Genomic DNA, 115,343 nt, shown 5'->3' with positions numbered 1-115,343 from the left:
GGCCGAGTTTCGCCATCCGGCGGCGGCGGACCTGGTCGTCGAGCAGCTCGACGATCGCGTCGCCGTACTGCGCCACGTCGTTCGGCTCGACGTACACCGCGGCGTCCGCGGCGGAGACCTTGGTCTCGACCAGGTCGAAGGCGACGACCGGGAGCTCGAACGCCATGTACTCCATGGTCTTGTTCATCGTCGACACGTCGTTGAGCGGGTTCTTCGGGTCCGGCGACAGGCCGAGGTCCGCGGTCGACATCACCGCGCGCACGGTCTCGTCCGGCACCCGCCCGGTGAACTCGACGTGCTCGGCGAGCCCGAGCTCGTCGCGCAGCGCGACCACGTCGTCGAACGAGTCGCCGCCGCCCATCAGCGTGAACGCGACGTCGGTGCGGCCGAGCGTGTTGACGATGTGGTCCGCGGCCCGGACGACGATGTCGACGCCGTCCTGCGGGCCCATCACGCCGATGTAGGTGACCAGGTGGCGGTGACCGCGGCGCAGCGACTCGTCCGCTGCGCTGCGGAGCAGTTTGTCCGGGTCCGGCCCGGTGCGGACCACGGTCACGTCGTGGTTCGCCTTGCCGCTGCGGGTGATCGCGATCCGCCGGTACGAGTCGTTCGTCGAGATCACGTGGTCGGCCCGGCGGTGCGTGGTCCGCTCGAGGAACCGCAAGCCCTTGTACGGCAGGCTCGACGTACCGCCGAACCGGGACTGGAACAGCTCCGGGCACAGGTCGTGGTGGTCGAAGACGAACTTGGTCCCGTCGAGCCGGCGCAGCAGCATCGCGATCGGCCAGAAGATGTCCGGCGGGTTGCACGCCTGCAGCACGTCGAACCGGCCGGCCTTGCGGGCCCGGAAAACCAGGCGCAGCGTCATCAGGAACGAATACGCGTACTCCCAGACGAAGCTGATCTTGCTGCCGCCCGGCGCGTACGCCTTGTACTTGTGGGTGGTCACGCCGTCGATGACGTCGTACGACGGATCGCCCGGCCCCTTCGGGCAGACCACCGTGACGTCGTACCCGGCCGCCACCAGCGCCTGGCACTCCAGCCAGACGCGGCGGTCGAACGGCACCCAGAGGTTTTGGATGATGATCAGCACGCGCGGACGGCTCACCAGCCCACTCCTTCGTATCCGTGCAGTGCCTCGACATCGGCGCCGAGCCGGCCGCTCAGGTCGATGATGCGGGGCGGTGGCGCCGCGAGCAGCGCGTTGATCGCGCCCCTGTCGGTGGCCGAGACGATCGCCAGGTCGGCGCCGCTGAGCGCGGCATTCGGATCGTCTGTCAGCACTCGCTGCAGGTGCGGCAGTTTGCTGCGGACATGCCGCAGGTTCGCGCCCACGAGTCGGCTGGGATTCACGATGGCGTCATAGATCCGCAGGTTGTAGCCCTTGCCGATCAGCCGTTCGGCGAGCTCGACGTTCGGGCTCTCGCGCAGGTCGTCGGTGGCGTGCTTGAAGCTCAGGCCGAGCAGCGCGATCTCGCGGCCGGGCCCGGCGATCACCCGGTCGACGACGTCGCGGACGCTGCGTTCGTTGGTGGCGAGCGCGCCGGCCAGCAGCGGCAGCTCGGTGTCGTGGGTGCGCGCCAGGTGCAGCACCGAGCGCAGGTCCTTCGGCAGGCACGAGCCGCCGAACGCGAAACCGGGCTTCAGGTAGTACGGCGAGATGTTCAGGCTGGTGTCCTGCACGAAGATCTTCATCACCTCGCGCGAGTCGACGCCGAAGTGCCGGAAGATCCGGCCCATCTCGTTGGCGAACGACACCTTGGTGGCGTGGAACGCGTTGCAGGCGTACTTGAGCGCCTCGGCGGTCCGCACGTCGACGACCTGGACCTCGGCGCCGAGGAACGCGAACAGGTCGGTCAGAGCGGCACCGGCCTTCGGGCTGCGGGTGCCGACCACGACGAACGGCGGCTCGTAGAAGTCCGCCAGGCCGGATCCTTCGCGCAGGAACTCCGGGCACATCGCCGTACCGAAGGTGAGCCCCTCGGGCGGCGGTACGTCGGCGAGCACCTTGGCGACCACCTCGTCGACGGTGCCCGGCGGCACCGTGCTGCGGACGACGATGGTGTGGAAGCCGGACTCCGGCCGGACCACGACCCGCGCGGCCTCGGCGATGTCGCGGACCGCGCGCTTGATGTAGGTGAGGTCGGTGCTGCCCGCCTGCGTGGACGGGGTGCCGACACAGATCAGCGAGACGTCGGCGCCGTCGAGCGCCGGCCGGGGATCGGTGGTGGCGTGCAGCCGTCCCGAGGTGGCGCCGGCCGCGACCAGCTCGTCGAGTCCCGGTTCGACGACCGGGCTGTGTCCCTGGGTGATCGGGTCGACCTTCGCCGTGTCGACGTCCACCCCCCAGACGTCGTGCCCGGCGGCGGCCAGACAAGCCGCGGTCACCGACCCCACGTACCCCAAGCCGAAAACGGCCACCTTCATAACGCCCCCCACAGGCTCACGACGCGGCTTCGCCCACGTCCCCACAGCGCCCATGAGAGCGACCGCGACGCCGTCCTGATACATACGGGCCGAAGAAAATCGCCGGAAGAAATTTGCCTGTATCAACGGGCGGTCCCGGTGATCTGTATTGGTCGACAGACCAGTGCTGGGGTGAGGGGACGACGGATGAGGGTTCTGGTCAGCGGGGACCGGGGTTACATCGGAGCGGTGATGGTGCCGTTCCTGCGGGCCGCCGGGCATCAGGTGGACGGGCTGGACACCGGCCTCTACGAGGGCTGCGACCTCTTGGGCGGGCCGGAGCCGATCGGCGGCCGCGCACCACGGGACATGCGGGACGTGACGGCGGGGGAGCTGGCGGGCTACGACGCGGTGGTGTGTCTGGCCGCGCTGTCGAACGACCCGCTCGGCCACCTGAACCGCGACGCCACGTACTCGGTCAACCTCGAAGGGACACTGAACCTCGCCCGGGCGGCGAAGGACGCCGGTGTCGGGCGGTTCCTGTTCGCGTCCTCGTGCAGCCTGTACGGCGCCGCGGGCTCGGAGGCGGTCGCCGAGGACGCCGAGATGTTCCCGGTCACCCCGTACGGCGAGACGAAGGCGCTGGCGGAGCAGGAGCTGTCGAAGCTCGCCGACGACTCGTTCAGCCCGACGTACCTGCGGAACGCGACGGCGTACGGCGCTTCGACGCGGCTGCGGCTCGACATCGTCGTCAACAACCTGACCGCGATCGCGCTGACGTCGGGTCAGGTCCGGTTGGAGAGCGACGGCACCCCGTGGCGGCCGCTCGTGCACATCGAGGACATCAGCCGGGCGTTCGCCACCGTGCTCGAGGCGCCGCGGGAGACGATCCACGACGAGGCCTTCAACGTCGGCCGGTCCGAGGACGTCGTGCAGGTCCGCGACATCGCCGAGATGGTCCGCGAGGCCGTGCCGGGGTCGACACTGTCGATCGCCGACGGCGCCGGACCGGACCTGCGCAACTACAAGGTCGACTTCAGCAAGCTCAACGAGACGTTCCCGGACCTGAAGCTCGCCTGGACGGTCCGCACGGGCGTCGACGAGCTGTACGACGCCTACCAGCGGCACGGTCTCACGCTCGACGACTTCAACTCGGCCCAGTTCGTCCGGCTGCGCCGCATCCAGCAGCTGCTCGGTGCGGGCCTGGTCGACGACCAGTTGCGCCGGCAGACCGACGCGCAGTTCCCCGGACCGAAGGAGATGGACTGATGGCAGTGGCGTGCCGCCTGTGTGGCGCCGATTTGAATCAGACTTTCGTCGACCTGGGCATGTCACCGCCGTGTGAGAGCTACCTGCGCGCCGACCAGCTGGACAGCGGTGAGACGTTCTACCCGCTGCACGTGCGGATCTGCGACAACTGCCTGCTCGTGCAGCTCCCGGCGTACGTCGCGGCCGACGACGTCTTCAGCGACTACCTCTACTTCTCGTCGTACTCGACCAGCTGGGTGGAGCACGCGCGCCGCTTCGTCGTCGACATGCAGGAGCGGCTCGGCCTGGACGGGAACAGCCTGATCGTCGAGGCCGCCAGCAACGACGGTTACCTGCTGCAGCACGCCGTCGCGCTCGGTATCCCGGTGCTCGGCATCGAACCGGCCGCGAACATCGCGAAGATCGCCAACGAGAAGGGCATCCGCACCGAGAGCTACTTCCTCGGCGAGACCACCGGTCAGGACGCCGCCGCGCGGCACGGGCGGGCGGACCTGGTCGTCGGCAACAACGTGTTCGCGCACGTCCCGGACATCGTCGACTTCGCGAAGGGCCTGCGGGCGCTGGTCAAGGACGACGGTCTGGTGTCGCTGGAGTTCCCGCACCTGCTCCGGCTGATCGAGAACCGCCAGTACGACACGATCTACCACGAGCACTACCAGTACCTGACCCTCAAGACCGCCTCCGCGGCGCTCGCCGCGGCCGGTCTGAAGGTGGTCGACGTCCAGGAACTGGCCAGCCACGGCGGCTCGCTGCGGGTGTTCAGCACCCCGGTCGAGACCGCGGGCGAACCGTCCGACCTCGTCGTCAAGGTGCTGATGGACGAGGAAGAGGCCGGCCTGCACACGGTCGAGGGGCACCTGGGCTTCGCCGCCGAGGTGTTCACGATCAAGTCCGACCTGCTCGAGTTCCTGATCCAGGCGCAGCGCGACGGCAAGTTCGTCGCCGGCTACGGCGCGCCCGGCAAGGGCAACACGCTGCTGAACCACTGCGGCATCCGCGAGGACCTGCTGCCGTACACGGTGGACCGCAGCCCGCACAAGCACGGGATGTACCTGCCCGGCACGCACATCCCGATCTTCGCCCCGGAGCGCCTGGCCGAGACGCGCCCCGACTACATCGTGATCCTGCCGTGGAACCTGCGCACGGAGATCGTCCACCAGCTCGGCTACGCACGGGAGTGGGGCGCGAAGTTCGTCGTCCCGATCCCGCGCCTCGAAGTGCTCTGAAAGCCGTTGGGGGGAGAGAAGTCTGATGAAGGTCGTGATCTTCTGCGGAGGGTTCGGGCTGCGGATGCGCAGCGGCGTCGACTCCGCACCGAAACCGATGATGACGATCGGCGACCGGCCGGTCCTGTGGCACGTGATGCGGTACTACGCGCACTTCGGCCACACCGAGTTCATCCTCTGCCTGGGCTTCGGCGGCTCGGCGGTCAAGGAGTACTTCCTGCGCTACGAGGAGACGGTCTCCAACGACTTCGTGATGACCAAGGGCGGCCAGCGCATCGAGCTGCTCGACTCCGACATCAGCGAGTGGAAGATCACCTTCGTCGACACCGGGATCGACACCAGCATCGGTGAGCGGCTGCGCCGGGTCCGGCCGTACCTCGAGGACGACGACGTGTTCCTGGCCAACTACGGCGACGTGCTGACCGACGCGCCGATGGACAAGATCATCGACCACGTCGTGACCAGCGACGTCACCGCCAGCCTGCTCGCGGTGCCGCCGCAGGCGTCCTTCCACGTGGTCGAGTTCGGCACCGACTCCCGGGTCACCGGGCTGCGATCGGCCGCCGACCTGAACGCGTGGATCAACGGCGGGTACTTCGTGCTCAAGAAGGACATCTTCGACGTCCTGCACGAGGACGAGGACCTGGTCGGCGACGCGTTCCCGCGGCTGGCCGCGATGAGCAAGCTGGAGGCGATCCCGCACCACGGGTTCTGGGCGCCGATGGACACGCTCAAGGAACGCAGCCAGCTCGAGGAGCTGTACCGGTCGGGGAAGAAGCCGTGGGCGTTGTGGAGCCACGAGAACCGGGGCCACCACGGCCGGGTGCTGGACAAGGTGTCCGACGGGCTGTCCGACGGTCCGGTAGTGGTGGCGATCTGATGCTCCCGTTCCAGCTCGGCCTGATCGACGGGCCGGTCCACCTGGTCGCCCTCGGCGCCCATCCCGACGACATCGAGATCGGCTGCGGCGGCACGCTGCTCAAGCTGGCCGAGTCGGTGCCGGAGCTGACCGCCGAGTTCGTGATCGCGACCGGTACGCCGGCGCGCCTGGAGGAGGCGCGCCGCGCGGCGGAGTTGTTCCTGCCGGAGTGCGAGGTGAGCGTGACCTCGGCCGGGCTGCCGGACGGGCGGCTGCCGGCGCACTGGAACGAGACCAAGGAGTTGCTCGAGGCAACGGCCGCGGGGGGCCGCACACCGGACCTGGTCCTGGCCCCGGGCAAGCACGACGCACACCAGGACCACCGGCTGATCGCCGAGCTGGCGCCGACGGTGTGGCGCAACCACCTGGTGCTGCACTACGAGATCCCCAAGTGGGACGGCGACTTCGGCCGGCCGTGGCTGTACGTCGAGCTCACCGAGGAACAGCTGCGGGACAAGGTGGCGCTGCTGCACAAGGCGTACCCGTCCCAGGTCCCGCACGACTGGTTCGACGAAGAGGTGTTCGCCGGACTGGCCCGGCTGCGTGGCATGGAGTGCCGCGCGCCGTACGCCGAGGCGTTCACGACGGCCAAAGCCACGCTGACATGGTGAAGGAGGGGGATGTAGTGAGCTTCAGGTGCCGTGGGTGCGGGTCGGCCGACGCCGTACCCGTCGTGGACATCGGCGAGCAGCCGTGCGCGGACTACTTCCCGGCTGCCGATGCGCCCGGACCTGATCCGCGCTGGCCGCTCGCGCTGTGGCTGTGCCGGGACTGCACGCTGGTGCAGCTCGGTCCGGTCGAGGCGCAGATCGCCGAGGAGCCGCTGGCCGTGGAGTCGGCGACCAGCCGGGCGCATGCGGAGGCCTCGGTCAAGGAGATCCTTCGTGACTACCCGGAACTGACCGGCGGGGTGGTGTTCGAGTTCGGCAGTCCTCATGGCGGGTCCTGGCTCGACCACCTGACCGCGGGCGGCTGCCGGCTTGCGGGCGGTGGCGAGAAGGCCGATCTCGTCATCGATGTGCACGGGATCGTGCACGAGCCGCAGTACGGCGCGTCGCTGAAGCTGCGGGCCGAGCGGCTGGCACCGGGTGGGCTGCTGGTGATGGAGTTCCACCACCTGCTGCCGTTGTTCGTCGGGAACCAGTTCGACACGATCCGGCACGGGCACTGGGCGTACGTGTCGCTGCGGGCGCTGCGCAACCTCGCCGCGCTGCACGGCCTGATGGTCGAGTCGGTCAAGCAGGTCGACATGTACGGCGGCAGCCTGATGGTGATGCTGCGGCACACCGCCGACGCGCGGCCGGACGCATCGATCGACGTAGTGCTCGAGGACGAGGACGCCGCCGGCCTGGCGGACGAGGTGCAGCTCGGCAGCCTGCAGGAGGCCGCCTGGCACGCGGCCGGCGCGCTGCACGACGAACTGGCCCGCCACCGGGCTGCCGGACGGACCGTGCTCGGGTACGGCGCCCCGTCGAAGGCGCCGGTGCTGCTCGGCCTCAGCAAGGTGACGACGGACCTGCTGCCGTTCACCGTCGACCTCGCGCCCGGCAAGCACGGCCGCCGGATCCCCGGCAGCTGCCTGGTCCCGATCCGCCCGATCGCCGACCTGCTGGCCGCCAAGCCCGACGTCGTCCTGGTCCTGACCTGGGACATCGCCGACGAGATCATCGCCCAGCTGGAGGCCGACGGCGGCTGGGGCACGACGTACCTCGTCCCGCTCCCGGAACCGCACGAGAGAGGTCGCTGACATGGACGTCATCGAGATCCCGGGCATCGCCGGCGTCCTGCTCTTCCGGCCGGCGCCGCACCGTGACGAACGGGGATTCTTCTCCCGCACGTTCGACCGGGACGTGGTCGCCAAGGCCGGTCTCGACCCGGACGCCTTCGTGCAGGACAGCATCTCCCGGTCCCGCAAGGGCGTGGTCCGCGGCATGCACACCCGCTCCGGCAAGGGCGAGGCCAAGCTGGTGCGCTGCTCGTACGGCGCCGTGTTCGACGTCGTCGTCGACCTGCGCCCGGACTCGCCGACGTACCGCAACCGGGAGACCTTCGACCTGACCGGCGACAACCAGGTGACGGTCTACGTGCCGGCCGGTTGCGCGCACGGGTTCCAGGCCCTCACCGACCCGGCCGACGTCTCGTACCGCATCGACCGTGCGCACGACCCGTCCGAGGACGTCGCGATCCGCTTCGACGACCCCGAGCTGGACATCCCCTGGCCGCTGCCGATCACGCTGATGTCCGAGCGCGACAAGGCCGCCGCATCACTGGCACTCGCCACTGCGAGGCTGACATGACCAGATCGTTCGAGAAGTCCAACGCCGCGAACAAGCGGCTGCACGACGTGATCCCGGGCGGCGCGCACACCTACGCCAAGGGCGACGACCAGTTCCCCGAGCAGATGGCGCCGGTGATCGAGCGCGGCGACGGCGCGCACGTCTGGGACGTCGACGGCAACGAGTACATCGAGTACGGCTCCGGCCTGCGGGCGGTCAGCCTCGGCCACCGGCACCCGAAGGTGCTCGAGGCGGTCCGCCGCGAGCTCGACCGCGGCAGCAACTTCGTCCGCCCGAGCATCGTCGAGCTGGACGCCGCCGAACGCTTCCTGGCCACGGTGCCGACCGCGGAGATGGTGAAGTTCGCCAAGAACGGTTCGGACGCGACGTCGGCCGCCGTCAAGCTGGCCCGCGCGGTCACCGGCCGCCGGCTGGTGGCGATCTGCGCCGACCACGCGTTCTTCTCGATCGACGACTGGTTCATCACCCGGACGCCGATGTCGGCCGGGATCCCCGCCGAGATCGACGCGCTGACGGTCGGTTTCCCGTACGGCGACCTGGCCGCCACCGAGGAGCTGTTCCGGCAGCACGACGGCGAGATCGCCTGCCTGATCCTGGAGGCCGCGACCCAGCACGACCCGCCGGCCGGGTACCTCGAAGCCCTGCGCGACCTGGCGCACCGCCACGGCGCGCTGCTGATCTTCGACGAGATGATCACCGGCTTCCGGTTCTCCGCGGCCGGCGCCCAGAGCCTGTACGGCGTGACGCCCGACCTGTCCACCTTCGGCAAGGCGCTCGGCAACGGCTTCGCGGTGTCCGCGCTGGCCGGCAAGCGGCAGTACATGGAGCGTGGCGGTCTGCGGGACAGCCACGAGCGCGTCTTCCTGCTGTCCACCACCCACGGCGCCGAGTCGCATGCCCTCGCGGCAGCCATCGCGGTGACCGAGGTCTATGCGGAGGAGGACATCGCCGCGCGGCTGCACGAGCGCGGTGAGCGGCTGGCCCGGGGCGTCCGCGAGGTCGCCGCGGCGGCCGGAGTCCAGGATCACGTCGTGGTCCGCGGCCGGGCCAGCAACCTGGTGTTCGCGACGCTCGACGAAGACCGGCAACCGTCACAGATCTACCGCACCCTGTTCCTCCGGGAGCTGATCACCGGCGGCGTCATCGGGCCGTCGTTCGTCGTCAGCAGCGCGCTCACCGACGCCGACATCGACCGCACCGTCGAGGTCGTCGCGAAGGCGTGCACGGTCTACCGCCAGGCACTCGACGCCCAGGACGTGAACGCCTTCCTGGGTGGCCGTCCGGTGCGGCCCGTCTTTCGTAAATACGTCTGAAGGAACCTCATGCGAGCTGCCCGGTTCACCTGGACCAACCTCCTGGCCGTAGCCAGCGTGGTGGCGTTCGTGGTGCTCGCCGCCGTGGCGTCGGCCGGGCACGTCAACGGCCTCGACCAGGACCTGCGCCAGGTCTTCCGCCCCGACAACGTCTGGGGCATCTGGCAACAGATCTTCGGCAACGTCGTCGACGGCGCGGCGCCCGAGGTCGCGCTCGTCGTCTTCGCACTGGTCGCCGCGCTGACCGCGGCCCGGCGCAGGTCCTGGCGGCCGCTGGTGTTCGCGGGGATCCTCGCGCTGGCCGCCGTCGTGATCACCCAGGTCGCGAAGGCGATCGTGGCGCGACCGGATCCGCAAGGACACGTCGGCTCGTTCAGCGGCTCGTTCCCGTCCGGTCACATGGTGATCCTGCTGACCTGCCTCGGCGGCGTGTTGCTGCTGTGGCGGGAACGCCCGCCGGCCTGGGCGTGGTGGCTGGCGGTGGTGGCCGAGCTGACGATGGGCCTGTCGCTCCTGCTGCTGTCGATGCACTGGTTCACGGACGTGATCGGTGGCCTGCTGGTCGCCGTACCGCTGCTTGTCGTTGCCGCATCGCCTCGCTTTCTCACGCCGGTCCACCGGACCGCGCCGCACTCAGTTGGGAGCCTGTCATGACCGCTGACCGTATTCGGCCGCGACTCAGCATCGGCCTGCCGGTGTACAACGGCGAGGACTACCTGCGCGCGTCGATCGACGCGGTCCTCGGCCAGACCTACACCGACTTCGAGCTGATCCTGTCCAGCAACGCGTCCACCGACGGCACCGATGACATCTGCCGCGAGTACGCCGCGCGGGACCCGCGGATCACGTTCTACCGGCAGGAGCGCAACGTCGGCGCCGCGCCGCACCACGACTTCGTGCTGCAGAAGAGCCGGGGCGAACTGTTCAAGTGGGCCTCCGGCGACGACCTGTGGGCGCGGGACCTGGTCGCGCGCTGCGTCGAGCTGCTCGACCAGCACCCGGACGCGATCCTGGCGCACAGCTACACGGCGGCGATCGACGGCGCGGACACCGTGATCCAGGCGCTCGAGTACCCGCTGCACACCGACGCGCCGCAGGCGCCCGAGCGGCTGCGCAGCATGCTGTTCGACGGCGACCTGCCCGGCGCGATCCAGGCCGACGACTTCTACGGCGTGATGCGCACCGACGTGCTGCGCAAGGTCAAGCCGCACGGGAGCTTCTACCACGCCGACCAGGTGTTCATGGCCGAGGTCGCGTTGCACGGCCGCTTCCTGCAGGTGCCGGAGTGGCTGTACTTCCGGCGCCACCACGACGGCCGCGCGCTGCAGGCGAACCCGACCATCAGCAGCTGGTCGCGCAACCTGGACCCGCGGCGCTCCAACAAGCTCGTCCACCCGCCGGCCCGGCTGGTCGCCGAGTACATCCTCGGCTACTTCGCCGCCGTCCGGCGGGCTCCGTTGACGCCCGCCGAGCGGCGCGAGTGCAACCGGCACATCCGCCGCTGGCTGACCAGCCGCGTCACCCGCCGGATGCCCGGCCGCTCGAAACCGGCGCCGATCCAGGACTTCGGTGCGATCGACACGCTGTCCGTCCACGCCGTGGTGGCCGGCTCGGAGGGGAACTGACATGCGGGTCGGTCTGTACGGGCGTCTCGGCGGCGGCAACATCGGCAACGACGCGATGCTCGACGCCGTCATGGATCATCTGCGCGCCTGGCATTCCGACGCGACGCTCGACTTCATGTGCGAGGGTCCGGACGAGATCACCGAGCGGCTCGGCGTACCGGCCGTGGAGATGCACTGGCTGCAGTCCCGCAAGCCCGCCCGGTCCAGGATCGCGCAGAAGCTGCTGACGCTGGCGCGGATCCCGGTGGCCGGTGTCATCGACACCTGGCGCACCGCCCGCTGGGTGCGCCGCCACGACGTCGTCATCGTCCCGGGCGCCGGCGTGCTCGAGGGGACGCTGCCGGAGCGGCCGTGGGAGCTGCCGTACACGATGCTGGTGATGGCGGTCTCCGGCCGGCTGTTCGGCGTCCGCACGGGACTCGTCTGCGTCGGCGGCTCGCGCGTCGAGGAGCGGGCCATCAGGCTGCTGCTGCGCGCCGCGGCCCGGCTGGTGAACTACCGCTCGTTCCGCGACGAGTACTCGCTGGAGGTCGGCCGCGAGACCGGGGTGGCGGCGCCGCAGGACAAGGCCTATGCCGACATGGCGTTCTGGCTGCCCCTCGAGGTCACCCGGGAGCCCGAACCGAAGTCGGTCGGGCTCGGCGTGATGGCCTACTACGGTTCACCCAGCGACCGGTCCCGCGCCGACGAGGTCCACGCCAAGTACGTCGACCAGATGAAGGAGCTCACGCGGCTGCTCGTCCAATCCGGCCGGAGCGTCCGCCTGCTGATCGGCGACCGGCTCGACGAGGAGGTCGCCAAGGAGGTGCTGGCCGACGCGCAAGGTGCTTGGGCGGGTCTCAGCAGGTTGCCTGTGTCGTACGAGCCGTTCTCCTCGTTCGAGGGCCTGACGGACCAGGTCGCATCGGTCCAGACGGTCGTCGCGATGCGCTACCACTGCGTCGTCGCCGGACTGAAGGTCGGTCGGCCGACATTGGCCATCGGCTACGGCCGCAAGCACGACGCGGTGATGGCGCAGATGGGTCTGTCCGGGTACGTGCAGGACGTCCGGACGCTGGACCTCGAGCGCCTGGTCGAACAGGTCGGCGAGCTGGAGGCCGACGAGGCCGTGATCGAGAAGACGCTGGCCGAGCGCAACGCCGACAACAGAGCACGGCTCGGCGAGCTCTTCCGCGACCTGTCCGACGCTCTCTTCAAGCCGGTTCGCGGGGCGGTGCGATGAGCGGACGCCACGCGACCAAGCATGCCGGCGGGCATCGCGTTGCCCTGCGCAAGCAGGTCGCGGGCCGGCTCGGCTGGGGGATCGGCGACCAGGCGGTGTCCAGCCTCGGCAACTTCCTGCTCGGGGTGTTCGTCGCCCGGCTGCTCGGTGCCACCGGTCTGGGCGCGCTGGGCCTCGCCTTCCTCGCGTACTCGGTGGCGCTGAACTGCTCGCGGGCGTTGTCGACCGACGCCCTGATGGTCCGCTACAGCGTGTCGGATCACGACGCCCGCAAGCAGGCGATGGCCGCGTCGGGCGGTGTCGCGCTGCTGGTCGGTGCAATCAGCGGAGTGATCTGCCTGCTGATCGGGTTCGGCCTGAAGCTGCACACCCCGGGCTCCGAGGTCGGCGCGGCTTTCGTTGCCCTGGGCATCGTCATGCCGGGGCTCACGTTCCAGGACAGCTGGCGGTCCGCGTTCTTCGCGGCCGGTGAGGGTGCGAAGACCTTCGTGAACGACACCGTGTGGACGGTGCTGATGCTGGCGGTGCTGTTCGGCGGCCGCTACCTGGACTTCGGGATCACGGCCGCGCTGCTCACCTTCGGCGGTACGGCGGCGCTGGCCGGGCTCTACGGGATCAGGCAATCGGGGGTGCTGCCCCGGCCCGCGCACGCCGTCGGCTGGCTGCGGCGGCACAGCGACCTCGGACCGCGGTTCCTGGTCGAGAACGTCGTCCTCGGCGCCGGCGGCCAGGTCCGGACGCTGATCGTCGCCGCGACCGGCGGACTCGCCGCGGCCGGATCCATCCGCGGCGCGGAGATGCTGATCGGCCCGGTCGCCGCGCTGCTGATGGGCGTCGGCCAGGTCGCCGTACCGGAGGCCGCCCGGGCGTTGCAGCGCGGTGACCGGTCGTTGTGGCGGCTGTGTGCGGGACTGAGCGGCGGGCTGTCCGCGATGGCACTCGGCTGGGGTGCGGTGATCCTGGTCGTCTTCCCGCTCGGCCTCGGCGAGCTGGTGCTCGGCAGCGTCTGGCCCGGCGCTCACGCGCTGGTGCTCGGCGTGATCGTGAGCGCCGCGGCCGGATGCCTGCACGTCGGACCGTCCGCCGGGCTGCGGGCCCTCGGGCGTGCCGATCGGACCATGCAGTGCCAGATCGTCGTCACGTCGCTGTTCGTCGGCCTCGCCGCGATCGGCGGTGTGCTGTGGGACGCGCAGGGCGTCGTCTGGGGCAGCGCGATCGCCTCGGTCGCCGGGGTCGGGATCTGGTGGAGCAGGCTGGCCAAGTCCCGGCACGAGTACGCCCGCACGACCGCGGACGGCGCAGCGGTATGACCGGGTCCGGGATCGTCATCGCGACTCTGATGCGCCAGCGCGGCGGATCCGGGCTGCAGAGCCACGTCCGCACGTTCGACGAGTACCTGCGGGACTCGTCGCGGCCGGTCAGCATCGTCAGCCCGTTCGAGGCCCGGTCGCCGTTCGTCCTGCCGGTGTTCGCGGGCCGGCTCGGGATCCGCCCGGTCAGCCGGCCCGCCGCCGTGTGGTGGCACCAGTACTGGCACGCGCACTACCTGAAGGCGGCGCTGCGCACCCGGCTGGCCGCGCGTCCTGACGCGGTGATCTACGCCCAGTGCCCGATCTCGGCCGGGGTGGCGCTGCAGGTCCGCCGTACCCAGCCCGTCGTGATGGTCGCGCACTTCAACATCTCGCAGGCCGACGAATGGGCCGACGAGGGCGAGATCCCGCGCGACGGGCGGCTGTTCGGCGCGATCCGGCAGTTCGAGGAGCGGGTGCTGGGCGGACTCGACGGCATCGTCTACGTCTCGGAGTTCACCAAGGCCGGCCTCGAGAACCGGATCCCGGGGCTGCGCGACCTGCCGAGCGCGGTCATCCCGAACGCGGTCTCGCGGACCGCGGGGGCCGTCGCCCGGGCGGAGCCGCTCGCGGACCTGATCACGGTCGGCCGGCTGGACTCCCGGAAGAACCACCGGTACCTGCTAGAGATCCTGGCCGCGGCCGCCGCGCGCGGCCACCGGTACACGCTCTCGGTCGTCGGCGACGGCGTCGACCGGCAGGCGCTCGAGGCGCGGGCGGCCGAGCTCGGACTCGCCGGCCAGGTGTCCTTCCTCGGGTACCAGCCGGACGCCCGCGCGCTGATGCGTCGGCACCAGGTCTACTGCCACACGTCGACGACCGAGTCGTTCGGCATCGTGCTCGCCGAGGCGATGTCGGAAGGCCTGCCGGTGCTGGCGGCCGCCGTCGGGGGAGTGCCCGAGGTGGTCCGGCCCGGTGTGGACGGCCTGTTCTGGCCACTGGACGATGCCGGCGCCGCGGCACGCGTCCTGATCGGCCTGATGGAAGACCCCGCACGACGCGCCACGCTGGCGGCCGCCGCGCGGGCCCGGAGCGCGGCGGAGTTCAGTGCCGCCGCTGCCGGGGAACGGCTGCTGGCATTTCTCGAACACACGGGGATCCGCCCCGCGCGGTCGATTGTCTGAGAGGAGACAATCATGCATTCCATCTACGTCGACGCCGACTTCACCGACGACGAGCGACGCGCCAAGCTCTACGACGGCGACCTGTTCGTCTACTCCCCGCGTCCGTCGACGCTGGCGCTGACGGAGTTCGCCGCGGCGATGGCCCGCGAGGCGTTCGCGCCGCTGGACCCGGAGACGGCCCAGTTCGAGATGGCGGTCGAGGACTACGCCGCGCTGCTGGCGAAACTGAAGCCGGAGTTCATCCACCACCCGGAGTCGAAGCGGCTGATCCAGGAGATGCTCACCGACTTCGGGTGCGACCAGGAGCAGACGTACTTCGACGTACCGCGGATGCGCAGCTCGACGTCGAACGACTACCTGACCACCGGGATCGCGTTCGCGTTCCACCCGCACCGCGACACCTGGTACTCGGCGCCGCACGTGCAGCTGAACTGGTGGCTGCCGATCTTCGCGATCACCGACGACAACGGCCTGGCCTTCCACCGCAAGTACTGGCAGACGCCGCTGAAGAACAGCTCGCGGGTCTACAACTACGCCGAGTGGAACGAGACCAGCCGGAAGATCGCCGCCACCCAGATCGGCACCGACACCCGCGTGCAGCCGGTGCCGGAGGAGGAGGTCGAGCTGATCCCGCAGATCCGGCCGATCTGCAAGCCGGGCGGCATCATCTTGTTCTCCGGCGCGCAGCTGCACTCCAGCGTGCCGAACACCTCGGGCCGGACCCGGTTCAGCATCGACCTGCGCACCGTGCACCTCGCCGACGCGCTGGAGGGCCGGTCGGCGCCGAACATCGACTCCGAGTGCACCGGTACGACGATGGGCGACTACCTGCGCGTCCGCGACCTGGAGCACATCCCGGCCGACGTCGTCGAGGTGTTCGACATCCCCAAGGTCGAGGTCGCCTGAGCCCTCGGCAACCGCCCGCTCCACAACCTTGTGAAAAGTCTTCACAAGGTTGTGGAGTCTGTGTCGCCCGCGGCCTGCCCGCGTAGTAATGTTCGGTGACTCGTCGCCGACGCGCGGGTGAACAAGGACACGCTGCACGCCATCGCGGACACTGTTAGTGACCGGATGGTTGCGGGAGGGAACGAGGGGCCGCAGTGAGCGGAGCAGAAGCGCCTGACGCTGTGGACAGCCGTCGGCCGCTCTGGGTCGTCCCGCACGAGGTCCCGGCGATCGTTCCGCTGCCGTCGCGGTCGACAGAGCCGCGCTGGGTCGGGGTGTACCGCTGGGCCGCGGTCGGCGGGGACCTGCTCGCCGCGATGCTCGGCGTCTCGATCGCGCTGCTCACCCGGTTCGGCTACCACGTCGGCTCGAGCTACCTGGTCGTGAGCAGCGTGCTGCCGCTGGCCTGGGTGGCCGCCGTCGCGTTGTCGAAGGGGTACGACCCGCGCTTCTACGGGGCCGGGCCGGACGAGTTCCGGTCGCTGATGCGCGCCGGTGTCGGGCTCACCGCGGCGGTCGCGATGACGTCGTACGTGACGAAGGCCGAGATCGCCCGCGGCTTCGTGGTGCTGGCGATCCCGGTGATGGTGGTCGCCGCGCTCCTGCTGCGGTATGCGTTGCGCAAGGACCTGCACCGGCACCGGGTCCGGGGCCGCTGCATGCACAGGGTTCTCGTGGTCGGGCGCAGTGGCCCGGCCGCGACGCTGTGCGAGCACCTGGAGAGCCGTCCGACCGACGGGTTCCGGGTGGTGGCGACCTGCCGGCCGCGGGGCGAGTCCGGTGAGGTCGAGGCGCTGGACGAGCCCGACATCCTCGCCGCCGCCGACCGGCACGCGGTCGAGGTGGTCGCGATCGCGACCGACCCGGAGCTGGCCGGCCAGTCGCTGCGCCGGCTGTCCTGGGCGCTGGAGCAGCGCGGTATCGAGCTGATCGTCTCGCCGGGCATCATCGAGGTCGCCGGTCCGCGGATCTCGGTCCGCCCGGTGGCCGGCCTGTCCCTGCTGCACCTGGAGCGGCCGTCGGTCAGCGGCGGGCCGCACCTGATGAAGGCGGTCTTCGACCGGGTCGTTGCCCTCGGCATCGTCGTCGTGCTGGCGCCGCTGCTGATCGGCCTGGCGCTCGCGGTGAAGCTGTCCAGCTCCGGCCCGGTGCTGTTCCGGCAGCAGCGCGTCGGCCGCGCGGGCGCCGAGTTCACGATGCTCAAGTTCCGCAGCATGTACGTCGACGCGGAGGCGCGCCTCAGCGACCTGTACGCGTTGAGCGACGGCAACGGCGTCATCTTCAAGATGCGCAACGACCCGCGGATGACTCCGCTCGGCCGGTGGATCCGGCGGTTCTCGCTGGACGAGCTGCCGCAGCTGTTCAACGTGCTGCGCGGCGACATGTCGCTGGTCGGGCCGCGGCCGCCGCTGGCCGAGGAGGTCGCGCTGTACGCCGCCGACGACTCGCGGCGGATGCTGGTGAAGCCCGGCATGACCGGACTCTGGCAGGTCAGCGGCCGCAGCGACCTGTCCTGGGACGAGTCGGTCCGCCTCGACCTGCGGTACGTCGACAACTGGTCGATGACCTTGGACCTGCTGATTCTCTGGAAGACCGTGCGCGCGGTGTTCTACGGCGCGGGAGCGTATTGATGGCCAATGAGTTGCCCAGGCATGCACCGGTGTACGTCGCAGGGCACCGCGGTCTCGTCGGGTCGGCGCTGTGGCGCAGGTTGGAAGCCGTTGGGTACACGCACCTGATCGGCGCCTCGTCGGCGGAACTGGACCTGCGGGACCGCACCGCGACGTTCGAGTTCCTCCGCCATCATCGCCCGGCGGTGGTGATCGACGCGGCGGCGCGGGTCGGCGGCATCCTGGCGAACCGGGATCACCCGACCGAGTTCCTCAGCGACAACCTGCGCATCCAGGTGAACCTGATGGACGCCTGCCTCGAGGTCCGCACGCCGCGGCTGCTGTTCCTCGGGTCGTCCTGCATCTACCCGAAGTACGCCGAACAGCCGATCCGCGAGTCGAGCCTGCTCACCGGCGAGCTCGAGCCGACCAACGACGCGTACGCGATCGCGAAGATCGCCGGCATCATGCAGGTCCAGGCTGTCCGCCGGCAGTACGGCCTGCGCTGGATCTCCGCGATGCCGACGAATCTGTACGGTCCGCACGACAACTTCGACCCGGCGTCCTCGCATGTGCTGCCGGCGTTGATCCGCCGCTTTCACGAGGCGAAGGCCTCGAGTGCGCCGGAGGTCGTGTTGTGGGGGAGCGGTACGCCGCGGCGTGAGTTCCTGCACGTGGACGATCTCGCGGATGCATGCTTGCACCTGCTGGAGCACTACGACGCGCCGGAGCCGATCAACGTCGGCGTCGGCGCGGACGTGACGATCCGGGAGCTGGCCGAGCTGGTCGCCCGGGTGGTCGGCTACACCGGTGCCCTCAGCAACGACCTGTCCAAGCCGGACGGCACCCCGCGCAAGCTGCTCGACGTGAGCCGGCTGCAGGCGCTGGGCTGGAAGCCGTCGATTTCCCTCGAAGACGGTGTGGCCGCCACCTACCGCTGGTACGTGGAGAACGTCACATGAAGAAAGCATTCATCACCGGTATCACCGGCCAGGACGGTTCGTACCTGGCCGAGTTGCTGCTGGCCAAGGGCTACGAGGTGCACGGCCTGATCCGCCGCGCGTCGACGTTCAACACCAAGCGGATCGACCATCTGTACGAGGATCCGCACGCGCAGGACAAGCGGCTGTTCCTGCACTACGGGGACCTGACGGACGGGTCCCGCCTGGTCACGCTGCTGGCGTCGATCCAGCCGGTCGAGGTGTACCACCTGGCCGCGCAGTCGCACGTGCGGGTGAGCTTCGACGAGCCGGAGTACACCGGTGACACCACCGGGATGGGGACGACGCGGCTGCTCGAGGCGATCCGGATGATCGGGCTGGACTGCCGGTTCTACCAGGCGTCGTCGTCGGAGATGTTCGGCGCGACCCCGCCGCCGCAGAACGAGGACACCCCGTTCTACCCGCGGTCGCCGTACGGCGCGGCGAAGCTGTACAGCTACTGGATGACCCGGAACTACCGCGAGGCGTACGACATGTTCGCGGTGAACGGGATCCTGTTCAACCACGAGTCCCCGCGGCGCGGCGAGACGTTCGTGACGCGCAAGATCACCCGGGCCGTCGCCCGCATCAAGCTCGGCCTGGAACAGCGCCTGTACCTGGGCAACCTGGAGGCCTCCAGGGATTGGGGCTACGCCCCGGAGTACGTCGAGGGCATGTGGCGGATGCTGCAGCACGACACCCCCGCGGACTACGTGATCGCGACCGGGACGTCGTACAGCGTCCGTGACTTCGTCGCGCTGGCGTTCGGCCATGTCGGGCTGGACTGGGAGAAGTACGTCGACCACGACCGGCGCTACGAGCGTCCCACCGAGGTGGACTCGCTGATCGGGGACGCGTCCAAGGCCACCACCGACCTCGGCTGGAAGGCCCAGGTGCACGTGCCGGAGCTGGTCCGGATCATGGTCGACGCCGATCTGGCGGCGCTGACGGAACGGGACGACTGATGACCGACATCCAGGCCGAACCCACGACGGCCGCCGACCGCGTCGACGTGCTGGGCATCCACGTCAGCGTGACGAACCTCGACCACACGGTCGGCACCTTCGCCGACTGGATCGAGCAAAGGGACCGGCAGTTGGTCTGCGTGACCGACATGAACGCTCTGCTGCACGCCCGCGCCGACGAGCGGCTGACCGCGGTGTACAACACGTCCGGGCTCACCGTGCCGGACGGGATGCCGCTGGTGTGGGCCGGGAAGAAGGCAGGCTTCGAGCAGATGGACCGCGTGGCCGGTCCGGACCTGCTCGAGCGGGTGCTGGCGGAGTCGGCGCAGCGCGGCTGGACGCAGTACTTCTACGGCGGGGCCGAGGGCGTGGCGGACGAGCTGCGCGAACGGTTCCAGGACCTGCACCCGGCCTTGAAGGTGGTCGGCGTCGAGTGCCCGCCGTACCGTCCGCTGACCGATGCCGAGGACGCGGCGACGGTCGCGCGGATGAACGAGGCCCGCCCGGACATCGTCTGGGTCGGGCTCGGCGCGCCGAAGCAGGAGCGCTGGATGGCCGACCACCGCGACCGGCTGAACGCGACGATCCTGATCGGGGTCGGCGCGGCCTTCGACTTCCACACCGGCCGGCTGGACCGCGCGCCGCGGTGGATGCAGCGCGCCGGGCTCGAGTGGAGCTACCGGCTGTACAAGGAGCCGCGGCGGCTCTGGAAGCGGTACGTGCTCGGCATCCCGCGTTTCCTCCTGGGTGTCCTGCGGCATCCGCCGCGTCCCCTCTAGAGTGAGGCGGTGAGAATCCGGCGGCCGAAACTCCGGCGGCTGGCCGGACCGGCCGGTCGCGCGAGCTGGGGTTTGGCCGACCAAGCCCTGTCGAGTCTCAGTAACCTCGCCGTCGGAGTCGTGGTCGCACGGTCGAGCACGGTCGCGGACTTCGGTGTCTACGCCCTCGCGTTCGGCGGTTACACGATCGCCCTCAACGTGTCCCGGGCAGTCTCCACCGAGCCGCTCGCCGTGCGGCACTCCGGCGACCGCACGCCGGACTGGCAACGAGCTGTCCGGGCCAGCACGGCGACGGCGGTGCTGTGCGGCCTCCTGGCTCTGGCCGTCGGGTTGGCGATCGCGGCATTCCCCGGTGTTCCGTCGAGAGGTGTCCTGATCGCCTTCGCCGTCACCATGCCGGGACTGCTCCTGCAAGACGCCTGGCGCTGGGCGTTCTTCGTCGTCGGCGAGGGCCAGAAGGCCTTCGTCAACGACCTCATCTGGCTCCTGGGCATGCTGGCGATCTTCGGCGGGCTGTACCTCACCGACACGGCGTCGGCGTTCTCGCTGACGTTCGCGTGGGGACTCGGCGCGGTGATCGCGGCGATCGCCGGCCGCTTCCAGGCAGGCGTCGCGCCGCGCCGGCAGCTGATCCGCGAATGGGTCCGGCGGAACTGGGACCTGACCCCGAAGTACGTCGGGGAGATGCTCGCGGTGTCCGGCACCATCCAGGTCTACATGCTCGGCATCACCGCGGCCGCGGGCCTGGTCGCGACCGCGGGCATCCGTGGCGCCCAGGTCCTGCTGGGCCCGGTGAACGTGCTGAACCAGGGCATCCGGATGATCTCGGTCCCCGAGGCGGCCCGCGCGCTGCGGCACTCGTACCGGCGGCTGTGGCTGGTCGGGCTCGCGATCTCGCTCGGCGTCGGCGCGGGCGCGCTGGCCTGGGGTGCGATCTTCCTGCTGCTGCCCCCGATCGTCGGGCGGGAGCTGCTCGGCCCCGGCGTCTGGACCCAGGCCCACAACGTCCTCGTGCCCGTCATCCTGCTGCAGGCCCTCGGCGCCTCGAACGCCGGCGCCTTCGCGATCCTCCGCGCGCTGACCGCCGCCACCCGCGGCCTCCGGGTCCGCCTGATCTCGTCCGTCGTCCTGATCACCTGCGGCATCGGCGGCGCCTACCTCTGGGGGCCCGAAGGCGCGGCCTGGGGCCTGGCCGGCGCCTCCTTCGCAACCCTCCTGCTCTGGTGGAACGAAGCCCACCGAGCGATAGCGGCCCACCGCCGCACCCCCTGACAACGCACTACCCCCAGCCAACGCACTGCCCCGCCGGCCAACGCACCGCCCCCGCCCAATGGCCATCTCAGGGGCCAACCCCGCAGGTGGTCGGTTGACCCCTTGCATGCAGGAAGGTGAACCGGCAACGTGCGGGGTTGACCCCTGAGATGGCCACCGCGGCGCGTGATGGGGCGGTCGGCGGCAAGAGTGCTGTGAGGAGGCGCCCCGGCGTGGGGCGCTGTGCGGGTGCTGGTGGTGGGCTACGCGGTACGGCGGGCGCGTGCGAAGGCGGCCCGGATACGTGCAGCCGTGTGGGCCGGACGGTCGAGGTCCGGCCAGGTCGTCCGGACGACCTCGAGCCCGATTCCGCGCAGCCGGTCCTCGCGGATCTTCTCCCGGACCAGTACCTCGGCAGAGGCGTCGGCGTACTTCAGGATGCCGTCGAACTCGACCACGGTGATGTAACCGTCGAAGTCGAAATCGACCCGGCCGATGATCCCGTCGCGGTCGCGATGGACGACCTGGAGATTGGGTGCCGGCAGTCCTTGGGTGTGCATCAGGACCCGCATGCGAGATTCGCCCACCGACTCCGATCTGCCGTCGGCGAAGGCGAGCGCCGCCCGGGCGGTGGCACTTCCCGGCCAGAACTCGGTCTGCCGCAGCAACCTGGCAAGGTCGTCCGTATCGACCGCGTGATCGCGCAGCGCCACGTCGGCGAAGACCACAATGGCTTCGAACGATCCGGTGCAGGCGGATTCGACGACAGCTCTCGGAAGCGCCGTCGCGGTCAGGCCATCGAGCTCGGTCAGGTCGTCGGAGGTCAGACTGCCTCGGTGGAATCGGACACCGGCTACTGGACCGCTGTGTCTGCGTTCGTCCAGGCGACTGAGGTGAACCTCCGACAGGTCCATGCCCCACAACGGCAGGCCGTGCAGGGCGAGCGCCGACTGGTGGCTGACGGCAACGGCGCCTGGTCGCATCGAGTTCATCGCGGCGTACACCAAGCGCCGATAGTTGAACAGCTGTCGGTCCCAGGGCGTCAATCGGCTCAGGTCGACAGCTTCGGCGTACTGCCCGTACCGCACCCGCAGCCACCGTCCGCTGCGGAGCCGGTCACGAATGCCCCGCGGTGTGTATCCGCACTCGATGGCCTGCGCTCGGCTGAACACTCCGCCTTGACCGGCGGCCAGCACCGTCAGTACAGGATTCATCCCGCAAGGATCGTCCATCCAGGACGTGCTCCGCAGCTCTCGCCGCCCGGGCTGTGGATAACGCGGACCACCCCAGCCACGAACGTCTGAGGGGTCAACCCCGCGGGTTGCCGGTTGCGCAGGCGGATTCTTCCTCCGCAACCGACCATCCGCGGGGTTGACCCCTGAGATGTCCGACAGGAGAGGGGCGGTTACGGGATCTTGATGCTCGCCGAGGCGCCCTTCCGGATGTTGCGGCCGTCGTGGACCTCCACGTGGTACGTGTACGTCGAGCCGCGCGCGAGGCCGCGGTCGACCACCTGGTAGACCTTGCGGGGCTGCCAGAAGTAGGACGTGTACTGGTTCGAGCCGACGTTCAGCGAGCCACGGAAGACGTTGTACGTCAAGGTCAGGTTGTCGAGGTCGTAGGTGTCGGTGTAGCTCACGTACACCCGGCCGGACGTCGTCGCCGTCAGCGTCGGAGCCTTCGGCAGGCCGGGAGCCGCGCCGCCGGCCACGTTGGTGAACCGGGTGATGCCGACCTGGATGGTGCCGTTCACGTGCAGGAAGTCACCGCCGACCCACAGGTCGGTGGCGGTGCCGGCCATCGCCAGCGGACCGACCTGCGTGGTGCTCTTCGGGTTCGCGTCGGTGTTCGGGAACCAGGGGCCGAGGTTGCCGTTGATCGCGCTCTCGACGAGCAGGTAGTGCGTGCCGGTGCCGTCGGGGAACCCGTTCGGCGACGAGCTGCAGTTGTGCGCGTGCGAGCCCTTGTAGACCCAGTTGCCGATCGCCTTGATCGCCTCGGTCGCACCCAGGCAGGTGTTCTTCCACAGCAACTGCCCGGTGCTCACCTGGGCGGCGAGGACACCGTCGTAACATCCGCCGCCGTCGCCGCCGTTCGACACGAAGACCTTGTCGCCCAGGGTGTCGATGTCCTTCACCCGCGTGGTGCAGGTCGCGGTCGGCTTCGGGATCGCCGCCGCGGCCGGGAACGCGAACGCCGCGCCGGTGGTGTTGTTCAGCATCGCCAGCGAGTAGTGGTCCTTGCCGTTGATCGTGCTGAACGGGCCGCCGACGAACACCCGGGTGCCGTTGTCGGCCACGTCGACCGCGTACACGTCGTTGTTCGCGTTCGGGTTCCACGGCAGCAGGTCGCCCTGGATCAGCCGGACCGCGCCCAGCCGGTTGCGGGTGGCGCCGTCGATCGCACGGAACGCCCCGCCGATGAAGACGCTGTTGCCGTAGATCGCCAGCGCCTTCACCCGGGCCGCCACGACCGGGTCCCAGGCCGCGACCAGCTTGCCGGTGGCGACCGAGAACATCGCGATCTTGCTGCGCCGGATGCCGTTCACCGTGGTGAAGTCACCGCCGATCACCACCCACTTGCCATCCGCGCTGGTGGCGATGGCGTACACCGGGCCGTTCAGGGTCGGCGCGAAGGCGGTCGGCTTCCCGGTGGTGCGGTCGAAGGCGGCGACGTACGTGCGGACCGCCTCCGGCGCCTGGCCGGAGGCCTTGCCCGGCTGCCGGAGCCTGGTGAACAGACCACCGGCGAACACGGTGTTCCCGGCGATCGCCAGCGCGTTCACGCTGTTGTTGGTCTGCCACGAGGTCTGCTTGATCGCCGAGACCGCGGAAGCGAAGCCCGGCTGCGCCGCCTCCACCGGCGGTCCGGAGGGGATCAACGCCGCGGCCACCACGGCCACGACGGTGATGGCGGCCAGCACTAACTTCTTCATTTATGTCCTTCGACTGGGCGGGGATCAGTCAGCGCGTGCCTCATCACGCACCAGCGAAGGACATTAGCGCTGCAGGAGGCCCACTGGAAACGGGCCTCCTGATCGCGTTATGAGTTTGTGCCAGAGTTAACTTTTCACTTTGCGGCGTAGTGGGACTGGACCTGGAGCGGTGACAGCGCGTACGGGTAGACCGCCGCCTCGTCGATGCCCATCCCGGTCTGCGTCGCTCCGCCGCCCGGCCACGAGTTCGTCAGGTCGTAGCCGACCCGCCACCACCCGTAGTAGATCGACGCCGGTCCGACCAGCGCGCTGCCGGACAGGACACCGTCGACATACAGCTTCATGGCGCCGTTCTCATAGCTTCCGACGACGTGGTGCCACTGGCCGTCGTTCTTACCCGACGGGCTGGTCAGCGTGCGCTGCGAGCCGTCGTTGACGCCGAAGACGATCGAGCCGTTGGTCCGCATGTACAGCATCCGGTCGCCGCCACCGCCGCTGTTCCCGGTCTTGGAGTTGCCGAAGCCGATGATCCGGCCGCCGCGGTTGAAGCCGCTCTGCTTGACCCACGCCTCGACCGTGAACTGCTGCGGCATGCTGTACGCCTTCTCGCCGACCATCCGGCCACTGCTCGTGCTGGTCGTCATCGAGGTGTTGCCGGCGATCGCCCCGGCGCCGCCCAGCGTGACGCCGGTGAACGTGCCGTTGTTGCTCTGCCCGGAGGAGTCGACGGACGTCGTCGTCCCGGCCGGCTCGCCGAGCCGCCAGTACGCCTGCGGGCCGTCCGCGTTGACGATCTGGTCGTACGCCGTCGACGCGGCCGAGGCGACCGTGATCGGGTCGGAGTAGTTGCCGCGCACCGTCGTGCTGCCGTCGGTGACCTCGACGCGGTAGTTGGTCTGCTCACCCGGCGCCGAGGAGGTGTCGGTGTAGCTCAGCCAGGGCCGGTCCCACGGCGTGGACTTGGCCGTCCAGGTCGCGATCGTGGTGTTGCTGAAGCCCTTGAGCAGCCGGTACGTCAGCGTGCTGTCGTCGTTGTCGACGACAGTCGGGAAGTGGATCTGCACAACCCCCGGCTGGACGCTGTACGGCGTCAGCTTGGCCGGCTTCGCCGGGGCTGCGCCCGGAGCGGCGTTGGTGAACCGGGTCAGGCCTTGCTGGCCGGTGCCGTTCACGTTCAGGAAGTCGCCGCCGACCCACAGGTCGTTGCCGCCGGACGCGAACGCCAGCGGGCCGACGTTCGTCACGCTGTCCGGGTCGGCGTCGGTGTTCGGGAACCACGGGCCGAGCGAGCCGTCGGTCAGTTTCTCGCTCAGCAGGAAGCGGTACCCGAAGCCCTGCGGGAAGCCGCCGGCGCCCTGGTTGGCGCAGTCGTGCGCGTGCGAGCCCTTGTACAGCCAGCCGTTGACGACCTTGACCGCCTCGGTCGCGCCCAGGCACTGGTTCTTCCACTTCAGCGTGTTGGTCGCGATGTCGGCCGCCCAGGTGCCGTCGAAGCACCCACCGCCGTCACCGCCGTTGCCGAAGTAGACGGTGTCGCCGCTGGCGTCGATCGTCTTCACCCGGGTCGTGCAGGACCCGTTCGGCGGCGGTACGGCGGAGGCGCCGGGGAACGGCAGCACCGCGCCGGTCACCGGGTCGAGGCTCGTCACGGTGTTCTGCGTGGTGCCGTTGACGGTGCTGAACTGACCGCCCGCGTACACCTTCGAGGCGTCATCGGCCGCGTCGACGGCGTACACGTCGCCGTTCACGGCCGGGGCCCACGGCAACAGCGTGCCGGTGTCGGCGGCGACCGCGGCGAGCCGCAGGCGGTCCAGGCCGTTCACCAGGCCGAACGAACCACCGAAGTACACCGTCGTGCCGGAGACCGCGATGCTCTTGACGCGATACGAGACCGAAGGCTTCCAGTTCGCCACCAGGTCGCCGGTGGCGGTGTCGAAGGCGGCGATCCGGTTGCGGGTCTGGCCGTTGACAGTGGTGAAGTCACCGCCCACGAAGATCCGGGAGCCGTCCGCGGACGCGGCGACCGCGTAGACCTGACCGTTCAGCACCGGGGTGAACGAGGTGACCAGCGCGCCGGTGCCCGCGTCGAAGGCCGCCAGATAGGCCTGCCCGACCTCGCCGGTCCCGGGCGTGGCGCCCGGCGGGCGAACGCTGGTGAAGCGTCCTCCGGCGTACGCCTTACCGGCGGCGACCGCGATGCCCTGGACGCTGGCGTTGGTCTGCCAGGTCGAGCTGCTGGTGGCCGCGAGCGATGCCTCGATGCTCTGCGCCGGCGCCGCGATCAGCACGGTCCCGACGACGGCCAATGCCGTCCCTACGACCCCCAGCCGTGTGAACAGCCGTCTTTTCGTCATGTAGCGATGTCCCCCCTTGGACATGATCGGCGCGCGTGGCGCCTGACCCCTCAGAAATCCCCCGGGAAGAGAGTAGGGCACAACCGCGAGATCGCGTGAGCGTCCCGTCCGCACCTGTGGATATCCTGGGGCGCTGGCGAACCAGGAGGTAACGGATGGAACCGGGCACCGTGGTCTGGCGGGAGACCGCTCAGTCACTGCTGCGGCAGAAGTGGCTGATCCTCGGCTGCATCCTGCTCGGGCTGCTCGGCGCCTCGGTGTTCGCGCTCTCCCAGACCGAGCGCTGGACCGCCTCGAGCCAGCTGGTGATCGGCCCGGCCGTGCCGCCGGCGCTGGTCGGCAAGCTGTCGACGTCCGCGGACAAGAGCGGCCCGCTGGGGATGGACCTGCCGGCCGAGACGCAGGCGCGGGTGATGGCGAGCCCGACACTGCTCAAGGCCGTCGTCAAGGCGCTCGGGATGCCGGACAACGACCAGACCATCCAGAACCTGGCCGCGGTCACCCGGGTGAAGGCCGTCACCGACAACGCCTACCTGGTCACCACCGACGGCCCGACCGCGCAGACGGCGGTCGACCGGGCGAACGCGATCGCGACGATCTACCTCGCGCAGCGCAACGCCGAGGCCAAGGCGCTGCTGACCAACCTGGCCGAGCAGGCGCAGGCCCGGTCGAAGACGGCGACCCAGCAGTCCCGCAGTCTGGTCAGCCAGATCGACGAGGCGGTCGGCCGCGGCGACAACCAGACCGCCGCGGCGCTGCGGGACCAGCGGGTCGGCCTGGCGACCGAGGCGCGGCAGGCCGCGGACGACGCGGCCGCGATGCTGAAGGCGCTGTCGACGGTCGGCTCGGGGAGCCAGCTGGTGACGCCCGCGACGACCGACACCGCGAGCTCGTCGCCGATGGTTGCCCGCGACATCCTCGTCGGCGGGATCCTAGGCCTGGTGCTGGGCTTCGGCCTGGCGCTGCTGCGCTCGCACCTGACGCCGTACATCCTCACCCGTGACCAGGCGGCGCGGGCGGCGACCGCGCCGGTGATCGCGGCCTCCGAAGGCAACCGGCGCCGGTTCTGGCAGCGGTCCGCCCCGGAGCTCCCGCAGTACGAGATCACCGCGCTCGGCGCGGAGGCGAGCGGCGCGCTGGCGCGGCGTGAACTGAACCCGCGGGCCTTCGCCGGCGGCGGTCCGGGCGCGCTCCTGGTCGTGTCGGCGTCCCCGACCCCGAACTCCGCCGGTATCGCGCTGGCCATGGCCGAGGCGAACGCCCGTGACGGCCGCGAGACCCTGCTGGTGCTGGCCGACATCGAAGGTACGCCGGTCCTCCCGCACCTCACCGGCCACGAGGGCCTGACGGATCTGGTGAACGAGCCGGCCGCCACCCGCGCGATCCGGGCCCGGAAGCTGTTCCGCCCGGGCACCGTCGCGGACCTGTACGTCCTGCCGCCGGGCCTGAACCACGAGGAGACCGCCGCGGCGGTCGGCCCGTCGCTGGTCCCCGGCATCGTCGCGGACCTCCCGCCGGGATATTCCGTGGTGATCCACGGTCCCGCCTCGGTCGGGCGGCACGGCATCACGCCGCTGGCCGCGGCGGTCGACGCCTCGGTGCTGGTGGTCCAGGTCGGCCTCGACAAGGAGATGGACGTCGCGCGGCTGACGGGCGCGCTGCAGTTCGCCGGGGCCCCGGTGCTCGGCGTCGTCCTGATCGGCACGTCGACCCAGGACGAGACGCTCGGCATCCCGCTGAACTACAAGCCGCTGGACGCGGGCACGCCGTCGCGCTGATGGGCAGCATGTCGGGCACACGCTTGGCTCCGGCGGTGCCGGGCACGGTCGAGGGCGAGAGCGAGCGCCCCGCCTGGTTCTGGCTGCTGCTGTGGTGCCTGTTCGTGCTCGGCGTCCAGCCGTGGTCGTCACGGGTCGCGGCGCCGCAGGGCACCACCGGTTCCACGAACAGCATCGCCAAGGGTTTGCTCCTCGGTGCGGTCTTCCTGGTCGCGCTCGCGGCGACCAAGCCCGGGTTCCGGACGCGGGTGAATCCGGCCTCCTGGCTGTACGTGATGTACGTGCTGTTCGCGTGCGCGACCGCGTTCCTGCTGGCCGAGCCGATGGGGCCGCTGACCCGCCTGGCCCGGTTCCTGATCGGCCTGGTGCTGATCTTCCTGCTCTGGCGGCCGCTGGTCCAGGTGCCGGAGCGGCTGGTCCGCGCGCACCTGTGGGCCCACCTGTTGCTGGCAGCAACTGTCGTGCTGAGCCTTGCCTACGCGCCGTCGCAGGCGTGGCGCCCGCTGCGGTCCCTCGGCGCCGGCTACCGGCTGCAGGGCGTCATCATCCCGATGCTGCCGCCGCGCGTCGGCGAGGTCGGAGCGGTGCTGCTCGGGCTGGCGGTGATCGGGCTGGTCTGCCGGAAACTGGCCACGCTGCCCGCGGTGACGCTGATCGGGCTCGGCGGTGTGCTGATCGCGGCGAGCCGGACGCGGACGTCGGCGGCGGCCGTCGCGTTCGGCCTGGTGATCGCGCTGATCATCACCCGGAAGACCTGGACCGGCCGATTCGTGAGTCTGGCCGTACCGGGGTTGCTCGGGCTGGCGTTCCTCACCATCGGCTCGCTGCACGACTGGCTGCTGCGCGGCCAGAGCACGCGGCAGATCAGCTCGCTGAGCGGCCGGACCACCAGTTGGCAAGCGGTCCTCGACGAGAAGGTGTCCACGCAGACCGCGATCATCGGCCACGGCCTCGGCAACAAACGGGTGCTGCTCACCCGCGGCGAGGGTGACGTCGACGTGATGGCGATCGACAACAGCTGGCTCGGCCTCTACTGGGAGACCGGGCTGCTCGCGGTGGCGATCGTCGGGCTCGCGCTGATCCTCGCCTGGGTGTCGGTGCTGCGCGCGCCGACGCCGTACGTCAAGGCCTGCGGCGCCCTGCTGCTCGGATACGTGACGGCTGCCTCGCTGAACGAGAGCGGTCTGTCGGACCTGTCGTCGATGACGGTGCACCTGCTGGTCGCCGCGGCGATCTGCGATGCGGACCGGCTCCGGCAGCGAAGACGTTCAGCTGCTCACTGAATCCTTGTCGAAGCCGGACTGCTGCCACTCCGGCCAGGTCATCGTCCTGCCCCGGTACGCGAACCGGTCGGCGCCCTGGTAGCTGTTGCGGCGGAAGGTGACGGATCCGGGCTGCGTCGGCGAGCGCTTGTTCTCGACGACTCCGAGCGTCGACTCCTCGCTCATCACGACCAGGTTGCCCTCGACCAGGACGTTGCGCAGGACGTACGTGCCGCGCGGGCCGTCGCCGCGGGTGCGGGACTGGATCGACAGCGCGTTGCGGTTGTCCTGGATCAGGTTGCCGCGGACCTGGACGTCGGACGACGTGTTGACGTTGATGCCGCCGCCGTCCCAGAGCGTGCCGCCGGACCCGCGGCCGGTGCCGAACCCGTTGCGCTGGACGACGTTCTGGTCGATGACGCCGGCGTAGCTGATCTCGTACCGGATGCCGTCCGCGGCGTTGTCGCGGATCCGGTTCCCGGTGATCCGGCGGTCGTACTCCGCGATGTCGCTCCACATCCCGATGCCCTTGTTGGCGACGATGTCGTTACCGCTCACCTCGCCGGACGACCGCGTCGACTTGATCCCGCCGGACTCCCAGTCCGCGATCCAGAACCCGTCGGTGTTGTTGCGGGTGACGAGGTTGGCGGTGATCTTCACCTCGGCCGACTTGTACTGGCCGATGCCGAGCTGGCCGTTGTCGGCGACCGTGTTCCGGCTGACCTCGGCGTTGTCGCCCTCGATCACCATGATGCCGACGGCGTGGTTGCGGCGGACCTCGTTGCCGGTGACCTTCCAGCCGGTGCCGACCTGGACGGCGCCGCCCTGGGGCCTCGAGGCGAAGTGCTCGATCGTGAGGCCGGTGACGGTCACGTCGTCCGCGGACTTCTCGATCGCCGTCCGCGTCCGGGACATCTCGACGACGTGACCGGCCGGGTCGTCGGCGACGTACACGACGTTCGCGGTGTAGTCGCCGTAGAACGTGCCGGGCTTCAGCTGCGCACGGTTCATGACCCGGGTCAGAGGTTTGCCGTCCACGAACAGCTGCTCGCCGAGCTGACAGGGGTTGGTCTTGTTGTCCTCACACTGGCCTTTGAGCGGGTACGCCGGGGGCAGCACGCCCTGCACCGACCAGGCAGATCCGTTGCGGGCCCACCCGGTCAGCCGGATCGCACCGCTCAGCACTGCGCCCGGGTCGCCGGCGAGCGTGTCTTTCTGGCGTGGGCGGATCGCTCGCGTGATGCGGTGCAGGCCCTTCGTGAAACAGAAGGTGGTGCCTTCGGGGGCGGCGTCGATGATCGGCTGCGGGTCCACGCCGACCGCGATGGCAGTCCCGCTGCACGGTTTCGCCGTACTCGGGCCCGTCGGTCCGAGTACGGCGGCGGCCGCGGCCGGGGGAGCGGTCGGAACCGTCACCGTGACGGTCGGCGGGGCCTTCGACGGCTCGGGCGCGGTGCCCGTGTCCGAACACCCCGACAACACCAGCACCGCGGCTCCAGCAGCCGCGACGGCCCCACGCCTCATCCCGGTCCCTTCACGCACCCCCGGCGAACAGATTGCGTGAGACTACCGGTTGGAGAGGTACGTGTCCTTCGCCAGGTCGTACGCCAGCGCCTTGGCGACCTGGAGCGCGTCGTCCTCGTCCAGCCGGTGCTGGACGACGAGGTTGGCCAGGTAGCCGGCGTCGATCCGGCGCGCGAGGTCGTGCCGCGCCGGGATGGACAGGTACGCGCGGGTGTCGTCGACGAATCCGCTGGTGTTGTAGAAACCGGCGGTCTCGGTGACGAGTTCGCGGAACCGGCGCATACCGTCGGGGCTGTCCAGGAACCACCACGGCGCACCCAGCCGCACGGCCGGGTACACGCCCGCCAGCGGTGCCAGCTCCCGGCTGTAGACCGTCTCGTCGACGGTGAACAGCACCAGCCGGAAGTTGTCGGCGTGCCCGAACCGCTCGAGCAGCGGCCGCAGCGACCGCGTGAACTCGGCCGCGACCGGGATGTCGTGCCCCTGGTCGGGCCCGTACGTCGCGAAGAGCGCCGGGTCGTGGTCCCGCAGGACACCCGGGTGCAGCTGCATGACGAGACCGTCCTCGGCCGACATCACCGCCGACTGGTACAGCATGTGGCCCGCGAACGCCTGGGCGTCCGCCGGCGTCACATCACCCTTCAGCGCGCCGGCGTAGATCCTTTGCGCTTCCGCGTCGGTCAGCGGGACGGCGGCGGCGCTGAGGTGGCCGTGGTCTGTTGCCCGGGCGCCTGCGGCGACGAACGCTTGGCGACGCTGCCGGAGGGCTTCCAGGAATCCGTCGTACGTCGAGGTGTCGACGTCGGCCAGCGCACCGAGCCGGCTGATGAGCTGCGGCCAGCCCTCGCGGTCGACGTGCGCGACGGCGTCCGGGCGGAAGGTCGGCACGACCCGGCCGGGCAGGTCGGCGGCCAGCTGCGCGTGCTGGGCGAGGTCGTCGGTGGCCGCGTCGGTGGTGGAGATCAGCTCGATGTTGAAGCGATCCAGCAGCGCTCGCGGCCGGAAGCCGGGCTCCGCGATCCGCGCCATGATCTGGTCGTACAGCTCGTCGGCGGTCTCCGCGGAGGGGTGCACGGTCAGCCCGAGCACCTCGGCGAACTCGTGCTCCAGCCAGTAGCGGCTCGGCGTGCCGAGGAAGAGGTGCCAGTTGGTGCAGAACTCGCGCCAGATCTCCCGCGGCTCGGCGGTCTGCCGGCCGTCGCGGCGGGGGAGCCCGAGCTTGTCGGGAGAGACGCCCTGGGAGATCAGCATCCGGGTCACGTAGTGGTCCGGCACGACCAGCAACTCGGCCGGGTTGCCGAACGGCGCGTCCGCGGCGAACAGCCCGATGTCGACGTGACCGTGCAGGCACAGCAGCGGCAGGTCCTTCGTCGAGGCGTGGATCCGGCGGGCGACCTCCCGCGCGGCGCCGGCCGGCAGGGCGCGGTCCGGATGGGGCTGCAGAGCCTTCGGCATTGATCCTCCGATGCTGGGCTGAAACGTGTTCTGCAAAGGATTGCAGCCGGACCTTGTCAGCACAAGCCGCCGTCCACGACCCGGTGCCTTGACACAAACTGCAACCGATTGCAGACTCAACCCCGACCTGAGGAGATAACTATGGCGGCAACGATCCGGGACGTGGCGCGGCTGGCCGGCGTATCGCCGTCCACGGTCTCGCGGGCGCTCTCGCTGCCCGGCATGGTCAACGCGGCCACCAGGGCCCGCGTCGCGGCCGCGGTCGAACAGCTCGGCTACGAGCCGAACCGGGCCGCCCGCGGCCTGATCACCGGCCGGACCGGCACCATCGGCCTCGTCGTCCCCGATCTGGCGAACCCGTTCTTCGCCAGCCTCACCAAGGGCGTGCAGGCCCGCGCCCGGCACCACGACGTCGCCGTCTTCGTCGCGGACACCGACGAGGACCCGGCCGCCGAGGCCGGCCTGGTGCGGGCGCTGTCGAAGCAGGTCGACGGCGTCGTGCTGTGCTCGCCGCGCGCGAGCGACGCGGAGCTGGAGGCGATCGCCCAGGACACGGCCGTCGTGCTGGTCAACCGCACCGCCGGAGGCCTGCCCGGCGTCACCTACGACAACGAGGACGGGATGCGGCAGGCCGTCGCCCATCTCGTTGCCCTCGGCCACCGCCGGATCGCCTGGGTCGGCGGGCCCGCCACCTCCTGGTCGACCCAGCACCGGGGCGTCGGTCTGCGCGCCGCGGCCGAGGCGCTCCAGGCCGAGCTGGCGCCGGTCGGCAACTTCGCGCCGACGTACGAGGGCGGCATGGCGGCCGCCGATCAGGTCGTCGCCACCGGCGCCACGGCGGTCGTGGCCTACAACGACCTGGTCGCGATCGGTCTGCTGGCCCGCCTGCACAGCCGCGGCATCTCGGTCCCGGGCGACCTGAGCGTGGTCGGGGTCGACGACATCGCGATGTCCAGGATGGCCCGGCCGGCGCTGACCACGGTCCGGCTGCCGAAGCAGGAGGCCGGCCGGATCGCCGTCGAGCTGCTGCTCGCACTGCTCGACGACCCGGACGCCGCCCAGGGCCAGCGCTTGAAGCACGGGGAACTGCACGGGGAACTGATCGTCCGGGACTCGACCGGACCAGCACCACAGAAGTGATCACCCCGGCGCGGCGGCGACGCCGTGCCGGGCCCGCCCTGATCCGAGGAGACACCCGATGCATCTGCAGCGGAAGATGATCGCGGTCACCGGCCAGTTGGCCGTGCTGACCGTGCTCGCCATGTTGACCGCGTGCGGCGCCCCGGCGCCGAACAAGCCCGCCACCGAGAGCGGTGGCGACGTACCCGAGAAGCCGGCCAAGGCCGTCACGCTGAACGTCCTCGACGTGGCCGGCAATCTGCAGCTGACCCAGGGGATGATCGACGACTTCGTCCAGCAGCACCACGACGTGATCTCGAAGGTCACCTACTCGAAGGGCCCCGCGCCCGAGCTGGCCGGCAAGATCAAGGCCCAGCAGAACGCGAACCGGGTCGACATCGACCTGGTGCTCACCGGCACTGACGGGCTCGCGGCCGGTCAGGAGCAGGGCCTGTGGACCGACCTGCTCTCGAAGTACTCCGACCGGCTGCCGGGTATGAAGGACTACCTCCCGCCCGCGCAGAAGATGCAGGAGCTGGGCGGCAAGGAAGGCGTGACGGTCACGTACTACCCGTCCGGTCCGCTCCTCGAGTACATGCCGTCGAAGGTGGCGTCGCCGCCGAAGACCGCCGCGGACCTGCTCGCCTACGCGAAGGCCAACAAGGGCAAGGTCATGTACGCCCGGCCCGCCAACTCCGGCCCCGGCCGCACGTTCCTGATGGGCCTGCCGTACATCCTCGGCGACAAGGACCCTAAGGACCCGGTGAACGGCTGGGACAAGACCTGGGCGTACCTGAAGGAGCTCAACCAGTACGTCGACTTCTACCCGTCCGGCACCGCCGACACGATGAAGGCGCTCGCCAACGGTTCCGCGAACATCATCGCGAGCACGACGGGATGGGACATCAACCCGCGGGTGCTCGGCACGGTCCCGAAGGAGGCCGCGATCACGCCGCTGGAGGGCTTCCACTGGGTCACCGACGCGCACTACGCCGTCGTACCGAAGGGGGTGTCGGCCGACAAGCAGGCCGCGATCCTGCAGCTGCTGCAGTTCATGCTGACGCCGGAGCAGCAGGCCAAGGCGTACGACAAGGGCTACTTCTACCCGGGCCCGGCGATCAAGGGCGTCGAGCTCGCGCAGGCGCCGCAGGAGAGCAAGGACGCGATCACCGAGTTCGGCCGGCCGGAGTACGACAAGCTGATTGCCGACAATCCGACCGAGGTGCCGCTGGACGCGAAGGCGCTGGTGGCCGCCTTCGACAAGTGGGACCGCGAGGTCGGCGGCAGCAAGGTGAAGAGCCAGTGACCTCGGCGACCTCGGGATTCACGCAGCTCCGGCTCGACGGCGTCACCCGCCGGTTCGGTACGGCGGACGCGCTGAGCGGGCTGGACCTGACGATCGAGCGGGGCGAGTTCATCGCCCTGCTCGGACCGTCCGGCTGCGGCAAGTCGACCGCGCTGAACTGCCTGGCCGGCCTGCTCCCGCTGACCGCGGGCGCGATCTGGCAGGACGACCAGCGGATCGACACGCTGCCGCCCGAGAAGCGCGGGTTCGGCATGGTGTTCCAGAACTATGCGCTGTTCCCGCACCTGACCGTCCGGGACAACATCGCCTTCGGGTTGCGGATGCGGCACCTGCCGAAGGACGACGTCCGGCGGCGGACCGCCGAGGCGATCGAGATGGTGCAGCTGACCGAACACGCGAGCAAGTTGCCGGGCCAGCTGTCCGGCGGGCAGCAGCAGCGCGTGGCGATCGCCCGCGCGACCGTCCTCGAGCCGTCGCTGGTGCTGATGGACGAACCGCTGAGCAACCTGGACGCCAAGCTCCGGCTGGAGATGCGCACCGAGATCCGCAGGCTGCACCAGTCGCTCGGGCTGACGACCGTGTACGTGACGCACGACCAGGAGGAGGCGCTCAGCATGGCCGACCGCCTGGTCGTCATGCGCCAGGGCAAGGTCCAGCAGATCGGTACTCCCGAGCAGGTCCACACGAAACCGTCGACCTGGCACGTCGCCGACTTCATGGGGTACCGCAACCTGCTGCCGCTGAAGGCCGCGCAGCCGCACGGCGACCAGGTGACGGTCGAGCTCGGCGGTACGCCGGTCCGCGGCGCCGCGCAGGGCGCCGTCGCGCACGGAGACGACGTGATCGCCGCCGTCCGCCCCGAGGACCTCAAACTCAGCGACGACGGCGTGAAGGGGCTCGTCGAGGTCGTCGAGTACCAAGGGCGCGAGCGGGCGGTCGAGGTGGTCCTGGACGGGGACCTGCGGGTGCACGTGCGCACCGAGCAGCGGGTCGAGCCGGGGGAGCGGGTGGCCTTGGCCGTCACGCCGGGGCGGCTCCTGGTGTATCCGTCATGAGCGCGACCTGGCAGCACCGGCTGGCCGAGCGCGGCGTCGACCGGCGGCTGTGGTTGTTGCTCCCGGCCACGATCTTCGTCCTGCTGCTGTTCGTCTACCCGTTCCTCTACGGGCTCAGACTGTCGTTCCAGCCGATGAACGGCGGCGGCGTGCTGGCCAACTACGACAAGTTCTTCAGCGACGCCTATCAGCGCGACACGATCGCGACGACGCTGAAGATCGCCATGCCCGCGGCGCTGCTGAACGTGCTCGCCGCGGTGCCGATCGCCTTCCGGCTGCGCGGCCGGTTCCGCGCCAAGCGGCTGCTGACCACGATCCTCGTCGTACCGATCACCTTGGGCACGGTCCTCACCGCGCAGGGGCTGCTGAACTACCTCGGCCCGACGGGCTGGTTCAACCGGACCCTGCTCAGCCTGCAGATTGTCGACAATCCGATCCGGCTGACGAACAACTACTGGGGCGTGTTCTTCTCACTCGTCATCACCGGCTTCCCGTTCGCGTTCCTGCTCGTGCTGTCGTACCTGTCCGGTATCGACCCCACGCTGGAGCGGGCCGCGGCGACCCTCGGCGCGTCGCGGGCGCAGCGCTTCCGCCGGATCACGCTCCCGCTGCTCGCGCCCGGATTGGCGACAACCTTCTTGCTGACCTTCGTCCTCGCGTTCTCGGTGTTCCCGTCCGCGGTGCTGGTCGGCAACCCGGCGGGATCGACCCGCGTCATCTCGCTGGCCGCGTACCAGGCGGCGTACGAGCAGTACGACTACGCGTACGCGTCGGCGATCGCGATGGTGATGGGCGCGGTCGAGTTGATCGTGGTGGCGGTCGTGCTGCTATGGCGGTCGCGGCTCTACACCGGATCGACGGGAGGCAAGGGATGAACGCGAAGGCGAGATCCGTCCGGGCCACGCCGCTCGGCTGGGTGATCTGGGCCGTGGTGGTGTTCTTCTTCGTGAACCTGGCCGGCGTCGTGTTCTCGGTGCTGGTCAGCTCGTTCGGCACGAAGTGGTTCGACACCTGGTTCCCGAGCGGCTTCACCACCCAGTGGTACGGCGACGCGTGGCGCGAGTTCACGCTGTTCCACGTCATCGTCGTCACGCTGCTCGTGTCGGCGCTGGTCGTCGTACTGTCGGTGCTCGTCGGCGCGCCCGCGGCGTACGTGCTGGCCAGGAAGAACTTCCCCGGCAAGCGGCTGGTGTACTTGACGTTCCTGCTGCCGATCCTGATGCCGCCGATCACCTACGGCATCCCGCTCGCGACCGTGCTCTACAAGTTCGGTTTCGCGGGACACCTGTCGGGGGTCGTGCTGGCGAACCTGGTGCCGTCGGTGCCGTTCGTGATCCTGACGATGACGCCGTTCATCGAGCAGGTCGATCCGCGGATCGAGGACGCGGCCCGGATGCTCGGCGCCGGCACCCGCGCGGTGTTCCTGAAGATCCTCGCCCCGCTGCTCGTCCCGGGCCTGCTGGCCTCGGCGATCCTGGTGCTGGTCCGCACCGTCGGTATGTTCGAACTGACGTTCCTGACCGCCGGACCGGACTCGCAGACCCTCGTGGTCGCGTTGTACTACTCGATGTCCGCCGCGGGCATCCGCGCGCAGCAGTCGGTCGACGCGATGGCCGTCATCTACACGGCGATGATGCTGGTCCTGCTGGTGGTGGCGCTGCGCTTCGTGAACCCCACGCAACTCGTGGCCCGTGTGAAGGAAGAACCCTCAGAGTGAAAGGTTCCGTCAGTTGAACAGGCTGAGTCTCACCCATCTCCCCGTCGCCCCCGCGGTCGACCCGCACGCGGTGTCGGTCGGCATCGTGCATCTCGGGATCGGCGCGTTCCACCGCGCGCACCAGGCCGTCGTCACCGAACGGGCGGCGGTGGAGACGGGCGAGACCCGGTGGGGGATTGCAGGCGTGAGCCAGCGCTCCACCACGGTCCGGGACCAGCTGGCGCCGCAGGACGGCCTCTACTCGGTCCTGGAACGCGGTCTCGGTCAGCCGTCGGTCCAGGTGATCGGCAGCATCCGCGAGGTGCTGACCGCGCCGGAAGACCCGGAAGCGGTGGTCGCGCGGATCGCGGACCCGGCGGTGTCGGTGGTGACGCTGACCGTCACGGAGAAGGGGTATCGGGCCGCCGGCGCCGGGCTGAACCTCGACGACCCGGAGATCCGGGCCGACCTGACCGGCCGCCCGCCGCGCACCGTCGTCGGCCAACTGGCCGCGGCGATCGCCCGGCGCGACGAGCCGCTGACGATCGTGTCCTGCGACAACCTGGTGGCCAACGGACCGTTCCTGCGCCGGCTGGTGACCGACTACTTCGAGGCGCTCGGCAAGATCCCGCCGGCGTTCGAGGCGACGCGGTTCCCGGCCAGCATGGTCGACCGGATCGTGCCGGCGACCACCGACGCAGATCGTGACGAGGCCGCCCGGCTGCTCGGCGTCCGGGACGAGGCCGTGGTGGTCGCGGAGCCTTTCCTGCAATGGGTGATCGAGGACGACTTCGCCGGTCCGCGGCCCGCCTGGGAGCGCGGCGGCGCCGTACTCACCGCGGACGTGGCCCCGTGGGAGCAGGCTAAGCTGCGGATGCTGAACGCCACCCACTCGATGCTCGCCTACCTCGGCGTGTTGCGCGGGTACGAGACGATCGCCGAGGCGGTCCGCGACGACGAGCTCGGCCGGCTCGCGCGGCAGTTGATGACCGACGACGTCGTACCGACGCTGACGCCGCCCGACGGGCTGGACCTGGCCGCGTACGGCGCGACCGTGCTGGAGCGGTTCGAGAACCCGGCGCTGAAGCACCGCACCCGGCAGGTCGCGATGGACGGCTCGGTCAAGCTGCCGGTCCGGATGCTCGGCACGGTCCGCGACCGGCTGGCCGCCGGCGCCGAGCCGCGGATGATCTCGCTCGCGGTCGCCGCCTGGATGGTCTACGTGCAGCGCACGCCGGACCTGGACGACCCGCAGGCGGACCGCCTGAAGGCCGCGGTCGCGGGGGTGGCCGAGCCCGGCGCGCTGGTCGATGCCCTGCTCGCCGTCGACTCGATCTTCACCCCTGACCTACGCGACTCAGCCCTGTTCCGGGATCTCCTCGTCGACCACGTCAGCTCCCTGCAGGCAGGATTCTGAGGAGTCCGGTCGCGTCCAGGACTGCCTTGCCGATGGCGAAGTCGCTCGTGGTGTCCTGGCCGGTGGCGCGCCACTGCTTCGCGGTGTACCACTGGCCGGTCTTCTGGAACCGCTCGGCGCTGAGGCTGTCGAGGATGTAGGTGTTGTCGTTCAGCGCGACCTCGCCGGCCGGGATCACCGCACCGGAGTTCTGCACCATGCCGGTCGCGGTGGTCCCGCCGCGCATCGTCACCTGGTTGCCCGCGACGACGATGTCCCGCAGCACGTTGGTGCCCCACGGGCCGGAGCCGCGGGTCCGGGACTGGATCGCGATCCCGTTCACGTTGTTCGCCACCACGTTGTCGCGGACCTGGACGTTCGACGACGTGTTCACGTTGATCCCGCCGCCGTCCCACAGCGACGTACCGGAGCCGCGGCCGGTGCCGAAGCCGTTGCCGCTGATCACGTTGTCCGCGATCACGCCGTTGCGGCCGATCTCGTAGCGGATCCCGTCCGCCGCGTTGCCGAGGATCTGGTTGTTGCTGAACGTCCGGCTGTCGTCGTACGCGTCGCTCCACAGGCCGACGCCGCGGTTGTACCGGACGAGGTTCCCGCTCACCGAGCCGCCGCTGGACCAGGTGGTCTTGATGCCGCCGGATTCCCAGTCCGCGATCCAGAAGCCGTCGGTGTTGTTGTAGCTGACCTCGTTGGCCGCGATGGTCGCCTTGAGTGTGCTGTACTGGCCGATGCCGAGCTGGCCGTTCGAGTGGATGTGGTTCTTCTCGAGCACGGCGCCGTCGGCGTTCACCAGCATCGCCCCGACCCCGTGGTTCCAGCGGATGTCGTTGGCGTACACCCGCCAGCCGAGGCCGAGGACCACCGCACCGCCTTGCGGGGGAGTGGCGAAGTGCTCGATCGTCAGGCCGCGGACGGTCACCCCGGTCGCGCCGGACTCGATCGCGGTCTGCGTCTTCGACATCTCGATCGAGTGCCCGGCCGGGTCGCTGCCCAGGTAGACGGCGTTCGCCGCGTAGTCGGCATAGAAGGTGCCGGGGGCAACCTTGTCCCGGGTGGCCACCCGGGTCAGGTGCTTGCTGTCCAGGAACAGCTGCTCGCCCAGATAACAGATGTTGGCCGTGTTGTCCTCACACTGCCCGGTCTGCGCGTACGCCGGTGGCAGGACGTCAGTGGTCACCCAGTCGCCGTTGTTCGGCGTCCAGCGAGTCAGCCTGACGGATCCGGTGAGTACGGCGCCGCTGTTGCCGGCGAGCACCTGGTCCGCCTTCGGGTGGATCGTCTCGGTGATCCGGTGCCAGCCGGCCGTGAAGCAGAACGTCGTACCGGTCGGGGCCTCGTCGACCATCTTGGCGGCGTTGTCGGTGGTGCGGATCGGGACGCCGGTGCAGGCCGGCGCGAGTGCGGGGCCGGTTCGGAACGTGCCGTCGGCCGGCGGTGTGGACACGGTCTGCTGGTCGTCGAGCGTCAGGTCGTCGCCGGTCGGCGCAGCCCTCGCAGGCAGCGGGCCGACGGCAACCAGACCGGTGCCGACTGCAACAAATGCCAGAACTGTAGTTTTCATAGCGGAGCCTCCGGTGGCACAGGTAGCCCTGAGCGCACCCCCCATGGCGCGGCTTCGCTACGCAGGTTACCCCTACGTCACGTAGTCATGGCAATACGTAGCGCACAAATATGTTGCGATGAGCAAGCGATCAGTCGGCGAGGAAGCTGCCGACCTTGTCCAGGCCCGCCTGCCGCCAGCCGGCCGCGGTGAGCTTGGCGCCGAAGCGCGCGAACCGCTGGGTGCCGAGGTCGTCGAGCAGGTACTTGTTGCCGCTGAACACCACTTCGCCGGCGGGCACCTCGGCGCCGGAGTTCTGCACCATGCCGGTGGCCTGGGTGCCGCCGGTCATCTCGATCGTGTTGCCGCTGACCTGGACGTCGCGCAGCAGATAGGTGCCCCACGGGCCGGTGCCCCGGGTCCGGGACTGGATCGTGACGCCGTTGACGTTGCCCGAGACCCGGTTCCCCTTGACGGTGACCCCGGTCGAGGTGTTCACGTTGATCCCGCCGCCGTCCCACAGCGACGTCCCGGAGCCGCGGCCGGTGCCGAACCCGTTGCCGGTCACGGTGTTGCCCTCGATCGTGCCGTTGCGGCTGATCTCGAACCGGATGCCGTCCGCCGCGTTGCCGACGATCTGGTTGCCGCTGATCACCCGGCCGTCGTCGGCGACATCGGCCCACATCCCGATGCCCTTGTTGGCCTTGATCACGTTGCCGCTGACGGTGCCGGAGGAGCGGGTCGACTTGATACCGCCGGACTCCCAGTCGGCGATCCAGAAGCCGTCGGTGTTGTTCGAGCTGATCACGTTCCGGGTGACGGCCGCGGCGGCGGAGCTGTACTGGCCGAGGCCGAGCTGGCCGTTGTGGTGGATCAGGTTCTTGTCGACCTTCGTGCTGTTGGCCTTCACCAGCATCACGCCGACCGCGTGGTTCCAGCGGACGTCGTTGGCGGTCACCTTCCACCCCGGCCCGGAGACCAGCGCCCCGGCCTGCGGTGCGCTGGCGAAGTGCTCGATGGTCAGTCCGCGGACGGCCACGCCGCTCGCGCCGGACTCGATCGCGGTCGCGGTCTTCGACATCTCGACCTCGTGCCCGGCCGGGTTGCTGCCGAGGTAGACCGCGTTCGCCGCGTAGTCGGCGTAAAACGTGCCGGCCCGCACCGCGGCCAGGCTCGCGACCCGCGTCAGGTGCGTGCCGTCGAGGAACAACTGCTCCCGCAGGTAGCAGACGTTCGCCTTGTTGTCCTCGCACTCACCACTCTTGCCGTACGCCGACGGCAGCGCGCCCCGCACGACCCAGACGGACCCGGAGCGCGCCCACCCGGCGAGCGGAACCGATCCGGTGAGTACGGCGCGCTGGGCGCTGGCCAGCACCTGGTTCGCCTTCGGGCGGATCGTGTCGCTGATCCGGTGCAGGCCCGCGGCGAAGCAGAACGTCGTACCGGCCGGCTTGGAGTTGACGATCGACTGGGCGTCCTGACCCGGCTTGATCACCACGCCGGTGCACGGCCCGGCGACGGCGGGCCCGGCCTCGTCGGAGTCGACGGCGGGCGGTGTCGGGATCTTGGGCTCGACCGGCTTCGCCGGGGTCGTGGCAGGCTTCTTGGGGTGTGTCGTGGTGCCGGGCTTCTTCGACGGCGCGGTGGTGGCCGTGGTCTTCGGCGAGGGTTTCGCGGACGGCGTGTCGGTTGGCCTGCCCGGACGATGCGAAGGGAGCGCGCGGGGCGCGGCTTGCTCGGACTCCTGCACCTGCGCCGCGGTCGTCGCCTTGTTCTCCTTGGCGATCACCGGCACCGCGACTGTAACGACCGCGACCGCCGCAGCGATGAGCGCTCCGAACCACAACTTCCTCAATGCACTCTCCTGGGAGCGGGCGAGACAGAGCGGTAGACCAGGTGTAGCCACTCAGGGGCATCACTCAGGGACATAAGGTAGTGCCATGCGGGTCGCAATGCTGCACAACCGTTACCGAACCGGTCAACCCAGCGGGGAGAACACGGTTGTCGCGCAAACGGTTGATTTGTTGCGTAACTCAGGACATGAGATCGACTTTTACGCTCGAAACAGCGACGACATCGCCGAACTGGGGCGAAAAGATCGCGCACTGTTACCGTTTCGCTCCGTTTGGTCATTTTCGGCCGAACGCGATTTAACGAAGCTATTGCAGGCGCAGCGGCCCGACGTGGTGCATGTGCACAACACTTTCCCGTTGTTCAGCGCCTCGGTCCTGCGCGCGGCGCACCGGCTGGACCTCCCGGTCGTGGCGACGCTGCACAACTTCCGCCTGCTGTGCGCGAACGCCGTCCTGCAGCGCGACGGCGGGCCGTGCGAGTCGTGTATAGGCAAGCTGCCGCTGGCCGCCGTGCGCCACGGCTGCTATCGCGAGTCGCGGGTGCAGACGCTCCCGCTGGCGGTGAGCATCGGCGTGCACAACACCATGCACACGTGGCAGCGGTACGTCGACACGTTCGTCGTACCGTCCGAGTTCGTCGGCGAGCGGTACGCCGCGGCCGGGTTCGACGCGGAGCGGTTCGTGGTGAAGCCGCACGCCGTACCGCACTCGGGCGAGGTACGCAGCGGCGCCGGGGACGCGGTCGTGTTCCTCGGGCGGCTCAGCGAGGACAAGGGCTTCGCGGATCTCCTGCAGGCGTGGGATTCCTCGCTCGGCCGGCTGGTCGTCGTGGGCGACGGTCCGCTGCGGGCGGCGGCCGAGGAACGGGCCCGCAAAGACCTGTCGGTTCAGGTTCTCGGTCAACTACCGTGGGCGGCCGGCATGGAAATCCTGCGGTCCGCGCGCGCCGCCGTGGTGCCGGCGCGTTCGTATGAGACCTTCGGACTCGTGGTGGTGGAGGCTTTCGCCCACGGCGTGCCCGTGGTGGCGTCCCGGCTCGGGGCGCTCGCGGAGCTGGTCGACGACGGAGAAACCGGTGCCCTGACCGCGCCCGGTGATCCGGAAGGACTGCGGAAGGCGATCGGGTTGGTGGCTGATCCCGAGACTTCGATAGCCTTCGGCGAACGAGCCCGTCAGGTCTACCTGGAGCGCTTCACACCGGAGCGCGACGTGGTGGCCACGGAAAGGATCTACACCGATGCGATCGCCCGGCACTCCGCCAGCGACCGGGCGCGCACGGCAGGTTCAGGACACGAGCACGGCTGACGCAGGGGGCGGCGTCGTGCCGGAGGGACATCAGGAGTTCGCGTTGGGGGATGGCAGTTCGGGTGGTGCGCCGGCCGCGCCACGGATCGGCTGTGTTGCCGGGGTCTTCGACCTGTTCCACGTCGGGCATGTCGACGTGCTCGAGCGGGCGCGGCGGCACTGCGACCGGCTGGTGGTGGCGGTGCTGTCCGACGACTGGGCGCTGGGCGCCTGGGGCGGGCGGCCGTTCGTGCCGCTGCTCGAGCGGGCGCAGATCGTCGAGCACCTGCGCTGCGTCGACGAGGTGGTTGCCGTGGACGACGTACGGCCCGAGTGGCTGACCGGCGTCCTGGGAGCGCGGACCGTGTTCGCTGCCAGTGGCACGGACGGCGTCCTGGGGGTCGAGGAGCTCGACGGGATCCCGGCCGCGCTGATCACCGTCCTGCCCGCCGGCCGCGGCTCCCGCAGCCCGATCCTGCGCGCCGCGATCGACCAGCGGCAGTCCCGCAGCTCGAACGTCGCATGAGCGAGCGGCCCCTGAGCAGCGCCGGGCTGCGGGCGACGGTCGCGCAGCTGTCCCGGGCGCAGAAGCCGTCGGCCGGGACTCCGGCGTACTCGCGGTTCGTGAACCGGCGGATCGGCCGGGTGTTCGCGGCCGCGGCGTTCCTCGGCCGGCGCACGCCCAACCAGGTCAGTCTGGCGAGCGGGTTCTGTTCGCTGATCGGGATCGTGCTGGTGGCCTGCGTGCGGCCGTCCCTGGGCCTGGCGCTGGTGGTGACGGCGCTGCTCGTGCTCGGCTACGGGCTGGACTCCGCGGACGGGCAGCTGGCCCGGCTGCGCGGCGGCGGGTCGCCGCTGGGGGAGTGGCTCGACCACATGATCGACGCGGTCAAGATCGTGCTGCTGCACAGCGCCGTACTGATCTCGTTCTACCGTTTCGATGCCTTTGGCAACGACCTGGCGCTGCTCGTGCCGCTCGCGTACGTGTGTATGTCGTCGGTGCTGTTCTTCGGGCTGATCCTGATCGACCAGCTCCGCCGGCGGCACGGCGCGGCCGGCGAGCCCAATCGGCGCGGGGATTCCGTGGTCAAGTCGTTGCTCATCGCACCGACCGACTACGGCGTCCTGTGCCTGGTCTTCCTCGCCTTCGGCACGCCGTCGCTGTTCCTCGTGCTGTACGGCGCGCTGCTGGCGCTGAACCTGCTGTTCCTGGCCGCCGCCGTCGCGAAGTGGTACCGGGAGATGGCCGCGCTGGGGGTGCGGGCCTGATGACGGTCGTCGGGTACGCGCCCGGGGTGTACGACATGTTCCACATCGGGCACCTGAACATCCTGCGCCGCGCCCGCGAGCACTGCGACCACCTGATCGCGGGCGTCGTCGAGGACGACGTGGTGGCCCGGATCAAGGGCCGGCCGCCGGTGGTGCCGCACGAGGAGCGGATGGAGGTCGTCCGGGCACTCGACCTGGTCGACGACGTGGTCAGCGACTGGTCCAGCGACAAGTTCGAGATGTGGCAGCAGTTGCGCTACGACGTGCTCTTCAAGGGTGACGACTGGAAGGGAACGGAGAAGGGGACCAGACTGGAAAGGCTGCTGGGTGAGGTCGGCGCACAGGTGCACTACTTCCCGTACACCGCCTCCACCTCGAGCACCGATCTGCGCAGGCTTCTGGAAGGGATGAACTGATGCCGGGCCGGCCGAAGGTACTGCTCAGTGCGTACGCCTGCCGGCCGGCAGGCGGATCGGAGCCGGGCGCCGGCTGGGCGTGGGCGAAGGCCGCGGCGCGGGACCACGACGTCTGGCTGCTCACCCGGGGGAAGTTCGCGCACGAGATCGCCGCGGAGCTCGCGGCGCGGCCGGTGCCGGGTCTGACCGTCGTACCGCTGGAGATGCCGGGGTGGATCCTGCGGCTGCGGCGGCGGCCGTCGGACGTGTACTGGTACTACCCGCTGTGGCAGGGGCTGGCGCGGCGTACGGCGCAGCGGCTGCACGCGGAGCATTCGTTCGACGTGATCCACCACCTGACGTTCGCGGTCGACTGGATGGGCGCCGGGGTGGTGGAGCGGTCGTCGGCGAAGGTGATCTGGGGTCCCGTCGGCGGGTCGACGACCGCGCCGCTGTCGATGGCGCACTGGCTCGGGGCGCGCGGTGTCGCGGGGGAGCTGGTCCGCCGTGCGTACACCGGGATCCGGCGCCGCGCGACCGGGCGGCGGATGGCGCAGATCGCCGACCTCATGGTTGCCCAGAACAACGATGTCGCCGAGGTGTTTCGCCCGTACGCGCGGGAGATCGTGGTCCAGCCGAACGTGGCGATCCGGCGGTTCACCGCGTCGGGTCCGTACGAGCCGTTCGGGGCGCCCGGCGTGAAGACGGCGCTGTTCGTCGGCCGGCTGATCCCGTGGAAGGGCGTGCTGCTCGCGATCAGCGCGCTGGCCCGGCCCGAGGCCGCGAACTGGGAGCTGCGGATCATCGGCGACGGCCCCGACTGGGGGCGCGCGGAGAGCCTGGCCTGGCAGCTCGGTGTCCGGGACCGCGTCGAGTTCATGGGCGCGCTGCCGCGTGAGGACGTCCTGGCGGCGATGTTCCGCGCCGACGCCCTGCTCGCCCCCGCGATCCGCGAAGCCGCCGGCTGGGCCGTCACCGAGGCCCTCGCCTCCGGCTGCCCCGTCGTCTGCGTCGACCGCGGCGGCCCCGCCGTCATCGTCGGCCCCGGCGAAGGCGTCACGGTCCCCTGGCGCGGCGACGTCGTCGGCGAACTGGCCCGCGGCCTGGCATCACTGCAGGGCCGCATCACCCCGGTGGACCGCTGGGGCCCCGACCGCCTCCCCGACCTGCTGGCCGAGTGGTACACCCCGGCCCGCGTCTCCGCCGACTAGTCGCGGGCGGTTTTGCCGGGGAGGGCGAGCATGCGGTCGAGGGCGAGCTTGGCGTACTTCTCGGTGTCGGGGTCGACCTTGATCGGGTTGACGACGTGGCCGGCGACCAGGTTCTCCAGGGCCCAGACGAAGTGCGGGAGGTCGATGCGGTTCATCGTCGCGCAGTAGCAGACCGTCTTGTCGAGGAAGACGATGTTCTTGTCGGCGTGCTGCTTGGCGAGGCGCTGGACCAGGTTGAGCTCGGTGCCGACGGCCCACGACGTGCCGGGCTCGGCGGTTTCGAGCGCCTTGATGATGTACTCCGTGGAGCCGACCTGGTCCGCCTTCGTGACCACCTCGTGGCGGCACTCGGGGTGCACGATCACGTTCACGCCGGGGACCCGGGCGCGGACGTCGTCGACCGACTCGGCGGTGAACCGGCCGTGCACCGAGCAGTGCCCGCGCCACAGGATCATCTTCGCGGCCGCGAGCTGCTCGTTCGTCAGGCCGCCGTTCGGCTTGTGCGGGTCGTACACCACGCAGTCGTCGAGCGACAGGCCGAGCTCCAGGACGGCGGTGTTGCGGCCGAGGTGCTGGTCGGGGAGGAAGAGCACCTTCTCGCCCTGCTCGAACGCCCAGTTCAGCGCGGTCTCCGCGTTGCTCGACGTACACACGACGCCGCCGTTGCGGCCGCAGAACGCCTTGATGTCGGCGCTGGAGTTCATGTACGTGACCGGCACCGTCACGTCGGCGACACCCGCGTCGGCGAGCGCGTCCCAGGCCGCCTCAACCTGCTGGATGCGGGCCATGTCGGCCATCGAGCACCCGGCTGCGAGGTCCGGCAGGATCACGGTCTGCCGGTCGTTGGTGAGGATGTCGGCCGACTCCGCCATGAAGTGCACGCCGCAGAACACGATGTACGGCGCGTCCGGCCGGGCGGCCGCGTCGCGGGCGAGCTTGAAGGAGTCACCGGTGACGTCGGCGAACTGGATCACCTCGTCGCGCTGGTAGTGGTGCCCGAGCACGAACACCTGGTCGCCGAGCGCCGCCTTCGCCTTCAGCGCCCGCTCGACCAGGTCCGGGTCGGACGCCGGCGGGAGCGCGCCCGGGCACTCGACGCCGCGCTCGGAGTGCGGGTCGGTGTTCTGCCCGAGGAACAGCAACGGAAGGGACTTCGAGCCGTCTGCGATCGTCGTCACGTCGGATATCGTCGCACGCCCACTGCCGCACTCCGCCCGGCACGTGTCATTGCTCAGAGTGTGAAATCAGTACGCTGCCGGTGTGAAGAACGCGGGTCTCGTGCTGGCCGCCGGTGCGGGCCGCCGGATGGGTACGCCGAAGGCTCTCGTCCGCGGCGCCGACGGCGTCCCGTGGGTCGTCCGGGCGTCCCGCCTACTCGCCGCCTCGGGCTGCGCACCGGTCGTGGTGGTGATCGGAGCCGCCGCCGACGAGGTCCGCGCCGAGCTGTCGGCCGAACCGGTGCACGTCGTCGAAGCAACGGACTGGGCGGAGGGGATGGGCGCCTCCCTCCGCGCCGGCCTGAAGACCTTCGCCCCCGGCGTCGATGCGGTGGTTGTCGTGCCGGTGGACATCCCGGGGCTGACCTTGGCGGCGGTGCGGCGGGTCGTGGAGAGCGCGGGGCCGGAGGCGCTGGTGCGCGCGACGTACGGCGGGGCGCCGGGGCATCCGGTGGTGATCGGGCGGGAGCACTGGGCCGGGGTGATCACGTCGGTGCGCGGGGACGAAGGGGCGCGGGGGTACTTGCGCGAGCACGCAACGGTGCTGGTGGAGTGCGGGGACGTGAGTGACGGTGCCGACGTCGACACGCCGGAGGATCTGCCGCCGGGACACGGATGAGGGTTGGCAACGGCCGGAAGTAGGTGAATGCTGAAGGAGTGAGTGCCGTCGGCTCGGCGGCGGAGCTGGCCGAGTGTCTGCGGACGACCGGGTACCTAGCCGACGAGGGCTTGGCCACGGTCGGGTATCTCGCGCTCGCGCTGCATCGCCCGCTGCTGCTGGAAGGTGAGCCCGGCACCGGCAAGACCTCGCTCGCGTCCGCGATCGCCGAAGCGCTCGATCTCGACCTGATCCGGCTGCAGTGCTACGAGGGCATCGACGCCTCGCAGGCCCTCTACGACTGGGACTTCCCGCGCCAGATCCTGCACCTGCGCACCGTCGAGGCGACCAGCACCGACGCGGCCGCCGAGGAGGTGGAGAAGAGCCTGTTCGACGAGCGGTTCCTGCTCTCCCGCCCGGTCCTGCGGGCGCTCCGCGAGAGTCCCGCCGTGCTGCTCGTGGACGAGATCGACCGCGCCGACGACGAGTTCGAGGCGTTCCTGCTCGAGGTGCTGTCGACGTACGAGGTGACGATCCCCGAGCTCGGCACGATCAAGGCCGAGGTGCCGCCGATCGTGGTGCTCACGTCGAACCGCACCCGCGAGGTGCACGACGCGCTCAAGCGCCGCTGCCTGTACCACTGGATCGACCATCCCGGCCTGGCCCGCGAGATCGAGATCGTCCGCACCCGCTTGCCCGACGTATCGGCGCGGCTCGCCGAGCAGGTCACCCGGTCGGTGCAGCGGATGCGCGACCTCGACCTGCTCAAGCCGCCCGGTGTCGCGGAGACGCTCGACTGGGCGCGTGCCCTCGATGCGCTCGGTACCGATGTCCTCGACGTCGAGACCGCGGCCGCGACGCTCGGCGCCGTGCTGAAGTACCGGGAGGACACCGACCGGGTCCGCGAATCCCTCGACCGGTTGCTGGCGAGCTGATCGCCATGTCGGGGCCCGATCTCGCGCTCGCCGGTTTCGCCACCGCCCTGCGCCACGCCGGGCTTGCGGTCACCGCCGACCGCGTGCATCTCTTCCTGCAGGCGGTCGCCGCTCTGGACGTCACCTCGACCGCGGACGTGTACTGGGCCGGCCGCGCCGCGCTCTGCAGCGGCCCCGACGACACCGCCCGGTACGACGAGGTGTTCGCGGCCTGGTTCACCGGGAGCCGGTCGCGCGGCGTCGTCCCGAGCCGCACCCCGCAGTCGTCCGTCCAGGCCAACCTCGGCGACGCCCCCGAGGAGGCCGACGGCAACCACACGCTGAACGTCTCCGCGAGTCCGACGGAAGTCCTCAGGCACCGCGACGTCGCCGAACTGTCCGCCGCCGACCGCGCCGAACTCGCCCGTCTGTTCGGCTCGCTCCGCCCGCGCGTCCCGACCCGTCGCGCCAACCGCCGCCGCCCGTCGCATCGCGGCGAGATCGACCCGCGCCGCACACTGCGCGCCCAGCTCCGCCAGGTCGGCGAACCGGCCCGCGTCCGGTACCGGCGTCGCGGGGTCCGGCCGCGGCGCGTCGTCGTACTGATCGACGTGTCCGGCTCCATGCGTCCGTACGCCGACAGCCTGTTGCGTCTCGCGCACGTGATGGTCCAGCAGGCGCCGCGGTCGGTCGAGGTCTTCACCATCGGCACGCGACTCACGCGCGTGACGCCGGCCCTGCGGCACCGCGATCCCGAGTTCGCGTTGCGGGTAGCCGGTGACGTCGTACCGGACTGGTCGGGCGGGACACGGCTGGGCGAGGTGCTGAAGGTGTTCCTGGACCGCTGGGGGCAGCGCGGTACGGCGCGGCGGGCGGTCGTCGTGGTGTGCAGCGACGGGTGGGAGCGCGGCGACGCGGCGCTGCTCGGGGCGCAACTGCAGCGACTGGCCGCCCTCGCGCACCGCGTGGTGTGGCTGAACCCGCATCGCGGCAAGCGCGGCTACGAGCCTGTGCAGTCGGGCATCGTCGCCGTCCTGCCGCACCTGGACGACCTCGTCGCCGGGCACAGCCTGGCCAGCTTCGCCGAACTTCTGGAGGTGGTCGCCGATGCGTGATGTGCTCGACCGGTTGCTGACCTGGTGGCAGGCCGGTGAATCGGTTGCCGTCGGCACCGTTGTCGCGACGTTCGACTCGGCGCCGCGGCCGCCGGGCGCGGTGATGCTGGTCGGTCCCGGGCTGGAGGCGGTCGGCAGTGTGTCGGGCGGCTGCGTCGAGGGCGCGGTGTACCAGCTGGGCGAGGAGATCCTGTCCTCGGGCGAGCCGGTGCTGCAGCGGTACGGCGTCAGCGACGAGTCGGCGTTCGCGGTCGGGCTGACCTGCGGCGGGATCATCGACGTGTTCGTCGAGAAGGTCGACCGGGAGTCGTTCCCCGAGCTCGGGGAGGTCGCCGCCGACATCGCCGCGGGGCGCCCGGTCGCGGTCGCGACCGTGGTGGCGCATCCGGATCCGGCGCGGATCGGGCGGCGCCTCGTCGTCCGCCCGGCCGCTGTCCCCGACGCCGAGCAGGCGAGTGCGGTGCTGGCCAGCGGAGGTCTGGGATCGGACCGTGCCGACGACGCGGTCGTCGACGATGCCCGCGGATTGCTGGCCAACGGACGATCGGAGACGCTGGAGTACGGCCCGGACGGGCAGCGGCGCGGGGAGGGGATGCGGGTCTTCGTGTCGTCGTTCGCGCCGGTGCCGCGGATGCTCGTGTTCGGCGCGATCGACTTCGCGGCCGCGGTCGCGCGCCTCGGCTCGTTCCTCGGGTACCGGGTGACCGTGTGCGACGCGCGGGCCGTGTTCGCGACGGCGTCGCGGTTCCCGTTCGCCGACGAGGTGATCGTCGACTGGCCGCACCGGTACCTGACGGGTGAGGCGGAGGCCGGCCGGATCGACGACCGGACGGTGGTCTGTGTGCTGACGCACGACCCGAAGTTCGACGTACCGCTGCTGGAGGTCGCGTTGCGGCTGCCGCAGGTCGCCTACATCGGGGCGATGGGATCACGGCGGACGCACGACGACCGGCTGAAGCGGCTGCGGGAGGCCGGACTGAGCGAGGCGGAACTGGCCCGGCTGGCGAGCCCGATCGGTCTCGACCTCGGTGCACGGACGCCGGAGGAGACCGCGGTGAGTATCGCAGCCGAGATCATCGCGCAGCGGTGGGGTGGCGCTGGGCAACGACTTTCGGCCGCGGCGGGTCCCATCCATCACTGAAGCTTGTGGTGCACATCACAACAGGAGCACTCTCGAAGAGACGGCGGTTGCGGACATCTGGAGGCGGGGCGATGACCCGGATCACGGTGAAGGTCGACGGAAGCAGCTTCACGGACGACGTGGAGCCGCGCACGCTGCTCGTGCTTTACCTGCGCGAGCAACTGGGAAAGACGGGCACCGTGGTCGGCTGTGACACCGGCAACTGCGGCGCCTGCACAGTGCACCTGGACGGGCGAAGCGTGAAGTCCTGCTCGCTGCTCGCGGTCCAGGCCGACGGTCACGAGATCACCACCATCGAGGGTCTCGCGACGAACGGTCAGCTGCACCCGATGCAGCAGGCCTTCCACGAGAACCACGCCTTGCAGTGCGGTTTCTGCACGCCCGGGATGATCATGCAATCCATCGATCTGATTGCCGACAATCCGGATCCCAGCGACGAGGACATCCGGCTCGGACTCGAAGGCAACCTGTGCCGGTGCACCGGCTACCAGAACATCGTGAAGGCCGTCCGCGCCGCCGCGGGAGGTGCGCAATGACCGCCACCGAGGAACGCCCGGCCGCCGAGGTAGGCACCGCGCGGCTGCGCAAGGAGGACGCCCGGCTGGTCACCGGCCGGACCCGCTGGACCGACAACATCGTGCTGCCCGGGCTGCAGCACATCGCGATGGTGCGCAGTCCGTTCGCGCACGCCCGGATCACGTCGATCGACACCGCGGCGGCGAAAGCGGCGACCGGTGTCGTCGCGGTGATCACCGGCGCCGACATCGCCGACGAACAGGGCGCGCTGCCGAACGCCTGGGCGGTCATCCCCGACCAGAAGGCGCCGGTGCACCCGTCGATGGCGGTCGACCATGTCGCGTTCGCCGGCGAGATCGTCGCGATGGTGGTCGCCCGGACCGCGGCCGAGGCGAGCGACGCGGCCGACCTCGTCGACGTCGACTACGAGGAACTGCCGCCCGCGCTCGAACTGAAGGCCGCGTCCCGCGACGAGGTGCTCGCGCACCCGGATCTCGGCACGAACGTGTCCGCGGTCTGGTCGTACGACTCGGCCGGGTCCGGCACCGGCGGCGACGTCGAGGCGGCGATCGCGGCCGCCCGCGACGGCGGCATCGTGATCGAGGAGGAGTTCCGCCAGCAACGGCTGATCCCGGCGTTCATGGAGCCGCGGTCGATCGTCGTCGATCCGACCACCGAACAGATGACCGTATGGTCCTCGACGCAGGTGCCGCACTTCGTGAAGATCTTCATCGCGCTCGTGCTCGGCATCCCGGAGAGCAAGGTCCGGGTGATCGCGCCGGACGTCGGCGGCGGCTTCGGCGGCAAGCTGCAGTTCACGCCGGAGGAGGTGCTCACGGTCATCGCGGCGCGGCGGACCGGGAAGCCCTGTAAGTACAACGAGACCAGGTCCGAGTCGTTGATGGCCGCGCACCACGGACGCGACCAGTGGCAGCAGGTCACCCTCGCCGCGAACGCCGACGGCACGGTCACCGGGCTGAAGGTCGAGCTGATCGCGGACATGGGCGCGTACCTCGGTCTGGTCACGTCGGCGATCCCGCTGCTGGGTGCGTTCATGTACAACGGGATCTACAAGTTCCCGGCGTACCACCTCGGCATCACCAACGTGTTCACGAACAAGACGTGGACCGACGCGTACCGCGGCGCCGGGCGTCCCGAGGCGACGTACGCGATCGAGCGGCTGATGGACGAGCTGGCCGCCCGGGTCGGCGCCGACCCGCTGGAGATCCGCGAGAAGAACTGGATCAAGCACGAGGAGTTCCCGTTCTCGACGGTGTCCGGGCTGCGCTACGACTCCGGCAACTACGAGGCCGCGACCGCGAAGGCCCGCGAACTGTTCAGGTACGACGACCTGCGGGCCGAGCAGCAGCAGCGCCGGGAGTCCGGCGACCCGGTGCAGCTCGGCATCGGCGTGTCGACGTTCACCGAGATGTGCGGGCTGGCGCCGTCGCGCTGGCTCGGCTCGATGGGGTACGTCGGCGGCGGCTGGGAGCACGCGTCGGTGCGGATGCTGCCGACCGGGAAGGTCGAGGTGGTGACCGGGACGAGCCCGCACGGTCAGGGGCACGAGACGGCGTGGAGCCAGATCGTCGCGGACCGGCTGGGTGTGGCGTTCGAGGACGTCGAAGTGCTGCACGGCGACACGCAGGTCGCCGTCCGCGGGCTCGACACCTACGGGTCGCGCTCGCTCGCGGTCGGTGGGATGGCGGTGCTGGCCGCCGCGGACAAGGTGATCGAGAAGGCGAAACCGATCGCGGCGCAGCTGCTGGAGGCGAACGCGGACGACCTGGAGTTCACCGCCGGGCGGTACGGCGTCCGCGGTACGGAGGCCGGGATGACGATGGCCGAGCTGGCGTTCGCGGTGTTCCAGGGACACAAGCTCGACGGGTCCGCCGAGGGGTGCCTGGACGCGGACGCGACGCTCGACCCGGACGACTTCTCGTTCCCGCACGGCACGCACCTGTGCGCGGTCGAGGTCGACACCGAGACCGGCGGGACGAAGATCCGGTCGTACGTCGCCGTCGACGACGTCGGCGTGGTGGTGAACCCGTTGATCGTCGAGGGCCAGGTGCACGGCGGGCTCGCGCAGGGCATCGCGCAGGCGCTCTACGAGGAGGCCGTGCACGACGAGTCCGGGACGCTGGTCACCGGATCGTTCGACCAGTACCTGCTGCCGGGGGCGCCTGACCTGCCAGGGTTCGACACGGCGCGGACCGAGACTCCGGCGACGACGAACCAGCTGGGCGTGAAGGGGGTCGGTGAGGCGGGGACGATCGCGTCGACGCCGGCTGTCGTCAATGCGATCGTCGACGCGCTGCGGCCGATGGGCGTCACGGACGTGCCGATGCCGTGCACGCCGTACCGCGTCTGGAAGGCGATCCAGGAAGGAAGGAACTCATGATCCCGGCGGCGTTCGAGTACTTCGCTCCCACGACGGTCGACGAGGCGCTGGGGCTCCTGCGGGAGCACGCCGACGCGAAGGTGCTCGCGGGCGGGCAGAGCCTGATGCCTGCGTTGCGGCTGCGGCTGGCGGCGCCCGAGACGATTGTCGACATTGGGAAGATCGACGATCTGCGCGGCGTGCGCGACGACGGCGACGCGCTGGTGATCGGCGCGATGACCCCGCACAGCACGGTGCAGACGGATCCGCTGGTCGCCGAACACGCCCAGCTGATCTCGTTGGCGACGGCAACGGTCGGCGATCCGCAGATCCGGCACCGCGGCACGTTCGGCGGGTCGCTGGCGCACGCGGACCCGGCGGCGGACCTGCCGGTCGTGGCGGTGGCGCTGGACGCGTCGTTCGTGATCGCGGGCGCCGGCGGACGGCGTACCGTGCCGGCCGCGGACTTCTTCGAGGGCATCTTCAGTACGGCGCTCGGTGACGACGAACTGCTCGTCGAGGTCCGGGTGCCGAAGTACACCGGATGGGGTGCGCACTACGAGAAGTTCAGCCGGGTCGCGCAGGCCTGGTCGATCGTGTCGGTCGGCGCGGCCGTGCGGGTCGACGGCGGGGCGATCGCGGAGGCAAGAGTCGGACTCGGCAACATGGGGCCGACCCCGGTCCGGGCGACCGCGGTCGAGGCGGCCCTGGTCGGGCAGCCCGCCACCGCCGACGCCGTACGGGAGGCCGCGGCGCGGGCAGCGGACGGGACGTCGCCGGTCACCGACCTCAACGGTGACGCCGACTACCGGCGGCATCTCGCCACGGTGCTCACGAGGCGCGCGGTCCTGGCAGCGGCAGGTACGGCGTGAAGCTCGAGCACAAGTTCGTCGTACCGGCGCCGGTCGAGCAGACCTGGTCGGCGTTCAACGACCTCGAACGGGTGGTGCCGTGTTTCCCCGGCGCCACCCTGGAGTCGTACGAGGGTGACGACTTCACCGGGTCGTGCAAGGTGAAGCTCGGGCCGGTGTCCCTGCAGTACACGGGCACCGGCACGTTCGTCGAGCGCGACGAGAGCGATCACCATGCCGTGATCGAGGCCAAGGGCAAGGACCGGCGCGGCAACGGCACGGCGAGCGCGCACGTCACCACGAGGCTGACCGGTACGGCGGACGGGTCCACCGAGGTGTCGGTCGACACCGAACTGACCATCACCGGCCGTCCCGCGCAGTTCGGCCGCGGCCTGATCCAGGAGGTCTCGGACAAACTCCTCGACCAGTTCACCGCCTGCCTGAAGACCAAGCTGGGCACCACCGCGGAAGCCCAGCCCGAACCCGCGACCCAGCCAGGGGCCGAGCCACAGGCCGAGCCACAGGCCGAGACACCGGTGCGGGAACCACCGACCGAACCGGAGTCCGACGCGGTCGCCCTGGACCTCGGCAGCACCCTGCTACCGATGCTCGCCCGCCGCGCGGCTCCGTACCTGATCGGTGCCGCGTTGGCGCTGTTACTCCGTCGCCTGTTCCGGCGGTGAGCTGTGCCGATCGACAGGTAGTGTCTGGCGGCTGGGTGGTGCACTTGACCGTGTTCCGCTCAGCGCGTACACCGTCTCAGCGGTGCACTACCTGCGATCGGTTCCCTCCTTCGTTGAGTCCATCAGTCGAACGTCGGTGCCCCGGAGGGCGGCCACTCGACGAGTTCGATGCGGTAGCCGTCAGGGTCGACGACCCAGGACGTCTTCGGGCCGTCCGCGCCGCCGGGGAGTTCGACGGCGCCAGGGTGCAGGCCGCCGGCGGTGAGGCGGTCGACGGTTTCGGCGAGCGACTCGACCTCGATCGCGAAGTGCTCGAACCCGCGCACCTCGACCGGCCCGTCGGCAGGCCGGTGGACGAGCTCGAGCGACACCGACGACTCACCGGGCAGCCGGAGCCAGACCAGGCTGGACCCGTCGTCGGCCGGGATCTTGCTCAGCTCGACGTACCCGACCGCGGCGTAGAACCTCAACGACCGCTCCAGGTCACTCACCCGTAACGCGAACAGGATCGTCTTCATCCACCGATCCAACTGGTGGCACCGGACGCCGTCAACCGCAGCGGGTGGGAGAGGATGTGCGCATGCGGATTCTGATTGCGCCGGACAAGTTCGCGGGGACGCTGACGGCCGTGGAGGCTGCGGCGGCCATCGAGGAAGGGTGGCGGCGGCGGGATCCGGAGGCCGAGGTGCTCGTCGCGCCGATGGCCGACGGCGGCCCGGGCTTCATCGACGTGCTGTCCGCCGTGGTCGACGGCAAGCTCCTGTCGGTCACCGTCCGCGGACCGCTCGGCGAAGAGACCCCGGCGACAGTGCTGCTGGCGGGGGAGACGGCGTACGTCGAAACCGCGCAGGCGTGCGGGCTGCACCTGGTGGAGCCGAAGCAGCGCCGCCCCGAGGACGCGACGACGTACGGCGTGGGCCAGCTCATCACCGCGGCCGTGGACGCCGGCGCGCGGCGGATCATCCTGGGCCTCGGCGGCTCCGGGACGAACGACGCCGGCGCGGGTCTGCTCGCCGCGCTCGGAGCGACGGCCGAGGGCGGTCGGCTGGACGCGGGTGCCGCGGGGCTGGCCGAGCTGGCCTCGGTCGATCTCGCCCCGGCCCGGGAGCGCGTCGCCGGGGTGGAGTTCGTCGCGGCGAGCGACGTGGAGAACCCGATGCTCGGGCTGCGCGGAGCGACCAGCGTGTTCGGCGCCCAGAAGGGCATCACCGACGAGCGCAAGCCGGTAGTCGACGGCTGGCTGACGCACTTCGCCGAGCTGGCCGGCCGGAAGACCGCAGACCACAAGGGCGCGGGCGCGGCGGGCGGCCTCGGGTACGCGCTGCTCCTGCTCGGTGCCGAGCGGGTCTCCGGCATCGACCTGGTCGCCGAGCTGACCGGGCTGAAGCAGAAGGCGTCGCAGGTCGACCTGGTGCTGAGCGGCGAGGGCGCGTTCGACTTCCAGTCCCGCGACGGCAAGGTGATCGCCGGCGTCGCGAAGGTGGCCAACGACGCGATGCGGCCGTGTGTCGTGCTGGCCGGGAAGGTCCTGATCGGGTCCCGCGAGATGCGCACGATGGGCGTCGAGTCGGCGTACGCGCTGGTCGACGTGGTCGGCGAGGAGCAGGCCTTCGCGGACCCGCAGGGGTCGCTCGCGACGGTCGCGGAGCGTGTCGCCCGGACCTGGGCCCGGTGATCGGCGCGCGATGACTGGTTGATCACCTCGTGACCGGGATCGTTGATCTGTGAAATTGGTGTGCGACCATGGGAATGAGCGCGCGCCGGCCGATGTTGGCACGTGTTGACAAGAGACTTCCGTGCCGGGGCAGCCGTAGGCCGGGCACTTGAGTAGATGACTGGAGTCAGGGATGACTGAAGCGCAGACCGAGCAGGCCGTGGCCACGGGTGTTCTCCTCACCGACGGGGCCGCCTCCAAGGTGAAGGCGCTGCTCGACCAGGAAGGCCGCGACGACCTCGCGCTGCGGGTCGCCGTGCAGCCGGGCGGGTGCTCCGGACTGCGGTACCAGCTGTTCTTCGACGAGCGTCAGCTCGACGGTGACGTGGTGGCCGACTTCGGTGGCGTGAGCGTCGTCACGGACCGGATGAGCGCGCCGTACCTGAAGGGCGCGACGATCGACTTCGTCGACACCATCGAGAAGCAGGGCTTCACGATCGACAACCCGAACGCCACCGGCTCCTGCGCCTGCGGCGATTCGTTCAACTGAGCTGAAGCACCCGAAGCCCCCGATCACCGCGGTGACCGGGGGCTTCGGCGTGCCCGGACTGCGGAAGCGTCCCGCTGGGTTCCGGCGTACCGCGAGACAACATCCGGACGCTCGACACCGGTGCGGTGCTGCAGGACGACAAGAGGTACTTCCCGGCGTACAACGTAGCTCCGGCGATCAGCCAGAAGGTGCTGGACAAGTACCCGCAGCTGCGGGACCTGCTGCAGCCGGTGTCGGACAAGCTGACCGACGAGGTGCTGATCGACCTCAACGCACAAGTCGACGTCGACGGGACGTGAGCCCGCCGACGTCGCCATGGACTGGTTGGTGAAGGAAGGTTTCGTCAGCCGTGACTGACGCTTTCCTCGCGGGCCCGCTTCGGCAGTAGGTACGACACCGCGAGGCTGACGACGAAGAGGCCGATCGCGACCAGGACCGACGTCTTGGTCGCGCCCAGGAACGCGTGACTCGGCAGCAGCTGGAAGAAGATCGTGCCGATCACCGCGACGCCGATCGCGCCGCCGTACTGCTGCATCGCGGTCAGGACGCCGGACGCCGAGCCCGCGGCCTGGTCGTCGATCGAGGCCAGGATGATGTCGAACAGCGGCGCGAACACCATGCCGGCGCCGATGCCGGTGGCCAGCGTCGCGGGGACCAGGTTCCAGATCGTGGTCGTGTCGCCCTGGGTGTGCAGCGTGAACCAGACGCCGGCCATCGCGACCGTCATCACCGCGATGCCGAGCTGGAGTGCCTTGCGCCCGAGCTTCGGGGCGAGCAGCGCGGCCGACAGCGGCGCGCCGATCGCGATGCCGAGCGAGAACGGCACCATCGCGAGGCCGGCCTTCAGCGGGCTGTAGTGCAGGCCGAGCTGGGTGAACAGGTTGAACACCAGCATGAAGCCGTTCATCGCGAGGAAGAACGTGGTGATCACGCCGAGACCGGCGACGTACCCGCGGTTGCGGAACAGCGACGGGTCGATGACCGGATTGCCCGACCGGCGCTCGCGCCAGCCGAACAGAGCGAAGACCGCGACCGAGCTGGTCAACATCAGGATTGTCCACAACGGCCACCCGAGCTCACGGCCCTGGACGAGCGGGTAGATCAGCAGGCCGGACGCGAGGCTGACCAGGGCGACACCCGCGGCGTCGAGCCGGGACGCGCCGGGCGTCTTGACCTCGGGCATGAAGCGGAGCGCGCCGACGAGTGCGGCGATGCCGACCGGGACGTTGATGAAGAAGATGGTCCGCCAGCCGGCGTCGAACCAGTTGGCGTCGATCAGGACGCCGGCCAGGATCGGGCCCGCGACCGCCGACAGTCCCATCACCGGGCCGAACATCGCGAACGCCTTGCCGAGCTCCTCGGACGGGAAGATCGACTTCAGGATCGCGAAGCCCTGCGGGATCATCACCGCGCCGAGCAGGCCCTGCGCGACCCGGCTGCCGATCAGTAGTTCCGGGCTGGTCGCGAGGCCGCAGACCGCGGACGCGACCGTGAAGCCGAGGGCCCCGATCACGAACAGCCGCCGCCGGCCGACCAGATCGCCGAGCCGGCCGAACGTGATCAGGCCGATCGCGAAGGCCAGCGTGTAGCCGGCCAGCATCCACTGCATGGCCGACTCCGACCCGCCGAGCTCGGCGCGGATCGACGGGGCCGCGATGTTGACGATCGTCGCGTCGACGAGGTCCATGATCTCGGCGACCAGGATCGTGGCGAGTACGATCCACCGCCACCGGTACGGCGTACCGCGCGGGGCCGTCGTGGAGTCGGATGTGGTGCCGGTGGTGGTGCGGGGCGTGCTGCCTGGCGTCGTGCCGGGTGTGGTGTTGGGTGAGTTGTCGAGTGTGGTGCTCATCGTTGGCCCTTCAGGATTGGCGAACAGTGTTCGTTGACGAACACTGTTCTACTCCCGAACGGTGTTCGCGTCAAGTACAGTGTTCGTATGACCCAGCACCCGTGGCAGCCGATCAGCCCCGCGAAGCCCGCCCGCGCCGCGAAGGAGCCGCTCAACCGCGAGCGGATCGTCGACGCCGCGATGCGTGTCCTGGTCAGCAACGGGTACGACGCGGTCTCGATGCGGAAGGTCGCGCAGGAGCTCGGCACCGGCCCGGCGTCGCTCTACGCCCACGTCGCGAACAAGCGGGAGCTCGACCAGTTACTGGTCGAGCGGGCCGCCTCGCAGATGGACTTCGACGAGGCGGTCGATCCGGAGCGCTGGCAGGAGCAGCTCAAGTCGATGATGCGCGAGATGCTGCGCGTACTGCGGGCCAACCCGGGAGTCGCGCGGGCCTCGATCGGTCAGGTGCCGCTGGGGGAGCGGGCATTGCGCAGCACCGAGCGGATCCTGGCGCTGCTGAAGGCCGGCAACATCCCGGACCAGGCCGCCGCGTGGGCCGTCGACCTGATCCCGCTGTACGTCACCGCGATCGCGTTCGAGGAGACGGTCCAGAGCGCCTCGAACTGGACGCCCGAGGACGTCGAGGGCTTCGTCCGCGGGTTGCGCGAGTACTTCGCGTCACTGCCGGCGGACCGATTCCCCCTGACGGTGGCGCTCGCAGTGCCGATGACGTCCGGCGCCACCGGCGACGAGCGATTCGAGTTCGGCATCGCAGTAATCACCGCCGGCCTAGCCTCCCTCGCCGAGCCGCACTGACCGAGCCGCACTGACCGAGCCGCACTGACCGAGCCGCACTGAGCCGCGCTGTCTGAGCCGCACTGACCCAGCCGCACTGACCGAGCCGCACTGAGCCGCGCTGTCCGAGCCGCACTGACCCAGCCGCGCTGGCGCGCTGGGCTGATCGACCGGGCTGACCGCGCCGTGTGGCCGACTGGGGTGATCGGCCAGGGCTGATCGAGCCGGGTCATGTGACGGGGCTGTGAACACGGAGAGCAAACCGGGTACGACTGCTTGTGGTTCACGAATGCACATGGCTAACCTTCGGATTGTCAACAAAACTACGACTTGGGCTGTTGGGCGTGTGGAGAACGCGCGGGTGGGCACACGGACCAGGCCGTATGACGACAGGAGGAAGACCGTGGACGCCGAGACCCCGCCAGTGAGCCCGCAGCCGGCCAGTGGTGGGCGAGCCCAGGACCGGCCGCCCGTGACCACCACCGAAAAGGAGCAGCCGCCCGGGGTGCTCAGGAAGGCGATCGCCGCCTCGGCGATCGGGAACGCGACCGAATGGTTCGACTACGGCATCTACGCGTACGGCGTGACGTACATCTCGGCGGCCATCTTCCCGGGAGACACCGAGAGCCAGACCCTGCTCGCGCTGATGACCTTCGCCGTCTCGTTCCTGGTCCGCCCGCTCGGCGGCCTGGTCTGGGGACCGCTCGGCGACCGGCTGGGACGCAAGCACGTGCTGGCGATCACGATCCTGATGATGTCCGGTGCCACGCTGCTCGCCGGTCTGGTCCCGTCGTACGACTCGATCGGGCTCTGGGCGCCGATCCTGCTCGTACTGCTGCGGATGATCCAAGGCTTCTCGACCGGTGGCGAGTACGGCGGTGCCGCGACCTTCATGGCCGAGTACGCGCCGAGCCGCAAGCGCGGGTTCCTCGGCAGCTTCCTGGAGTTCGGCACGCTGGCCGGCTTCTCGCTCGGCGCGCTGCTGATGCTGGGCTTCTCGCTGGTGCTCGGCGACGACGCGATGCACGCCTGGGGCTGGCGGCTGCCGTTCCTGGTCGCCGCGCCGCTCGGTCTGGTCGGCGTCTACCTCCGGTCCCGGCTGGAGGACACCCCGGTCTTCCGTGAACTCGAGGCGAAGGGCCAGAAGGAAGAGGAGACCGCGACCCAGTTCAAGGACCTGCTGGCCGGCTATTGGGGCCCGATTCTGCGGCTCGGCGGCATGGTCATCGCGCTGAACGTCGTGAACTACACGCTGCTCACCTACATGCCGACCTACCTGGAGAAGGAGATCGGCCTGAGTGCCGACCAGTCGCTGATCGTGCCGATCATCGGAATGTTGACAATGATGGTCTTCGTGCCGTTCGCCGGCCGTGCGTCTGACCGGATCGGGCGCAAGCCGCTGTGGTGGGCGTCGTTGACCGGGCTGTTCGTGTTCGGCGTGCCGATGTTCCTGCTGATGGGGACGAACCTGGCCGGCGCGATCATCGGCTTCGCGGTGCTCGGTCTGCTGTACGTGCCGCAGCTGGCGACGATTTCCGCGACGTTCCCCGCGATGTTCCCGACGCACGTGCGGTATGCCGGATTCGCGATCGCGTACAACGTGTCGACGTCGCTGTTCGGCGGGACGGCGCCCGCGGTCAACGACTGGCTGACGGCGAAGCTGGGCGACTCGCTGGTGCCGGCGTACTACATGATGGCCGCCTGCCTGGTGGGTGCGCTCGCGCTCGCCCGGGTGCCCGAGACGTCTCGGTGCCCGCTCAACGGCACCGAGATCCCGGGGACCGAGGACGCCCCGCCACCCGTGGCCCTCGACCCGGCCCACGCGAAGGCCTGACCGCAGGCCCGTCGACGCAGGAGAAGCCAGCCCGCGCTTTCCGGAACCAATCGCCACCTGCTGCGAACCGTGTTCCGGGAAGGGCGGGCCGGCCCTCGTTCGCAGGCCAGCCGAGGAAGCCGGTGATCGGGTCGGGGTCGGCCGAGGTTGGCGGTGATTGGGTCGGGGTCGGCCGAGGTCGGTGGTGGCCCGGTCGGCGGTCAACGGAGGACGGCGGTGGCCCGGTCGGCTTGACCGGACGCGGGGCGCCTGCCATGTACTGGCCGAGGGTGCCGACCTGCTGGACGTGGTGGGTCAGCGGGGGACGGCGGTGACTGTGTCGGGGGTCAGTCGAGGACGGTGGTGACTGTGTCGGGGGTCAGTCGAGGACGGTGGTGACGGCGTCGGACCAGATGCCGGCGGCTTCGTCGACCTCGTCGGGGGAGACGACCAGTGCGGGAATGAAGCGGACGACCTGACCCCAGGCGCCGCAGGTGAGTAGCAACAGACCTCGCCGCGCCGCCTCCTGCTGGACCGCGGCGGCCGTCACCGGGTCCGGCTTGCCGTCTGCGTCACGGAACTCGTTGCCGATCATCAGCCCGAGTCCGCGGACGTCGGTGATCTGCTCGTGCTTGTCCGCGACCAGCCGCAGCGCTTGCTTCAGCTGTGCGCCGCGGTCGGCGGAGTTCTGCACGAGCCCCTCGTCCTCGATCACGTCGAGCGTGGCGAGCGCCGCAGCGCAGGCGACCGCGTTCGCGCCGTACGTACCGCCCTGGGAACCGGGCCACGCCTTCTCCATCAGCTCCGACGACGCGGCGATCCCGGACAGCGGGAAGCCGGAGGCCAGGCCCTTCGCGGTGACGAGGATGTCCGGGTGCGATCCGAAGTGGTCGCCGCCCCAGAACTTGCCGGTCCGCCCGAAGCCGGTCTGTACCTCGTCCACCACCAGCAGGATCCCGTGCGCGTCGGCGCGCTCGCGCAGGCCCGCGAAGAACCGCGCGTTCGCCGGTACGTATCCGCCTTCGCCGAGCACCGGCTCGACGAAGAACGCCGCGGTGTCGGCCGGCGTGCTCAGCGTCTGCAGGGTGTAGTCGAGCTGGCTGAGCGCGAAGTCGGTGGCCTGCTCGACCGGCCAGCCGAAGTGGCCCGGGTCCGGGAACGGCGACACGTGGACTCCGGCCATCAACGGGCTGAACCCGGAGCGGAACTTCGTGCCGGACGTGGTCATCGAGGCCGCGGCCACGGTCCGGCCGTGGAAGCCGCCGTGGAACACGATCACGTTCGGCCGGCCGGTCGCCTGCCGGCTGAGTCGCAGCGCGGCCTCGATCGCCTCGCTGCCCGAGTTCGCGAAGAACATCCGGTCGAGGTGCCGGGGGAGTACCTCGCCGAGCCGGTCGACCAGGGTGAGCAGCGGCCGGTGCATGACCGTCGTGTACTGCGCGTGGATGATCCGGCCGATCTGCTCCTGCGCCGCCGCGACCACCCGCGGATGGCAGTGCCCGGTCGACGTCACGCCGATGCCGGCGGTGAAGTCCAGGTACCGCCGGTCGTCCTCGTCGAACAGCTGGACGCCCACGCCGCGGGCGGCGACCACGCCGGTCGCCTGTTTCAGGATCTGCGAGAGCTCGGCCACGACTTCCCCTCCACATGTCGACTGGTAGATTGTCGACAATCAGCGTATCTCAGCAGTCGAGGCCGGTGAAGGGGTGCGAATGAGCAACGACGAGCCGAACAACCAGCCCTACGACAAGCCGGACGACCAGCCAGGCCACGGGCCGGACGGCGGGCCGGACGACCAGCCAGGCCACAGGCTGGGGCACGGGCCGGGTAACACGCCGGGCGAAAGGTCGGGCGCAAGGTCGGCCGGTGAGGCGAGGGTGGTCGACGGGGTCGAGAAGCGGTTGTTCGTCGGCGGGAAATGGGTCGAGGCGACCCGCGGTGCGACGTTCGACGTGGTCGATCCGTCGACCGGTGAGGTGCTGTGCGCGGTCGCCGACGCGTCGCCGGCGGACGGCCGGGCCGCGCTCGAGGCAGCGGTCGCCGCCCAGCGCGACTTCGCCCGGACCGCACCGGGTGAACGCGCTGACATGCTGATGACGGCGTACGAGCTGCTGATGGAACGCGCCGACGAGTTGGCGTTGCTGATGACGCTGGAGATGGGCAAGCCGCTGCGCGAGGCCCGCGGTGAGATCGCGTACGCGGCCGAGTTCTTCCGGCACTTCGCGGGTGAAGCGGTGCGGATCGACGGCGGGTACCAGACCGCGCCGGCCGGGAACGCCCGCTTCCTGATCACCCGGCAGCCGGTCGGCCCGTGCCTGCTGATCACCCCGTGGAACTTCCCGATGGCGATGGGCACCCGCAAGCTCGGCCCGGCGATCGCGGCCGGCTGTACGAGCGTGATCAAGCCCGCCCATCAAACGCCGCTGTCGATGCTGGCGTTGATGGGCATCCTGGCCGAGGCCGGCGTGCCGGCGGGCGCCGTCAACTGCGTCACCGCGATGGACGCGGGCGGCGTGATGGAGCCGCTGATCCGCTCCGGGCTGGCGCGCAAGTTGTCCTTCACCGGCTCCACGCGGGTCGGCCGGATGCTGCTCGAGCAGTGCGCGGAGAAGGTGCTGCGGACGTCGCTGGAGCTCGGCGGCAACGCGCCGTTCATCGTGTTCGAGGACGCCGACCTGGACGAGGCGGTGACCGGCGCGATCGCGGCGAAGATGCGGAACATGGGCGAGGCCTGTACGGCGGCGAACCGGATCTTCGTGCACGCCTCCGTGATCGACGAGTTCGGCCGGCGGCTCGCGGAGCGGATGGCCGCGCTGACGGTCGGGCGCGGGACCGAGCCCGGCGTCGACGTCGGCCCGCTGATCGACGAGGCCGGACGCGAGAAGGTCCGGTCACTCGTCGCGGACGCGGTCGGGCGCGGCGCGACCGTGCTCACCGGGGGAGACGTGCCCGCGGGAAGCGGGTACTTCTATCCGCCGACGGTCCTGACCGGCGTACCGCGGGAGGCCGCGATGGCGGACCAGGAGATCTTCGGCCCGGTGGCGCCGCTGACGCCGTTCGACGCCGATGACGAGGTCGTGCGGGCGGCGAACGACACCGAGTACGGGCTGGTCGCCTACGTGTTCACCAACGACCTGCGGCGGGCGTTGCGGGTCGCGGAGGCGCTCGAGACCGGGATGGTCGGGCTGAACCAGGGCGTCGTGTCGAACCCCGCCGCGCCGTTCGGCGGCGTGAAGCAGTCCGGGCTCGGCCGCGAGGGCGGCGCGGTGGGGATCGACGAGTTCCTCGAGACCAAGTACATCGGGATCGCGGTCACTGACTGAACAAGTGGTCCGGTCAGCGGTTGACGAGGCGCTCGATGGCGTCGTCCATGTGCGCGATCAGGAGCCGTTCGGCGCGCTCGGCGTCGCCGTCGCGGATCGCCTCGCCGAGGTTGTTGTGCTCGATGGCGCGGGCGTCGGCGGCGAGGTAGGTCTCCTCGAGCGCGTGGATGCACATCCGGGTCTCGATGATCGACGTCTGGTGCATCCGCGACAACCGCGGGCTGCCGGCCAGCCGGACGAGGAGCTCGTGGAACTCGATGTCGAGGTCGCCGATCGCTGCCGGGTCGCCGTCGGCGGCCAGCATCCGGTCGGCGACCGCGCACAGCGCCGTCCCCGCGGACGCGTGGTCGCCGCAGAGGATCTTCTGGATCGCAGCGCGCTCGACCGCCTCGCGGGCGAGGTACATGTCGCGGATGTCGTCCGGCGTCATGTCGATGACGAACAGGCCGCGGTTGCGGATCGAGACCAGCAGACCCTCCTGGGTCAGGCGCTGCATGCCTTCGCGCAGCGGCCCGCGGCTGACGCCGAGCTTGCGGGCCAGGTCGGCCTCGCCGAGCTGCGCGCCGGGCTTCAGCTCCCCGTGGCCGATGGCCTTGCGCAGTTTGTCGGCGATGATGCTCGGCGTCGACTCCTGGGCCAGCGGCTCGATGTAACTGGTCACTCCGAATTCCCCCTTGTGGCGAACAACGTCCCCAGATGTGGCAAAGACGGTACAGGCCCGGCCAACTGGAGCCCCTTCCAGACCGTCACCTGGTTCGCGGTCAGCACCGGTTTGCCGACGGCGGCCTCCAGATCGTCGACGATCTCGAGCGTGTGCATCGCGGTGTCCGGCACCAGCACCGCCTCGGCGTCCGGGTGGTCGGCCGCCTTCACCATCGCCACCACCTGCTCGGGCGCGAGCGTCCCGACCTCCGCGGCGGTGACGATTCCGTTGCTGCCCATCGACACCACGTCGAGGCCGCCCGCGGTCAGGAACCGGACGAAGTGCTGCGCGACGTCCTCGGGGTACGACGCGGCGACGGCGACTCGCTTCAGCTCGAGCGTCCGGCACGCGTCGACGAACGCGATCGAGGTCGAGGACGCCGGGACGCAGAGCGCCTGCGCAACGCCGGCTGCCTGGATGTTCGCGCCCTCCGGGCCGAACACGAAGCTGCCCGAGGTGCAGGCCCACATCACCGCGTCCGGCCGCGACGGCGCGAGCTCGGCGGCGCCCTCGGCCAGCCGTTCCGCGCGGCCGAGGTCGAGCAGGGCGTCGACCCGGTGCGCGTCCTCGCCGACCGAGGTGATGACGACCGGCAGCTTCACGGAACCGTCGAGTCGGGCCTCGAGCGACGGGTAGTCGTCCTCCGCGCTGTGTCCGGGGTAAAGGAGTCCTACCGTGACCATCTGGCCTCCTGGCTGGTCGAACGACCGAAAGGTAGATTGTCGACAATGTTAACCCCAGAGCGCTCCGGCTCCGGATCTGCGGCGTACGACGCCGCGCGGCTGGTCGCGACGTTGCGCCGGGAGCTCCAGGGCGAGGTCGGCGACGATCGGCGGACGCGCGCGCTGTACGCGACGGACGGGTCGAACTACCGCGCGGTGCCGGACCTGGTCGTCGTACCGGCCGATGCCGAGGACCTGGCGGCGGCTGTCTCGCTGACCGCAGCCGCCGGCGCGCCGGTCGTGCTGCGGGGCGGGGGTACGTCGATGGCGGGCAACGCGATCGGCGTCGGTGTCGGGGTCGGCGAGTTCCGGGTCGGTGGCGTCGTGATCGACGCGTCCAGGCATGTGCGCCGGATCCTCGGCATCGACGCGGCCGCGCGGACGGCGGTCGTCGAGCCGGGCGTCGTACTGACGGATCTGCTGGCGGCCGCGCGACCGTACGGGCTGGCGTTCGGCGCGGATCCGTCGTCGGCGAGCCGGGCCACTCTCGGCGGCATGATCGCGAACAACGCGTGCGGCGCCCACTCGGTCGCCTGGGGTACGACTGCCGACAATCTGCAATCGCTCGACGTCGTCCTCGCCGACGGAACCCGTCTGACCCTCGACGCACCCGGTGACGGATCGGGCGGGGCGGCCGATCCCGGGCAGGATCGGCGTGCCGAGCTGGCCCGTCGACCGGGGCGTGAAGGGGAGTTGCATCGAGCTCTGCAGGACTTCGCCGGCCGGAACGAGTTGCTGATCCGCCGCCGGTTCGGGCAGTTAACCCGGCAGATCTCCGGGTACGCGCTGCACCGTCTGCTGCCGGAGTACGGCTACAACGTCGCCGGTCTGCTGGCCGGCAGCGAGGGCGGTCTCGCCGCGACCCTCCGCGCCACCGTCCGGCTCGTGGAGTTGCCCAAGGCAAAGGTTCTGTGTGTGCTCGGGTTCGCCGACTCGATCACGTCGGCGGACTGCGTACCGGCCGTGCTGCGGCACGCGCCGCTCACGATGGAGTCGATCAACAACGAGCTTGTCGACAGGCTGCCGACCGAGGTACGGGACGCGGCGGTCCACGCCGGGCTGCCGGCCGGGAACGCCTGGCTCCTGGTCGAGATCGGCGGCGAGGACGAACTGGCGGCCGCCGCAGCTGCCCGCGCGATGCTCGACGAACTGCGGGATTCCGGTGCCACGGCGAGTCTGGTGACCGATCCGCGGGCGCAGGCGGTGCTGTGGCGGTGCCGTACGGACGCCGCGGGCCTGGCGACGCGGCGCGCGGACGGAGCCGAGGCGTGGGGTGGTTGGGAGGACGCCGCCGTACCGCCGGAGCGTTTGGGCGCGTACCTGCGCGGCCTCGACGAGTTGCTCGGGCGGCACGGTCTGTCCGGCGCGTCGTACGGGCACTTCGGCGAGGGCTGCATGCACATGCGGATCGACTTCGATCTGTTGAGCGGGCGGGGCATCGCGACGTACCGGGAGTTCGTCGAGCAGGCCGCTGACCTGGTGGTCGGGCTGGGCGGCTCGGTGTCCGGCGAGCACGGGGACGGGCGGGCGCGCGGCGAACTGCTGAGCAAGATGTACGGCGCCGATGGGGTCGCGCTGTTCGGCGAGCTGAAGCGGATCTGGGACCCGGCGGGCGTGCTGAACCCGGGCGCGATCGTCGACCCGCCGCCGCTCGACCTCGCGATCCGGCACGACGGGTCGGCCAAGGATCGTAGATTGCCGACAATCTTCGACTACCCGGACGACGGGCACGACTTCGCGCAGGCGCAGCGGCGGTGCGTGGGGATCGGGAAGTGCCGGCAGACGTCCGGCAGCGTGATGTGCCCGAGCTACCAGGTCACGCGCGAGGAACTGCACTCGACGCGCGGGCGTGCGCACCTGCTGTGGGAGATGCTGCAGGGCGACCTGATCACCGACGGGTGGCGATCGGCCGAGGTACGCGACGGGCTCGATCTCTGCCTGTCGTGCAAGGGATGTCTGTCGGACTGCCCGGTGAACGTCGACATGGCGACGTACAAGGCCGAGTTCACCCACCACCACTACGCGCGCCGCCCGTGGGCCCGCCCGCTGTCGCACTGGTCGATGGGCTGGCTGCCGCTGTGGTCGCGCCTCGCGTCCCACGCACCCGGTGTAGCGAACCGCTTCGCCCGCCTACCCCTGACCAAGCGCCTCGGAGGCATCGCCGCCGAACGCGAGGTCCCACCTTTCGCCCCGGAAACCTTCACCCACTGGTTCACCCACCAAGCCACCCGGCAGAAGCACGCCCGGCCGGAGGGTGCGGGGCTGGAGGGTGCGGGGCCAGCAGGAGCGGGGCCGGGGAGCGCGGGGCCGGAGGGTGTGGGGCCAGCGGGAGCGGGGCCGGGGAGCGCCGGGCTGGAGGGTGCGGGACCGGAACGTATGGGGTTGGAGGGCGCCTGGGCGGGGAGTGCGGAGCCCGGGAGTGCGGGGCGGGTGGTGTTGTGGCCGGATACGTTTACCAACTACCTTGCGCCGGAGATCGGGCGGGCCGCGGTGGCTGTGCTGGAAACGGCCGGGTTCGAGGTTGTGGTGCCGGCGAAGCCGGTGTGTTGCGGCCTCACCTGGATCTCGACCGGTCAGCTCACCCGAGCGCGCCGTGTCCTCACCCGCTCCCTCGGCGTACTCGCGCCGCATCTCGAGGCCGGCACCCCGATCATCGGTCTCGAGACCAGCTGTACGGCGGCCTTCCGCCACGACGCGCCTGCTCTGCTTGTCGACAATCCTCTCGCCGCGTCGGCGGCCGCGAACATCCGCACGTTCTCGGAGCTCCTCGTCGAATCCGGCTGGCAGCCGCCTCAGATCGGCGGAGCGGCATTCGTCCAACCGCACTGTCACCAGCACGCTGTCCTCGGCTTCGATGCCGACCGCAAACTGATGGCGGCGGCCGGTATCGAGGCCGGTCTCGCGGACCCGGGCTGCTGCGGTCTCGCCGGCAACTTCGGCTTCGAGCGCGACCACTACGACGTCTCCAAGGCCGTAGGCGAACGCACGCTGCTTCCCGCCGTACGAGCGTTGCCCGAGACAACCACTGTGCTGGCCGACGGCTTCAGCTGCCGGACCCAGATCGCCCAGGCGACCCCACGGGCCCCCGCCCATCTCGCGCAGATTCTCGCCGAGGCGCTCCGACCGCGCCCGAGCTAGGCGTTGCCGGCTATGACCTCGTTGACGCCAGCCGGTTAAAGGCGTGTCGCGGTGTGGACGAGGTCGGCAACGACTGTGGATCTGCTGTGTGGTGGCCAGGCGATCACGGTCGTGACGGCAGGTGCGTCCGGCACCGGCACGACGGCATGGTCGTCGCCCAGTTGGTCTCCGAGCGACTCGGGCGCGACGACGCACGCCAGTCCGAGCGCGATCAGTTGGAACAGTTGGGTCTGGTCGCGGATCTGCGGGCCTGGGCCGTCCGGATAGGTGCCGTCCCCTCGAGGCCAGCGCGGCAGGGGCAGATCCGTCTGGGCGTTGATCTCGGCCAACGACAGCTGCGCCCGGTCGGCGAGGGGATGACCCGCGGGCAGGACCACCACCTGCCGTTCGGTGTGCAGATCCTCGGTGTCGAATCCGGCTGTTGTGTCGTACGGCCGGTGGAGCAGAGCAACGTCGGCACGCCCGGTGCGCAGCAGACTCTCCGGCTCGCCGGGCCCGCACAGCACCACCTCGACGGCAACGGCGCCCGGCTCAGCGGCGTAGGCGTCCAGGAGCTTCGACAACAGTTCCGTAGACGCTCCGGCCTTGGCCGCCAGCACCACACTCGGCTGGTCGGCCGCGGCGCGGCGGGTGCGCCGCTCGGCGGCTTCGACCGCGTAGAGCGCGGTCCGGGCCTCCCGCAGCAGCACTGACCCGGCCTCGGTCAACGTGATTGTGCGAGCAGTGCGGTACAGCAGAACGACGCCGAGCCGCCGTTCCAGTTGCTGGATCGCCCGCGACAACGGTGGCTGCGCCATCGCGAGCCGTTGTGCCGCCCGCCCGAAGTGCAACTCCTCGGCGACAGCGACGAAGTATCGCAACTCCCGCGTCTCCACCGACCGATCGTATCCGGCGCTGACCACGATCAATACCCGTGCGGTATCGCCGACCACCCGACCGGTCTTGGACGCCCCGGCCGGGTCCGCACCATGATCGACGGCATGAGTCAACGGACAGTCGCGCTGGTGACCGGCGCGAACAAAGGCATCGGATACGAGATCGCCGCAGGCCTGGGCGCCCTCGGCTGGCGAATCGGTGTGGGCGCGAGGGATCGGCAACGCCGCGAGACCGCGGTGGAGAAACTGCGCGCGGCCGGGACAGATGCCTTTGCCGTGCCGCTCGACGTCACCGACGACGCGAGTGTGGGCGCTGCGGCCGAGTTGATCGCCGGCCAGGCCGGTGGGCTCGATGTCCTGGTCAACAATGCGGCGATTACCGGCCGCCTGCCACAGACACCCGCCACGGTCGAGCCCGCGACCATGCGAGCTGTCGTGGAAACCAACGTGATCGGCGTCATCCGGGTCACCAACGCGATGCTGCCGATGCTGCGCGGCTCGGCATCACCGCGCATTGTCAACATGTCCAGCAGCGTCGGCTCGTTCGCCCTGCAAACCGCACCCGACGTCGACATGGGCCCGGTTCCCGCCGGCTACCTGGCCTCGAAGACCTTCCTCAACGCCCTCACCATCCAATACGCGAAGGAACTGGGCGACACCAGCATCCTGATCAACTCCGGCTGCCCCGGCTTCACCGCCACCGACCTCAACGGCTTCCGCGGCGTCCGCACGCCACAACAGGGCGCGGCCATCGCGATTCACCTCGCGACCCTGCCCGACGACGGACCGACCGGCGGATTCTTCGACGACGCCGGAACGGTCCCCTGGTAACGACACCGCGAAACTAGGTTGTCATCAGCTTGTCGGCGGCGCGGCGGAGGCGGGCGACGCCTTCGTGGATCCGGTCGGCGGCGGTCGACGCGAAACAGAGCCGGAAAGCGTTTCGGAAACGGCCGGTGGGCGAGAACGCCGGTCCGGGGATGAAGGCGACGCCTTCGGCGAGTGCGACCTCGAACAGTTCCTCGGTATCGACGCCGTTCTCCAGTGTCACCCAGAGAAAGAAACCGCCTTCCGGATCTGTCCAGTGCGCGATGTCACCGAAGTGTTCGGTCAGCGCGGCGTGCATCGCTTCCTTGCGCCGCTTGTACTCCCGGCGCTGCCGGACCAGGTGTTCGTCGAGATGCCCGCCGGTCAGGAATCCGGTCAGCAGCCGCTGCGCCGGGAGATTCGTGCAGGTGTCCATCGCCTGCTTCGCGTTGATCAGCAGCGGCTGCAGTTCGGGATCCGTGTCCACCCAACCGACGCGCAGACCGGGCGCGACGATCTTCGAGAACGTCCGTACGGCGAACACCAGCGGATCGCCCGCGCCGAGCTCCCGCAGCGTCGGCAGGGGATCGCCGGCGAACCGGAGCAGACCGTACGGGTCGTCGTCGATCACCATCGACCCCCATCCACGGGCCAGCTCCAGCAGACGCTGCCGCCGGTGCAGCGACAGCGTCGCGCCGGACGGGTTCTGGAACGTCGGGATCGTGTAGATCGCCTTCGGCGTTCGCCCGTCCAGCAGTCGCGGTAGATCGTCGACAATCATGCCGTCGTCGTCGACCGGCACCTCGAGCAGCTCCGCGCCGTACGAGAGCGCCGTCGCGCTGCCGTTGGTGTACGTCGGTGACTCGACGACGACCAGGTCGCCCGGGTCGACGAAGATCTTGCAGAACAGGTCGAGGCCCTGCATGCCGCCGGCCGTGACGGTGAGCCGATCGGCGGTCGTCTGGTCGCTGGTCCCGCGCAGCATCTCCAGCAGCGCCGCGTGCAGCGGCGGGTCGCCCTCGGTCGCCGCATAGTCGAAGGCGGCGGGACGACTCAGCTCCTCGGCCGCGATTGCGGACAGGATCCGCGCCGGGACGGCCTCCGCCGCGGGCGATCCCATCGCGAACCGCACGATGTCGTGTGTCTGCTTGTGCAGGAGCGACGTACTCGAGTCGATCACCGAACCCACCAGACCGGTGGCGCGGGCGGCGTACGGGAGCGCTGCGGGTGCAGGGCGTGCTGACAAGGGGCTACCTCCTGATGGTCAGATCGTGCGACAGGCCGGTCAGTCGTTCCACTCCGTCGGAGCTGACCACGACGGGTTCGGACAATTCGTATCCCCACCCGTCCATCCACATTCCGAGGATGACGTGGAACGCCATTCCCGCGGTCAGCACGGTGGTCTCCCCGGAGCGCAGGCTGACGGTGCGTTCGCCCCAGTCCGGCGGGTACCCGATACCGATCGAGTACCCGATCCGCGATTCCTTCACCAGACCGTGCGCCGCGATCACCGCGTTGAACGCGGCGTGCACCGCGCTGCCGGTGACGCCCGGCCGGATTGTCGACAACGTCGCCTGCATGCCGTCGGCAACGATCTTCGCCGTCTCGCGGAGCCGTCGCGGCGGATCGCCGAGCATCACGGTGCGGGCGAGCGGCGCGTGGTACCGGCCGTGGACGCCGGCCAGTTCGACCGTGGTGGCCTGATTGTCGACGAACGGACGATCGCTCCAGGTCAGGTGCGGCGTCCCGGCGGCGTCGCCGGTCGGCAGCATCGGCACGATGGCCGGATAGTCGCCCCCGTGCTCCGGTGTTCCGGTCGCCTGCGCGGCGAGGATCTCGGCGGCGACGTCACACTGCCGCCGGCCGGGCCGGAGCCGGTCGAGCGCGACCCGCATCGCCTGCTCCGCGATCGCGCCGGCGATCCGGAGGTGGTCCAGTTCCTGCGGCGACTTGACCAGCCGGACCCAGTTCACCAGCTCGGCCGAGTCGACCAGCCTACGGCCGGGCAGGCCGTTGCTGAGGGCAAGGTAGCCGCGGGCGGTGAAGTAGTGCGCATCGCTCTCGACGGCCACGTCCGCACCGGCTGGGATCAGCTCGTGGCAGATGTTCGCGATCCAGTCGTACGGATGGACGTCCGGCCGGTGTACCAGCACCTCGGGATACCCGTGGATCTGGTCGGCGCGCAGGTTGGAGGTGTACGACGCGCCCGCCGCATCCATCGCCCGCGCGAAGAACTGCACGTCACCATCGGCCGGGACGAGCAGGCACTGCGGCGTGTAGAACGACCAGGCGTCGTAGCCGGTGAGATAGAAGAGGTTCGCGGGATCGCTGACCACGAGCGCACCGAGGCCGCGCTCGGCCAGGACCGCGCGAACCCGGGTCAGCCGGGCGGCATATTCGCTCATCGGATTGTCAACAATCGTTGTCCCGGACCGACTCCTTCGTGGCCGGCGAGTTCGAGCGCCGACCACATCGTGACCTGGTTCGCGGTCAGCACCGGCTTGCCGAGCGTGGCCTCCAGCCCGGCGATCACGTCGTACGTCGGCAGGTTGGTGCAGCTGATGAAGATCGCCTCGACCGCGTCGCTGTCGACGCTGCGGACCAGCTCGACCGTCGTCTCGTAGGGGACCGCCCAGATCTGCGCGATCAGCCCGAGCCCGGCGGTCGCGACCACCTCGACCCCGGCCTGGGCGAGGAACGCGCTCAGCCCCACGGTCAGGTCGTTGGTGTACGGCGTGACCGTCGCGATCCGGTTGACCCGGAGCCGGCGCAGTGCGAGCAGCAGCGCGCCGCTGGTGGTCACCGCGGCGGGCGCCCCCGCGCCGACCATCGCGTCCACGAGGGCGAGTTCACCGGTCAGTCCGCCGACGAAGCTGCCGAACGTGCAGGCGTACGCGACCACGAGCGGACCGACCGGTAGCACGTCGTACGTCGTCCGCGCGATCAGCTCCGGATCCGAGATGTGCACGGCCATCTCGACCGTGGCGGCCATCGGCGCGTACGGCGTCCGCGTGACGTGCAGCGTGACGTCGTCGGGCACCCAGCGCCACAGCTCGCGGTCGAGCGCGAAGTCGTACGGCGCGACGACGCCGATCCCGGTCTGCAGCAGTGGCGGCACCGCCGCCGGCAGCGGGTGGGTGGAGGGACGCGTGCTCATGCCAGTCAGTGTGCGGCGCGAAGGAGATTGTTGACAATCCTACTAGCGAGTTCCTAGCCTCGATCACGTGCCAGCCCTCCCGCCAGCAAGCACCGAGCGCCCCGTGGTCGCGGTGCTCTGTGAGCGTGCGACCGACCGGCCGCCGGGGCTGGACGGGCTGCCGGTCGACTTCCGGTACTGCGCCGCGGACGGGCTGGCCGTCGCGGTTCGGGGTGCGCGCGCCCTGATGCTCTGGGATTTCTTCTCGACGGCGGTCCGGGACGCTTGGGCGGCGGCTGACGCGCTCGAATGGATCCATGTGACCGCAGCCGGTGTGGACACCTTGCTCTTCGACGAACTGCGCGACTCCGCGGTCGTGGTCACGAACGCGCACGGAGTGTTCGACCGGCCGATCGCCGAGTACGTGCTGGGCGCAGTGATCGCGCACGCCAAGGACAGCCTCCGCAGCTTCGGCCTGCAGCGCGAGCGGCGCTGGCAGCACCGCGAGACCCGGAGCGTGCTGGGCGCGAAGGCGCTGGTCGTGGGGACCGGCGCGATCGGGCGGGAGACGGCCCGGCTGCTGCGCGCGGCCGGTCTGGAGGTCCGGGGTGCCGGCCGGGTCGCGCGAGGGGGCGACCCGGACTTCGGCACGATCGTTGCCAGCAGCAACCTGTCGGCCGAGGCCGGCTGGGCCGACCACCTCGTGATCGCGGCGCCGTTGACCGCGGCGACCCGCGGGCTCGTCGACGCCGCTGTCCTCGCCGCGCTGCGGCCGGGAGCGCACCTGGTGAACATTGCCCGCGGTCCGATTGTCGACGAAACGGCACTGCTCGCCGCTGTCGGCAGCGGGCGGATCGCCGCCACGCTCGACGTGTTCGACACCGAGCCACTGCCGCCGGACCATCCGCTCTGGGACGCGCCGAACGTCACGGTCACCGCGCACATGTCGGGCGACGTCGTCGGCTGGCGCGACACCCTGGCGGCGCAGTTCGCGACCAATGTGCGGCACTGGCTGGCCGGCGAACCGCTGCTGAACATTGTCGACAAGAAGCTTGGCTACGTTCCGACGGGAGATCGATGACCGAGGCAACCGAGCTGGTCGAGGGCTACCGGACCGGCGCACTGTCGCCCGTCGAGGCGACGCAGCAGGCACTGGACGCGATCGAGCGGTACGACGACCAGGTCAACGCCTTCGTCCTGGTCGACGCCGAAGGCGCGCTCGCCGCCGCGAAGGAATCGGAGACCCGCTGGCACGCCGGAACCCCGCTCGGACCCGGCGACGGTGTGCCGACGTCCATCAAGGACGCATTGTGGACAAAAGGCTGGCCGACACTGCGCGGCAGCACGATGATCGACCCGGCCGGGCCGTGGGACGAGGACGCGCCGTCCGTCGCCCGGCTGCGCGAGACGGGCGCCGTCATCCTCGGCAAGACGACCACACCGGAGTACTCGTGGAAGGGCGTCACCGACTCGTTCACCTACGGCGCGACCGGCAACCCGTGGGATCCGGCGAGGACGTCGGGCGGCTCGAGCGGCGGCTCGGCGACCGCGGTCGGCCTCGGGATGGGCGTGTGGTCGCTCGGTACGGACGGCGGTGGATCGGTGCGGATCCCGGCCGCGTTCACCGGAACGGTCGCGCTGAAACCGACGTACGGGCTGATCCCGCTGTTCCCGCCGAGCGCGTTCGGGACGTTGTCGCACGCCGGGCCGATGACCCGGACCGTACGCGATGCGGCTGCCCTGCTCGACGTGGTCGCCGGGTTCGACTCGCGCGACTGGTCCGCGATGCCGACACCGGCCCGGTCCTTCCTGGACGGCCTCGACGACGGCGTGGCCGGTCTGCGGATCGGGTTCTCGTCCGATCTTGGTTTTGTTGACAATCATCCGGAGGTCGACGCGCTGGTCCGCGCCGCGGTCGGCGTGCTCGCGGACCTCGGCGCCGAGGTGACGGAGGTGGATCCCGGGTTCGCGGATCCGATCGACGCGTTCAACGTGCTCTGGTGGTCCGGTGCCGCGAAAGTGCTGTCGGCGTACGCGGTCGACGATCGCGTCGACCCGGGGCTGCGCCGGGTCGCCGCGCAGGGGTCGGCCTTCTCGGCGTCGGACTTCCTCGACGCGACCAACGTCCGGATGGAGCTCGGGACGCTGATGGGGCGCTTCCACCAGCAGTACGACGTGCTCGTGACGCCGACGCTGCCGATCACCGCGTTCCCGGTCGGCCAGGACGTGCCGGACGGGTCGTCGTCGCCGGACTGGACCGACTGGACGCCGTACACGTATCCGTTCAACCTCACTCAACAGCCCGCGCTGAGCGTGCCGTGCGGCTTCACGAGCGAGGGTCTGCCCGTGGGGTTGCAGGTCGTCGGACCGCGACATGCCGACGCGCTGACGTTGCGGGTCGGCCAGGCGTATCAGGCCGCGACCGACTGGCACCGCCGGACCCCGACCTTGGAGAGATGATGAAGCACATCACGGTCAGCCTGGACAAGCGCGGCGTGAGCTGCGTGGCGAAGCTGCTCGACGACGTGGCTCCCCGGACCTGCGCGGCGGTCTGGGATGCGCTGCCGCTGTCGGCGCCGGTGTTCCACGGAAAATACGCGCGGAACGAAATCTACACGCTGGTTCCGGCGTTCGCGCCCGATCCGGGCAAGGAGAACACCACCGTCACGCCGATCCCGGGGGACCTGTGCTGGTTCTCGTTCGACTCCGACGACCTGGGCAATCCCGCCTACGGGTACGAGAACACGACCGGCACCGGTACGACCGGCGCGATCGTCGACCTCGCGGTGTTCTACGGCCGGAACAACCTGCTGATCAACGGCGACCAGGGATGGGTGCCGGGAAACGTTTTCGGCGCGATCACCGAGAACCTCGACGAGTTCGCCGCCGCCTGCCAGGACCTGTGGATGGGCGGCGCCCGCGGGGAGACGTTGTCGTTCAGCCGCTTGTGAGGGGCTGCTGCAATTCGGTGACCCAGTCGTCCGGGTTCTCCGGGGTGTCGAGGTAGAGCTCGCGGGCCGGCTCGGCGGCGCGCCGGCCGTTGTCGTCGAGCCAGCGCGCCAGCGCCTGCCAGGACGGCAGCACCTGATCGATCGGTCCGCGGTGCACCAGCGTCGCTGCCTGCGTTGCCGGCAGGTCGACCACCTCGAGGCCGTTGAGGTTGCCGCCGGCATCGACCGCGGCCGGGACCGTCGCACGTACGACGACCTCGTCCTCGGAGCTTTGCGCGTACAGGCAGGTCAGCCGGCCGGCGGGGTGGACGTCTGCATCCGGTAGCCGCCGGCCGAGCTCTGCGCAGAGGGGGTGGACCACGGGAGTGATGTCGTCCGGCGTGAAACTGGCCGCTGTCGCGGTCAGGCCAACGAGTCGTACGGCGGGCAGGTCCTTGACCACGACGTCCGCGGTTGGGACGTCGTTCTCGAGGCCGCGCAGGCGTGACTCGACTTGCGCGAGCCGGGCCTGGCTCTCGGCCAGGGTGGTCTCCAGCTGTGCGCGTCGCATGGTGAGCATCGTGCGGAGCTCGGACAGGCTGAGATTGTCGGCAATCATCTTGTTGACCTGGTCGAGGGAGAAGCCGAGGTCCTTGAGTGCGACGATTCGGTTCAGGTCGGCGAGCTGGGCGGCGGTGTAGCTGCGGTAGCCGGTGGCGGGGTCGACGTACGCGGGGCGCAGCAGGCCGATGGCGTCGTAGTGCCGCAGCATCCGAATCGACACCCGGCCGTGGCGGGCGAATTCACCGATCGCGAACATGACGGCAGTCAACCAGCCAGGAGTTCCGCGAACGTGATCGCGGTGTCGTCCTCGTGCCACGGACCGATCACCTGAGCGCCGATCGGCAACCCTGCCGGCGTGCGTGCGATCGGCATGCTGAGCGCGGGGTGCCCGGTCAGCGCGGCGTGGGCGATCCAGAAGACCTGCGTTTCGTACGGCAGGCCGTCGATTGTCGACGATCCGTGGGGGAACGCGACGGTGAAGCTGGTCGGGCAGAGGAAGACGTCGACATCCTCGAAGTACCGCTGCCACCGACCGCGCGCCGCCATCCGCCGCCGATCCAGCCCGCGCACGTCCTCAAGCGTCAGACCACTCCCGGACCCGCCGCCGGGGTCATCGTCGGGGTTGGCGTGGAGGGCGAAGAAGAGTTCCACCTGGCGGCCGAACTCTTCGGCTTGCTCGTCGGGGTCGACGTCGTCCGGCCAGTTGTCGACAATCTTTGCGCCGCTGCGGGCGAGTCGGTCGATCGTGTCGGACAGTGCGTCGCCGACCTCGCTGGTGACCGGGGCCGCGGGGTGGTCCAGGACCACGCCGACGCGATAGTCCGCGAGACGGGTGTGCCGGGGGCGGGGCAGCGTGTACGTGTACGGCGCCTCGGGGCCGGCGGTGGCGTGCAGGGCGAGCCGTAGGTCGCCGGCGGTGCGGGCGAGTGGTCCGATTGTTGACAAGTTGGGCAGCTCGCTGGGGAGGTACGGCGTACCGGGGACCTGGAAGCCGCGCTGTGGGACCAGGCCGTTCGTGGGTTTGAGTCCGTACACGCCGCAGTACGCCGCCGGCAGGCGGATCGAGCCGACCAGGTCGGAGCCATATTCCAGATAGGTCAGATCGGCGGCGAGTGCCGCGGCGCCGCCGCCGCTCGATCCGCCGGGCGTCCGAGTGAGATCGGCGGGGTTGTTCGTCCGGCCGTAGATCTCGTTCGCGGTCTGGCCGAAGTCGGCGAGCATCGCGTGCACGTTGCTCTTCCCGACGACGATCGCCCCCGCGCGCTGCAGCCGCTCGACGACCGCCGCGTCCCGGTCGGCGACGTGTTCAGCGAACGCCGGATTGCCCCACGTAGTGTGCAGACCGGCGACGTCGAAGCAGTCCTTGACCGTCATCGGCACACCGTGCAGCGATCCGATCGGCCCGAGCGATCCGCGCGCCGCCACCATCGCGTCGGCCCGATCGGCCGCCGCCAGGGCGTACTCCCGGCGTACCTCGACGACCGCGTTGACCTCCTGGTCGTCCGCGATCCGCGCCAGCAGCTCCTCGGTCACCTCACGCGACGACACCTGACCTGTGCGGATCCGGTCCGCGATCTCTCCTGCAGTCATCATGCGCCCCGGTCTATGACCTGACACGGTGTCAGGGTCAACGCCCGACTTCGGCTCCGTTGTGAAAGACCCGCCGGATCCGGCCGTGGAGCGCGGTGCAGTCCAGCTCGGTGCCGTCGAGCAGGACCAGATCGGCACGCTTGCCCTCCGCGATCTCGCCGCGGTCGTCCGCGAGACCCAGCAGTCGCGCCGCGCCGATCGTCGCCGCTCGCAGTGCACCCGCATCACCGAGGCCGGCGGCAGCCAGATGCCGCAGCTCCCACAGCACCTCGGTGTGCGGCCGGACCGGGTTGTCGGTGCCCATCGCGATGTTCACCCCCGCGGCGATCGCGAGTCGCACCGATTCGCGATGAGCCTCGGCGGCGCCGTCCGGTACGGCTGTCGGGTCGGATTGGGTGACCGACAGCGTCGGCACGTACCAGGTCCCTGAGTCCGCCATTGCCTGTACGGCGGATTCGTCCAGGTACGTGCCGTGCTCGATGCTGCCCGCGCCGGCGCGTGCGGCGAGCTCCGCGGCCCGTGCTCCGTGCGCGTGCACCATGACGCGCCGGCCTCCGCGCCGCCGGGCTTCGTCGACGAGTGCGGTCATTTCGTCGTCGGTCAGCTCGAGATCGGTGAGGCCCTTGCCGATCGCCAGGGATCCGGTCGCGGTCACCTTGATCCAGTCCGCGCCGGCCCGGATCATCCGCCGCACGACGGCCCGCGCCTCGTCGGCCCCGTTGAAGATCGGGTCCGGCAGCGAGGGATCCTCGAAGAAGTCGAGCGGTCCGGTCCGCGGCGCCCAGAGATCGCCGATGCCGCCGGTCGTCCCCACCTGCCGCAGGCTGAGCAGCACCTGCGGCCCGTCGATCCAGCCTTTCTCGACGGCCATCCGTACGCCGGCGTCGGCGCCCCACGCGTCCCGCACGGTGGTGACGCCGAGGCCGAGGAGTGTTCGCAGCACAGGTACGGCGGACAGGGGCCGAACGGATCGCGGCAGCCCGAACGGATCGATCCGCGTCTGCGTGATGCACAGGTGCGTATGGCAGTCGATGAACCCCGGAACCAGCAGCCCGCCGTCGCAGTCGACCGCCTCGTCACCGTCCAAGCCGATCCCGACCTCGACGATCCGATCACCGGCCAGCACCACATCAGCCCGCCGTACTTCACCGGACACAACATCAAGAACCGACCCGCCCCGAAGCACCACTCGGCGAGTCACAGCAACCTCAGCGCGGCCAGCGCGTAGGCGCGTGCGGCGATGACGAGTTCCGCGACGGCGACCGATTCGTCGGCGCGGTGTGCCTGGGTGGTGACCGAACCGGGGCCGAGGACAACCACCGGTACGCCGAGGTCGCGGGCGACGTACCCGCCGTCGCAGGCCGCGGTCCAGCCGGCCAGCGGGAGCGGTGGTCCGCCGGCGTCGAACCGGGCCGCCTCGGTGACCCGGACCAGTTCGTGCTCCTCGGGGGTCTCGAAGGCGGGCATCTCCATCGGCATCGCGAGCTCGACCGTGAGGCCGCGATCCTCCAGGTGCAGGGCGGCGATGCGGCGGCCGAGGTCGGCGAGGACCTCGGCGGGGGATTCGCCCGGCAGAAGCCGGCGGTCGGCGACGACCACGCAGTCGGCGGGGACGATCGAGCCGCCGGTGCCGCCGTTGATCTGGCCGACGCTCCAGGTCGCTGGGCCGAGCAAAGGATGCGGTGCGGCGGCGAGTTCGTGATGCAGGCGTTCGATCTCGGCGACCACCGCGGCCGCGCCGTAGATCGCGTTCGCCCCGCCGTCCGGGTTGCCGGCGTGCGAGGCGCGACCGTGGACCGAGACCTGCAGGTACGAGTCGCCGCGCGCCGCGATGATCGTCTGAAGGTCGGTGGGCTCGGCGGTGATGCAGCCGAGGTACCGACGGGACCGGGTGCTGGTGGAGTTGTGTCTCGCCCCTGTCCTTTCCGCTTCAAGTCTATCGAGCGGCGGGCCGGGCTCGGCTGGGTTATCCACAGGCGCAGGCTTGGTGGCTTCGACGGAGGCGCGGATGCCCTTGCCGGTCTCTTCTTCGTCTACGACGGCGAGTAGCTCGACCGGGCCGGTGAGAGTGGTGCCTCGGAGGGCGGCCAGCGCGACCAGGGCTGCGGCGAGGCCGCCTTTCATGTCCGAGGCGCCGCGGCCGTAGATCCGGCCGTCACGCAGGAGACCGCCGAAAGGGTCGACCGTCCAGCCGTCGCCGACCGGAACCACATCGGTGTGCCCGAGCAGCAACAGGCCGGGGCCGTTGCCTCCGGCAAGCGTGACCGAGACGTTGTCCCGGTCACGCTCGACGGGTGTCGTCCGGACGTCGAGGTCGAGTTCGCGCGCCGCCGCGGCGAGAGCGGCAACGGTGGCGCTCTCCTCGCCAGGCGGATTCTGGCCGGGTGCCCGGAGCAGGTCCTGCGTCACCCGGACCAGCAGGCCCTCGTCGATCCGGTCCAGCACTGTCTGTTCGGCGGACGTCAGGCTCATGCCCACCAACCATAGGGTCAGCTCCCGGCCAGGTACGCCCGCCAGCCGCCCGCGGCCGTGATGTCCCGCGCCGGATCCGCGGCATCCGCCGTACAGACGAACCCGAGCACGTGCTGCCCGTCCGACAGTTCCACAGGCCCGATCGCCAGCGGCGGATCGATGGTCGTCGCGAAACCGCCCAGCTCGGCCGCGGGCAGCCTCCACACCTCGACTTCGATCCCTGGACCGTCCGCACCCGCCAACGTCCGGGTCAGTCCCGGACGCGGCCCGTCGACGAGGTACATCCGGTACGACGACGCGGTCCGCGCGGCGAACGCCAGCCGCGCACCACGCCGTACCAGCTGGTCGTTGAGCGGCTGGCCGGACAGATGCGCGCCCGCGACCGCGAGCAGCACGTCGCCGCCCGACGCCGGCACGTCCTCGCCGGTCCACGCAGCCGCCAAGTCGATGAGCTCGACGTCATGCCCGGCCGGTGCCAGCAGCTGGATCCCGAACGGCAGCCCGTCGGCGCGATCCGGTCCCGGGAACGCCACCGCGCACAGATCAAGGAGGTTGACCATGTTCGTGAACCGGCCGAGGCGGCTGTTCGTGCCGATCGGATCGGCCGCGACCTCCGCCAACGTGGGATGCCCGGGCGTCACCGGCAACAGCAGCGCGTCGAGCTTCGTCCACAGGTGTTCGCTCGCGCGGGCCAGGGTCGCGAGCCGGTCGAAGCCCGCGAACGCGGCGGCCGCGGTTAGCGACGCGCCGCCCCGCACGATCGTCCGCACGGTCGGGTCGACCGCCGGATCGTCGTCCAGCTTGTCCCCGAAGGCGAGCCAGCGCTCGGCCAGCCACGGCCCGGAGTACAGCAGATCCGCGGCCTCGAGCAGCGGCCGCACATCCACCTTCACGACCTCGCCGAGCCGATGCGCCTCGGCGAGCGTCTCCTGCCAGGCCGCCTCGTGCAGCGGATCCAGTTCAAGCCCGATGTCCGGTACGCCGATCACGCCGCCGGAGCCGGGCCGCCGCCGGGGCAGGTCGGACGCGCGCCGCGACCACGCGTCGTCCGGGTCGTACGCGGCCATCACCTCGTACGCCGCCCGCGCGGTCGCCACGGTCCTCGCCATGACGGTCACGCAGTCGAGTGACCGGCAGGCCGGTACGACGCCGCGCGCCGAGACCAGCCCGCGGCTCGGTTTGATGCCGACAATCCGATTGAAGGCAGCCGGCACCCGTCCGCTGCCGGCCGTGTCGGTGCCGAGCGCGAAGTCGACCTGACCACTCGCGACGGCCACGGCACTGCCCGAGCTCGATCCGCCGGACACATGCCGGTCGGAGAAGACCGAGTGGCATGCGCCGTACGGCGATCGCGTGCCGACCAGCCCGGTCGCGTACTGGTCGAGGTTCGTCTTCCCCAGCGGTACGGCGCCGGCCGCGATCAGCTGGTCGACGACGAAAGCGTTGCGCTCCGCGGGCCGTGCGTTGCGCGGGTCGCCGGCCGTCGTCGGCACCCCGGCGAGATCGATGTTGTCCTTCAGCGCCATCGTCAGCCCGCTCAGGACTCCGGGGCGCGGCGCGATCGGGTCGACTCGGGTGATCCACTCGTTGTTCATGCTCCCCACCGTGCCCTCTCGGCCTCGAACGCGGCGCGGCGTCTGGCCCGCACGGTCGCGATTTCCACAGGTGCCTCCTGCTCGATCTTGCGGACGTCGGCGATCGAGAACGTCGCCGGCGCGGTCTTGAGATCGGCTCGCCCGGCAGCGATCTCGGCCCGCTCGTGGGCGAGCTGCTCCGCGCTCACCGGGGTGAATCTGATCAGGTCGAACTGCCGCAGGAGCCAGGGCTGCTCGTCGGCGGGGGACAGCCGCCAGACCGGGACGGTGCGTCCGACCAGCTGGTACCCGCCCGGGCCTTCCATCCCGTACACACACAGGTAGATCCCGCCGATCCCGACGGCGTTCTGCGGCGTCCAGGTCCGGGCCGGGTTGTACTTCGTCGTGACGAGACGGTGCCGCGGATCGACCGGTACGGCGACCGGTGCGCCGAGGTACACGTCGCCGAGACCGACCACCAGGTACGTCGCGGCCTGCACGATCTCGAACACGTCGTCGCGCGCGCCGAGATCGTTCACCCGCCGGATGAACTCGACGTTGTCCGGGCACCACGGCGCGTCCGGCCGCACCGACGTCGCGTACCGGCGCATCGCCTCGTGCGCCTCGGGATGGTCGAACGCGATCGGCAGCACGACCTCGCGGGCCGGCAGCACCACGGTCTCGGGATCAGCCAGTCCGGCCGCCAGGAACGCGAGCTGTTCCGCGAGCGAGGTCAGGGCGATCCGGGCCGAGTCGACCGCGACCAGCAGCGACCGCACGCCCTCGACGATCTCCGTCACGCCGGCCGGGCGGTCGTCCCGGAGGGCTTGGGCCAGCAGGTGGATCCACACTCGGACGGTGAGATCCAGTTCGGCCGGTCCGGCTTCGACCAGCAGGTGCCGTTCGCCCGCGCATCTGATCGTGTACGCCGGCGTGGTGCCGGCCGGATCGCCTCGGTGCAGTGTGTTCGGGCGTTCGGGTGCAGCGGCCGACACGGCGACCATGGTCGGCTCCTGGCGTAGGTCGGTCAGCCAGCGGCGGCGGGCCCGGATCGCTTCGGTTGCCGTTTCCTGCGTCACCGGGACCAATCGCACGGCGTCGCCTGCGCGCAGCTGGCCGAGCATCCAGCGGTCGGCCTCGATCACCACGGCCGGTACGACGAAACCGCCGAGCGACGGGCCGTCCTTGCCGACGATGACCGGGGTGTCGCCGGACAGCATGATGCCGCCGACCGGGTACGCCGAATCGTGGACGTTCGACGGATGCAGGCCCGCCTCGCCGCCGTCGGTCCGGGCCCAGCCGGGAGTCGGACCGAGCAACCGGACCCCGGTGCGATCGGAGCGATGGTCGACAATCCAGTTGTTCGCGAAGAACGCGTCGACACCGTCCGCCGTGAGATGCTCCGGCGCACCGTGCGGCCCAGGGATGACGCGGATCTGCCACGAGCCGGACATCGACGGCAGCTCCACCGACAACGGGGTCAGCAGGTTCTCCCGGCGGCCCAGCGGAATCCGGTCGCCCTCCAACAGCGGGCGACCGTCGTGACCGCCGAAGCCGCCGAGGATGAACGTGGACCGGCTCCCGAGCACGCGCGGCACGTCCAGTCCGCCCTGGACGGCCACGTAGGCCCGCATCCCGGGACCGTCGAGCGGGCCGACGTCCAGCACGGAGCCGGCCGGCCAGAGCACGACCATTCCCGGCCTGATCGGCAGATTGTCGACAGTCGCACGCTGCGCCGCGCCGCCGACGCAGATCAGCCGGTCCTCGTCGCACGTCAGCACGGGCCCGGCGAGCACGCACTCCAGGCCGGCTGCCGTGTCCGGATTGCCGACCGCAGCGTTGAGCAGGGCGAACGTCAGCTCGTCAGCGGCGCCGGACGGTGGCACGCCGACCTCCCACAGCCCCGGCCGCCCGGCGAGATCCTGCACCGTCGTTTGGACACCAGGATTGTTGACAATGATCACGGCCACCGGTCACCACCGGCCCAGCAGCTGGATCGGCGTCGGGTTCCAGCCGTTGCACGGATTGTTGACCTGCGGACAATTGCTGATCAGCGCGAACAGGTCACGGCTCGCGGTGACCTCGACGTACTTGCCCGGCGCCGACAGACCGTCCTCGAACGTCAGCCCGCCGCTCGCCGTCACCGGCACGTTCATGAAGAAGTTGATGTTGTGCGTGAGCTGCCGCTGACCGATACCGGCCGCGGCGCCGTACCGCAGGAAGGTCTGCCGGCAGGCATGCTGGTGCCGCGTGAACTCGCCGTACCGGATGACGTTGCTCTCCTGTGAGCACGCGCCGCCGACGGTGTCGTGCCGGCCGCAGGTGTCGTCGGTGATCACCGCGAGCTCGTCGAGCCGGGTCGACAGCAGCCGTGACCCGGTGGTCAGGAACACCGCTCGCTGCTCGCGGATCGTGTCGAAGGCGGAGTAGCGGTTCTCGATGTCGTGGGCGTCGTAGAACAACGTGTCCACGGCCTGATTCCCGTGCAGGTCCACGATCCGCAGGCGCCCGCCGGCCGGAACGGTCACGAGGGCGCCGTCGCCCGCAGCTACGACGGTGTCGAGGCCAGTTGCCGTCTCGGTCACGGTCATGCGATCAACTCCCGGGTCAGACGCAGTGCGCGGACCGCTTCCTCCCGCAGGTCGGGATCCTCGGTGTGTTCCGGCGTCTCGATCTGTACGGCGACACCGACCGCGGGCAGATCGGACAGCGCATGAGCCGCGGTCGACACGAAGACCAGCAGGTCCTGGTCCGCGCGGAGCGTGACGGTGTCACCCGCGCGGGCATGGCCGGGGGCGAAGGCCAGCGACGCGCGGGCGTCGTCCGCGACGCCGACCTTGCTGAAGAAGTTGATGCAGCCGTGCAGATCGTCCGCACCGAAACCGTGCTTCACGAGTTCGAGCAGCAGCAACCGGTCGGGCGCCGCGCCGGTCAGGCAGTCGTGCCAGTCGAGGCTCGAGGCCAGGACCGTCGCCAGCGCCAGCCCGCGGTCCGACATCAGCACCATGCCGGGCTTGATGCGCGCCGACATCTGCGCCTTGAGCGTGTCCGGGATGTTCAGCCGATCGAGACGGTCGGCGCCGATGATCAGCACCGACGCGTTCGCGCCGTCGTTGAGCGCCGTCAGCGTGATGACGCGTCCGGCCCGCACCGGCGCGGACCACGCCGCGTCACCGGGCATGTCGTGGGTATGTGTCATGCGCCGGCTCCTTCGACCTCGACAACCGGTACGGCAGTGCGCAGCGGCAGCCCGATCGAGGCGTAGTAAGCGCTCCGCTGAGCCCGGAAGGCGAGAAGGCCGCCGACGGCGACGACGGCAAGGGTGATCAGCGGAAGGTAGTGCAGGTACCAGCCCTCACCTGCCGGGTCGTAGACCTCGGCGCGCGGCCAGCCGAGGTTGATCGCCATCGCGAGTCCGTAGCCAACGGCAACGAAGTTGACCAGCACGCCGACCCGGCCGAGCGAGAACAGCGGCCGCCCGTTCTCGTCCACTCCGGCGGACAACCCGCGCCCGGTCAGGCGCCGTACCAGCAACGGCGCGGTGACCATCAGGTACGCGACGTAGAGCAGCATGATGCAGACGCTCGCCAGCCCCAGGAACAGGCCCGCGTTCCCGACGTTGACGACCAGGCAGACACCGGCCAGCACGCCGGGCACCACGGTCGCGGCGACCGGCGTACCGGTCCGCGGCGACACCTCGCGGAGCTGACGCGATCCCGGCAGCACGTTGTCGCGCGCCATCGAGAAGATCATCCGCGCCGCGGCGGTCTGGATCGCCAGCGTGCACACGCACACCGCGAGCGCGACGTCGAGCAGCAGCAGCTTGCCGGGCGTCGTACCCAGCCGACTCGTCAGCACGTAGGGAAGCCCTTGCGTGGCGAGATCCCCGTCAGTCACCGACGGCGCGGCCATCAACGCCGCGACGATCAGGAACGCGCCGCCGATCCCGGACGCGATCACCGCCCGGAGGATCGTCCGCGGAGTCGTCGCGCGCGGCTTGTGCGTCTCCTCCGACAACTCGCCCGCACTGTCGAACCCGACCAGCACATAAGCCGCCATCAGCGCCGAGACCAGCAGCGGTACGACGTACCCGGTCGTGCTGTCGAGATTCGTCGTGTGCAGGACGACGGACGGCCCGCGCTCCGCATTGCTGGTCAGCAGGACGACGATCAGCACGACGCCGACCAGTTCGCAGGTCACGCCGACCGAGTTGACGATCGCGGTGATCCGCACACTCGTCGCGTTGAGCACCGTCGTCGCGACGAGCAGCAGGCACCCGAGCACCACGGCGTTCGCGGCGCCGTCCCTCGACGCCAGCGCCGGATCCGTGCCGACCAGCTGGAACCCGGGCCAGACCGCGGGCAGCACGACCTGCAGCGCGATCGCGGCCGTGGCCAGCGTGATGATCTGCGCGATCACCATCGTCCAGCCCGCGAACCACCCGACGACCGCGCCGCCGAGCCGGCGGGCCCATTGGTAGATCGCGCCGGACAGCGGGTACCGCGCGGCGAGTTCGGCGAAGCACAACGCCACCATCAGCTGACCGGCGAGGACGGCCGGCCAGGTCCAGAAGAACGCCGTGCCGCCGAAGCCGAAGCCCAGACCGAACAGCTGGAAGACGGTGGTGAGGATCGAGACGAACGAGAATCCGGCCGCGAACGACGCGTAGCTGCCGACGCGGCGCGAGAGCTGCTGGGAGTAGCCGAAGCGGCCGAGGTCGCGCGCTCCCAGTTCATCGGTGGTCAGGGTTTCGGGGGGTGCTGACATGTCCGGCCTCCGCTGGATCGGGCCCGGAATGCGCGCACGGCAACCCGGGGCCTTCAAGGCCTCCCGGGCTTTTGTCCCGCCGTGGAACGGTGCCGCCGCACAATGCCGGCGACAGCACCGCCTCCCCTCTCGGACCAGACCTGCCATCGGCTCGACCAGCAGCGGAACCCTAGGGGCGCCCCGCCGTACCGGCGGGTCCTTTCCAGTTCAGGACCCGCCGGTTTCAGCGGTCGTCATCGCGTGTAACGCAGAAGTAAAGGAATCCTCTCACCGGCTCGCGCGGCTGTGAGCGAGCGGAGATCACAGCCCCTGGCGGAACCCGTCGCGCCAGGACGCGTACCCGGGCTGCCACTCGAAGGTCCGCTTGGCGAGGGAGTTGTCGACGCCGCGGATCTCGGTGAACGCCGCCACGCCGACATCGCCGACCGCGAGCCGTCCGAGCCACGCCGGGATGCGCCGCGGGGCCTTCGCACCGAGGATCTTGGCGAGCTCGGGCAGCCAGACCGCCGCCTGTGCGGGGTCGTCGTCCGCGATCTGGAACACCCCGGTCACGTCGCTCTCGACCGCCTTCACCGTTGCCGCGGCGGCGTCGTCGTAGTGGATGAACGACCAGACGCCGGTGCCGTCGCCGATGATCGGCAGCCGGCGCTTCTGGATCAGCTCCACCATCGAGCCGCCCTTGCCGAGGTCGGCGGTCGGGCCGTAGAAGTTCGCGTACCGCAGCGCGACGCCCTCGATCCCTTCGGTGTTCACCGCCGCCGACTCGACGTACTTGATCGCCGCCATCGTCTGCCGCTGGGCGGGCACCGGGTCCGGGTCGAGCGGGTCCGCCTCGGTCTTCGCCGCGGATCCGCCGTGCTGCATGTTCCAGCCGGCGTACGACTGGACGACGAACCGTCGTACGCCGGCAGCCTTGGCGGCGGCCAGGAGGTTGTCCGTGCCGACCGTTCGCAGCTGGTTCGTCGTCGCGAAGCTGTCGTCGAAGTGCTTGAAGTCGATCCCGCCCTTGAGTGCGGTCATCTGGTGTACGACGACCTCGGGCCGGACCGACTCCACGGCCGCGCGCACCGCGGCGGCGTCCAGGCCGTCCGCGAGCACGGCGTCCGCGCCGAACGACCGCACACCGGCCGCGCCGGACTCGGACCGGGTCATCCCGGTCACCTCGTGCCCGGCCGCGAGCAGCTGCGGCACCAGTGACCGGCCCAGTCCTCCGGTCGCTCCTGCCACCAAAACCTTCATGTCATCCTCCGTCGTCCGTGATTACGACCCGGAGGACACGCGCCGCGTCAGTCCTGTGACATCGGCTCCGAAGAAAGCTGGAATTCGGTCGGGCCGAAGGAGACGTTGAGCTTGCCGTCGACCGTCATCGTGCCGCCGTCCACGCGGCACGTGAGGGTGGCGACGAACGGGGTCTCCACCCAGCGCAAGGTCGCCACGAACGCGTCGCCGTCGCCGTACGCGCTGGTCAGGACGCGCTCACCGGCTTCCGGAGCGGCGTCGTCGACCGTGCCCGGCGCAGCCTGCTCCTGCCAGTCACCGGCCGCGCACCGGATCTCGTGAGTTCTGCCGTCGCCCAGGTCGCTGAACGTGAACGTGCCTGACCCGTCCGCGTCGAGCCGGACCGAGGTGAGACCGGCCGGGTTGGCCGCCGCGAAACGGTACGTCCGGCCGTCCCCGGCGGTCGGTGCGGCACCCGCCGGTGGCACCAGCCGCAGCCGCTCGGGCCGGGGGACGACCGGCACCTCCTTGCCCTCGAGCGCGGGCAGGAGGTGCTCCCACACCGTGTTCAGGACCGCCTGCATGTCGGTCGTCGAACTCGTGATGATCAGCGCCGCGTCGTAGTCCGGGAACACCAGGCAGAACTGCCCGAACGCGCCGTCACCGCGATACGTGTTGTGGCGGCCGCGCCAGAACTGGAAACCGTAGCCCTGCTTCCAGTCCGGGTTCTCCTCGGTGTCGTTCGGGACCTGCTTCGACGTTGCCGACTCGAACCACTCGGCCGGGACCAGCTGCTTGCCCTGCCACTCACCGTGCTGCAGCAGCAACTGCCCGAAGGCGGCCAGCGACTCCGTGTTGATGCTCAGGCCCCAGCCGCCGACCGTGATGCCCTCCCTTGACACCTGCCAGGTCGCCTCGGTCGCACCGAGCGGCTCGAACAGCCGCGGCCGGAGGTAGTCGAGCAGGCGCTCGCCGGTGAGCCGCTGCAGGATCGCCGACAGCATGTAGGTCGCGCCGCTGTTGTAGGCGAACACCGTGCCGGGCTCGTGCTCCACCTCGAGGCCGAGGAAGATCTTGACCATCCGGCGGTCCCGGCTGAGCGCGTCGACGGTGTCCTTCGAGTGCCCGGTCGTCATCGTCAGCAGGTGCCGGACCTTCATTGCGGCCAGGTTGTCGCTGACCGTCTCCGGCAGTTCGTCCGCGTCGAAGAACGAGATGACCTGGTCGTCGAGCGAGAGCAGCCCTGCGTCGATCGCCAGCCCGATGCCCGTCGACGTGAAACTCTTCGACACCGAGAACAGCAGGTGCCGGTCGTCCAGCCGGTACGGCGCCCAGGCCTCCTCCAGCACGACCTGGCCGTGCCGCAGCAGCATGACAGTCTGGATCTCCGGCTCGCCCGCGTCCAGCGCCGCGACGAAGCTGTCGAGTGCTGCGGTGATCAAGCCCTGGGCTTCTGGGGTACTCCGTGGAAGTCTGCTCACACCCAAGACGCTATCTCCAGAAACGGACAAATATCAGGTGAGTTCTGCCAAGCGGGCAGCCGTGATCGTGAACCCGGTGAAGGTCGACGGCGACAAGTTCCGCCGGATCGTCGAGACGGCCCTGTCCGAACGCGGCCTCGACGAGCCGTTGTGGCTGGAGACGACCGAGGACGACGCCGGCGTCACCATGGCCCGGCGCGCGATCGACGAGCAGGTCGACCTGGTGCTGGTCGCCGGCGGCGACGGCACCGTCCGGGTGGTGTGCGCCGAGCTGGCCCGTACCGCGATCCCGGTCGCCGTCCTGCCCGGCGGCACCGGGAACCTGCTCGCCCGCAACCTCGGCATCTCGCTCGACCTGGACGTCGCGCTGACCGAGCTCCTGGACGGCTCCGAGCGGCGGATCGACAGCGTGCTGGTCGAAGGGGACCAGTTGACCACCGACCGGTTCGTGGTGATGGCCGGGCTCGGACTGGACGCCGCGATCATCGAGGACGCGCCCGACGACCTGAAGAAACGGGTGGGCTGGGCGGCGTACGTCGTGTCGACGCTGAAGAACCTGAACCATCCGTCGGTCCGGGTCACGATCACCGTCGACGACCAGCCGCCGGTCCGCCGGCGGGCGCGCACCGTGGTGATCGGCAACGTCGGCACGCTCCAGGCGAACATCCCGCTGCTGCCGGACGCCGTACCCGACGACGGCACGATCGACGTGGTCGTCCTCGCGCCGCGCCGGATCACGCACTGGCCGCGGCTCGCGCTCGGCCTGGTCGTGAAGTCCTGGCGCGAGCGTCACGTCGAGCGCTTCACCGGCCGGCGCATCCAGCTGCGCGCCGACCGGGTGGTACGCCGCCAGCTCGACGGCGACGCGATCGACGAGGGCACGTCGTTGACCGCTGAGGTCGACCCGGCGGCCCTCGTCGTCCGCGTGCCCTAACGCTGCACCAGTACGGCGACCGTCCGGGCCGGGACGGTCACTGTGCCCGTCGCGGACGACCACGTGGTTTGTTTGACGACCGGGTCGGAGCCGGCTGCTTGGACGGGGGACAGGGACAGGTTGGCGCCGGTCAGGCCCGGGACCTGCTGGGTGACCGCGGCGTTGGTGGAGTTGAAGACGACCACGACGCCCTTCAGTGACGGGTCGACGTCAGCACCCACCGTGTCGTCGATGCGCATGGTGATGACACCGGGCGTCGTACCGCTCAGCGGGAAGCTCAGCTTCTGGTTGATCAGCGCGGCCGAACCGAGGCGGAACAGCGGCGTCGAGAACCGGAGCTTCAGCAGGTCGGCTGCCGCGGCCGAGGCCGTGGCCACGTCGGTCGCTGACGGCTTCAGCGCCGGGTTGGCCAGTAGCGGCTTCATGTACGGCCACTTGGCCTCGTTGTCGGGCTTCGGCGGCAGCCCGTGGCCGAAGCCGTTGTCGGCGCCGGTCCAGTCGAGCGTGTTGAACCAGTCGCCGGAGTCGTACGAGTTGCGGTCCAGCGACTTGCTGCGCAGCATGTCCGCGCCGGCGTGCCAGAACGACGGCGTCTGCGCCAGTGCGGTCGTGGCCAGCGACAACGTGTTCATCCGGATCCGGTCCGGCATCGGCAGGTCGGTCGGCAGCTTGTACGTCAGCGTGTCCCAGAGCGTCTCGTTGTCGTGCGCGTCGACGTACGTGATCACCTCGTCCGGCTGGTCGGCGTACCCGGCCGGCTGGCCGTTGTAGTCGACCTGGTCACCGCGGACGGCCTGTCCGGACTCCGCCGATGTGAAGCTGAACGACCGGAGGTTGGCGGCCAGCCCGAGCTGGACCAGGTCGGTGTCGTGAGCGAGCCGCTTGGCGCGCTCGGCCGGCGTACCGTTCACCGGGTCGCCGTTGGGATCGCTCGCCTCGCCGGAGCCGAAGCCCTGGATCCGCGGGTTGTCGTCGAAGGGGCCGCCGCCGCGGACCGCGTCGCGCAGCCGGTCGGAGAAGGTGCCGATCCCGGTGCCGCCGAGGTTGCCCTGCCGGGCCTGGACGAACAGCGCGTCGTCCGCGACCTCGCCGAAGTTCCAGCCCTCGCCGTACAGGTAGATCGACTTGCCGTCCACGCCGTCCTTGGCGAGCGTCAGCTTGTCCAGGGCGGCCCGGACCTTCAGCATGTTCGCCTTGGAGTGGTGACCCATCAGGTCGTACCGGAAGCCGTCCACGTGGTAGTTGCGCGCCCAGCTCACCGTGCCGTCGACCATGATCTTCTCGGCCATCGCGTGCTCGGTCGCGATGTTGCTGCAGCAGGTCGAGGTCTCCACCTTCCCGGTCGCGTTCAGCCGCTGGTAGTAGCCGGGCACGATGCGGTCCAGCACCGACGTCGGGGCCTGGCCGGCGGCCGGGGTGTGGTTGAAGACCTGGTCGAGTACGACGCGCAGGCCGGACTTGTGCAGCCCGCCGACCATCGTGCGGAACTCGGAGACCCGGGCCAGGCCGTCCTTCTGGGTGGCGTACGAGCCTTCCGGCGCCAGCCAGTGGAACGGGTCGTAGCCCCAGTTGAAGCCGTCCTTGGCAGCCACTGCCGTCACGCAGGCCTGCTGCTGGTCGGAGTCGGGCGGTAGTGCTTTCAGATCACACGCGGGTGTCTGCTGGCCGGTCTCGGGGATCGAGGCGATGTCGAAGGTCGGCAGGAGGTGCACGGTGTTGAGCCCTGCTGCCTTGAGGGTGCGCAGGTGCTTGGTGCCGTCGCCCTCGTCGGCGAAGGCCAGATAGGTGCCTCTGTGCGCTGCCGGCACCGTGCTGTCGTTGATGGAGAAGTCGCGGACGTGCAGCTCGTAGATGGTCGAGTCGACACCGCGGGCGAGCTTCGGCGACGGGGTGGACCTCCAGAGTGCCGGCTTGCCTGCCGGGTCGTTGAGGTCCACTGCGACGGAGTACGTCGAGTCGGTGGTCAACGCGGCGGAGTACGGGTCCGTGACGACGTTCGTCTCCACCTTGCCGGTGCTGGGTGCGTACACCGTCACCTGATAGCGGTACGGCGCGTTCTTCCACGACGGCCGCCCGACGACGGACCAGGCGCCGTCGTCGCTGCGCCGCATGCGGATCGCCGAAGACCCGATCAGCAGCTTCACGTCCTGAGCCGTGGGCGCCCACAGCGTGAAGGCCGGTGCGGCGCCTTGCCACGTGACGCCGTACGAGCGGCCGGTCGCTCCGCCGTAGACGTCGTCGAGGACGCCGGGGATCTGGACGCCGGTCGCGTCGAGGAGGCGGCCGGTGTCGTCGTACTGCGCGAGGCCCAGCTGGCCGGTGAGGATCTTCTGGACGTCGGCGTCGTCGAGGCGCAGCGTCGTGTAGCCGGGCTTCACCTCGGCGGTGTCGTAGCGCAGGGCGGCCGACGAGCCGCCGATGTCGTTCGCGTCGATCTTCAGCGAGCCGGTGTCCGACCAGTGCAGCCGCCACCGGTACCGCTCCGGGTGCGCGACCGCGGGTACGGCGAGGGTGTTGCGGTCGAGCCAGTACGCCTTCGCTTGGCTGAGGTCCGGCTGTGCGCCGGGCTTGGCCGTCGTCACCGTGAACTGGTGGGTCGCGAGCACGTACGAGAACGTGACGACCAGACCGTCACTCGGCACCGAGACCGGCACGTTGTTCGCCGGGTAGCTCTCGTCCCAGGACAGGTTGTGCGCGACCTTCGCCTCATAGGTGCCCGCCTTCAGCTCGCTGGTGGACCAGGTGTAGGTCCCGTCGCCGTCCTCGTCGGTCAACCAGGGTCGCATGCAGGACGGGTCCCAGTCGGTCGGGCAGCCCAGCTCGGTCTGGAACGACCCGGGTGCCGTGATGATCGGGCCCTGTGCAGTGGACGTGACGAAGTGGCGGCCGTGCTCGTAGTAGAAGCTGACGGGCCCGTTCGGTGCGGTGTACGAGATGTTGGCACCGTTCTTGACGCCACCGGCGCCGTAGTTCTCGTCCCAGGTCTTGTTGATGGCCGCCTTGTACGCGTGCTCGCCGGCCGGGAGCGTGTAGGTGCCCTTCCAGACCTTGTCCTTCGGGTCCAGTGTCAGCTGGGCCTGGTCGCAGTCCGGCGACCAGTCCGCGGGACAGCCCATCTCACTGTTGTGGTCACCTGGCACAGACACGTTCGCCGGCTGGACGACGGGACCAGTGCCGCCACCGCCGCCACCGGGTGCGGCCGCGTCACCCACCACGCCGTACGAGCCGGAGACGGAGTAATTGCCCGAGACGTCCCGCAGTACAGCGCGGTATTCGAGCAGCGTCCCCTTCGGCAGCCCGGACACGTCCTGGAAGACGCGGTACGGCGCGTTGTCGTCCGCGCCGAGCCGCTTCCACGCCGTCGTACCCACGGGCCGGTAGCCGAACGTCACAGTCGCCGGGGTGTTCGCGGGAATCGCCGCAGAAATCTCAGCGCGCCCACCGACCGTCGCACCGAGCTCCGGCGAGCTCATGTAGACGCTGGGAGCCTTGGTACGCGCCGGGACCTTGTTCTGGGCCTGGTACACCGTCACAGACAGCGGGGCCTGGCTGACGACCACCCTGCCCTCACGGTCTGTCTTCAGCGACTTGGAGCCGCCGTAGACGGGCTTCAGCCAGGTGTTCGAGCCGTACGTCGGCACCGTCGCCGAGGCGGCCGTCGTGGAGTTGTTCGCGACCACCAGGTACTCGACGTTGTCGCTGCCGAGCCGGCTGAACGCGTACAGCCCGTTGAACTTGGACGAGTACCGATGCACCTGCCGCCCGTCGGACAGCGCCGGGTACGTGGCCCGCAGCTTCGCCAGCCCGGCGATGTGCTTGTACATCGGCGCGTTGACGTCGTACCGGTCCTTGCTGCCGATCGTCGTCGTACCGCTGCCGTCGACGACCTCGTCGTCCGCGTAGTCGGCGGTCCGGGTCGCGAACATGTCCTGCCGCGCGTCCTTGTCACCGCCGGGGCCTGTGAAGCCCTGCTCGTCCCCGTAGTACACGACCGGCTGGCCGCGCGTCAGGTACATCAGCGAGTGCGCCAGCTCGTCCCGTGCCAGCAACTCGGCGCCGGACGCGCCGCCCTGCTTCAAGAACGTGCCCACGCGGCCCATGTCGTGGTTGCCGAGGAACGTCGGCAGCTCGTACGCGTTGGAGTCCGTGTCGGTGTAGTAGTCGTCGTCGGCGTAGAAGTCCTGCAGCTTGGTGCTCGGGTCGCCCTTCGCGTACGCGACCGCGTTCTGCTGGAACCCGAAGTCCAGCGTGGCCTGCAGCGCGCCCTTGGTCGTGTACGTCGACATGAACTGCGGGTTGGCGTCGAAGACCTCGCCGAACATGAAGAAGTCCTTCGACCCGGCCGACTGTGCGGCGGCCAGGATCTGCGGCGAGAACTTCTGCCAGAACTCGATGTTCACGTGCTTGACGGTGTCGATCCGGAATCCGTCGATGCCGAACTCGGCCCACGTCTTGTAGACGTCGATCATCCCGTCGCGGACCCGCGGCTGCTCGGTGAACAGGTCGTCCAGCCCGACGAAGTCGCCGTACTCCGCGCTCTCGCCGGCGAACGTCGAGTCGCCGCGGTTGTGGTACAGGGTCGGGTCGTTCAGCCAGGCCGGCACCTTCACGGACGCGTCGGCCGGCGTCCTGAAGACCGGGACGTTCGGGAAGCTCACGGCCGCGTCGAGCGGCGGGAACGTGTCGCCCCCGGCGTACTGCTTGTCGTCGAAGACGTTGCCGGCGGCATCCTTGTACGGCGAGGTGGACTTCGGGATGTAGCCGTACTGGCCGGACTGGTACGCGATCACGTCCGCGGTGTGGTTGGTGATGATGTCGAAGAAGACCTTCATGCCCTTGCGGTGCGCCAGGTCGATCAGCCGCTTCATGTCCGCGTTCGTGCCCAGGTGCGGGTCGATCTGGGTGAAGTCGGTGATCCAGTAGCCGTGGTACCCGGCGCTGACGTCGGCGCCGGAGCCCTGCACCGGGCGGTTCTTGAACGACGGGGTCAGCCAGATCGACGTCGTCCCCAGGGACTTGATGTAGTCGAGCTTCTGGATCACACCGGTCAGGTCGCCGCCGTGGTAGAAGCCCTTGTCCGTCGGGTCCAGGCCGGTCGTCAGCCGGTCGCCGGTGAGCCCGCCGTTGTCGTTGGACTTGTCGCCGTTGGCGAACCGGTCCGCCATCAGGAAGTAGAACCGCTCCTTGGTGAGGTCCGGCCGCAGGCTCGGCGTCGCGAGTGCCCGGTCCGCGGCTGTCACGGCCGGTCCGGCGAGATTCACCGGCTTCACCGTGACGATGTGGCTCGTGTCGTCGTAGCTGAACTCCAGCTTGGCCGGACCCTCGATCCGCAGCGGAATGTTCTGGCCGTTGAGGACACCGCCGGCGCCGTAGTTCTCGTCCCAGCTCTTGTTGACGGTGACCTTGAACTCGTACGACCCCGCCGGTACGTCGAACACCTTCGTGTATGGCGCACTCGCGCCCAGACTGGTCGCGTCACAGCCCGGATCCCAGTCGGCCGCGCACCCGAGCTCACTCTGCAGCGAGCCCGCCACGGTGATCACCCGGTCCGCGGCCACTTGTGCCGGAGCCGGCGCAGCCGTACCCAGTCCGAGTACGACGACCGCGGCCGCCGTGAAACCTGCCGTCCAACGCCTGAACCCGCGCATCACGGTCCCCTCCCCGCCAACTGATCTGCCGGGGACGCTAGCCGCCGGTCTTTACCGTGAGGAGGGCTCGAAGATCACGGTAAGGTCACGAGGTCCGGCAGCGTGGTCTCGATCGGTGTGCGCAGCACTGTCGTAGCGTGCTCGTCGTACGGCGTCGGCTGGGCGTTCAGGATCACCAGCGGCTTCCCGGCGTTCAGTGCGAGGTCACACAGGCCGGCGGCCGGGTAGACCTGCAGCGACGTGCCGATGGCCAGGAACAGGTCTGCTGCCTCGGCGGCCGCGACGGCTCGGTCCAGGACGACCCTGTCGAGTGACTGGCCGAACGAGACTGTCGCGGACTTCAAGATGCCGCCACAGACCTCACACGCCGGATCCTCGTCGCCTGACTCGAGCCGGGGGAGTACGTCCGCCATCGGGATCCGCCGGTCGCACTGGAGACAGTCGACGTACCAGACCGTGCCGTGCAGCTCGTGGACCAGCTCCGGCGAAGAGCCGGCCTTCTGGTGCAGCCCGTCGACGTTCTGCGTGATCAGGCCGGTCAGGCGGCCCTGCCGCTCCAGCTCTACCAGAGCGAGGTGGCCCGGGTTCGGCTGCACGGTCCAGGCCGGCACCGAGAGCCGGTGTTTCCAGGTCGCCACGCGGACCTCGCGACTGGCGACGTACTCGTCGATGTCGAACATCGCCTCTGCCGCCGGGTCCTTCGTCCAGACGCCCTGCGGTCCCCGAAAGTCCGGGATCCCCGACGACGTCGAGATCCCGGCCCCGGTCAGCACAGCGATGCGGTCAGCTCGGATCACCCTCCGACGGTACCCAGTCCTGGGCCAGGACGGACATCACGACCTCGTCCACCCAGTCGCCGTCCCAGAGCAGAGCGTCCCGGAGTACGCCCTCAGTGGTGAAGCCGGCCTTCTCGTAGGCGCGCTGGGCGCGCGGGTTGAACGCGTAGACGCCGAGACTGATCCGGTGCAGCCTCAACTGCTCGATGCCGTAGCCGACGATCAGCCGGGTCGCCTCGGTCCCGAGGCCGCGGCCCTGGCCGGACGGCCCGATCAGGATCCGGAAGTTGCAGCTCTGGTTGTCGGGGTCCCACTCGTTGAGCACGGCCTCGCCCACGACGACCCCTGCGGCCTTGTCGACGATTGCGAGGTCCAGCCGATCGGTTTGGTCCGGGCGGGTGCGGTACCACTCGCGGGCCTTCTCCTCGCCGATCTCGCCGTGGCTGCCGGTCAGTCGAACGACGTCCGGGTCTGCCATCGCGATGGCGAGTGCTTCGTAGTCACCCTCGTCCACAGGTCGCAGAACGACCAGGTCCCCGGTCAGCGTCGGCTTGTGCGCGAAGTCGGTCACGCGGCGCAGTGTGTCAGCTGACCCGCCGGACGACGTACTGGTTTTCCCCGGCCGACACCAGCTCCTGGGACCGCATCCGGCACCAGGCGGGGATGTCGGTCGCGGCGGCCGGGTCGTCGGCCAGCACGGTGACCGTGTCGCCGACGGCAACGGTCGGTAGCGTCTTGGCCAGTTTGATCACCGGGAGTGGGCAGAGCAGGCCGGTGCAGTCCAGGTCCACGTTCACATCCCCACCTCCGCCCGGATCCGCCGCACGAGCCCCGGCAGGACCGCACAGAACCGTTGGACGTCGTCGTAGCTGGTGTCGCGCCCGAGAGAGACCCGGACGTTGCCGTGGGTGAGGACACCCATCGCCGCGAGTACGTGAGAGGGCCGGAGCGTGCTCGACGTACAAGCTGAACCGCTGGAGACGGCGAACCCCGCGGCATCCAGCGCGGTCACCAGGGCCTCGCCGTCCACGTAGAGACAGGAGAAGGTGAGGATGTGCGGCAGGCGGTCCGCCGGGTCACCCACGACCTCCACGTCGGGGATGTCGGCCGCCACACGACGCCGTACCTCGTCGATCCAGGCCCTGTGCTGCTTGTCGAGCTCTTCGGCCTCGGCCAGCCGGGCCTGGAGCGCAGCGGCGGCGGCCAGCGCGTTGGGTACGTTCGGGAACCCGGGGGAGAGGCCGTCCTCCCGCTCGTCCAGCGGCCACGCCGGTGCGATCCGCGTGCCCTTCTTCACAGCGAGCAACCCCACACCGGCCGGTCCGCCCCACTTGTGCGCACTGGCGGCCAGCGCCGACCACTCCTCCGGCAGCGCGTCGTGCCCCACCGACGCCGAGGCGTCCACGAACAGCGGCACGCTGCCACAGTCCTGCGCGATCGCCGCGATCGGCTGCCTCGTACCGACCTCGTGGTTGGCGGACTGAACCGCGGCCACCGCCACGCCGGGCCGCCGTACCGCGTCCTTGAACGCCTCCTGATCCACCCGGCCCCGAACGTCCACCCCGACCTCGACGCCGTCAGCGCCCGCACTGTGCAGGACCGCGGAATGTTCGACGGCCGTGTGGACAACCGTGGTCCCGACGCGGCGGCGGGCGGCCTGGAGAGCGGTCAGACCGGCCTGGATCGCCGCCGTCCCCGAGGTGGTCAGGTACAGCTCGTCCGGCCGTACGCCGACCGCCTCGGCGAGCACCGCCCGGGCGTTGTCCAGCAGCAATCTCGCGGTCCGGCCCTCGTGGTGCAGACGCACCGGATCGGCCCATCCGGAATCCACTGCCGAGAGCAACATCTCCCGTGCGGCGGGGTGCATCGGCTCGGCCGATGCGGCGTCCAGATACGTACGCTCGCTCACACGGGAAACGCTAAGCCCTACCTATGCGCAGGACGGCGAAAGGTGTCCAGTAGTGTTTGGTCGTCAGTCTCACTTGGGAAGGGAAAGGCGCCCCGTGGGTTCGAACGGCACGCCCGGAGTGGAGGAGCGACCGGCAGGTTCTGCCGGCGCCACACGGCCGGCGAAGCGTCGCCTGCTGGTCGGCAGTGCAGTGGTGCTGGGCACCCTGCTGCTGACCGGTTGCTCGACGGCGACCACTGAGCAGTGGAAACGACTCGGTCTGCCCGAGGGCGCATCGGACCGGACCGAGGCCATCCGCAGCCTCTGGATCGGGGCCTGGATCGCCGCCCTGATCGTGGGCGTGATGGTCTGGGGCCTGATCCTGTGGGTCGTCGTGCGGTACCGCAAGCGCAACGACGACGCACCCCGGCAGGTGCGCTACAACCTGCCGCTCGAGGTGCTCTACACCCTGGCGCCGTTCGCGATCATCGGCGTGCTCTTCTTCTACACCGTCGAGCACGGCAACCAGGTCACGAAGATGAGCGCCAACGCGCAGCACACCGTGAACGTGGTGGGCCAGCAGTGGCAGTGGACCTTCAACTACAAGGACACCGTCGACGGGCAGCAGGGCGTCTGGGAGACCGGCACGCTGGACAAGCCCGCGACGCTGTGGCTCCCGGTGAACGAGTCGGTGCACTTCGACCTGACCTCGCCGGACGTCATCCACTCCTTCTGGGTCCCGTCGTTCTACTTCAAGCTCGACGTCATCCCGGGCAAGACGAACAAGTTCGAGCTGACCCCGACCAAGACCGGCACCTTCGCCGGCAAGTGCGCTGAGCTCTGCGGCCTCTACCACAGCCGGATGGTCTTCAGCGTCAAGGTGGTCAACCGCGACGAATACGACGCACACCTGCGCGAGCTGGCCGCCAAGGGCCAGACCGGCGCCGCAACCGGTGGCGGCGACGCCACCACCATTCCCGGCACAGGGGGCGAGAAGTGACGGACTTCGCCGAGCGCACCGGCGCCATCGGCAGCACCACCACGCTGCCCCGGCGGCGCACCAAGGGCGAGCTGCTGGTCAAGTACCTGACCACCACCGACCACAAGCTGATCGGGCACATGTACCTGGTCACGTCGTTCGCGTTCTTCCTGATCGGCGGCGTGATGGCGCTGCTGATCCGCGCGGAGCTGGCCAAGCCGGGTCTGCAGATCGTGAACGAAGAGGTCTACAACCAGCTCTTCACGATGCACGGCACGATCATGCTGCTGCTGTTCGCGACCCCGCTGTTCGTCGGCTTCGCGAACGAGATCATGCCGATCCAGATCGGCGCCCCGGATGTGGCGTTCCCGCGGCTGAACATGTTCAGCTACTGGCTGTTCCTGTTCGGCGGCCTGATCACGATCAGCGGCTTCTTCACCCCGGGCGGCGCGGCCGACTTCGGCTGGTTCGCCTACGCCCCGCTGTCGAACGCGGTCCGTTCGCCGGGCATCGGCGGTGACCTGTGGATCATGGGTCTGTGGATGGCCGGCCTCGGCACGATCCTGGGTGCGGTCAACTTCATCACCACGATCATCACCATGCGCGCACCCGGTATGACGATGTTCCGGATGCCGATCTTCACCTGGAACATCCTGGTCACCTCGATCCTGGTGCTGATCGCGTTCCCGATCCTGGCGGCGGCGCTGCTGGTGCTGGAGGCGGACCGAACACTCGGGGCACACGTCTTCGACGCGGCCAATGGTGGGCCAATACTCTGGCAGCACCTGTTCTGGTTCTTCGGGCATCCCGAGGTGTACATCATCGCGCTGCCGTTCTTCGGCATCGTCACCGAGATCCTGCCGGTCTTCAGCCGCAAGCCGGTCTTCGGCTACATCGGTCTGGTCAGCGCGACCCTCGGTATCGCGGTGCTCTCGGTGGCGGTGTGGGCGCACCACATGTTCGTCACCGGCGCGGTGAACCTGCCGTTCTTCTCGTTCATGACGTTCTTGATCGCGGTGCCGACCGGGGTGAAGTTCTTCAACTGGATCGGCACGATCTGGGGCGGATCGGTGTCGTTCGACACGCCGATGCTGTGGTCGATCGGCTTCCTGACGACCTTCCTGTTCGGCGGTCTGACCGGCGTCATCCTGGCTTCGCCGGCGCTGGACTACCAGCTGTCCGACTCGTACTTCGTGGTCGCGCACTTCCACTACGTCGTGTTCGGCACGGTGGTGTTCGCGATGTTCGCCGGTTTCTACTTCTGGTGGCCGAAGTTCACCGGGCGGATGCTGGACGAGCGGCTGGGCAAGCTGCACTTCTGGCTGCTGTTCGTCGGCTTCCACACCACGTTCCTGGTGCAGCACTGGCTGGGCGTCGAGGGGATGCCGCGGCGCTACGCGTCGTACGGCGCCAACGAGGGCTTCACCACGCTGAACGAGGTGTCCAGCGTCGGCGCCTTCATCCTGGGCGCGTCGATGCTGCCGTTCTTCTACAACATCTACAAGTCCCGCAAGACGCCGCCGGTCGGCGTCGACGACCCGTGGGGCTGGGGCCGTTCGCTGGAGTGGGCGACCAGCTCACCGCCGCCGCGGCACAACTTCGTCAAGCTGCCCCGGATCCGCTCGGAGTCCCCGGCGTTCGATCTTCACCACGCCGACGTGGCGCTGGCGGAGTACCCGGACAACCGGGCCGGCACGGACAACCTGCTGGACGCCGGTGAGGACCAGGGCCGCGTCGAGCACCTGATCGAGCAGACCGACGGGACCGGCGGGACCGAGGGGAAGGACAAGGCGTGAAGGTCGAAGCCTGGGTCTTCGGGATCCTGAGTGTGTTCGTGCTCGTCGTCACGCCGATCTACTGGCTGATGTCGGAGGACCCGACCGGCACCACCGCGCTGGTGATGACGTTCTTCCTGTCGCTGCTGGTGGCGTTCTACCTGAGCGTCACCGCGCGCCGGATGGACGCCCGGCCGGAGGACCGCAAGGAAGCGGAGATCGTCGAAGGGGCCGGCGAGCTCGGCTTCTTCCCGCCGCACTCCTGGTGGCCGCTGTGGTGCGCGCTGACGCTGTCGGTGGTCGTCCTCGGCATCGTCTTCGGCTGGTGGCTGTTCATCGCCGGCTGCGGCATCGGCATCGTGACGCTGAGCGGGTTCATCTTCGAGTACTACCGTGGTGACCACGCTCACTAGTTGAGAGTCGTACGAAAAACGCCGTCCGGGAACGAACCGGACGGCGTTTTCGTGCGTCTTGAGTAGTGCCGCCGGGTACAGAGAGTTGTGGTCCGTACCAGTGAGGCGGCTTGCGGATGCAGGGAAATGTCGCCGCGGCAGGTTACCCTTACCGCGGTTTGACTAAACAGGGGAGAGCTGGGGAATGGTAAGCGGTTCGGTGAGGAAGCACGGCCTTGCCGTGGCGGGTATCTGCGTCCTGCTGCTGGCCGGGACGGCCTGTAGCGACACCAAGGCCAACGGCGGCGGTGGGCAGTCGACGCCCGGCGCGTCGACGTCGCAGAGCAACACGCCAGGCGCCTCGAGCACCCCGGATGCCTCGGGCACCCCATCGGAGTCCGCCGCGGCGGCCAACATCGCCGTGGTGCCTGCCAAGGGCGCGACGTCGGTGCAGCCCGACAAGCCGGTGACGGTGACCACCACGGCCGGCAAGCTGACCGCGATCACGCTGAAGGACGACGACGGCGACAAGGTCACGGGCAGCTTCAACACCGACAAGACCCAGTGGACGTCGCAGCCGCAGCTCAAGCCCGGCGCGTCGTACACGGTGAGCGGCTCGGCCGAGGGCACCGACGGCGCCACCGTGCCGATCAGCTCGACCTTCAAGACGCTGAAGGCGTCGAAGAGCCTGAAGGCCTCGGTCGTCCCGCTGAACGGTGAGACCGTCGGCGTCGCGCTGCCGATCCAGATCTTCTGGAACAACCCGGTCAAGGACCGCGCCGCGGTCGAGAAGCGGCTCTCGGTCAAGACGTCGGTCCCGGTCGACGGCAGCTGGCACTGGGTGAACAGCAAGCAGGTCAACTACCGCCCGAAGAACTACTGGCCGGCCGGCACCAAGGTGACCGTGAACATCGACACCCAGGGCGTCAATGCCGGCAACAACACCTGGGGCACCTCCGGCCGGACGATCGCGTTCAGCATCGGCAAGTCGGTGGTCAGCAACGTCAACGTCAAGACCCACACGATGACGGTGAGGATCAACGGCAAGCTCGCCCGGACCATCCCGATCACCGCCGGCAAGGACGGCTTCACCACCCGCAGCGGCGTGAAGGTGATCATGGAGAAGTTCACGGTGAAGCGTATGGACGCCGCCACCGTCGGCCTCAAGCCCGGCGACCCCGAGTACTACAACATCCCCGACGTGAAGTGGGCCCAGCGCGTCACCAGCTCCGGCGAGTTCATCCACGGCGCACCGTGGTCGTCCGGCAGCCAGGGCAGCGCCAACGTCAGCCACGGCTGCGTCGGCATGAGCCTGAAGGACGCCCAGTGGTTCTTCAACCAGACCCTTCGCGGCGACCCGGTCATCGTCACCGGCACGACCCGCCACATGGAGCCCGGCAACGGCTGGACCGACTGGAACACCACCTGGGCGGCGTACAAGGCAGGCTCCGCCCTCTCCTGACCCTCTGAGCCAACAGCCTCCCCACCCGCATGCCCGCGGCCGGGAGGCTGTTGTGTTTTCACCAGCCCTGAACGCGCGTGTCCTACTCTCGTGGACATAGCGTCAACACCCCCGGGGTTGCGATGACCGACGCGCTCGTCGAGACCAAGTTCTTCCCGCCCGCGCCACGGGCCGGCGTCGTCGCGCGGGCACGGCTGGACGAGGGCCTGACTCGGGGCGGTCGCCTGGTTCTGGTTTCGGCGCCGGCAGGATTCGGCAAGACCACCCTGCTGGGACGGTGGATCGACAACCACGTCGCCTCGGCGGGAGCGACAGTCGCGTGGGTCGCCCTCGACGAGGGCGACCGCGAGGCCTCGTCGTTCTGGACGTACGTCGTCACCGCCTTGGGCCGTGCCGTTCCAGGCGTCGCGGCCAGCGCCCTCCCGCTGCTTCAGGCTGGGCAGACGCCGATCGAGGCAGTGCTGACTGTGGTTCTGAACGAGCTGAGCGTTCGACCGGACGAGGTCATCCTGATCCTGGACGACTACCACCTCGTCGACAGCCCCGGCCTCCGGCCGGCGATGACCTTCCTCCTCGATCATCTGCCTCCGCAACTACGGCTCATCATCAGCACCCGAGCAGACCCCGGCCTGCCGCTGGCACGCCTGCGCGCACGCGGCGAGCTCCTGGAGATCCGCGCCGCCGACCTTCGCTTCACCCTCGCCGAGGCGGTCAGTTACCTCAACGACGTGAACGACCTGCGTCTGGCCGCCGAGGACATCGCGTCACTCGAGGAGCGCACCGAGGGGTGGGTCGCGGCCCTGCAACTCGTGGTGCTGTCGCTTCGCAGTCGCGGTGACGCCGCCGACTTCATTGCCGGCTTCGCCGGAGACGATCGCTTCGTCGTCGACTACCTCGTGGAAGAGGTTCTGGATCGCCAGCCCGACGCGGTACGGCGGTTTCTGTTGGCGACCTGCATTCTCGACCGTCTCACCGGACCGCTCTGCGATGCAGTGACCGGCGAACACGACGGCAAGGCGATGCTGGAACGGCTCGACCGCGCGAATCTCTTCCTGGTCCCGCTCGACGACCAGCGCCGCTGGTATCGGTATCACCACCTCTTCCGCGACGTCCTCCACGCCCATCTGATCGACGAGGACATCGACGTCGCAGCGCTGCATCGACGCGCTGCCGACTGGTACGGCGGTGCCGGCCGGCCGGAGCCGGCGGTCCGGCACGCGCTCGCGGCCGGTGACGTTAGGCGGGCGGCAGACATGGTCGAGCGCGCCGTACCGGAACTGCGCAAGAACCGCCAGGAGCACACCTTGCTCCGGTGGATCGACGAGCTTCCCGATGACGTGGTCGAGCGCCGGCCTGTGCTCGCGATGGGGTTCGTCGGCGCGCTGATGGCCGGCAACGAGTTCGGCGACGTCGAGCGCAGGTTGCGCCACATCGAGCAGTTGTTGAGCGGGCCGGAGGAGATCGTGGTCGTCGACGAGCTCGAACTCGCCAGGCTGCCTGGCGGCATCGAGCTGTACCGGGCCGCGCTGGCACTGATCGGAGGTGACCTCAGCGGCACCTTGGCGCACGCCCGCTCGGCGGTCGACCGTGCGCCCGAGCATGACCACCTCACCAGGGCTTCGGCCGAGGCGCTGGCCGGAATCTCCTCGTGGACGGCGGGCGACCTCGAGGCCGCACACCGCAGCTACACCGCTGCTGCCGACGGGCTACACCGGGTCGGGTACGTCGCCGACGTCCTCGGATGCTCCATCACGCTCGCCGACCTCGAGATCACGCAGGGCAGGCTGCGCCAGGCGCAGCGGACCTATGAGCGCGCCATCGAGCTCGCGGCCGGCCACGACCCCGATCTGCGCGGCATCCGGGACATGTACGTCGGTCTCAGTCAGGTGGCCATGGAGCGCGGCGATCTGACCAGTGCCACCGAGCACCTGAGACGCGGCGATCAGTTCGGGGAGCAGTTCGGCCTGCCGCAGAACCCGTACCGGTGGCGGGTGGCGCTGGCACAGGTCCGCGAGGCCGAGGGTGATCTCGACGCGGCGCTCGGGCTGCTCGCCGACGCCGAACGGGTGTACGTCGGCGACTTCGCGCCGAATGTGCGACCGATCCCAGCGCTGCGCGCACGAATGCTGGCTGCGCACGGGGACGTGGCCGCCGCCCTGGAGTGGGCACGCGAGTACGGCGTATCCGTGCACGACGAGGCGTCGTACCTGAGCGAGTACGAGCACGTGACTCTCGTCCGGGTCCTGCTCGCAGAGGGATCGCGGCTGCAGGACGCCATCGGGCTGCTCGAGCGACTCATCGCCGCGGCCGAGGACGGCGGTAGGCAGGGCACGCTCATCGAAGTCCTGACGCTCATGGCGCTCGCCCGGCATGCGACCGGGGACGACAGGGAGGCGCGGGCCGTACTGGAACGCGCGCTGGCTCTGGCAGAGCCCGAAGGCTATGTGCGGGTCTTCTCCAGCCAAGGGCAGCCGATGGCCGAGTTACTCACTGCCTCGGCCCCTGGCCCGTCGTACGTACGGCGCCTTCTGGCCGCCTTCCCGGGCGCGGCGGCCGTACCCGCTCCTCGCGACGGGTTGATCGAGCCGCTGACCGAGCGTGAGCTGGATGTCCTGCGGTTGCTCGCCGGCGAACTCGACGGGCCGTCGATCGCCCGCCGGCTCGTCGTGTCGCTCAACACGGTGCGGACCCACACCAAGAACATCTACGCCAAGCTCGGCGTCAACAACCGCCGTGCCGCGGTCCGCCGGGCGCACCAGCTCAACCTGCTGTCCCAGCGCCCCTGAAGATCATCACCGAGTTCACCAGATGATGTGAGGACCTCTCACCACATCGGCTCCTAGTTTGCGGGTATCGAACAAGAGGAGCGTCCCGTGAACAGCACGCCGCAGTGGTACGAGATTCGCCTCCGGGGGCGCCTCGATCCGCGGTGGTCGGCCTGGTTCGACGGGCTCGCCCTCACTGCCACCGCTGACGGCACCACCACCATCAGGGGCCCCGTCGTGGACCAGGCCGCCCTGCACGGGCTGCTGCAACGACTCCGCGACCTCGGCCTCCCCCTCCTCTCGGTCGCCCAGGTGGAGCCCGATCCGCACGCCAACCGCGAAGATCCGCACGACCCGAAGACCGGAGACAGCCATGACCACCACCGCACGACCCACCACAGCGACCAGTGACCCGACCCGCAATCACGCCCGCGCAGCCGGCATCTTCTACCTGCTCACGTTCGCGGCGTCCCTGCCCGCCTTCGCCGTCATCGGCTCGGCGGTCAACCCGGACCTCACCGTCGCCGCCGGGCACGACACCGAGCTCCTGTCGGCCGGCTTCCTGGACTTCGTCAACGCCCTCGCCTGTATCGGTAGCGCCGTAGCCCTGTTCCCGGTCGTGAAGCGTCAGAACCAGGCCCTCGCCCTCGGCTTCGTCACGTCACGGCTGCTCGAGGCCGCCATCATCATGACCGGCGTCGTCAGCCTGCTCGCGGTCGTCACCCTGAACCAGAACGGCACCGGTACGACGGGAACCAGCCAGGCGTTCGTGGCCGTCCGCGACTGGACGTTCCTGTTCGGTCCGGGGTTCATGGCCTCCATCAACGCCGTACTGCTCGGCACCCTGATGTACCAGTCGCGGCTGGTCCCGCGGATCATCCCCACCCTGGGACTCATCGGAGCGCCGCTGCTGTTCACCGCCAACGTCGCGACCGTGTTCGGCCACAACGAGCAGACCTCGGCCATCACGATGCTCGCCACCGTCCCGATCGCCTGCTGGGAGCTCTCGGTCGGCAGCTGGATGGCCTTCAAGGGCTTCAAGCCGGCGCCGGTCACCGCCGGTCTCACCAAGGTCGACTGACGTGCCCGGTGCGGTCCACCGCCGATGGCGGTGGGCCGCATTCGCCTGGATGATCGCTGCTGTGAGGGAACCGGACCGGGTCGGGTGGGGCTTCATCTCGCGCTATGCCCTGGCATCGATGGGTACGTCGCTGGTGTTCCTCGCTCCCTTGCTGGTCACCCTGGCGCTGAAGGTCAACTCGCTCGTCGGGATCGAGCAGGCTCCGAACAGCCTGGCACTCGTCGCCGGGACCGGATCCGTCGTGTCGATGATCGCGAACCCGTTCTTCGGCAAGCTCAGTGATCGCACGTCCTCACGACTGGGCATGCGCCGGCCGTGGATGGTCGCCGGCCTGGGCGGCGGGTGCGTCGGCATCCTGATCGTCGCGCTGGCACCCACTGTCGCCGTCGTCCTGGTCGGATGGTGCCTCGCGCAACTCGCCCTGAACGCTCTGCTCGCCGCTCTGATCGCCGTCCTGCCGGACCAGGTCCCGGTCACTCAACGCGGCTCGGTCGCGGGATTCCTCGGCATCGGTCTGCCCGTCGCGTCGGTGACCGCGACCTATCTGGTCCAGCTGTTCACCGGGAACCGGCTCCTGATGTTCCTGGCTCCGTGCGCGATCGGTGGGTTCTTCGTCCTGCTCTTCGCGGTCGCCCTGACGGATCGCCGGCTCGACCCGGCGGACAAGCCGCCCTGGTCGGTCCGGGAACTGCTCAGCACCTTCTACTTCAACCCACGCACGAGCCCCGACTTCGCCTGGGCGTTCAGCAGCCGGTTCCTGCTGGTGCTGGCCTACGCCTTCCTCGCCACCTACCAGGCCTACTACCTCCTGGACCAGATCGGCAGCCGGGAGGCCGACGTACCGCATCAGATCTTCCTGGGCACCCTCGCCCAGTCCGTCGTCCTGATCGCCGCATCCCTCGTCGGTGGCTACCTCTCGGACCGGACCGGCCGGCGAAAGATCCTCGTCGTCACCGCGTCGATCCTGTACGGCGTCGCGATGTTCGTCATCGCCGTCTCCGACACGTTCACCGGCTACCTCACCGGCATGGCGATCAGCGGCCTCGGCTTCGGCCTGTACGTCGCAGTCGATCTCGCTCTCGTCGCCGACGTACTCCCCGACCGAGCCACCGCCGCAAAGGATCTGGGAGTCTTCAACATCGCCAGCGCCCTCCCGTTCTTCGTCGCACCCGCCCTCGCGCCGGGAATCCTGGCCCTGGGCAACGGCAGCTACGCCGTCCTCTACACAGCCGCGGGATTGTCCGCCACGCTGGGAGCCGCCGCGATCCTCGGTGTGAAGCGGGTCAGATGAGCGCTGTGCCGGTCGGTGGTCCGGTCAGGGCGAAGTCAGCAGCCTCCTGGAGGACTGCGCCGTCTGCCTGCCACTGCGAACGCACCCCAACGGCCACCACCTCACCACCACCGAACGGTGCGGTGGGTGGATGGTTCGGTCTAGGGGCGGCGGCCCGGCGGCGGAAGCCGTGGGGGCGTGCGGGTTCGGCCCAGCTGGGGCGGGTGACGTGGACGACGCCGTCGAGGATGGTGATGTGCCAGTGGCCCCTGTGCAGGTCGGTGTGGTGGCGGCGGCACAGCAGGGCGAGGTTCGAGACTTTGGTGTCGCCGCCGTCGATCCAGGAGATCAGGTGATGGGCGTCGCACATGACCGGCGGGGCTCCGCAGACCACGCAGCCGCGGTCGCGGGCGTCCAGGGCGCGGCGCATCGCCTTGGTGACCAGCCGCACGCGGCGCCCGACGTCGAGGGGTTCGGAGTTCGAGCCGAGCACCAGCGGGATGATGTTCGCGTCGCAGGCTAGCCGCCGGATCGTGGCCGCGGACAGCCCGCCGCTGTAGACGGTGCGCCCGATCGCGTCCGCGGTCGCCGACCTGAGGTCGTCCAGGTCGATCGTCACCGTGATGGTCGCCTTCGCGCCGTACCTGGCCACCCGACCACCCGTGCCCGCGGTGCCTGCCATGTCCCCTGTACCCGCGGTGCCTGCCATGTCCCCTGTACCCGCGGTGCTCGCGGCGCCCTCCGTGCCGCTGGCGGGGCCGGCTGTGGGGCCGGGTGTGGGGCTGGTGGTGTCCCACGCGGCGGCGGTGCTCAAGGCATCCGACAGCGCGTCGGCCTGGCGCTTGTCGCGGGGGCGCGGGTCGTGTTCGCCGTCGACGGTCTTGTGCGGGCGGGCGCCGGCGTGCACGACGGCGCGCAGCAGTTCGGCGTTCTCGTTGGCTAGGAAGCCCGTGAACTTCACCCCGTTGTCCGCGGCCGACAGCGTCAGGGACTCCCGTTCATACGCCTTCAGCTCCTCGGGCTCGGGGCCGTCGGAGTCCAGCAGGTCGGCGATCTCCTTGGCCGCGGTACGCAGCTCGCCGGGCGACAGGTGGCCGGCCAGCCCGACCAGCTGCTCCGCGGCCGCGTCCAGGTGCTCCACCGGCACCCGCGACCGAACCCGCTCCAGCGGGGACACGATCGCGGCCGCCTGCGCCGGACGCAACAGCCAGCCACAGTCAGCGCCGGCGTCGGCCGTGCTGTCTTCGGCGTCGGCCATGCTGTCTTCGGGGATGTCAGAGGCTCCGCAGGAGGCGGTCTCGGCGAGGGCGGCAGAGACGGCTGGGTAGTGCTCCAGCGCCTGGGCGAGCCGGAGCGTACGGCGGGCGACCGGGGCGTCCAGTCGGTACCGGAAACGCAGCAGCTCCGCGGTGTCGCGCGCCCCGAGCTCAGCGGCGTACCCGGTGTTCTCCACAGCCGCGACCACGGTCAACCGGTAGGCTTCCAGGCGGGCGAGCTCGGTCTCCAGCGCGTCGAGGGTGGACAGCAGTTCGCCGCCGCCCATCGACCACGCCGGCCGCTCGCCCAGGAGTTCCATGCCGTCGACACTAGACGCCGGCTCCGACGATCAACGAACCAGAATCCCCTTGTTTTGTGGGCAATTCGTGGGCCCACACAGCCCACACAGCCGCGGACTAGGGCTGGGCTTCCTCGGCGCCGTACGACAGAACGCGCTCGGTGTTCAGCACGATCCAGACGTCGACCCACTTCCAGACATTGGGCCAGCTTCGATCGACAGCTGTGCGCAGGTCGTCGGGGAGGTCGTCGAGCCCGACCAGCTCGGCCGGACCCTCGGCGATGACCGCGATGTGGCTCTCGTCGTCGTTCTCGGCGACCACCAGCGTCAGCCAGGGGTTGGTCCGCAGGTTGCGAGCGCGAATCGAGCCGGCCACAGCGGGCAGCCAGAAAGCGCCGCCGCTGCGGACGTACATCGACATCGACGCGTGCGGCCGCCCGTCCGGCCGGCTAGTACCGACCACCGCGTACTCACGGCGCCCCAGATAGCTCGTCAGCTGCTCGGCCGTGAGCCGGCGCTCCGGCGGATAGGTGCTCGCCGTAGCTGCCGTGGCACGCTCAAAGGTCCGATCCTGCAGCTCTGCCAATACCTCAGTCATGCCCCAACGCTAGACGCGCCGTCAGCTGCCTGCTTATCGATTCCTGACCAGATGCGCCAGCAGCGGCGGAGCGACCTCATCGGCATGCAGCGACGGGAGCGAATGGTGGGTCGCAGTGTCGAGTTGTACGACAGTTGCGCCGGGGGAGAGGGTTGTGACTCGGCGGGTGAGGTGGGCGGCGTGCTGGCTGTTGCTGCGGCCGGCAACGAAGACCAGGGGAGTGATGTCGCGTAGCTGGTCGTCGCTGGGGCGTTTGGTGCGGACGAACGGTGTAGACGGCTGCTCAGCGGCCAGACCGGCCAGCTCCAGGACTTGGGGGTCGAGGGGCAGGCCCTGGGTCTCCCAGCGTAGGAACGAGGCGGTCCGCTCGCGGGAGGGGCGCAGCAGGCTCGGCAGCGCTCTGAGGATGTATGGGATGCGCAGACCGGTCCAGCAGTCCGTCGGGTCGAGGAGAGCCAGGCGTTCGACCCGCTCCGGGTGAGCGATCGCGTACGTGAGCGCGATCCAGGCGCCGTACGAGTGACCGCACAGCGCGGCCCGCTCGATGCCGAGGCCGTCGAACGTGTTGGAAAGCCAGCTGTGCAGGTCGTCCGGTGTCTTAGGGGTCCGGCCGGTGTTGGTACTGCGGCCCGCGTCGACGATCAGGTCGAACGCGTACACCCGGTACTGCTCCGCGAGCCGCGGGGCGACCGCGAACCACACCGGCGAGGTGGCGCCGTGCCCCGGAAGCAGTACGACGGGCGGCCCGTCGGCGGGACCGCACGCGTTCACGTGCGTCGTACCGAACTCGTCGGTCAGCTCGAGCTGCTCGACCGGCACGCCCCAGCGCGCGAGCAGACCGTCGTACGTGTCCTGAAAGCTCATACTGCCGAGAATAGCTCACTCAGTGAGGTAAATTGGCGAGTATGCGAGAAGGAGTGACACCGTCCGACCCGGATCGGGCCGCCGCGCTGGACGTGGTGCACCTGCTGCGCGAGGTCGCCCTACGGCTCGAGCTGGCGATGGGGGAGTTCGCGCGGACGACCGGCCTGCACGGCACCGACGTCCGGGCGCTGGTACGCCTCCTGGACGCCGAACGCGCCGGAGTCGAGGCCACACCAGGCTGGCTCGCTCAACAGCTTGGAATGACCTCTCAGGCGACGACGGCGGTCATCCACCGCCTGGAGGCCGCTGGCCATGTCGAACGCCTCAGAAGCCGCACAGACGGCCGCAGCGCCCGTCTCCAGGTCTCGGACAGCGCGGTGGCCCTCGGCTGGCAGTTCTTCGGCCCGCTTCTGGACCGGCTGATCGTCACCACCCAGGGCCTCGGCTCCGACGGGCAGACCGTGGTCAGGGAGTACCTGAGCGCGGTCTCGGACGCACTGGGGTAAACGAAAGGGCCCCGGCAGATGCCGGGGCCCTTCGCACTGCGTACGACGTCAGGAGCGGTCGCTGGTGACCTCGCGGTAGGTCTCCGTGTCCTCCGTCAGCTCGTGGATCTCGTCGGCGTCGTGAGCGTGCTCGTGCGCCTCTTCGAGTTCCGCGGTCGTCGGCTTCTGGACGGCGTCGGCGTAGTAGAAGCGGGACAGCGCGGCACGGGCCTTGTGCAGCGCCCGGCGCGGGGCGCGGACGCCGTTCTCGTCCGTCTCCGGACCGAGCTCGTGCGGCACGACCCGGTCCCGCGCGGTCAGCGAGTACGCCTCGTACGTCGAGATCGGCTGGTGCTTCTCGGTGTACTTGCCGTCCGCGTCGCGCATGATCACGCCGGTCTCCAGACCGTGCAGCAGCCGCTCCTGGTCGGCCCGCTGCAGCGAGATCGCCCAGCGACGGGCGATCCAGAAGCCCAGGATCGGGCCGAGGATCACCGCGAACCGCAGGAACCACGTCACGTTGTTCAGCGAGATGCCGAAGTGGGTCGCGATCAGGTCGTTACCGCCACCGATCCACAGCAGTGCGTAGAAGGTGATGAACGCGACGCCGATACCGGTCCGGGTCGGGACGTCCCGCGGGCGGTCGAGCAGGTGGTGCTCGCGCTTGTCACCGGTGATCCAGCCTTCGATGAACGGATACAGCGCGACCAGGGTGACGAACGCCGGCGGGACGATCAGGGCCGGGATCAGCAGGTTCCAGCTGATCGTGATGCCCCAGAA

Annotated in this window: 98 protein-coding genes and 1 pseudogene (1 of these 99 running past the window's edge); 60 read left to right on the top strand and 39 right to left on the bottom strand. The window is 69.9% G+C overall.

Translation table 11 applies throughout. The features are described 5' to 3' along the window. Nucleotides 1-1,108, bottom strand: partial view of a glycosyltransferase family 4 protein gene (locus AB0L64_RS24995; RefSeq protein ID WP_363713706.1) — the 5' portion only. It extends 131 nt beyond the left edge of the window; only the first 1,108 of its 1,239 coding nucleotides appear in the window; its start codon is at nt 1,106-1,108; its stop codon lies beyond the left edge, outside the window. Further along, complete coding sequence (locus AB0L64_RS24990; protein WP_363713704.1) at nt 1,105-2,427, bottom strand: UDP-glucose/GDP-mannose dehydrogenase family protein; 1,323 nt, start codon at nt 2,425-2,427, stop codon at nt 1,105-1,107. The genes AB0L64_RS24995 and AB0L64_RS24990 overlap by 4 nt, the downstream gene beginning before the upstream one ends. Before the next feature lie 186 nt (nt 2,428-2,613). On the opposite strand from AB0L64_RS24990, the gene AB0L64_RS24985 reads away from it, so the two are divergent. The 18 genes from AB0L64_RS24985 to AB0L64_RS24900 all read left to right on the top strand — a co-directional run bounded on the left by AB0L64_RS24985 (nt 2,614) and on the right by AB0L64_RS24900 (nt 21,301). Next, nucleotides 2,614-3,675, top strand: a complete 1,062-nt coding sequence (locus tag AB0L64_RS24985; RefSeq protein WP_363713702.1) for an SDR family oxidoreductase — start codon at nt 2,614-2,616, stop codon at nt 3,673-3,675. After that, nucleotides 3,675-4,901: a class I SAM-dependent methyltransferase gene (locus AB0L64_RS24980; RefSeq protein ID WP_363713700.1), complete on the top strand. Its 1,227-nt coding sequence runs from the start codon at nt 3,675-3,677 to the stop codon at nt 4,899-4,901. The genes AB0L64_RS24985 and AB0L64_RS24980 overlap by 1 nt, the downstream gene beginning before the upstream one ends. 25 nt (nt 4,902-4,926) lie before the next feature. Next, the gene (locus AB0L64_RS24975; RefSeq protein WP_355688486.1) at nt 4,927-5,781 is read left to right on the top strand and encodes a sugar phosphate nucleotidyltransferase; all 855 of its coding nucleotides are present in this window, start codon (nt 4,927-4,929) and stop codon (nt 5,779-5,781) included. Continuing rightward, nucleotides 5,781-6,431: a PIG-L family deacetylase gene (locus AB0L64_RS24970; protein ID WP_363713698.1), complete on the top strand. Its 651-nt coding sequence runs from the start codon at nt 5,781-5,783 to the stop codon at nt 6,429-6,431. The genes AB0L64_RS24975 and AB0L64_RS24970 overlap by 1 nt, the downstream gene beginning before the upstream one ends. A 14-nt stretch (nt 6,432-6,445) precedes the next feature. Beyond that, nucleotides 6,446-7,567 carry a class I SAM-dependent methyltransferase gene (locus AB0L64_RS24965; RefSeq protein ID WP_363713696.1) on the top strand — a complete coding sequence of 374 codons (1,122 nt, stop codon included), beginning with the start codon at nt 6,446-6,448 and terminating at the stop codon, nt 7,565-7,567. A gap of 1 nt (nt 7,568) precedes the next feature. Beyond that, entirely contained in the window at nt 7,569-8,117 is a 549-nt protein-coding gene (gene rfbC / locus AB0L64_RS24960) for a dTDP-4-dehydrorhamnose 3,5-epimerase (RefSeq protein WP_355688480.1), read from the top strand. Continuing rightward, nucleotides 8,114-9,430: a glutamate-1-semialdehyde 2,1-aminomutase gene (locus AB0L64_RS24955; RefSeq protein ID WP_363713693.1), complete on the top strand. Its 1,317-nt coding sequence runs from the start codon at nt 8,114-8,116 to the stop codon at nt 9,428-9,430. The genes rfbC and AB0L64_RS24955 overlap by 4 nt, the downstream gene beginning before the upstream one ends. A gap of 9 nt (nt 9,431-9,439) precedes the next feature. Continuing rightward, nucleotides 9,440-10,084, top strand: a complete 645-nt coding sequence (locus AB0L64_RS24950) for a phosphatase PAP2 family protein (RefSeq protein ID WP_363713691.1) — start codon at nt 9,440-9,442, stop codon at nt 10,082-10,084. After that, nucleotides 10,081-11,055 (top strand): glycosyltransferase family 2 protein, encoded by a 975-nt coding sequence (locus tag AB0L64_RS24945; RefSeq protein WP_363713689.1) that lies wholly within the window; start codon nt 10,081-10,083, stop codon nt 11,053-11,055. Before AB0L64_RS24950 ends, AB0L64_RS24945 begins: the two co-directional genes overlap by 4 nt. Nucleotide 11,056: 1 nt before the next feature. Continuing rightward, on the top strand, nt 11,057-12,277 hold the full coding sequence (locus tag AB0L64_RS24940; protein WP_363713687.1) for a polysaccharide pyruvyl transferase family protein: 1,221 nt from the start codon (nt 11,057-11,059) through the stop codon (nt 12,275-12,277). Next, complete coding sequence (locus AB0L64_RS24935; protein WP_363713685.1) at nt 12,274-13,587, top strand: hypothetical protein; 1,314 nt, start codon at nt 12,274-12,276, stop codon at nt 13,585-13,587. Before AB0L64_RS24940 ends, AB0L64_RS24935 begins: the two co-directional genes overlap by 4 nt. Next, nucleotides 13,584-14,750: a glycosyltransferase gene (locus tag AB0L64_RS24930; protein ID WP_363713683.1), complete on the top strand. Its 1,167-nt coding sequence runs from the start codon at nt 13,584-13,586 to the stop codon at nt 14,748-14,750. Before AB0L64_RS24935 ends, AB0L64_RS24930 begins: the two co-directional genes overlap by 4 nt. Before the next feature lie 12 nt (nt 14,751-14,762). Then, entirely contained in the window at nt 14,763-15,656 is an 894-nt protein-coding gene (locus AB0L64_RS24925) for a phytanoyl-CoA dioxygenase family protein (protein WP_363713681.1), read from the top strand. A 194-nt stretch (nt 15,657-15,850) separates the two neighbouring features. Beyond that, nucleotides 15,851-17,326, top strand: a complete 1,476-nt coding sequence (locus tag AB0L64_RS24920; RefSeq protein ID WP_363713679.1) for a sugar transferase — start codon at nt 15,851-15,853, stop codon at nt 17,324-17,326. Then, the gene (locus AB0L64_RS24915) at nt 17,326-18,267 is read left to right on the top strand and encodes a GDP-L-fucose synthase (protein ID WP_363713677.1); all 942 of its coding nucleotides are present in this window, start codon (nt 17,326-17,328) and stop codon (nt 18,265-18,267) included. The genes AB0L64_RS24920 and AB0L64_RS24915 overlap by 1 nt, the downstream gene beginning before the upstream one ends. Beyond that, on the top strand, nt 18,264-19,250 hold the full coding sequence (gene gmd, locus AB0L64_RS24910) for a GDP-mannose 4,6-dehydratase (RefSeq protein ID WP_363713675.1): 987 nt from the start codon (nt 18,264-18,266) through the stop codon (nt 19,248-19,250). Before AB0L64_RS24915 ends, gmd begins: the two co-directional genes overlap by 4 nt. Then, on the top strand, nt 19,250-20,029 hold the full coding sequence (locus tag AB0L64_RS24905; RefSeq protein WP_363713673.1) for a WecB/TagA/CpsF family glycosyltransferase: 780 nt from the start codon (nt 19,250-19,252) through the stop codon (nt 20,027-20,029). The genes gmd and AB0L64_RS24905 overlap by 1 nt, the downstream gene beginning before the upstream one ends. Before the next feature lie 9 nt (nt 20,030-20,038). Beyond that, complete coding sequence (locus AB0L64_RS24900; protein ID WP_363713671.1) at nt 20,039-21,301, top strand: hypothetical protein; 1,263 nt, start codon at nt 20,039-20,041, stop codon at nt 21,299-21,301. 242 nt (nt 21,302-21,543) lie between these two features. On the opposite strand, the gene AB0L64_RS24895 is transcribed toward AB0L64_RS24900, so the two are convergent. The 3 genes from AB0L64_RS24895 to AB0L64_RS24885 all read right to left on the bottom strand — a co-directional run bounded on the left by AB0L64_RS24895 (nt 21,544) and on the right by AB0L64_RS24885 (nt 26,569). After that, nucleotides 21,544-22,494, bottom strand: coding sequence for a type IV toxin-antitoxin system AbiEi family antitoxin domain-containing protein (locus tag AB0L64_RS24895; RefSeq protein ID WP_363713669.1), 951 nt, complete (start codon nt 22,492-22,494; stop codon nt 21,544-21,546). 191 nt (nt 22,495-22,685) lie between these two features. Continuing rightward, entirely contained in the window at nt 22,686-24,215 is a 1,530-nt protein-coding gene (locus AB0L64_RS24890) for a fibronectin type III domain-containing protein (RefSeq protein WP_363713667.1), read from the bottom strand. A 134-nt stretch (nt 24,216-24,349) separates the two neighbouring features. Next, nucleotides 24,350-26,569: a LamG-like jellyroll fold domain-containing protein gene (locus AB0L64_RS24885; RefSeq protein WP_363713665.1), complete on the bottom strand. Its 2,220-nt coding sequence runs from the start codon at nt 26,567-26,569 to the stop codon at nt 24,350-24,352. A 155-nt stretch (nt 26,570-26,724) separates the two neighbouring features. Between AB0L64_RS24885 and AB0L64_RS24880 the strand changes: the two genes are divergently transcribed. Both AB0L64_RS24880 and AB0L64_RS24875 read left to right on the top strand, forming a co-directional pair. Beyond that, entirely contained in the window at nt 26,725-28,347 is a 1,623-nt protein-coding gene (locus AB0L64_RS24880) for a Wzz/FepE/Etk N-terminal domain-containing protein (protein WP_363713663.1), read from the top strand. Between the two features lie 8 nt (nt 28,348-28,355). Next, entirely contained in the window at nt 28,356-29,630 is a 1,275-nt protein-coding gene (locus AB0L64_RS24875) for a hypothetical protein (RefSeq protein ID WP_363713661.1), read from the top strand. Here the strand turns inward: AB0L64_RS24875 and AB0L64_RS24870 are convergent. Then, nucleotides 29,616-31,133, bottom strand: coding sequence for a right-handed parallel beta-helix repeat-containing protein (locus AB0L64_RS24870; protein WP_363713659.1), 1,518 nt, complete (start codon nt 31,131-31,133; stop codon nt 29,616-29,618). The two genes, AB0L64_RS24875 and AB0L64_RS24870, sit on opposite strands and share 15 nt — an antisense overlap. Nucleotides 31,134-31,175: 42 nt before the next feature. Beyond that, complete coding sequence (uxaC, locus tag AB0L64_RS24865) at nt 31,176-32,588, bottom strand: glucuronate isomerase (protein WP_363713657.1); 1,413 nt, start codon at nt 32,586-32,588, stop codon at nt 31,176-31,178. 141 nt (nt 32,589-32,729) lie between these two features. On the opposite strand from uxaC, the gene AB0L64_RS24860 reads away from it, so the two are divergent. The 6 genes from AB0L64_RS24860 to AB0L64_RS24835 are packed head-to-tail and all read left to right on the top strand — an operon-like array spanning nt 32,730 to nt 39,181. Beyond that, entirely contained in the window at nt 32,730-33,728 is a 999-nt protein-coding gene (locus AB0L64_RS24860; RefSeq protein ID WP_363713655.1) for a LacI family DNA-binding transcriptional regulator, read from the top strand. 58 nt (nt 33,729-33,786) lie between these two features. After that, the gene (locus AB0L64_RS24855) at nt 33,787-35,013 is read left to right on the top strand and encodes an extracellular solute-binding protein (protein ID WP_363713653.1); all 1,227 of its coding nucleotides are present in this window, start codon (nt 33,787-33,789) and stop codon (nt 35,011-35,013) included. Further along, nucleotides 35,010-36,068, top strand: a complete 1,059-nt coding sequence (locus tag AB0L64_RS24850; RefSeq protein ID WP_363713651.1) for an ABC transporter ATP-binding protein — start codon at nt 35,010-35,012, stop codon at nt 36,066-36,068. The genes AB0L64_RS24855 and AB0L64_RS24850 overlap by 4 nt, the downstream gene beginning before the upstream one ends. Further along, nucleotides 36,065-36,943, top strand: coding sequence for a sugar ABC transporter permease (locus AB0L64_RS24845; protein ID WP_363713649.1), 879 nt, complete (start codon nt 36,065-36,067; stop codon nt 36,941-36,943). Before AB0L64_RS24850 ends, AB0L64_RS24845 begins: the two co-directional genes overlap by 4 nt. Beyond that, on the top strand, nt 36,940-37,785 hold the full coding sequence (locus AB0L64_RS24840; RefSeq protein ID WP_363713647.1) for an ABC transporter permease subunit: 846 nt from the start codon (nt 36,940-36,942) through the stop codon (nt 37,783-37,785). The genes AB0L64_RS24845 and AB0L64_RS24840 overlap by 4 nt, the downstream gene beginning before the upstream one ends. 13 nt (nt 37,786-37,798) lie before the next feature. Further along, nucleotides 37,799-39,181: a mannitol dehydrogenase family protein gene (locus AB0L64_RS24835; protein WP_363713645.1), complete on the top strand. Its 1,383-nt coding sequence runs from the start codon at nt 37,799-37,801 to the stop codon at nt 39,179-39,181. Here AB0L64_RS24835 and AB0L64_RS24830 read toward each other — a convergent pair. Together AB0L64_RS24830 and AB0L64_RS24825 are read right to left on the bottom strand one after the other, a co-directional pair. Continuing rightward, nucleotides 39,156-40,739 (bottom strand): right-handed parallel beta-helix repeat-containing protein, encoded by a 1,584-nt coding sequence (locus tag AB0L64_RS24830; protein ID WP_363713643.1) that lies wholly within the window; start codon nt 40,737-40,739, stop codon nt 39,156-39,158. The genes AB0L64_RS24835 and AB0L64_RS24830 overlap by 26 nt on opposite strands. A gap of 130 nt (nt 40,740-40,869) precedes the next feature. Next, entirely contained in the window at nt 40,870-42,573 is a 1,704-nt protein-coding gene (locus AB0L64_RS24825; RefSeq protein WP_363713641.1) for a right-handed parallel beta-helix repeat-containing protein, read from the bottom strand. An 85-nt stretch (nt 42,574-42,658) separates the two neighbouring features. Here AB0L64_RS24825 and AB0L64_RS24820 point away from each other — a divergent pair, with 85 nt between their 5' ends. The 5 genes from AB0L64_RS24820 to AB0L64_RS24800 are packed head-to-tail and all read left to right on the top strand — an operon-like array spanning nt 42,659 to nt 46,730. Beyond that, complete coding sequence (locus AB0L64_RS24820) at nt 42,659-43,876, top strand: glycosyltransferase family 4 protein (RefSeq protein ID WP_363713639.1); 1,218 nt, start codon at nt 42,659-42,661, stop codon at nt 43,874-43,876. A gap of 16 nt (nt 43,877-43,892) precedes the next feature. Further along, entirely contained in the window at nt 43,893-44,381 is a 489-nt protein-coding gene (locus AB0L64_RS24815) for an adenylyltransferase/cytidyltransferase family protein (protein WP_363713637.1), read from the top strand. After that, nucleotides 44,378-45,124: a CDP-alcohol phosphatidyltransferase family protein gene (locus AB0L64_RS24810; RefSeq protein ID WP_363713635.1), complete on the top strand. Its 747-nt coding sequence runs from the start codon at nt 44,378-44,380 to the stop codon at nt 45,122-45,124. Before AB0L64_RS24815 ends, AB0L64_RS24810 begins: the two co-directional genes overlap by 4 nt. Next, a complete protein-coding gene (locus AB0L64_RS24805; RefSeq protein WP_363713633.1) occupies nt 45,124-45,540 on the top strand; it encodes an adenylyltransferase/cytidyltransferase family protein in 417 nt (138 codons plus the stop codon). The genes AB0L64_RS24810 and AB0L64_RS24805 overlap by 1 nt, the downstream gene beginning before the upstream one ends. After that, nucleotides 45,540-46,730 carry a glycosyltransferase gene (locus tag AB0L64_RS24800; RefSeq protein ID WP_363713631.1) on the top strand — a complete coding sequence of 397 codons (1,191 nt, stop codon included), beginning with the start codon at nt 45,540-45,542 and terminating at the stop codon, nt 46,728-46,730. Before AB0L64_RS24805 ends, AB0L64_RS24800 begins: the two co-directional genes overlap by 1 nt. Here AB0L64_RS24800 and nadA read toward each other — a convergent pair. After that, nucleotides 46,727-47,908 carry a quinolinate synthase NadA gene (nadA, locus tag AB0L64_RS24795; protein WP_363713629.1) on the bottom strand — a complete coding sequence of 394 codons (1,182 nt, stop codon included), beginning with the start codon at nt 47,906-47,908 and terminating at the stop codon, nt 46,727-46,729. The genes AB0L64_RS24800 and nadA overlap by 4 nt on opposite strands. An 82-nt stretch (nt 47,909-47,990) precedes the next feature. Between nadA and AB0L64_RS24790 the strand changes: the two genes are divergently transcribed. The 8 genes from AB0L64_RS24790 to AB0L64_RS24755 all read left to right on the top strand — a co-directional run bounded on the left by AB0L64_RS24790 (nt 47,991) and on the right by AB0L64_RS24755 (nt 56,145). Continuing rightward, nucleotides 47,991-48,566 carry a nucleotidyltransferase family protein gene (locus tag AB0L64_RS24790; protein WP_363713627.1) on the top strand — a complete coding sequence of 192 codons (576 nt, stop codon included), beginning with the start codon at nt 47,991-47,993 and terminating at the stop codon, nt 48,564-48,566. Nucleotides 48,567-48,604: 38 nt separating this feature from the next. After that, on the top strand, nt 48,605-49,480 hold the full coding sequence (locus AB0L64_RS24785) for a MoxR family ATPase (RefSeq protein ID WP_363713625.1): 876 nt from the start codon (nt 48,605-48,607) through the stop codon (nt 49,478-49,480). A 5-nt stretch (nt 49,481-49,485) separates the two neighbouring features. Next, nucleotides 49,486-50,574: a VWA domain-containing protein gene (locus AB0L64_RS24780; RefSeq protein ID WP_363713623.1), complete on the top strand. Its 1,089-nt coding sequence runs from the start codon at nt 49,486-49,488 to the stop codon at nt 50,572-50,574. Further along, entirely contained in the window at nt 50,567-51,715 is a 1,149-nt protein-coding gene (locus AB0L64_RS24775) for an XdhC/CoxI family protein (RefSeq protein WP_363713621.1), read from the top strand. Before AB0L64_RS24780 ends, AB0L64_RS24775 begins: the two co-directional genes overlap by 8 nt. A gap of 71 nt (nt 51,716-51,786) precedes the next feature. After that, on the top strand, nt 51,787-52,251 hold the full coding sequence (locus AB0L64_RS24770) for a (2Fe-2S)-binding protein (protein WP_359933135.1): 465 nt from the start codon (nt 51,787-51,789) through the stop codon (nt 52,249-52,251). After that, nucleotides 52,248-54,632: a xanthine dehydrogenase family protein molybdopterin-binding subunit gene (locus AB0L64_RS24765; RefSeq protein ID WP_363713618.1), complete on the top strand. Its 2,385-nt coding sequence runs from the start codon at nt 52,248-52,250 to the stop codon at nt 54,630-54,632. The genes AB0L64_RS24770 and AB0L64_RS24765 overlap by 4 nt, the downstream gene beginning before the upstream one ends. Next, nucleotides 54,629-55,483: a xanthine dehydrogenase family protein subunit M gene (locus AB0L64_RS24760; protein WP_363713616.1), complete on the top strand. Its 855-nt coding sequence runs from the start codon at nt 54,629-54,631 to the stop codon at nt 55,481-55,483. Before AB0L64_RS24765 ends, AB0L64_RS24760 begins: the two co-directional genes overlap by 4 nt. After that, nucleotides 55,480-56,145: an SRPBCC domain-containing protein gene (locus AB0L64_RS24755; protein ID WP_363713614.1), complete on the top strand. Its 666-nt coding sequence runs from the start codon at nt 55,480-55,482 to the stop codon at nt 56,143-56,145. The genes AB0L64_RS24760 and AB0L64_RS24755 overlap by 4 nt, the downstream gene beginning before the upstream one ends. 122 nt (nt 56,146-56,267) lie before the next feature. Here the strand turns inward: AB0L64_RS24755 and AB0L64_RS24750 are convergent, their stop codons facing one another. Then, the gene (locus AB0L64_RS24750; protein WP_363713612.1) at nt 56,268-56,663 is read right to left on the bottom strand and encodes a VOC family protein; all 396 of its coding nucleotides are present in this window, start codon (nt 56,661-56,663) and stop codon (nt 56,268-56,270) included. A gap of 62 nt (nt 56,664-56,725) precedes the next feature. On the opposite strand from AB0L64_RS24750, the gene AB0L64_RS24745 reads away from it, so the two are divergent. The 3 genes from AB0L64_RS24745 to AB0L64_RS24735 all read left to right on the top strand — a co-directional run bounded on the left by AB0L64_RS24745 (nt 56,726) and on the right by AB0L64_RS24735 (nt 58,648). Next, nucleotides 56,726-57,820, top strand: a complete 1,095-nt coding sequence (locus AB0L64_RS24745; protein ID WP_363713610.1) for a glycerate kinase — start codon at nt 56,726-56,728, stop codon at nt 57,818-57,820. Between the two features lie 172 nt (nt 57,821-57,992). Beyond that, nucleotides 57,993-58,349, top strand: a complete 357-nt coding sequence (locus AB0L64_RS24740) for an iron-sulfur cluster assembly accessory protein (protein WP_355688408.1) — start codon at nt 57,993-57,995, stop codon at nt 58,347-58,349. A 125-nt stretch (nt 58,350-58,474) separates the two neighbouring features. Next, on the top strand, nt 58,475-58,648 hold the full coding sequence (locus AB0L64_RS24735) for a glycine betaine ABC transporter substrate-binding protein (protein WP_363713607.1): 174 nt from the start codon (nt 58,475-58,477) through the stop codon (nt 58,646-58,648). 44 nt (nt 58,649-58,692) lie between these two features. Here the strand turns inward: AB0L64_RS24735 and AB0L64_RS24730 are convergent, their stop codons facing one another. Continuing rightward, nucleotides 58,693-60,201: a DHA2 family efflux MFS transporter permease subunit gene (locus AB0L64_RS24730; RefSeq protein ID WP_363713606.1), complete on the bottom strand. Its 1,509-nt coding sequence runs from the start codon at nt 60,199-60,201 to the stop codon at nt 58,693-58,695. Nucleotides 60,202-60,288: 87 nt separating this feature from the next. Here AB0L64_RS24730 and AB0L64_RS24725 point away from each other — a divergent pair, with 87 nt between their 5' ends. Further along, the gene (locus AB0L64_RS24725; RefSeq protein ID WP_363713604.1) at nt 60,289-60,999 is read left to right on the top strand and encodes a TetR/AcrR family transcriptional regulator; all 711 of its coding nucleotides are present in this window, start codon (nt 60,289-60,291) and stop codon (nt 60,997-60,999) included. A gap of 451 nt (nt 61,000-61,450) precedes the next feature. Further along, a complete protein-coding gene (locus AB0L64_RS24720) occupies nt 61,451-62,812 on the top strand; it encodes an MFS transporter (protein ID WP_359933154.1) in 1,362 nt (453 codons plus the stop codon). Nucleotides 62,813-63,170: 358 nt separating this feature from the next. On the opposite strand, the gene AB0L64_RS24715 is transcribed toward AB0L64_RS24720, so the two are convergent. Then, entirely contained in the window at nt 63,171-64,424 is a 1,254-nt protein-coding gene (locus tag AB0L64_RS24715; RefSeq protein WP_363713601.1) for an aminotransferase class III-fold pyridoxal phosphate-dependent enzyme, read from the bottom strand. Between the two features lie 79 nt (nt 64,425-64,503). Between AB0L64_RS24715 and AB0L64_RS24710 the strand changes: the two genes are divergently transcribed. Further along, nucleotides 64,504-66,114, top strand: a complete 1,611-nt coding sequence (locus AB0L64_RS24710) for an NAD-dependent succinate-semialdehyde dehydrogenase (RefSeq protein ID WP_363713599.1) — start codon at nt 64,504-64,506, stop codon at nt 66,112-66,114. Between the two features lie 13 nt (nt 66,115-66,127). On the opposite strand, the gene AB0L64_RS24705 is transcribed toward AB0L64_RS24710, so the two are convergent. Both AB0L64_RS24705 and AB0L64_RS24700 read right to left on the bottom strand, forming a co-directional pair. After that, nucleotides 66,128-66,775 carry a GntR family transcriptional regulator gene (locus AB0L64_RS24705; protein ID WP_359933159.1) on the bottom strand — a complete coding sequence of 216 codons (648 nt, stop codon included), beginning with the start codon at nt 66,773-66,775 and terminating at the stop codon, nt 66,128-66,130. Continuing rightward, nucleotides 66,772-67,500, bottom strand: coding sequence for a maleate cis-trans isomerase (locus AB0L64_RS24700; protein WP_363713597.1), 729 nt, complete (start codon nt 67,498-67,500; stop codon nt 66,772-66,774). Before AB0L64_RS24700 ends, AB0L64_RS24705 begins: the two co-directional genes overlap by 4 nt. 45 nt (nt 67,501-67,545) lie before the next feature. On the opposite strand from AB0L64_RS24700, the gene AB0L64_RS24695 reads away from it, so the two are divergent. Then, nucleotides 67,546-70,677, top strand: coding sequence for an FAD-linked oxidase C-terminal domain-containing protein (locus AB0L64_RS24695; protein WP_363713595.1), 3,132 nt, complete (start codon nt 67,546-67,548; stop codon nt 70,675-70,677). A gap of 35 nt (nt 70,678-70,712) precedes the next feature. On the opposite strand, the gene AB0L64_RS24690 is transcribed toward AB0L64_RS24695, so the two are convergent. Beyond that, complete coding sequence (locus tag AB0L64_RS24690; protein ID WP_363713593.1) at nt 70,713-71,552, bottom strand: LysR family transcriptional regulator; 840 nt, start codon at nt 71,550-71,552, stop codon at nt 70,713-70,715. Nucleotides 71,553-71,645: 93 nt separating this feature from the next. On the opposite strand from AB0L64_RS24690, the gene AB0L64_RS24685 reads away from it, so the two are divergent. Further along, on the top strand, nt 71,646-72,383 hold the full coding sequence (locus tag AB0L64_RS24685; protein WP_363713591.1) for an SDR family oxidoreductase: 738 nt from the start codon (nt 71,646-71,648) through the stop codon (nt 72,381-72,383). A gap of 13 nt (nt 72,384-72,396) precedes the next feature. Here the strand turns inward: AB0L64_RS24685 and AB0L64_RS24680 are convergent, their stop codons facing one another. From AB0L64_RS24680 to AB0L64_RS24670, 3 genes are read right to left on the bottom strand one after another with little or no spacing between them, the layout of a single operon-like run. Continuing rightward, the gene (locus tag AB0L64_RS24680) at nt 72,397-73,605 is read right to left on the bottom strand and encodes a PLP-dependent aminotransferase family protein (RefSeq protein WP_363713589.1); all 1,209 of its coding nucleotides are present in this window, start codon (nt 73,603-73,605) and stop codon (nt 72,397-72,399) included. Between the two features lie 4 nt (nt 73,606-73,609). Beyond that, nucleotides 73,610-74,764 carry a M24 family metallopeptidase gene (locus AB0L64_RS24675; RefSeq protein WP_363713587.1) on the bottom strand — a complete coding sequence of 385 codons (1,155 nt, stop codon included), beginning with the start codon at nt 74,762-74,764 and terminating at the stop codon, nt 73,610-73,612. Further along, nucleotides 74,761-75,516, bottom strand: coding sequence for an Asp/Glu racemase (locus AB0L64_RS24670; RefSeq protein ID WP_363713585.1), 756 nt, complete (start codon nt 75,514-75,516; stop codon nt 74,761-74,763). Before AB0L64_RS24670 ends, AB0L64_RS24675 begins: the two co-directional genes overlap by 4 nt. 67 nt (nt 75,517-75,583) lie before the next feature. Between AB0L64_RS24670 and AB0L64_RS24665 the strand changes: the two genes are divergently transcribed. Genes AB0L64_RS24665 through AB0L64_RS24655 form a run of 3 tightly spaced genes read left to right on the top strand, consistent with a single transcriptional unit; the run spans nt 75,584 to nt 78,446 of the window. After that, a complete protein-coding gene (locus AB0L64_RS24665) occupies nt 75,584-76,576 on the top strand; it encodes a D-2-hydroxyacid dehydrogenase (protein WP_363713583.1) in 993 nt (330 codons plus the stop codon). Continuing rightward, entirely contained in the window at nt 76,573-77,955 is a 1,383-nt protein-coding gene (locus AB0L64_RS24660; RefSeq protein WP_363713581.1) for an amidase, read from the top strand. Before AB0L64_RS24665 ends, AB0L64_RS24660 begins: the two co-directional genes overlap by 4 nt. After that, the gene (locus AB0L64_RS24655; protein WP_363713579.1) at nt 77,952-78,446 is read left to right on the top strand and encodes a DUF3830 family protein; all 495 of its coding nucleotides are present in this window, start codon (nt 77,952-77,954) and stop codon (nt 78,444-78,446) included. Before AB0L64_RS24660 ends, AB0L64_RS24655 begins: the two co-directional genes overlap by 4 nt. Here the strand turns inward: AB0L64_RS24655 and AB0L64_RS24650 are convergent. From AB0L64_RS24650 to AB0L64_RS24600, 11 genes are all read right to left on the bottom strand, one after another. Then, nucleotides 78,433-79,245, bottom strand: a complete 813-nt coding sequence (locus AB0L64_RS24650; RefSeq protein ID WP_363713577.1) for a MerR family transcriptional regulator — start codon at nt 79,243-79,245, stop codon at nt 78,433-78,435. The genes AB0L64_RS24655 and AB0L64_RS24650 overlap by 14 nt on opposite strands. A gap of 8 nt (nt 79,246-79,253) precedes the next feature. Beyond that, the gene (locus AB0L64_RS24645) at nt 79,254-80,582 is read right to left on the bottom strand and encodes an amidase family protein (RefSeq protein ID WP_363713575.1); all 1,329 of its coding nucleotides are present in this window, start codon (nt 80,580-80,582) and stop codon (nt 79,254-79,256) included. Between the two features lie 34 nt (nt 80,583-80,616). Next, nucleotides 80,617-81,735, bottom strand: coding sequence for an amidohydrolase family protein (locus AB0L64_RS24640; RefSeq protein WP_363713573.1), 1,119 nt, complete (start codon nt 81,733-81,735; stop codon nt 80,617-80,619). Nucleotides 81,736-81,776: 41 nt separating this feature from the next. Further along, a complete protein-coding gene (locus tag AB0L64_RS24635; protein ID WP_363713571.1) occupies nt 81,777-83,051 on the bottom strand; it encodes a M20 family metallopeptidase in 1,275 nt (424 codons plus the stop codon). A 17-nt stretch (nt 83,052-83,068) separates the two neighbouring features. Then, entirely contained in the window at nt 83,069-84,646 is a 1,578-nt protein-coding gene (gene atzF, locus AB0L64_RS24630) for an allophanate hydrolase (protein ID WP_363713569.1), read from the bottom strand. After that, on the bottom strand, nt 84,643-86,595 hold the full coding sequence (locus tag AB0L64_RS24625; RefSeq protein ID WP_363713567.1) for a 5-oxoprolinase/urea amidolyase family protein: 1,953 nt from the start codon (nt 86,593-86,595) through the stop codon (nt 84,643-84,645). Before AB0L64_RS24625 ends, atzF begins: the two co-directional genes overlap by 4 nt. A gap of 3 nt (nt 86,596-86,598) precedes the next feature. Next, the gene (locus AB0L64_RS24620; protein ID WP_363713565.1) at nt 86,599-87,216 is read right to left on the bottom strand and encodes an urea amidolyase associated protein UAAP2; all 618 of its coding nucleotides are present in this window, start codon (nt 87,214-87,216) and stop codon (nt 86,599-86,601) included. Then, complete coding sequence (locus AB0L64_RS24615) at nt 87,213-87,824, bottom strand: DUF1989 domain-containing protein (RefSeq protein ID WP_363713563.1); 612 nt, start codon at nt 87,822-87,824, stop codon at nt 87,213-87,215. Before AB0L64_RS24615 ends, AB0L64_RS24620 begins: the two co-directional genes overlap by 4 nt. Beyond that, nucleotides 87,821-89,392 carry an amino acid permease gene (locus tag AB0L64_RS24610; RefSeq protein WP_363713561.1) on the bottom strand — a complete coding sequence of 524 codons (1,572 nt, stop codon included), beginning with the start codon at nt 89,390-89,392 and terminating at the stop codon, nt 87,821-87,823. The genes AB0L64_RS24615 and AB0L64_RS24610 overlap by 4 nt, the downstream gene beginning before the upstream one ends. 300 nt (nt 89,393-89,692) lie before the next feature. Next, nucleotides 89,693-90,631: an NAD(P)-dependent oxidoreductase gene (locus tag AB0L64_RS24605; protein ID WP_363713559.1), complete on the bottom strand. Its 939-nt coding sequence runs from the start codon at nt 90,629-90,631 to the stop codon at nt 89,693-89,695. A gap of 47 nt (nt 90,632-90,678) precedes the next feature. Then, nucleotides 90,679-92,091: a serine hydrolase gene (locus AB0L64_RS24600; protein ID WP_363713557.1), complete on the bottom strand. Its 1,413-nt coding sequence runs from the start codon at nt 92,089-92,091 to the stop codon at nt 90,679-90,681. 37 nt (nt 92,092-92,128) lie between these two features. On the opposite strand from AB0L64_RS24600, the gene AB0L64_RS24595 reads away from it, so the two are divergent. Beyond that, complete coding sequence (locus tag AB0L64_RS24595) at nt 92,129-93,025, top strand: diacylglycerol kinase family protein (RefSeq protein ID WP_363713555.1); 897 nt, start codon at nt 92,129-92,131, stop codon at nt 93,023-93,025. On the opposite strand, the gene pulA is transcribed toward AB0L64_RS24595, so the two are convergent. The 5 genes from pulA to AB0L64_RS24570 form a co-directional block, all read right to left on the bottom strand. After that, the gene (gene pulA, locus AB0L64_RS24590) at nt 93,022-98,673 is read right to left on the bottom strand and encodes a pullulanase-type alpha-1,6-glucosidase (protein WP_363713553.1); all 5,652 of its coding nucleotides are present in this window, start codon (nt 98,671-98,673) and stop codon (nt 93,022-93,024) included. The two genes, AB0L64_RS24595 and pulA, sit on opposite strands and share 4 nt — an antisense overlap. 74 nt (nt 98,674-98,747) lie before the next feature. Then, nucleotides 98,748-99,470 carry a Sir2 family NAD-dependent protein deacetylase gene (locus AB0L64_RS24585; RefSeq protein WP_363713551.1) on the bottom strand — a complete coding sequence of 241 codons (723 nt, stop codon included), beginning with the start codon at nt 99,468-99,470 and terminating at the stop codon, nt 98,748-98,750. Next, the gene (locus AB0L64_RS24580) at nt 99,457-100,020 is read right to left on the bottom strand and encodes a GNAT family protein (RefSeq protein WP_363713549.1); all 564 of its coding nucleotides are present in this window, start codon (nt 100,018-100,020) and stop codon (nt 99,457-99,459) included. Before AB0L64_RS24580 ends, AB0L64_RS24585 begins: the two co-directional genes overlap by 14 nt. 13 nt (nt 100,021-100,033) lie before the next feature. Next, nucleotides 100,034-100,246, bottom strand: a complete 213-nt coding sequence (locus tag AB0L64_RS24575; protein WP_355480309.1) for a sulfurtransferase TusA family protein — start codon at nt 100,244-100,246, stop codon at nt 100,034-100,036. Further along, on the bottom strand, nt 100,243-101,358 hold the full coding sequence (locus AB0L64_RS24570) for an aminotransferase class V-fold PLP-dependent enzyme (RefSeq protein WP_363713547.1): 1,116 nt from the start codon (nt 101,356-101,358) through the stop codon (nt 100,243-100,245). The genes AB0L64_RS24575 and AB0L64_RS24570 overlap by 4 nt, the downstream gene beginning before the upstream one ends. 193 nt (nt 101,359-101,551) lie before the next feature. Here AB0L64_RS24570 and coxB point away from each other — a divergent pair, with 193 nt between their 5' ends. From coxB to AB0L64_RS24530, 8 genes are all read left to right on the top strand, one after another. After that, entirely contained in the window at nt 101,552-102,337 is a 786-nt protein-coding gene (coxB, locus tag AB0L64_RS24565; RefSeq protein WP_363713545.1) for a cytochrome c oxidase subunit II, read from the top strand. Next, the gene (gene ctaD, locus AB0L64_RS24560; protein WP_363713543.1) at nt 102,334-104,112 is read left to right on the top strand and encodes a cytochrome c oxidase subunit I; all 1,779 of its coding nucleotides are present in this window, start codon (nt 102,334-102,336) and stop codon (nt 104,110-104,112) included. Before coxB ends, ctaD begins: the two co-directional genes overlap by 4 nt. Next, nucleotides 104,109-104,504, top strand: coding sequence for a cytochrome c oxidase subunit 4 (locus tag AB0L64_RS24555; RefSeq protein WP_363713541.1), 396 nt, complete (start codon nt 104,109-104,111; stop codon nt 104,502-104,504). Before ctaD ends, AB0L64_RS24555 begins: the two co-directional genes overlap by 4 nt. A 199-nt stretch (nt 104,505-104,703) precedes the next feature. After that, a complete protein-coding gene (locus AB0L64_RS24550; RefSeq protein WP_363713539.1) occupies nt 104,704-105,945 on the top strand; it encodes an Ig-like domain-containing protein in 1,242 nt (413 codons plus the stop codon). Between the two features lie 122 nt (nt 105,946-106,067). Continuing rightward, nucleotides 106,068-108,731, top strand: a complete 2,664-nt coding sequence (locus AB0L64_RS24545) for a LuxR C-terminal-related transcriptional regulator (RefSeq protein ID WP_363713537.1) — start codon at nt 106,068-106,070, stop codon at nt 108,729-108,731. A gap of 87 nt (nt 108,732-108,818) precedes the next feature. Continuing rightward, a complete protein-coding gene (locus tag AB0L64_RS24540; RefSeq protein WP_359933222.1) occupies nt 108,819-109,121 on the top strand; it encodes a hypothetical protein in 303 nt (100 codons plus the stop codon). Next, a complete protein-coding gene (locus AB0L64_RS24535) occupies nt 109,084-109,791 on the top strand; it encodes a DUF4386 domain-containing protein (protein ID WP_363713535.1) in 708 nt (235 codons plus the stop codon). Before AB0L64_RS24540 ends, AB0L64_RS24535 begins: the two co-directional genes overlap by 38 nt. Nucleotides 109,792-109,852: 61 nt before the next feature. After that, the gene (locus AB0L64_RS24530; RefSeq protein WP_363713533.1) at nt 109,853-111,082 is read left to right on the top strand and encodes an MFS transporter; all 1,230 of its coding nucleotides are present in this window, start codon (nt 109,853-109,855) and stop codon (nt 111,080-111,082) included. On the opposite strand, the gene AB0L64_RS24525 is transcribed toward AB0L64_RS24530, so the two are convergent. The 3 genes from AB0L64_RS24525 to AB0L64_RS24515 all read right to left on the bottom strand — a co-directional run bounded on the left by AB0L64_RS24525 (nt 111,075) and on the right by AB0L64_RS24515 (nt 114,078). Beyond that, on the bottom strand, nt 111,075-112,637 hold the full coding sequence (locus AB0L64_RS24525) for a DUF222 domain-containing protein (protein WP_363713531.1): 1,563 nt from the start codon (nt 112,635-112,637) through the stop codon (nt 111,075-111,077). The two genes, AB0L64_RS24530 and AB0L64_RS24525, sit on opposite strands and share 8 nt — an antisense overlap. Before the next feature lie 97 nt (nt 112,638-112,734). Further along, on the bottom strand, nt 112,735-113,214 hold the full coding sequence (locus tag AB0L64_RS24520) for a pyridoxamine 5'-phosphate oxidase family protein (RefSeq protein WP_363713529.1): 480 nt from the start codon (nt 113,212-113,214) through the stop codon (nt 112,735-112,737). 33 nt (nt 113,215-113,247) lie between these two features. Beyond that, nucleotides 113,248-114,078, bottom strand: a complete 831-nt coding sequence (locus AB0L64_RS24515; RefSeq protein ID WP_363713527.1) for an alpha/beta fold hydrolase — start codon at nt 114,076-114,078, stop codon at nt 113,248-113,250. A gap of 41 nt (nt 114,079-114,119) precedes the next feature. Here AB0L64_RS24515 and AB0L64_RS24510 point away from each other — a divergent pair, with 41 nt between their 5' ends. After that, nucleotides 114,120-114,584, top strand: coding sequence for a MarR family transcriptional regulator (locus AB0L64_RS24510; protein ID WP_363713525.1), 465 nt, complete (start codon nt 114,120-114,122; stop codon nt 114,582-114,584). Between the two features lie 48 nt (nt 114,585-114,632). On the opposite strand, the pseudogene AB0L64_RS24505 reads toward AB0L64_RS24510, so the two are convergent. Then, a pseudogene (locus tag AB0L64_RS24505) lies at nt 114,633-115,343 on the bottom strand (ubiquinol-cytochrome c reductase cytochrome b subunit); the annotation flags it as partial.

The sequence above is a fragment of the Kribbella sp. NPDC051936 genome (assembly GCF_040680955.1).
Classification (GTDB): domain Bacteria; phylum Actinomycetota; class Actinomycetes; order Propionibacteriales; family Kribbellaceae; genus Kribbella.
This window is presented reverse-complemented; position numbering and strand designations above follow the sequence as displayed.

Excerpts from the sequence above, each read along its gene's own strand:
- AB0L64_RS24990 (WP_363713704.1), bottom strand. The coding sequence starts at position 2,427 with ATGAAGGTGGCCGTTTTCGGCTTGGGGTACGTGGGGTCGGTGACCGCG.
- AB0L64_RS24985 (WP_363713702.1), top strand. The coding sequence starts at position 2,614 with ATGAGGGTTCTGGTCAGCGGGGACCGGGGTTACATCGGAGCGGTGATG.
- AB0L64_RS24980 (WP_363713700.1), top strand. The coding sequence starts at position 3,675 with ATGGCAGTGGCGTGCCGCCTGTGTGGCGCCGATTTGAATCAGACTTTC.
- AB0L64_RS24975 (WP_355688486.1), top strand. The coding sequence starts at position 4,927 with ATGAAGGTCGTGATCTTCTGCGGAGGGTTCGGGCTGCGGATGCGCAGC.
- AB0L64_RS24970 (WP_363713698.1), top strand. The coding sequence starts at position 5,781 with ATGCTCCCGTTCCAGCTCGGCCTGATCGACGGGCCGGTCCACCTGGTC.
- rfbC (WP_355688480.1), top strand. The coding sequence starts at position 7,569 with ATGGACGTCATCGAGATCCCGGGCATCGCCGGCGTCCTGCTCTTCCGG.
- AB0L64_RS24955 (WP_363713693.1), top strand. The coding sequence starts at position 8,114 with ATGACCAGATCGTTCGAGAAGTCCAACGCCGCGAACAAGCGGCTGCAC.
- AB0L64_RS24950 (WP_363713691.1), top strand. The coding sequence starts at position 9,440 with ATGCGAGCTGCCCGGTTCACCTGGACCAACCTCCTGGCCGTAGCCAGC.
- AB0L64_RS24945 (WP_363713689.1), top strand. The coding sequence starts at position 10,081 with ATGACCGCTGACCGTATTCGGCCGCGACTCAGCATCGGCCTGCCGGTG.
- AB0L64_RS24940 (WP_363713687.1), top strand. The coding sequence starts at position 11,057 with ATGCGGGTCGGTCTGTACGGGCGTCTCGGCGGCGGCAACATCGGCAAC.
- AB0L64_RS24935 (WP_363713685.1), top strand. The coding sequence starts at position 12,274 with ATGAGCGGACGCCACGCGACCAAGCATGCCGGCGGGCATCGCGTTGCC.
- AB0L64_RS24930 (WP_363713683.1), top strand. The coding sequence starts at position 13,584 with ATGACCGGGTCCGGGATCGTCATCGCGACTCTGATGCGCCAGCGCGGC.
- AB0L64_RS24925 (WP_363713681.1), top strand. The coding sequence starts at position 14,763 with ATGCATTCCATCTACGTCGACGCCGACTTCACCGACGACGAGCGACGC.
- AB0L64_RS24915 (WP_363713677.1), top strand. The coding sequence starts at position 17,326 with ATGGCCAATGAGTTGCCCAGGCATGCACCGGTGTACGTCGCAGGGCAC.
- gmd (WP_363713675.1), top strand. The coding sequence starts at position 18,264 with ATGAAGAAAGCATTCATCACCGGTATCACCGGCCAGGACGGTTCGTAC.
- AB0L64_RS24905 (WP_363713673.1), top strand. The coding sequence starts at position 19,250 with ATGACCGACATCCAGGCCGAACCCACGACGGCCGCCGACCGCGTCGAC.
- AB0L64_RS24895 (WP_363713669.1), bottom strand. The coding sequence starts at position 22,494 with ATGAATCCTGTACTGACGGTGCTGGCCGCCGGTCAAGGCGGAGTGTTC.
- AB0L64_RS24890 (WP_363713667.1), bottom strand. The coding sequence starts at position 24,215 with ATGAAGAAGTTAGTGCTGGCCGCCATCACCGTCGTGGCCGTGGTGGCC.
- AB0L64_RS24885 (WP_363713665.1), bottom strand. The coding sequence starts at position 26,569 with ATGACGAAAAGACGGCTGTTCACACGGCTGGGGGTCGTAGGGACGGCA.
- AB0L64_RS24880 (WP_363713663.1), top strand. The coding sequence starts at position 26,725 with ATGGAACCGGGCACCGTGGTCTGGCGGGAGACCGCTCAGTCACTGCTG.
- AB0L64_RS24875 (WP_363713661.1), top strand. The coding sequence starts at position 28,356 with ATGTCGGGCACACGCTTGGCTCCGGCGGTGCCGGGCACGGTCGAGGGC.
- AB0L64_RS24870 (WP_363713659.1), bottom strand. The coding sequence starts at position 31,133 with ATGAGGCGTGGGGCCGTCGCGGCTGCTGGAGCCGCGGTGCTGGTGTTG.
- uxaC (WP_363713657.1), bottom strand. The coding sequence starts at position 32,588 with ATGCCGAAGGCTCTGCAGCCCCATCCGGACCGCGCCCTGCCGGCCGGC.
- AB0L64_RS24860 (WP_363713655.1), top strand. The coding sequence starts at position 32,730 with ATGGCGGCAACGATCCGGGACGTGGCGCGGCTGGCCGGCGTATCGCCG.
- AB0L64_RS24855 (WP_363713653.1), top strand. The coding sequence starts at position 33,787 with ATGCATCTGCAGCGGAAGATGATCGCGGTCACCGGCCAGTTGGCCGTG.
- AB0L64_RS24845 (WP_363713649.1), top strand. The coding sequence starts at position 36,065 with ATGAGCGCGACCTGGCAGCACCGGCTGGCCGAGCGCGGCGTCGACCGG.
- AB0L64_RS24840 (WP_363713647.1), top strand. The coding sequence starts at position 36,940 with ATGAACGCGAAGGCGAGATCCGTCCGGGCCACGCCGCTCGGCTGGGTG.
- AB0L64_RS24830 (WP_363713643.1), bottom strand. The coding sequence starts at position 40,739 with ATGAAAACTACAGTTCTGGCATTTGTTGCAGTCGGCACCGGTCTGGTT.
- AB0L64_RS24820 (WP_363713639.1), top strand. The coding sequence starts at position 42,659 with ATGCGGGTCGCAATGCTGCACAACCGTTACCGAACCGGTCAACCCAGC.
- AB0L64_RS24810 (WP_363713635.1), top strand. The coding sequence starts at position 44,378 with ATGAGCGAGCGGCCCCTGAGCAGCGCCGGGCTGCGGGCGACGGTCGCG.
- AB0L64_RS24805 (WP_363713633.1), top strand. The coding sequence starts at position 45,124 with ATGACGGTCGTCGGGTACGCGCCCGGGGTGTACGACATGTTCCACATC.
- AB0L64_RS24800 (WP_363713631.1), top strand. The coding sequence starts at position 45,540 with ATGCCGGGCCGGCCGAAGGTACTGCTCAGTGCGTACGCCTGCCGGCCG.
- AB0L64_RS24780 (WP_363713623.1), top strand. The coding sequence starts at position 49,486 with ATGTCGGGGCCCGATCTCGCGCTCGCCGGTTTCGCCACCGCCCTGCGC.
- AB0L64_RS24775 (WP_363713621.1), top strand. The coding sequence starts at position 50,567 with ATGCGTGATGTGCTCGACCGGTTGCTGACCTGGTGGCAGGCCGGTGAA.
- AB0L64_RS24770 (WP_359933135.1), top strand. The coding sequence starts at position 51,787 with ATGACCCGGATCACGGTGAAGGTCGACGGAAGCAGCTTCACGGACGAC.
- AB0L64_RS24765 (WP_363713618.1), top strand. The coding sequence starts at position 52,248 with ATGACCGCCACCGAGGAACGCCCGGCCGCCGAGGTAGGCACCGCGCGG.
- AB0L64_RS24760 (WP_363713616.1), top strand. The coding sequence starts at position 54,629 with ATGATCCCGGCGGCGTTCGAGTACTTCGCTCCCACGACGGTCGACGAG.
- AB0L64_RS24750 (WP_363713612.1), bottom strand. The coding sequence starts at position 56,663 with ATGAAGACGATCCTGTTCGCGTTACGGGTGAGTGACCTGGAGCGGTCG.
- AB0L64_RS24745 (WP_363713610.1), top strand. The coding sequence starts at position 56,726 with ATGCGGATTCTGATTGCGCCGGACAAGTTCGCGGGGACGCTGACGGCC.
- AB0L64_RS24740 (WP_355688408.1), top strand. The coding sequence starts at position 57,993 with ATGACTGAAGCGCAGACCGAGCAGGCCGTGGCCACGGGTGTTCTCCTC.
- AB0L64_RS24730 (WP_363713606.1), bottom strand. The coding sequence starts at position 60,201 with ATGAGCACCACACTCGACAACTCACCCAACACCACACCCGGCACGACG.
- AB0L64_RS24725 (WP_363713604.1), top strand. The coding sequence starts at position 60,289 with ATGACCCAGCACCCGTGGCAGCCGATCAGCCCCGCGAAGCCCGCCCGC.
- AB0L64_RS24710 (WP_363713599.1), top strand. The coding sequence starts at position 64,504 with ATGAGCAACGACGAGCCGAACAACCAGCCCTACGACAAGCCGGACGAC.
- AB0L64_RS24700 (WP_363713597.1), bottom strand. The coding sequence starts at position 67,500 with ATGGTCACGGTAGGACTCCTTTACCCCGGACACAGCGCGGAGGACGAC.
- AB0L64_RS24695 (WP_363713595.1), top strand. The coding sequence starts at position 67,546 with ATGTTAACCCCAGAGCGCTCCGGCTCCGGATCTGCGGCGTACGACGCC.
- AB0L64_RS24685 (WP_363713591.1), top strand. The coding sequence starts at position 71,646 with ATGATCGACGGCATGAGTCAACGGACAGTCGCGCTGGTGACCGGCGCG.
- AB0L64_RS24675 (WP_363713587.1), bottom strand. The coding sequence starts at position 74,764 with ATGAGCGAATATGCCGCCCGGCTGACCCGGGTTCGCGCGGTCCTGGCC.
- AB0L64_RS24670 (WP_363713585.1), bottom strand. The coding sequence starts at position 75,516 with ATGAGCACGCGTCCCTCCACCCACCCGCTGCCGGCGGCGGTGCCGCCA.
- AB0L64_RS24660 (WP_363713581.1), top strand. The coding sequence starts at position 76,573 with ATGACCGAGGCAACCGAGCTGGTCGAGGGCTACCGGACCGGCGCACTG.
- AB0L64_RS24655 (WP_363713579.1), top strand. The coding sequence starts at position 77,952 with ATGATGAAGCACATCACGGTCAGCCTGGACAAGCGCGGCGTGAGCTGC.
- AB0L64_RS24650 (WP_363713577.1), bottom strand. The coding sequence starts at position 79,245 with ATGTTCGCGATCGGTGAATTCGCCCGCCACGGCCGGGTGTCGATTCGG.
- AB0L64_RS24645 (WP_363713575.1), bottom strand. The coding sequence starts at position 80,582 with ATGATGACTGCAGGAGAGATCGCGGACCGGATCCGCACAGGTCAGGTG.
- AB0L64_RS24635 (WP_363713571.1), bottom strand. The coding sequence starts at position 83,051 with ATGAGCCTGACGTCCGCCGAACAGACAGTGCTGGACCGGATCGACGAG.
- atzF (WP_363713569.1), bottom strand. The coding sequence starts at position 84,646 with ATGAACAACGAGTGGATCACCCGAGTCGACCCGATCGCGCCGCGCCCC.
- AB0L64_RS24620 (WP_363713565.1), bottom strand. The coding sequence starts at position 87,216 with ATGACCGTGACCGAGACGGCAACTGGCCTCGACACCGTCGTAGCTGCG.
- AB0L64_RS24615 (WP_363713563.1), bottom strand. The coding sequence starts at position 87,824 with ATGACACATACCCACGACATGCCCGGTGACGCGGCGTGGTCCGCGCCG.
- AB0L64_RS24610 (WP_363713561.1), bottom strand. The coding sequence starts at position 89,392 with ATGTCAGCACCCCCCGAAACCCTGACCACCGATGAACTGGGAGCGCGC.
- AB0L64_RS24605 (WP_363713559.1), bottom strand. The coding sequence starts at position 90,631 with ATGAAGGTTTTGGTGGCAGGAGCGACCGGAGGACTGGGCCGGTCACTG.
- pulA (WP_363713553.1), bottom strand. The coding sequence starts at position 98,673 with ATGCGCGGGTTCAGGCGTTGGACGGCAGGTTTCACGGCGGCCGCGGTC.
- AB0L64_RS24545 (WP_363713537.1), top strand. The coding sequence starts at position 106,068 with ATGACCGACGCGCTCGTCGAGACCAAGTTCTTCCCGCCCGCGCCACGG.
- AB0L64_RS24535 (WP_363713535.1), top strand. The coding sequence starts at position 109,084 with ATGACCACCACCGCACGACCCACCACAGCGACCAGTGACCCGACCCGC.
- AB0L64_RS24525 (WP_363713531.1), bottom strand. The coding sequence starts at position 112,637 with ATGGAACTCCTGGGCGAGCGGCCGGCGTGGTCGATGGGCGGCGGCGAA.
- AB0L64_RS24520 (WP_363713529.1), bottom strand. The coding sequence starts at position 113,214 with ATGACTGAGGTATTGGCAGAGCTGCAGGATCGGACCTTTGAGCGTGCC.
- AB0L64_RS24515 (WP_363713527.1), bottom strand. The coding sequence starts at position 114,078 with ATGAGCTTTCAGGACACGTACGACGGTCTGCTCGCGCGCTGGGGCGTG.
- AB0L64_RS24510 (WP_363713525.1), top strand. The coding sequence starts at position 114,120 with ATGCGAGAAGGAGTGACACCGTCCGACCCGGATCGGGCCGCCGCGCTG.